We start from the raw sequence: 113,605 nt of genomic DNA, 5'->3' as shown, positions 1-113,605 counted from the left end.
ATCAAGCCATTGTTGTCATTGACGCGTCAAGGGGTGTGGTCGTGAGAGGTGCGGTCCGGCGGCCGAGAACGATCAGCGACGATCAGCCGAGGCGGACGTGGGCTGGGTGAGCGCACCGCCGAAGTCTTCGGCGAACCGCGGGCTGACCGCCGTTCCGGCGGGGGCTGTCGGCGCATCCTGAGGACTTTTGCCGGGCCATGAGGCATTCATGACCGGATGCCCAGAGAGCCGAGTCCATGATGGTCGGCGTCGGTAAGGCATGCCTTGGCTAACTCGTTCGCGGGTGCCGGGGCGTTGGGCCGGGAGGGCCGCGCTACATGTGGGACGACTCGTTTCCCAGCTTTCTGATCGGGCTGAGGGAGGGGCTGGAGGCCGGGCTCGTCGTCTCCGTGCTGGTCGCCACCCTCGTGCGGGCAGGGGCCAGGGCGCGGCTGGCGCAGGTGTGGACCGGAGTGCTGGCCGCGATCGCGCTGTCGATGAGCTTCGGAGCGGTGCTGACCTTCACCGCCGCCTCCCTCTCCACCACCGCGCAGGAGGCCTTCGGCGGAGCCCTGAGCATCGTCGCCGTCGCCTTCGTCACCGCGATGGTCTTCTGGATGCGGCGGTCCGCCCGCAGCCTCGCGGGCGAGATCAGGGAGAAGGTCACCGAGGCGCTGACCATGGGCGCCGGAGTCCTGATCCTCACCTCCTTCCTCGCCGTGGGACGTGAGGGACTGGAGACCGCCCTGTTCCTGTGGACCACCGCCCGAGCGGCCGACGAGTCGACAGGACCGCTCGTCGGCGCCGGTGTCGGGCTCGTCCTCGCGGCCCTCCTGTGCTGGGGTCTCTACCGCCGGGTGCTGCGCATCGACCTCACCCGCTTCTTCACCGTCACCGGCGTGGTGCTCGTCGTCATCGCCGCGGGCGTCCTCGGCTACGGGCTGCGCGACCTCCAGGAGGGCGGGGTCCTGCCCGGCGGGACGGCGTTCGCCTTCGACCTGAGCGGCAGCGTCGACGCCGGCTCCTGGTACAGCACCCTGCTCCAGGGCGTTCTCAACCTGACCCCGGCGATGACCTGGCTCCAAGTGGCCGGATACATGGGCTATCTCGCCGTGGTGATGCCGCTCTTCGTCCGGGGGGCACGCGGAGTGCCGGGAGCCCGCGGGGCCACCACGCCGCCCCCGCCGGCGACCCCGCGGTCCGACCGGCCCGCCGGCCCGGCGGCGAAGACGCGACCCGACCGGCCCGCCGGCCCGGCGGCGACCCGCCGTCGCCTGCTCCTTCCCGTCGCCGTCGTCGCCGTCCCGGCCCTCCTGGCCGGTCTCGTCGTGGCCCTGGCTCACCCCAAGCCCGCCGCCGGTCAGACGGTCGCCGTCTCCGGGACGGACTGTGGGCAGGGCTTCACCGCGCCGAAGCCGGGGCGGCAGGACTTCCGGATGCACAACACGGGGAACCAGACGTCCGAGGTGTACCTGATCGACCCGTCCTCGAACGCGGTCTACGGCGAGATCGAGGGCCTGGCCCCCGGCACCACCCGGGACCTCGTCGCCACCGTGGCGGGCGGTACCTACGCCTGGCGTTGCGTGCCCACCGACGGCAAGGCCGTCACCTCGAAGGCGGTCCGGGTCACCGGAGCCGCCGGAGCCCACGCCGTGGTCCCCGTGAGCCGGCGGGATCTCGCCGCACCGCTCAAGGCGTACCGGACCTACGTGAATCGGGGCCTGGTGACGTTCGTCACCCAGACCCGGCAGCTCAGCGACGACATCCGGGCCGGGCGCCTGGACACCGCCCGCACCGACTGGCTGACCGCCCACCGCACCTACGCCTCCCTCGGCGCCGCCTACGGCACCTTCGAGGACTTCGACCAGAAGATCAACGGGCGACCCGACGGGCTGCCGGGCGGCGTACGCGACCAGGGCTTCACCGGCTTCCACCGGATCGAGTACGGGCTGTGGCACGGTCAGTCCGCTGCCCAGCTCAAAGGCGTCGCACAGCGGTTGGCCGACGATGCCGCCGGGCTGCGAAAGGCCTTCCCGCACCAGGACTTCGACCCCTCCGACCTGCCCCTGCGCGCCCACGAGATCATGGAGAACACGCTTCAGTTCGAGTTGACCGGCGACACCGACCAGGGCAGCGGAACCGGGCTGGCCACCGCCGACGCCAACCTCGCCGGCACACGTGAACTGCTCATTGTGCTCCGGCCGTTGCTCACCGCGCGTGCTCCGCGGCTGCTGCCCACCGTCGACGCGGACATCGCCCGCCTGCAGCACCTGCTCGACTCCGCACACCACGGGAACCGCTGGACCCCCGTCGACCGGCTCGACCCGGCGGCGAAGGCCCGGATCGACGGGGCCACGGGGCAGCTCCTGGAAGACCTCTCCCCGGTGCCGGACCTGCTCGAGATCAGGAAGTCCGCATGAGCGCCGAGCGTCGGCACCACCCCCCAGAAGACTCCGAAGGGAACACCTCCATGCCGTCCGCCGACACGCCCCCGACGGGCTGCCCCGCCCACACCGGCCGCCGCTCCTTCGTGAAGACGGCCCTCGGCGCAGGAGCCGCCGGAGCGGTCCTGGCCGGGGGAGGACTCGCGCTGGCGGAGAGCGGCAGCGGCACCGCCCGGGCGGCCGGACAGCAGAGCGCCGGACCGGTGCCCTTCCACGGAATCCACCAGGCGGGGATCCTCACCCCCGCTCCACCGGCCGCCGCCTTCGTCTCCTTCGACGTCATCGCCGACCGCCGTACCGAACTGGCCGACCTGCTGAAGACCCTCACCGAGCGGGCCCGCTTCCTCACCTCCGGCGGCACGCCCGCGGATCTCGGCGTCGGCGCCCCGCCCTCGGACAACGGCATCCTCGGCCCCGTCGTCCCGGCCGACGCGCTCACCGTCACCGTCGGGGTCGGCGCCTCCCTCTTCGACGACCGCTACGGACTCGCCCCGGCCAAGCCGCATCGGCTCACGCCCATGCGGACCTTCCCCAACGACAACCTGAACCCCGCCGAATGCCACGGTGACCTGTCACTGCAGATCTGCGCGGCCCGCCAGGACACCGTGCTGCACGCGCTGCGCGACATCGCCAAGCACACGCGGGGCGCACTGCAGATCCGGTGGCGCGTCGACGGCTTCCAGAACGTGCCCCGGCCCAGCGGCGCCCAGCGCAACCTGCTGGGCTTCAAGGACGGCATCGCCAACCCGAACGTCGCGTCGGCGCGCGAGATGGACCATCTGGTGTGGGTCGGCGACGGGCAGGGCGAGCCCGCGTGGACGGCCGGCGGCAGCTATCAGGTCGTCCGGGTCATCCGGATGCTCGTCGAGTTCTGGGACCGGGTCTCGCTGTCCGAGCAGGAGCTGATGTTCGGCCGGCGCAAGGACACCGGCGCTCCGCTGGACGGTGCCCGGGAGACCGACAGCCCGAATTACGCCAAGGACCCGCACGGCACCGCGATCCCGCTCGACGCGCACATCCGGCTCGCCAACCCCCGCACCGCGAAGACCGACAACTCCCGTATCCTCCGCCGGGGTTACAACTACGACCGGGGCGTCGACAGCGTCGGCGACCTCGACATGGGACTGGTCTTCTGCTGCTACCAGCAGGATGTGCGCCGTCAGTTCGAGGCGACCCAGACCCGGCTGATCGACGAACCCCTCGTCGACTACATCTCCCCGACCGGCGGCGGCTACTTCTTCGTCCTGCCCGGTGTGCGGGACTCCTCCGACTGGCTGGGCAGAGGACTGCTCTCCGCCTGACGCCCGGGCCCGGGCCGAACGCGACCCTCGGACGAACGGCGACCCGCACGCGCGATGTTCAGGAACGCGCGTACGGGTCGCCGCGACCGGTGAGGGACAGATCCGCCGCCCGTACGGCCCCGGGAACCGGCGCCGCGACGGCCGGACCTCAGGCCTCGGCGCTGCCGCGTGTCACCGCCTTCCTCAGCAGCGGCCACACCAGCAGCAGCACGATCACCGCGTACACGGTCACCGCGAACGGCGTGTTGACCAGACCCGTCACACTGCCGTCGCTGATCTGCAGGGCCCTCCGCAACTGCTGCTCGGCGTTCGGACCGAGGATGACGCCGATCACGGCGGGCAGCACGGGCAGCCCGTAGCGGCGCATGCCGAAGCCGATCAGACCGATGATCAGCAAAATCACCAGGTCGATCACCTCGCCGCCGACGGCGTACGCGCCGACCGCCGCGAAGAACATGATTCCGGCGTACAGGTACGGCCGCGGGATGCGCAGCAGCTTCGCCCACACCGGCGCCAGCGGCAGGTTCAGCGCGAGCAGCAGCACCATGCCGACGAACAGGGAGGCGATCAGGCCCCACACCAGGTCCGGCTCCCGCTCGAAGAGGAGCGGGCCCGGCTGGATGCCGTACTGCTGGAAGGCGGCCAGCATGACGGCCGCGACCGCCGTGGTCGGCAGGCCCAGGGTCAGCATCGACACCAGGGTGCCCGCCGCAGAGGCCGACGCCGCCGACTCCGGACCGGCGACGCCCTCGATGGCGCCCTTGCCCCACTCGTCCTTGTGCTTCGACAGGCGCTTCTCCGTCACGTACGACAGGAAGGTCGGGATCTCCGCGCCGCCCGCCGGGATCGCGCCGAACGGGAAGCCGATGAACGGGCCGCGCAGCCATGACTTCCAGGTCCGGCTCACATCCCCGCGCCCCAGCCAGGGACGCCCCACCGGGATCGGCTCGGGCGGCCTGCGCCGCAGGTGCGCCGCCACCCACAGCGCCTCACCGATCGCGAAGAGGCCGACCGCGACGATCACCACGTCGATGCCGTCGGCCAGTTGCAGCGAACCGAACGTCAGGCGCTGCTGGCCTGTCATCTGGTCCAGGCCCACCAGCCCCAGGGTGAGACCGATCAGCAGGGAGGCGAGACCCCGGATGCGGGACGAGCCCAGCACCGACGTCACCGCGATGAACGCCAGCACCATGATGGCGAAGTAGTCCGGCGCGCCGATGTCCACGGCCAGTTTCGCGACCGTCGGCGCGAGCGCCACCAGCAGCAGCGTGCCGATCAGGCCGCCCGCGAAGTGCCCGACGGCGGCCGCCGCCAGGGCCTGGGCGCCGCGCCCGGACTTGGCCATGGGGTTGCCCTCCATGGCCGCCACCACCGCCGCGCTCTCCCCGGGCGTGTTGAGCAGGATGGAGGTGGTCGAGCCGCCGAACATCGCGCCGTAGTAGATGCCGGCGAACATGATGAACGCGCCGATCGGGTCGAGCCCGTACGTCACCGGCAGCAGCAGTGCGACCGCCATCGCCGGGCCGATGCCCGGCAGTACGCCGATCGCCGTGCCGAGCAGCACACCGATGACGGCCCACAGGAGGTTGATCGGCGTGAGGGCCGTACCGAAGCCGTCCAGAAGGGAGTTGAAGGCATCCATGTCACAGCACTCCCATCAGCGGACCGCCGGGCAGGGGCACTCCGAGCAGGTTGTTGAAGACGGTGTAGGTGACGAGGGAGAGCCCGGCCGCGATGAGCGGATCGCGGTCCGTCTTGCGGCTGCCCAGCGCGAAGGCCGCACCCCAGAAGAGCAGCGCGCCCGCGATGGGGAAGCCGAGGGGTTCGATCAGCACGGCCGCGCCGAGGAACACTCCGGCGAGCAGCAGCACGGTGCGCCAGTCGGCCGGCTCGGACAGGTCGATGTCCTCACCGCCCTCGGCCTGGCCCCGGCCGCCCCGCAGCACGTCCAGGGCGAGCAGGGCGGCGATGACCAGCAGGCCGGCGCCGACCACGACCGGCACGGTCTTCGGGCCGACGGGGCCGCGCTGGGCGATGTCGACGTTCATGGTGAGCGCGTCGGTCAGGACCAGGACGCCGAGCGCCAGCAGCAGGACGCACACGCCGAGTTCGGAGTGCTCCCGCAGCCACGAGCGCCGCTCGCCGCCGGTCTCCGCGGTGGGTATGTCGGTCTGCGTCGTCACAGTCCCAGCTCCTTCAGCACCGAAACCACGCGCTTGTCCTCGGCGTCGAGGAACGCGCCGAACTTCTCGCCGGTGAGGAAGGCGTCGTCCCACCCGTTCTGCTCCAGCGACGTGCGCCACTCGTCGGAGTCGTGGAGCTCCTCGACGAGCTTCACGAGCTTGTCGCGCTCCCCGTCGTTCAGGCCGGGAGGGGCGACGATGCCGCGCCAGTTGGTGAAGTTCACGTCGTAGCCCGCCTCCTTCAGCGTGGGCGCGTCGAGCCCGTCGACGGGCTTCGGGCCGGTGACCGCGAGGAGGCGCAGCTCGCCCGCCTTGATCTGGTCCAGGTACTCGCCGACCCCGGAGACCCCGAAGGCGACCTTGTTGCCGAGGATCGAGGCGAGCAGTTCGCCGCCGCCGTCGAAGGGGATGTAGTTGACCTGCTTCGGAGGGATCCCGGCGGCCCGGGCCATCAGCATCGGCGCGAGGTGGTCGGGCCCGCCGGGCGACGAGCCGCCGCCCACCGGCAGCTTGCCGGGGTTCTCCTTCCAGGCGCCGATCAGGTCGTCGATCGTCTTGTACGGCGAGTCCTTCGCCACGACGACCACGTCCTGCTCCTCGGTGAGCCGGGCGATCGGCGTGGTGTCCCCGAGCGTCTTGGGCGCGTCGTTGGAACGGACGGCGCCCACGACTCCGAGGCCCATGGACATGGCGAGCTTGCCGTTGCCGTGCTCGCTCACCAGCCGGCTCAGGCCCACCGTGCCGCCGGCACCGGGCAGGTTGAACACCTCGATGTTGTGGGTCAGCCCGGCGTCCTCGGCGTTCTTCGCGGCCGTGCGGGCCGTGATGTCGTAGCCGCCGCCGGGCGTGTTGGGGACCATGAAACGCAGGCCCGGGATCTGTGTGCCGGTCTCGGAGCCGCTGCCGGTGGTCAGCAGCGGCGGTCCGACGAGCACGAGCACGGCGGCCCCGAGCAGGGCGAGGGGGGTGCGCAGGCGCACGAGTGCCACCACCTGTCGGTACGTCGATGCGGGTAGGGATACGCCCTGTGGGGGAGGGTGACGTGGGCCACATGGTGCCCGGGCTGCGGTGGGCTGTCTCCCTTCCGGAAGCAACGGATGTTTTGGTCATTGCGGTCGCAGGAAGCGCCGCCGGATGTGAGCCGGACGCACGGGGGCCCCGGCGCGTGCGCGCCGGGGCCCCTCGATCAACGGTCACTGATCCGTGTGGACCTCCAGGGCAGCCCGCACGGCCGACTCCAACGCCCCCTCGATCCACGCCGGTTTGACGGACGTGTGGTCCCCGGCGAAGTGCAGCGGCCCCTCACGCTCGGGGATGACGGGCAGCAGCTCCGTGTGCTGCCCGGGCAGCAGCACCGAGGCCTCCCCGTAGGCGTACGGGTCGCGCAGCCAGCTCTGGGTACGCCCCGCGCCGGTGTAGAACACCTCGATGCGCCGGCCGTAGACCTGCTGGAGACCGCACAGCGCGTGCGGATACCGTGCCTCGTCGTCCAGGGAGTCCCAGCGCAGGGCGTCGTCGGCCCAGCTGTAGGACGCCAGGACCACACCGCCCGCACTGCCCGGGACCGGGTGGGACGGGTTGAACATGAAGCGGTTGGCGTTGTCCGACACCGAGCCGCCGCCCACGACACCGGCGGCCTCCGGCTGGTCGCGGCCGATCGCGCGGTTCGCGGCGTAGTGGGTGCGCTGAGCCTGCGTGATGTGCCCGCCGGGCACGGAGGGGTGCGCGCCGAGCAGGCTGCCGTCCGCGGGGGCCTTGCCGGTGCGGTAGGCGTCGTACAGGCCCGGGTCCACGGCGTTCAGCTCGCGCTTCCAGTCGTCCTCGTCGAACTCCCACCAGCGGCGGCTGAACTCGAGCAGCACCTTGGTCGCGCTGTCGTAGTGCAGCTCGCAGACCGCGCGGCGCTTGCGGTAGGACAGCGGCGGGTCGATCTGCACATGGCGCAGCCCGGAGAACGGCACCGTCACCACGGCGACGTCGGCCGTGAACTGCTCGCGGACGACCGGGCCGTCGCGCCCCTCGGACACGGTGTCCACCCACACGTGCGGGCCCTTGCTCCGCACATGCCCGCCGTCCGGGGACGGCCGGTCGGGGTGGTGGTACTGGATGCGCGTCACCCGGCGGTCGAACCGCACCTCCTTGCGAACGCGTTCGAGCAGGGCGTCCGGCAGCACGGCCGTGCCGCCCTCCAGCTCGTAGAAGGGCGTGTCGGGACTGATGAGGGAAGAGCCGATGAAGCTGTGGATGAAGGACAGGGGGAGGCGTGAGGTGAGGTTCTCCAGGGTGCCGATCAGGTCGACGGTCCGCTCGTCGAGCCCCGCGTGCTCGGTGAGGAAGCGGAACATCGACCAGTCGCCGAACCGCTTCACCACCCGCGCCCAGCCCCGCAGCCGCTCCGGCAGCGGTTTGTCGACCCGCTTGCCGTCCCGGCCGACGTAGCTGAACTCGTCGCGCACGGGGTCCAGCGCGGCACGCAGGATCGCCGCGGCGGGCGTGTCCCAGTGGGCCTTCGGGACACCGAAGGACCGGTTCACGCGCCGGGGGGAGCGGGCGTAGTCGGCGCGCCGCACGCGGATGCCGTTGACGTGGATCCAGGTGCGCGCGGCGGGACGTCCCTCCTCGTCGACGTCGACGTAGTGGAAGCGCCGCTTCTTCAGATCGAACCGGTCGATGAGTTCCATCACCAGCGGGTGGCTGCCGGGGATGCGCATCGCGCCCGCCTCGGCGTACTGGCCGGGATCCGCGAAGGGCTGCGCGGCGCCTTCGTGGCCGCCCTTGCGGAAGGTCTTGATGCGGCCGCCCGCCCGGTTGCCGTTGGCCTCCAGGACCGTCACCCGGTGCCCCGCCTCCTTCAGCAGCCAGGCGGTCACCAGCCCGGACGGGCCGGCGCCGATGACGAGGACGTCCTTGGGACGGGTCCGGCGCGCCGGCAGTCCGTCTTTCAGGACGCGCAAGTAGCGCGGAACGAGGGGGCGGTCGTCGGAATCCAGGACGAGCAGGGCACGGGCGACGGCGAGGCACCGGTCGGAGTCGGCGCCGCGGCCGCCGCCTGGAGCGGCCGGGGCGAGCGGCGCGGCCGGCGCGGGCAGGGCCGTGGCGGTACCGCCGGCCAGGGCCGTCGCCACCGTGGCCGTGCCGGCCACCGCCGCGAACTCCCGCCGGGAGAAACCACCGTCAGAGCGCACCAACGCGTGATCATCAGTCATGGCGATCTTTGTAACGGCGGCAGTGACGGGCCGCCGCCGTTCGCCCGGGCGTTGCCCCTAAGGAGCGAATCAGGGGCAAAACCCTCACGTCACAGCGGATCCGCCGCCCACGACGTGCCCGGCGAACCCGAAGGGATGAATGCTCGGCGAACCGCGTCCGGCGCCGCGAACGAGCCTCCACACTGCGACTGCGTATCCACAACCGTGCTCTCCGGCCGTCCCGCCCGGCGCACCGCGCACGCGGCGCCGACCGGCCGCACGAGAGACAGGGGCGACGGAGGGGGAAGGGTGGCGCAGCGGCGCACTCCGGTGGGCGACCGGGCCCGTTACTGGTTCGACAGCACGCTGGCCCGCGGTGCCTCGGCCCTGGTCGGCTGGATGGCGCTGCTGTGTCTGACCGTCGTCGTCCCGGCCAGCGCCCTTGTGGTGTGGACCGACCCGCACGCTCCGCAGTCCCTGCCGGACCGGCTGGTACAGGTGTGGCGCCTCACCGGGGAGACCCTGCGACTGGGCGGGGCGACCGGCACACCGCTGCGCGTGACGATGTCGGTGCTGCTCGCCCTGGTGGCGCTGCTGTACGTCTCGACGCTGGTCGGCCTGATCACGACGGCGCTCACGGAGCGGCTCACCGCGTTGCGGCGCGGCCGGTCGACCGTGCTCGAACAGGGGCACGTCGTGGTCCTGGGCTGGTCGGAGCAGGTGTTCACGGTCGTCGGCGAGCTGGTGGCCGCCAACGCCAACCAGCGGCGCGCGGCGGTCGCGGTACTGGCCGACCGCGACAAGACCGCGATGGAGGAGGCACTCGCCACGAAGGTGGGACCCCTCGGCCGGACGCGGCTGATCTGCCGCAGCGGCCCCACCACCGACCCGGCCGTTCTCACCCTGACCAGTCCGGCGACGGCCGGTGTCGTGCTGGTCCTGCCCCGCGACGAGCCCGACGCCGATGCCGAGGTCGTCAAGACGCTGCTGGCGCTGCGGGCGTCCACGTCCGGGGTGACGAACCGCCCGCCCGTCGTCGCCGCCGTCCGGGACGACCGCTACCGGCTGGCCGCCGGCCTCGCCGCCGGCCCGGGCGGTGTGGTCCTGGAGAGCGACACCGTCACGGCCCGGCTGATCGTCCAGGCCGCCCGCCGCCCCGGGCTCTCCCTGGTCCACCAGGAGCTCCTCGACTTCGCCGGCGACGAGTTCTATCTGGTCGGCGAGGAGTCCCTGGCGGGCCGCCCGTTCGGCGACGCGCTGCTGTCCTTTCCGACGTCCAGTGTCGTCGGGTTGGTGCGCGGCGACACCCCGCTGCTCAACCCGCCGCCGCAGACGATGGTCGCCGCGGACGATCTGCTCGTCGTCATCTCCCGTGACGACGACACGGCCTGGCCGGGGGAGTGCGGGCAGTGGGTCGAGAAGGCGGCGATGGCCTCCGGACCCGCGACGCCGGCGCGACCGGAGCGGGTCCTGCTGCTCGGATGGAACCGCCGGGCGCCGCTCATGATCGAGCAGCTGAGCCGCCGCGCCCGGTCCGGGTCGGTCGTCGACGTGGTGGCGGACGGCGGTGAAGCGACGGTCCGGCAGGTGCGCGAGTCCCGAGCACCCGACGGCACCGGCCTGACCCTCACCCTCCACCCGGGGGACGTCACCCGCCCCGAGACCCTCCGGCGTCTGGACGTGCACTCCTACGACAGTGTGATCGTCGTGGGCGAGGACCCCGCTCCCGGACAGCCTCCGGACCAACCCGACAACCGCACGCTCGTCACGCTGCTGTTGCTGCGGCAGCTGGAGGAGGCGTCCGGGCGTGAACTACCCGTCGTCACCGAGCTGGTGGACGACCGCAACCGGGCGCTGGCACCGCTCGGGCCCGGAGCCGACGTGATCATCAGCGGCAAGCTCATCGGCCTGCTCATGGCACAGATCTCCCAGAACCGGCGGCTCGCGGCGGTCTTCGAGGAGCTGTTCTCCGCCGACGGCACCGGCATCCGCCTGAGGCCGGCCGGTGACTACGTGCTGCCCGGGAGCGAGACGGCCTTCGCCACCGTCGTGGCCGCGGCACGCGGGCGCGGCGAATGTGCCATCGGCTACCGGAGCCACGACGACGCCTCCACGAGTCCGGGTTACGGCGTGCGGGTCAACCCGCCCAAGTCCGAGCGCCGCCGTTGGACGGCCGCCGACGAGGTGATCGTCGTGGGGGCGGACTGAGGGAGAGCCGGGCGTTCCGACGCGCGAACGCGACCGGCGGCAGGCGCGGGGCGCCGGGCCCCCGTGCGGGCACCCGGCGCCCCGCGCCTGGGCGGGTCAGTCCGCGAACGCCGTCAGCACGCCGTCCTGGCCGGGCGCGAACACGCGGCCTCCATGGGTCGCGATGCCGGGGTTGACCCAGCCGCGCCAGTCCTCCTCCGCGAGCACGTTCTCCATCGGGTGCGGCTCGGCCCAGAGCCGGTAGGACCAGACCACCGCGCCGGTGCGCTCGTTCAGGACCACCAGCTTGCCGTTGCCGTCCTTGACGTACACGTACCCGCCCGCGACCAGCCGGACGGTCGCGGCTCCGCGCGGGCTGCGGTAGCTCCAGGCCGTCTTGTACGTCGTCGTGCTGATCGCCTTCACGACGCCCCGGTGGGCCACGTACACCCGGCCCGGGCCGAACGCGGGAGTGGCGTCGGCGGGGAAGGAACGCAGGACGGCGCCGGTGTTCTGGTCGTACGCCACGGTCCGCTCGTCGTCGACGTCGTCGCTGCGCAGCCACAGCGCCCCGGCACCGCGCGCGATCGGGTTGCCGCCGAGCGCGAGCAGGTCGGGTACGTCGTAGCGGCGCAGCTCCTGGCCGGTGCGCCGGTCCAGCAGCTGGTACGAGGCGTTGTCGAAGCCGAACCACACGCCGAGGTCGTCGACGACCACCGGCGACCATCCCCAGTCGACGAGCGGAGCACGCCACAGCTCGGCTCCGTCGCTCGGCCGGAGCGCCAGCGCCGTGCCCCGGCCGTCCTGGGTGTACAGCGTGCCGTCGTACCACGTCGGCGGGTACTCGCAGGAGCCCGAGCCGATGCTGCGGCTCCACCGCTGCCCGCCCGTCGCGGGGTCCCAGGCGGTCACGACGCCCCTGCCGGTCTGGGTGTAGAGGAGGCCGCCGCCGTAGGCGAGGGTGGCCTTGGGGTCGTTGTCGGCGATCAGCCGCTGGGGCCACAGCCTTTTGCCGGTGGCCGCGTCCAGGCCCACGAGTTCCATGCGCGGGCCGTCGCTCTCCTCCTCCTCGACGGCGTTGACCACCACGAAGACCTTCCCGCCGACCGCCACCGGCGCGGAGACCGCGGAGCCCAGGTCGACCGACCAGGCCTTCGTGAACGGCGGGGCCGCCGTGGCCCCGGTGACGAAACTGTCGTTACGGGCGTTGGCGCGGTAGCCCAATGTGGCGTCCACCGGTTCCGTGGTGGCCGTGGCCTTGGCCTTGGCGATCGCCGTCGCGGCCCTGGGTGCCGGGTTGGCCGCGGGTGCCGGAGTGGCCGCGCCGCCGGGACCGGCGCCGACGGCCAGGACCGCCAGCGCCGTCGCCAGCACGCAGCTCGATCTCGCCCGGATGCGCCTCGCGGAACTGCCCATGGAAACCCCCCTCGGGTCGAATGAAGTGGGCCGGTGCACCGGCCGCCGCTCCGCATACCCGAGAAATGGAGAACAACTCCCTTGCGCCTGGGGCAACTTCGGGCAGAACCGATCGTGGCGCTCTGTCCCGGCACAAGCGATTCACGTGCCCTTGATCCTTGTGAAGAAACATGGCAATTCGACTGTGTGTTCGTCTGCTGGTGGGGCACCAGAGGGAGCGGAGGTTGATAACTATGGTTCCCCTGCTTCTCGTCCTGCTGCTGGCCCTGGTCCTGTTCGGTGCGGGCTTCGCACTGAAGGCCCTGTGGTGGATCGCGGTGATCGTGCTGGTCCTGTGGCTGCTCGGCTTCGTACTGCGTACCGCGGACAGCGGCGGCCGTAAGGGCCGCTGGTACCGCTGGTAGACCGGCGGCCGACAGGCCGACAGCACGTCGGTGGCGAACGAATCGCCAGGAATGGGGTAGACGAAAGTGACCCGAAGCTCTCCCAGGAAAGGCGTTCCATTTCCATGGCCGACACGAAAGACGTCGTAGAACTCATCCTTCAGGACCACCGGCGCATGGAAGACCTCTTCCGTCGGATGCGGAGCGTCGAGGACGACCGGGCGGGTGCCCTGCGGGAGTTCGCGGACCTGCTGATCGCGCACGCGCAGGCCGAGGAGGCCAAGGTCTACCCGGCGCTCAAGCGGTACAAGAACATCGACGACGAAGAGGTCGAGCACGGCGAGCACGAGCACGACGAGGGCAACGAGGCCCTCCTGGAGCTCCTCGAGGTCGAGGAGGTCGGCTCCGAGGAGTGGGACTCGAAGCTCGAGGAGCTGGTCGAGGCCGTCACCCACCACGCCGACGAGGAGGAGCGCACCATCCTCAACGGTGCGCGGGAGAACGTGGCGATGGAGCGGCGCGAGGAACTCGGTCTGGCGTTCTGGCAGGAGCGTGAGCGCCAGTTGAAGGCCGGGTGCGGTTCGGTTGAGAACGTGCGCAAGATCGTCGAGTCCTGACTCGGCGGACCGGCCCTGATGGTCACCGCCCGCGGGCGGTGACCATCAGGGCCGGTTGCTGTCGCGGCCCGGCTGTCGCGGCCCGGCTGTTGCGGCGGCAGTCCTAGGCGGGGCGGTCGCCGGCTGTGCGCAGAGCGGTGCGGATGCCGGTGGTGACCGCGACGATCAGGCACAGGGCGATGATGGTCTCGGCCCAGAAGAAGGCGAACCAGTCCATCACGCAGCCGATCGGCGGTGTGCCGGGGGCGGTGTTGCGGAACGCCGCGAGAGCGAACAGCGTGGCGGCCATCCACGCGAGGGCCGGCCAGACCAGTCCCTGCCTGCGGGTCGTCAGGAACCAGGCCCCGAGGAGCACGGACGTCGCCAGCGCCCACATCACGACCATCATGAAGACCGCGAAGACGAGCAGGCTGCCCGATCGGGACAGCTTCAGCCCCAGTACCGCCTCCTGCCCGGAGGGTGGGGGTGTCACGGCGATGGAGAAGAGGGTGTCGTTGTTGGAGAAGAGCATCCGCACCGGCACCGGCTCGCCGCTCAGTTCCGCCCAGAACTCGATGTCGGTGCCGTAGGTGTCGAACGGGTAGTCGCTGATCGACCCACCCGTGAGCGCGACCTGCACGTCCTTGGGCGCGAGCCGCTCGTGCGCCTCGAACGCCAGGTCGCCGAGGGTCGCCACGGACGTCTGGAGGCGGAGATCCGCCACCGGGGCGGTCTCCTCATCCTCGCCGAGTGCCCCGCGCGGGCGCACCCGGACCCGCAGGACGATTTCTCTCGCAGCGGCGTCGACGCTCTGGGTGGTGACCTCCACGTCCACCCGGTCGGCGGCTCCGGATCCGGCCGTGTGCACCGTGTCCTTCGCCTGCCGCTCGGTGAACTGCAGCCACGACCCCACGGACACCGCCACCAGGACGAGGACCGCGAGGGGAAGCAGGACGAGCAGGATGGACGCACCGGAGCGGCGCGGGCGGGGCGACTGCGGGGGCGCGGCCATGGTGCCTCCGAAGAGGTGGGCGGGGCAACGGGCTCGTCCCGCCGGGCGTCGGGAGACGACCCCTCGCCCGTGCGGTCTTTGGGGGCGTGCCGGTCCGCCCTCCGCGGTGCGGACCGTGACGTCACTCTTCGATCACAGAAAGACACTGTAGGTGCTGATCGGCTCGGCCTCGCCCCACGAACCGCCGGACCGCCGAACCGCCGGACAGCGCCCGGATCGCGGCCGGACGCTCACGCGGCCGGTCCCAGAACGCGCAGGGATTGAGGTTGTTCGTGACGGGCCCGAACAGCGGGTCCTCGGCACGGGCGCTGGACATCGCGCCGATACACCTCGGGATCACGTGTCGCGGCGTTGTCGCCGCACACGATCACCGTCTGCGCGCTGCCGTAGGGGGAGTCGGCGCCCGTGAGCACGAAGTCGAGCAGGAAAGGGGGGAATGCCGTTTCCATGGCGGGGGCAGCGACCCGTATCTCCGCCCCGAGCTGGGACGATGCTCGGGCAGACCTTGTGCAGGTCGCTGCAGGGGGGTTGTCCAGACATTCTCTCGCGCCTAGGGTCCCTTCCGAGTGCAAGCGCTTTCCAAGCGCCTGTCCGCCGGTTGTCCGAGGAGCACCGCATGTCCGTGACCCCAGGGTCTCCCGTCCGCCGCCGCGTGGCCGTCGTCGGCACCGGAGCCATCGTGAGCGGCAGTCACCTGCCCGCGCTGCGGGCCCACTCCGACCGGGTGGAACTGGTGGCCGCCGTCGATGTGGACCAGGACCGCCTCGACGCCTTCCGCGAGCTGGCCGGAGAGCAGGTCGCCGGGTACACCTCGGTGGACGCGATGCTGGACGCCGTACGCCCCGATCTGGTCCTCATCGGGACGCCGCCCTCGCTGCACCGCGAGCAGACGGTGGCCGCGCTGAAGGCCGGCGCCTGGGTACTGTGCGAGAAGCCGCTCACCCTGTCGCTCGCCGAATACGACGAGATCGCCGCCGCCGAGGAGGCCTCCGGCGCGTATGCGGCGGTCGTCTTCCAGCACCGCTACGGATCCGGCGCCGTGCACGCCCGCGAGCTGATCACCAGCGGCGAGCTGGGAGCCCCGCTGGTGGCGCACTGCCAGACCACCTGGCACCGGGACGCGGCGTACTACGCGGTGCCCTGGCGCGGGAAGTGGGCGAGCGAGGGCGGCGGCCCGACCATGGGCCACGGCATCCACCAGTACGACCTGCTGCTGCACCTGCTCGGTGAGTGGCGGGAGATCAGCGCGATGGCCGCGCGCCTGGTCCACGACACCGAGAGCGAGGACGTGTCCACCGCCCTGGTGCGTTTCCGCAACGGCGCCCTCGCCACCGTCGTCAACAGTGTGCTCTCCCCGGACGAGGTGAGCCGCATCCGCATCGACTGCGCGGACGCCACGGTCGAACTCACCCACCTGTACGGCCACGGCAACGACAGCTGGACCTACACCCCGGCCCCGCACGTCGCCTCCGAGCGGGCCACCGCCTGGCGCACCCCCGCGAGCGACGTGCCCAGCTCGCACACCGCGCAGCTGGGCACACTCCTCGACGCCTACGACACCGGCACCCGGCCACCGGGCAGCGGCCACGACGCCCGCGCCACCCTGGAGTTCGCCGCCGCCCTGTACAAGGCGGCGTTCACCGGCCGCTCGGTGCGCGCGGGGGAGATCGGCCCCGGCGACCCCTTCTACGAGGCCATGCACGGCGAGTACCCCGACTGGGCCCCCAAGGAGCGCGCATGACCATCCGCGTCACCCACACGCACGGCGAGGACATCGCCGTCACCGCAGGCGGCACGGAGATCCTCCGCTATGTCTACCGCCCCGACCCGGACCCCTTCGAGTCCCGCAAGCCCTACGCCCACCCGGTGCGCACCCTTTCGGGCCGCACGGTCACCGGCTACCGCCCGAACGACCACCGCTGGCACAAGGGCCTGCAGATGACCGCGAGCCATCTGTCCGGCCAGAACTTCTGGGGCGGCAACTGCTACGTCCACGGCCAGGGTTACCTGCCCCTGCCCGAGCGCGTCGGCTCGATGCGGCACGACGGCTTCGCGGACTTCACCGTCGGCGACGACCGCCTCACCTTCACCGAGAATCTCACCTGGATCGAGAACGGCGGCGAGGAGTGGGCGCGCGAGGTGCGCGGCCTGACCGTCCACTCGGTGGACGAGGAGGCCGGTTCCTGGGCCCTGGACTGGTCGATCCGCCTCACCAACGTCCGCTCCGAGCCTCTGGTCTTCGGATCACCGACCACCGCGGGCCGTGAGATGGCCGGTTACACCGGACTCCAGTGGCGCGGCCCGCGCGACTTCACCGGCGGCACGGTCTTCGCCCCGGACACCGACGCCGACGCGGGCAAGCTGATGGGCACCCAGGGCCCCTGGATCGCCTTCACCACCGAGCACGACGACGTCGACGGCCACTCGACCCTGGTGTTCGCGCACGCGCCCGAGAACCTCGACGGGACGTCCTCGATCCACGAGTCGCACTGGTTCGTCCGCTCCGAGCCCTTCCCGACCGTCGCCTTCTCCTGGGCCTTCTTCGAGGAGTTCGAGCTGCCGCCGGGGGAGTCCTTCGGGTACCGGTACCGCATCGTCGTCGCCGACGGCGCCTGGGACCGGGACCGGGTCGGCACCCACCTGGAGGGCCTGCCGTGGTGAGTGAACCCAAGCCGGCGGGTCTTCCGCACCCGCTCCCCGGCGCGATCGGCCTGTCGCACCTCAGCGCCTACGACTGGGAGGCCGCCGACGGCGTCTGCGGCGGCAGCCCGCACCTGCACCTGGTGTGCACGGAGGCGTACGTCGTCACCGGCGGCCGGGGCGCGGTCCAGACCCTGAGCCCGGACGGCTACCGGGAGATCCCCCTCGAAGCCGGCTCCCTCGCCTGGTTCACGCCGGGCACGGTGCACCGCATGGTGCAGGGCGGCGACCTGCGCATCACCGTGCTGATGCAGAACAGCGGCCTGCCCGAAGCCGGGGACGCCGTGTTCACCTTCCCGCCCGAGGTGCTCGCCGACCCGGAGAAGTACGCCGCAGCGGCCGCCCTGCCGCCCGGCACGGGACCGCAGACGGCCGCGGCCGCCCGGCGCCGCAGGGACCTCGCCGTCGAGGGGTACCTCGGGCTGCGCGAGGCTCTCGTCGCCGGCGACAACGGACCGTACCTGGAGTTCCAGCGGGCCGCCGCCCGGATCGTGCGCGACAAGGTGCCCACCTGGCAGGCCCTGTGGCGGGAGGGCGCCCTGGCCACCGCGGAACGCACCGGCGCCCAGCTCGACGCGCTGGCCGCCGGCGATCCCGCCTACCTCGGCGGCGCCACCGCCCACGAGGCCGCGCCCACCCGGCTCGGCGGCTTCGGCATGTGCGGCCGGCGCGACGAGTACGCGCTGCCCGGCACCACGCTGCCGTACCAGGGGGAGTAGCAGGAGGTCTAAGGGGCGGCAGGGGGGGACCTGAGGGGGGCTCAACCGAAACTCCGTATCGAGAGGAGTGACCTCGGCATGCCCGGACACAGGACAAAGGGGTTCTGCGCGTCGGCCGCCGCACTGGCACTGTGTGCCGTGCTGGCGGGCTGCGGAGGATCCGGCGAGTCCGCAGGCGGCGGCAAGGTCGTGCTGCGCTATACGTGGTGGGGCAATCCCGACCGCGCGGAACGCACCGAGCGGGCCGTCGCGCTGTTCGAGAAACAGCACCCGGACATCGACGTGGCGACGTCGTTCTCCGGCTACGACGCCTACAAGCAGAAGCTCGCCACCCAGGCCGCCGGCGGTGACGCCCCGGACGTGATGCAGCTGGACTACCGCCAGATCGACCAGTACGCCTCCGGCGGGGTCCTGCTCGACCTGGCGGAACAGAAGTCCGTCCTGCGTACCTCCGAGATCGACCCGGGCCTGCTCGCCACCGGCCGCGTCGACGACGTCCAGTACGCGATCCCGCAGGGCCGCGGCACCGAGACCGTCGCCTACGACGTCCAGACGTGGAAGAAGTCGGGCGTCCCCCTGCCCGGCGAGAGCTGGACCTGGAGCGAGTGGGCCGACACCATGCGGGCCCTGGCGAAGAAGACCGGCAAGCCCGGGGCGACCGACCCCGGCCAGAGCGAGGACGCCTTCGAGGTCTGGCTGCGCGGCCGGGGCAAGGCCCTCTACACCGAGGACGGCGGACTGGGCTTCACCGCAGGCGACCTCGCGCGCTGGTGGACCTTCACCGACCGGCTGCGCCGCGAGGGTGCCGTCTCACCCGCCGAACAGACCACCCAGCTCGACGGCTCCGTCGAGAACACCCCGCTGGGGCGCGGCACTTCGGTCACCGACGCCAACTGGGACGCCCCGGCCAGCGGCTTCGCCGCCCTGGTCAAGGGTGGAGTCGCCCTCGCCCCGATGCCGTCCGGCGAGGACGGCACACCCGGTCAGTACTTCAAGCCGTCCATGTTCGTGGGCGTCTCGGCCGGCACCGGCCACCCCGAGGAGGCCGCGCGGCTCGTCGACTTTTTGATCAACGACCGGCAGGCCGCGAAGATCCTCGGCGCGAGCCGCGGCATCCCCGTCAACGAGACGATCCGCGACGAGACCGGCCCGCAGCTCAAGGACTTCGACAAGACCATCGCACGCTTCCAGGCATCTCTGGAGGGCAAGCTCAAGGACCCGCCTCAGGCGCCTCCATCGGGCGACAACGCCCTGCAGAGCACCTTCCAGCGCGACTACGACCAGGTGTCCTACGCGCGCATGTCGCCCCGCGAGGCGGCCGAGAACTACGTCACCGAGGCGAAGGCGGAGCTGAGGCCATGACCACCACCGCGATGCCCGCGGAGGCGAGGCGCGCCCCCGCCGCCGCTCCGAAGCGCGGCCCCAAGCGCGAACGCGAGGGCGCCGCCTGGCTGTTCCTCTCGCCCTGGGTGCTCGGCGCGATCGTCCTGACACTGCTGCCGATGGCCGTGTCGCTGTACCTGTCGTTCACCGACTACGACCTGTTCAACCCGCCGAAGTGGATCGGTCTGCGCAACTACGTGCAGATGTTCACCGAGGACCCCCGCTACTGGCGTTCGGTCGTGACGACCCTGACGTACGTCGTCATCGCCGTGCCCCTGCAACTCGCCCTCGCCCTCGTCGTCGCACTCGCACTGAAGGGCATGAAACGCGGCAAGGGCTTCTACCGCTCCGCCTTCTACGCCCCGTCCCTGCTCGGCGCGTCGATGTCCGTCGCGCTCGTCTGGCGGGCGGTCTTCAACGACGGCGGCACGGTCGACAACCTGCTCGGCACCGGCGGCTGGGTCAACAAGCCCGGCTGGGCGCTGCTGGCCGTGGCTCTGCTGACCGTGTGGCAGTTCGGCGCGCCGATGGTCATCTTCCTCGCCGGACTCCAGCAGATTCCCGCCGAGCTCTACGAGGCGGCGGCGGTCGACGGGGCCGGGAAGTGGCGGCAGTTCCTGTCCGTCACCGTGCCGATGCTGTCCCCGGTGATCTTCTTCAACCTGGTCCTGCAGACCATCCAGGCCTTCCAGGTGTTCACCCCCGCCTTCGCGGTCAGCGCGGGCAAGGGCGGACCGGCCGACTCGACCCTCGTCTACACCATGTACCTCTACGACCGCGGCTTCGTCGCCTCCCACATGGGCTACGCCTCCGCCATGGCCTGGGTGCTGCTCCTCGCGATCGGCGTCGTCACGGCGGTGCTGTTCCGCACCTCGCGCTCCTGGGTCTTCTACGCTTCCGAGGGGGACCGGTGACCTCGACCACTGCCACCCACAGGCCCGTTCGATGGGGCCGTGCCGCCGTACACCTCGGCTGCCTGGCCGCCCTGCTGGTCATGCTGTACCCCTTGGCCTGGCTGCTGGCCACTTCGCTCAAACCCGCCGACGAGGTCATAGCCAGCCTCGACCTGCTGCCCAGCCACCTGGAGTGGTCGAACTACGCAACCGCCCTCGACGGTGTCAACGACGTCTCCATCTGGCGGCTGCTCGGCAACTCCCTGCTGATCGCGGGCGGCGCGGTCCTCGGCAACGTCATCAGCTGCTCACTCGCCGCCTACGCCTTCGCACGGCTGAGGTTCCGCTTCCGCGGGCCGCTGTTCGCCTTCATGATCGCCACGATCATGCTGCCGCACCACGCGGTGCTGATCCCGCAGTACATCATCTTCAACCAGCTGGGCCTGGTGAACACCTACTGGCCGCTGATCCTGCCGAAGTTCCTCGCGACGGAGGCGTTCTTCGTCTTCCTCATCGTGCAGTTCATGCGCGGTCTGCCGCGCGAGCTGGAGGAGGCGGCCCGGATCGACGGCTGCGGTCCCTTCCGGAGCTTCTTCCAGGTCGTGCTGCCGCTCACCCGGCCGGCCCTGATCACCACCGCCATCTTCACGTTCATCTGGACCTGGAACGACTTCTTCACCCAGCTCATCTACCTTTTCGACCCGGAGAAGTTCACCCTCACGCTCGCCCTGCGCTCCTTCGTGGACGCCTCCAGCACCTCCGCGTTCGGCCCGATGTTCGCCCTGTCGGTGATCGCGCTGCTGCCGATCGTGCTGTTCTTCCTCGCCTTCCAGCGGTTCCTGGTGGAGGGCATGGCGAGCTCCGGGCTGAAGGGGTGAGCGAGATGACCGCGAGGGACACGGGCGAGGTGTTCGGCCCGCGCATGACCCTGTTCGCCGAGGTGCTGAGCGTCGGACTCGCCACGGCGGCGGCCTGCCTGCCCCTGGTCACGGTCCCGGCCGCGCTGTCGACGGCGTGCGCCGTGCTGCGGGGAGCGGGAGTGGACCAACCCGTCACGGCGGGGCGGTACTTCGCCCTGCTGCGGCGGCGGTCGCGCGCCGGTGACCTGGTGGCGGGGTCCGTCGTCCTGGCGGGTCTGCTGGTGTTCGCCGCCGATGTGGCGCTGGCCGGGGCCGGGCTGCCGGGGGCGCCGCTGTTCGCGGTGGCGGCCGCGGTGATCGGCACGGTCGCGGTGGTGGTCGGCCTGCGGGCTTGCGGGCGCCCCGAGTCGCTCACCGACTGGCGTGCGGCGGTGCGCGGGGCCGGCCGGGACGCCGTGGCGGACGTGGGGGGCAGCGGCCTGGTCCTGCTCGCCGTGGCGACGGCAGCGCTGTGCGCCTGGATGCTGCTGCCGCTGGCCTTCCTCGTCCCCGGACCGCTGGCCCTGGCGCTGACCGCCGTCGACATACGCCGGTCCGCCGCCGTTCTCCGTCAATAGCCGGAAGTTCAGAGGCTATTGGGACACATCAGGTGTGAACACCGGGACGAGGTGGTCATCCTCTTGTCATGAACCTGCGACTCGATGGGCGGGTCGCAGCCTCATGGAGGTGTGGGATGCACCGCAGATGGGCAACCGGTCTTGCCGCCACCACTTTGAGCCTCGTCACCGTGGTCGGCGCCGCCACCAGCGCGAGCGCCGCTCCTGCCGACAAGCCCCAGGTGCTCGCGAACTGGACGCAGACCAGCGCGTCCAGCTACGGCACCTGGGCCGCCGCCCGGGCCAACCAGGCCGCCTGGGCCGCGTACGCCTTCGACTGGTCGACCGACTACTGCTCCTCCTCGCCGGACAACCCGTTCGGCTTCCCCTTCTCGATGTCCTGCGCCCGTCACGACTTCGGCTACCGCAACTACAAGGCGGCGGGCACCTTCAGCGCCAACAAGTCCCGGCTCGACAGCGCCTTCTACGAGGACCTGAAGAGGGTCTGCGCGGCCTACAGCGGCGGCACGAAGACCTCCTGCACCAGCACGGCCTGGACGTACTACCAGGCCGTGCGGGCTTTCGGCTGACGGTTCGTCACCGTGAGGGCGCCGGGCGGCGGGGTGGGTCCCCGCGCCCGGCCGACCCGAGGCTCACCGGCGCAGGGCGCCGCCGATGCTGATCCGCGGCCACGAACGGGCCCCCGTGAGCAGGGCCTGCGTCCGCGCCGAGGGCGTGGCCGCCGCTGCCGCCAGGGCCGCCGCCGCGCTCGCGATGCCGAGGACAGCGCCCGCCGCCACGTCGCCCGGGTAGTGCACGCCCGTGTGGACGCGGGAGTAGCCGACAGCGCTCGCCAGCGCGCCGAGGGGTACCGCCGCGGGCGGCAGGACCACCCCGACGGCGGTGGCGAAGGCGACCGCAGACGCCGTGTGCCCGGACGGGAACGAGGCGGAGGTCGGCATCTTGACGTGCCGGTCCACCGTCACCCGGGCCGCTTCGCGGTCCGGCCGCGCCCGGCGCACCAGGCGCTTGCCGAGCAGGTTGGCCGAGGCCGAGGCCACGGCGATCGCGCCGACGCCGGCGAGGGCGGCCTTGCGCGGTCGCTTCCCGGCCAGGGCCAGGGCGGCGGCGATGGCGAACGAGATCTTGGAGTGGTCGGCCGCGTGCGACAGATGGCGCAGCGCCCGGTCCAGGGTCGGCGTGGGAGTGGCGGCCACCGCCGCGTACAGGGCGCCGTCCACGGCCCTGAGATCGCCGAACACGGCGCTCACGAGCCGGCCGGGTCGACTCGCGAAGCCCCGGGTGTGCTGAAGCGGACGGGGGGCGTCCGCGTCTGTGGTCGTCGGATCGGTCATGTGCTTCTCCCCGCAGTGGCCTTCCCCAGCAAGGTACCGGCTCACGCCCGGCGCATGCTCGGCGCCCCCGCGAGCTGGTACCTCCCGAGTGCCCGGACGGCGGACGACCACCCCGGTGAGCCGGAACACTGAGCACATGCCACTGCTGCCCCGCCGGACCCTGCGCGCTCTGGAGCGTTTCCACGCCGCCCGCCCCTGGGACCACAACGCCCACTTCCACAGCTGGATCCTGAGGCAGCTGCCCGAACGGGTGGGCAGCGCCCTGGACGTGGGCTGTGGCAGTGGCGACCTGGCCCGGCTGCTGGCCGGCCGGGCGGAGCGCGTCCACGGGATCGACGCCGACCCGGAGATCACGGCCCGGGCGCGGGAGCTGACCCCGGCGACGGCCGCGGTGACCTACACCGCGGCCGACGCGCCCACCGGCCTCGGTGACCGGTCGTACGACGTCATCACCTGCGTCGCCGTCGTCCACCAGCTGCCGCTCACCGAGGCCCTCGAGGCCTTTCGTGACCATCTCGCTCCCGGCGGCACCCTGGTGATCGTCGGCGTGGCCCAGGAGCACACGCCCGTCGACCACCTGCTCGGCATCGCGTCGATCCCGCTCAACGTCCTCATGGCGCTGCTGAAGAACCGGGGCCGCCCGGCGCCCCGCCCGGTCTCGATGACCGCCCCCACTCGCCCGGCGGACCTGACCTTCTCCGAGATCGCACGCGAGGCCCGGGTCGTCCTCCCCGGTGTCCGTCTGCGCCGCCGCCTGTTCTGGCGCTACACGCTGGTGTGGCGGCGCCGCTGACCCGTCGGTGCCTCAGTCGGCGGCGCGGAAGGTGCGCAGCCGCAGGGAGTTGCCGACGACGAAGACCGAGGAGAAGGCCATCGCCGCCCCGGCGATCATGGGGGTGAGCAGGCCGGCCGCGGCCAGGGGGAGGGCCGCCACGTTGTAGGCGAAGGCCCAGAACAGGTTCGAGCGGATCGTGCCCAGCGTGCGGCGGGCGAGCCGGATGGCGTCCGCCGCGGCCCGCAGATCGCCCCGGACGAGCGTCAGGTCGCCGGCCTCGATCGCGGCGTCCGTGCCGGTGCCCATGGCAAGACCGAGATCCGCCTGGGCGAGGGCCGCCGCGTCGTTGACCCCGTCACCGACCATCGCCACCGACCGGCCCTCGGCCTGGAGCCTCTTCACCACCTCGACCTTGTCCTGCGGGAGCACCTCGGCGACGACCTCCTCGATGCCCACCTCGCGGGCGACGGACCGGGCCACCGCCTCGTTGTCGCCGGTCAGCAGGATGGGCGTGAGGCCGAGCACCCGCAGCCGGCCGACCGCTTCGGGGCTCGTGTCCTTCACGGCGTCGGCGACCTCCAGTACGGCACGCGCCTCGCCGTCCCACGCGACCGCGATGGCCGTGCGCCCGGCGTCCTCGGCCGCCGCCCTGGCCCGGGCCAGGCCCTCGGGAAGCTCCATCGCCCAGTCGGCCAGCAGCCGCTCCCGTCCGACGAGCACCGCGTGGCCCTCGACGACGCCCTGCACACCGAGCCCGGGCACGTTGGCGAAGTCCTCGGGTGTGGGCAACGCGCCCAGCTTCTCCAGCGCCCCCTCGGCGACGGCCCGGGCGATCGGGTGCTCGGAGGAGTGCTCCAACGCCCCGGCCAGCCGCAGCGCTTCGGCTTCTTCCGTGCCCTCGGCGGTGTGCACGGCCAGCAGCGTCATACGGCCGGTGGTGACGGTGCCGGTCTTGTCGAGGACGACGGTGTCGACCCGGCGTGTGGATTCCAGGACCTCCGGGCCCTTGATGAGGATGCCGAGCTGGGCGCCCCGCCCGGTGCCCACCATCAGCGCGGTCGGCGTGGCCAGACCCAGGGCGCACGGGCACCCGATGACGAGGACGGCGACCGCCGCGGTGAAGGCGGCCGTCAGCCCGACGCCGTTGCCCAGCCAGAAGCCCAGCGTGCCGAGCGCCAGGGTGATCACCACCGGCACGAACACCGCCGAGATCCGGTCCGCGAGCCGCTGCGCGGCGGCCTTGCCGTTCTGCGCGTCCTCCACCAGCCGGGCCATCCGGGCCAGCTGGGTGTCGGCACCCACCCGCGTCGCCCGGACGACGAGCCGCCCGCCGACGTTGATCGTGGCGCCGGTGACCGGGTCGCCCCTGCCCGCCTCCACGGGGACGGACTCGCCGGTGAGCATCGAGGCGTCCACGGCGGAGGAACCCTCTTCGACGGTCCCGTCCGTCGCGATCTTCTCGCCGGGCCGGACCAGGAATCGGTCGCCGACCGTCAACTCCGTGACCGGAACGGTCTGTTCGCGGCCGCCGTCGCGCAGCACCGTGACGTCCTTCGCGCCCAGCTCCAGCAGTGCCCGCAGCGCCGCGCCCGCCTTGCGCTTGGCGCGGGCCTCGAAGTACCGCCCGGCCAGGATGAAGGCGGTCACGCCCGCGGCGGCCTCCAGGTAGATGTTCCCGGCGCCGTCCGTGCGCTCGATCGTCAGCTCGAAGGGGTGCGTCATGCCCGGCGTGCCCGCGGTGCCGAAGAACAGCGCCCACAGCGACCACAGGAACGCGGCCGAGGTGCCCACCGAGATCAGGGTGTCCATGGTGGCAGCGCCGTGCCGCGCGTTGGTGAACGCCGCCTTGTGGAAGGGCCACGCCGCGTACGTCACGACGGGTGCGGCCAGGGTGAGCGACAGCCACTGCCAGTACTCGAACTGCAGCGCCGGGATCATCGCCATGGCCACGACGGGCACCGCGAGCACCACCGCCGTGATCAACCGCTCGCGCAGCGGCCGCAGTTCGTCGGCCTTCGTGTCCGTGTCGTCCTGCCCGGTGGGGGGAGCGGGCTCCCGCGCGGTGTACCCGGTCGCCTCGACGGTGGCGATGAGATCGCCGACGGAGACATCACCGGAGTAGCTGACCTTGGCCTTCTCCGTCGCGTAGTTGACGGTCGCTGTGACCCCGTCCATGCGGTTGAGCTTCTTCTCGACGCGTGCCGCGCAGGAGGCGCAGGTCATGCCGCCGATGGCGAGCTCGATCTCGGCGCCGGTGCCGGTCGTCGTACCGGTGCTCATGGCTCAGACCCTCCCGGTCAGCTCGTAGCCGGCCTCGTCGACGACCTCCGCGATCGCGGCGTCGTCGGGCTCGACGGCACTGGTGACGGTGACATGGCCGCTGTCGAGGTCGACCTCGACACCGCGGACGCCGTCCAGCTCGCCGATGACCTCGGTCAGCGTGGCCTCGCAGTGGCCGCAGGACATTCCGGAGACGGCGTAGGTGGTGGCGGGCATCGGGTGCCTCCTCTGGGCGATGCAACAGATTGCGGTGGATACGGGGCAGGGGTATTCCGCGCTGCCGTCAGATATACCCCTCGGGGGTATACGATGCAAGCGCGAGAATGACTTGACTGGGTACCCCCCAGGGGTATTGTGAAGTGCATGGAGGCCCCGCGACCGAGCGGGAGGCCGGTATCTGAAGGAGCCCACGGCCATGAACACCGGACTGAGGATCACCACCTTCGCCGCCGCCCTGGCAGCCACCTTCGGCGCGGCCTACGGCGTCGGACAGGGCGTGGGCCCCGTCGCCGCCGACAGCCCGCCGAAGCACGGAGACGAACACAGCCGGCCCGCGCCGGAGCGGTCGGTGGGAGGCGACCACGCCGGACACGACACACCCCCGGCCGGCGGACTGCAGATCTCCGAGGGCGGCTACACGCTCGACCTGGAAACCCCGCGCGTCACCGCGGGCGAGCCGTCCGACCTGCGCCTCACCGTCCGGGACACCGGCGGCCGCGCGCTCACCGCCTACCAGCGCGAGCACGACAAGGAACTGCACCTCATCGTGGCCTCACGCGACCTGGTCACCTATCGCCATCTGCACCCCACCCGCGCCGCCGACGGCACCTGGAGCACCCCCGTGGACCTGCCCCGCGCGGGCGGCTACCGCGTCTTCGCCGACTTCACCCCGGCGAAGGAGAACGCCCAGAACCTCACCCTCGGCGCGGACCTCGCCGCCTCCGGCCCGTACGAGGCCCGGCCCCTGCCGCCCGCGAGCACCACGGCCCGGGTCGACGGCTACGACGTGAAACTGACCGGCGCCCCGCGCCCGGGCAGGGCGAGCGAGCTGCAGCTGAAGGTCTCCCGCGACGGCAGGCCCGTCACCGACCTCCAGCCCTACCTCGGCGCCTACGGCCACCTGGTCGCGCTGCGCTCCGGGGACCTCGCCTACCTGCACGTCCACCCGAACGGCGAACCCGGCGACGGCACGACCAGGTCCGGACCGGACATCTCGTTCACGGCCGCCGCACCCAGCTCCGGCGCCTACCGCCTGTTCCTGGACTTCAAGCACGACGGAAAGGTCCACACGGCGGCGTTCACCGTCCGCGCCGGGGCAGCGGCGGCCGACTCGGGTACCCCCGAGGGGCATGCGGAGGGCAGCCACGGGCACTGACGGTCAGCCGAGCGCCCGGTCCAGATTGAAGGCCGCGCTGATCAGCGCGAGGTGCGTGAACGCCTGCGGGAAGTTGCCCTGCTGCTCCCCGGTGTGGCTGATCTCCTCGGCGTACAGGCCGAGATGGTTGGCGTACGTCAGCATCTTCTCGAAGGCCAGGCGCGCCTCGTCGATCCGGCCCGCGTGCACCATCGCCTCCACGTACCAGAACGAGCAGATGGAGAACGTGCCCTCGTCGCCGCGCAGTCCGTCGGGGCTGGAGCGGGGGTCGTAGCGGTAGACCAGCGAGTCCGACACCAGTTCCTCGGTGAGCACGTCCAGCGTCGACAGCCACTTCGGATCGGTGGGGGCGATGAACTTCGTCAGCGGCATCATCAGCACGGCAGCGTCCAGAACATCGCCGTCCTCGTGCTGGACGAAGGCCCGGCGTTCCCCGGACCAGCCCCGGCTCATGATCCGCCGGTAGATCGTGTCGCGGCACTCCCGCCAGCGCGGCAGGTCGGCGGGCAGGCCACGCCGGTTGGCCATCCGGATGGCCCGCTCGATCGCCACCCAGCACATCAGCCGCGAGTACAGGAAGTTCCTGCGCCCGCCCCGCGTCTCCCAGATCCCCTCGTCGGGCTGGTCCCAGTGCGCGCACACCCAGTCCACCAGCGCGCACACGTCGTCCCAGTGGCCGCTGGAGATGGGCTTGGCCCACTTGTCGTAGAGGTAGATCGAGTCGATCAGCGCGCCGTAGATGTCGAGCTGGAGCTGGTCGGCAGCGGCGTTGCCGACCCGTACCGGCGCCGAGCCGTGATGCCCTTCCAGATGGTCAAGGGTGCGTTCGGGCAGCTCGGTGCGTCCGTCGATGCCGTACATGATCTGCAGCGGGCCGGAGACCTTGCCGTCGCCCGGGCTGATGTGCCGGGTCACGAAGTCCATGAACGCCTCGGCCTCCCCGGTGAAGCCCAGCCGCAGCAGGGCGTAGACGCAGAACGCCGCGTCGCGCACCCACACGTACCGGTAGTCCCAGTTGCGCTCGCCGCCCAGCTCCTCGGGCAGGCTCGTCGTCGGCGCGGCCACGATCGCCCCGGTCGGCGCGTACGTGAGCAGCTTCAGCGTCAGGGCCGAGCGGTGCACCATCTCCCGCCAGCGGCCCTTGTACCGGGACGCCGACAGCCAGCGCCGCCAGTACGCCACCGTCGCCGCGAACTGCTCTTCCGCCTCCGTGCGCGCACACCGGCGGGGCGTCACGGCGCCGCCGACCTTGTCCAGCGCGAACACCGCCGTCTCGCCCTCGGTGAGCTTGAAGTCGCCCCGCGCGTCCGGCCCGTCCGCCTCCAGCGGCACGGTCGCGGTGAGCGCGAGCGTCATCCCCTCGGTCTCGAACACCGCGGTGTCGCCGGAAAGCCGCACGGTGTGCGGCAGGGAGCCGTAGTCGAACCGGGGCGCCACCCGCGTACGGAACGGTATCGAGCCCCGTACGCACACCACCCGCCGGATCAGCCGGTGGCGCTCGGCCTCGGCCGCACCGCCGCCGACCGGCATGAAGTCCTGCACCTCGCCGACCCCGTCCTCGGTGAAGAACCGCGTGATCAGGACGTTGGTGTCGGGAAAGTAGAACTGCTTGGTCCTGGCCGGCACCGACGCCGCCAGTTCGAAACAGCCACCGCGCTCGGCGTCCAGGATCGAGGCGAACACACTCGGCGCGTCGAAGGCCGGGCAGCAGTACCAGTCGATCGTGCCGTCGGTCCCCACCAGGGCCACACTGCGCAGATCACCGATCAGCCCGTGCTCCGCGATCGGCACGTACCGCCGCCCGCCCCGGTCCTGCGCCGCTCCGCCCATGACAGCCTCCCTGCCCGGTAGGCGCCTCAGCCCAAGCCTAGAGCCGCCGCCGACGGACCGCCGCCGACGGACCACCGCCGACGGACCACCGCCGTCAGGCCGTGACGACCCGGAGCCCGGCTTCCTCGAAGCGCCGTACCGTCTCCGCGTCGGCCGCCGTGTCCGTGACCAGCGTGTCCACCGCCTCGGCCGCGCAGATCCGGGCGAACGCCCGCTGCCCGAGCTTGCTGGAGTCGGCGGCGACGACCACCCGCTCGGCCCGCTCGCACAGCAGCCGGTTGATCGCCGCCTCGGCCTCGTCGTGCGCCGCCGCACCGTGCGTGACGTCGAAGGCGACGACACCGAGCACCGCCACGTCGACGGTGATCTGCCCGAGCACCCCGTCCGCGAGCGGCCCGACCAGCTCGTAGGACTGGGCCCGCGCCACCCCGCCGGTCAGCACGATCTTGAACTGGGGCCGCACCGCCAGCTCGTTGGCGATGTTCAGCGCGTTCGTCACCACGGTCAGGGCGGGCACGCCGGACACCAGGTCCCCGCGCACGGCCAGCGCTCGCGCCACCTCGGTCGTGGTGGTCCCGCCGCTCAGCCCGACCGCCTCGCCCGGCGCCACCAGCTCCGCCACCGCCTTGGCGATGCGCTGCTTCTCCGAGGCGTGACGGGCCGTCTTGTAGCGCAGCGGCAGCTCGTAGGACACGCCGTGCACGACCGCGCCACCCCGGGTGCGCACCAGCATCTGCTGCTCGGCGAGCCCGTCGAAGTCACGGCGGATCGTCGCCGCCGACACCCCGAGCTCAGCCGCCGCGTCCTCGACGTCCATCCGGCCGCGCTCCACGAGCAGTTCCAGCAGCGCCTTCCAGCGGGCGTCGCGCGACATCCGCACACCTCCACGTCTCGATCTCCGGCGACCCTAGCGCATCAGATCGCACGCTGATGTTTGATGATGCTCGAAAGATGGCTATATCTTGCAGGAACAATCAGAGGTGCGGGCTTGTGAAGCGGAGGGTGCGGGATGAGGCATGTCGAGGACGAACTGGCGAGCCAACCCGAGTGCTGGGAACGCGCCGCGTCGGAAGCGCCCCGGTTCCTGAAGGCGCTGCCGGCGCCGGGGGAGCGGGTCGCCATCGTCGGCTGCGGCACGTCGTACTTCATGGCACAGGCCGCCGCGGCCCTGCGCGAGGGCGCGGGCCAGGGCGAGACCGACGCCTTCGCCGCCTCGGAGTTCCCCCACGGCCGCCGCTACGACCGGGTCGTCGCCCTCACCCGCTCCGGCACCACGACCGAAGTCCTGGACCTGCTGACCCGGTTGGAGGACGGTACCCGCACCACCGCGATCACCGCCGACCCGGACACGCCGGTGACGACGGCCGCCGACGACCTCGCCGTCCTGGACTTCGCCGACGAACGCTCCGTCGTGCAGACCCGGTTCGCGACCACGGCCCTCACCCTGCTGCGCGCCCACCTCGGCCTCCACCCCGGCACCGCCGTCACCGACGCGCGCACCGCCCTGGCCGAGCCGCTGCCCGGAGGGCTCGTTGAATGCGGGCAGTTCACTTTCCTGGGGCGCGGCTGGACCGTCGGCCTGGCCAACGAGGCCGGGCTGAAGATGCGCGAGGCCGCCCTGGCCTGGGCGGAGGCCTACCCGGCGATGGAGTACCGGCACGGCCCCATCAGCGTCAGCACCGAGGGCACGGCCACCTGGATGCTGGGCGACGCACCGGACGGACTCGCCGAACAGGTACGCGGCACCGGCGCGTCGTGGATCGCCGGAGCCCTGGACCCGCTCGCCGAACTCGTCCGCGTCCACCGGCTCGCGGTCGCCGTCGCCGCCTCCCGCGGGCTGGACCCCGACACCCCGCGCCACCTGACGCGCTCGGTGATCCTCGAACCCTGACCCAGGAGACCCCGTGCCCCTCACCACCACCGGCGACCTCGTCACCCGCGCCGCGACGGCCGGCTCCGCCGTCGCCTCCTTCAACGTCATCACACTGGAGCACGTCGAGGCGGTCATCGCGGGCGCCGAGTCGGTCCGCGCCCCCGTCGTCCTCCAGGTCAGCGAGAACGCGGTGAAGTTCCGCGGCGGACAGATGCTCCCGCTCGCCCGCGCGGCCGTCACCGCGGCCGAACACGCAGCCGTGCCGGTCGCGTTGCACCTCGACCACGTGCAGAGCGACACCCTGCTGCACCAGGCCGCGGACGCCGGTTTCAGCTCCGTGATGTACGACGCGGCACGGCTGCCCTACGCGAAGAACCTCGCGGCGACCCGGGCGGCGGTCGACTGGGCGCACACCCAAGGGCTGTGGATCGAGGCCGAGCTGGGCCAGATCGGCGGCAAGAACGGCAGACCGCCGCTGGACGCGCACGCGCCCGGCGCCCGCACCGACCCCGACGAGGCACGGGCGTTCGTCGCCGACTCGGGTGTGGACGCCCTCGCCGTCGCCATCGGCACCTCCCACGCCATGACCACCCGCACCGCCGCCCTCGACCACGCCCTGCTGAAACGCCTGTCGGCCGCACTGGACGTCCCGCTCGTCCTGCACGGCTCCTCCGGCGTCCCGGACGACGAACTCACGGCGGCCGTGGCGGGCGGCATCACCAAGGTCAACATCGGCACGGCCCTGAACATCGCGCTGACCGGAGCGATCCGGGAGTTCCTCACGGACCGGCCCGAGGCGGTCGACCCGCGCGGCTACCTGACCCCCGCGCGGGAGGCGATGACACGGGCGGTGGCGAGGACCCTGAAGACCCTCGGCACCGCCACCGCTTGACGGCCTTCAGCACCACGAACTGCGGTGGCGAGACCTTGAAGACCCTCGGCACCGCTACCGCTTGACGGCCTTCAGCACCAGGAACTGCGGTGGCGAGACCTTGAAGACCCTCGGCACCGCTACCGCTTGACGGCCTTCAGCACCACGAACTTCGGATCGCTCGCCACGAGCCGGCTGTTGCCGAACAGCTTCCGCAGCTTGACGTGGTAGCCCAGATGCCGGTTGCCGACCACCCACAGCTCCCCGCCCGGCCGCAACGCGCGCCGCGCCCCCGTGAACATCCGCCAGGCAGTGGCGTCCGTCGTCGCCTGGTGGGAGTGGAACGGCGGGTTGTTCAGGACCAGATCGACACTGCCGGACGGCACGCCCGCCAGCCCGTCCCCGACCCGGAACACGGCCTGTCCCGGCACGCCGTTCGCCTGGTACGTCGCCTCCGCCGAGGCCACCGCCTGGAACGACTCGTCCACGAACAGCACCTCGGCACCCGGGTCGGCCAACGCCACCGACGTGCCCACCACGCCGTTGCCACACCCCAGGTCCACCACCCGGCCGCCCTGCCCGTCGGGCAGATGGCTGAGGAAGAACCGCGTCCCGATGTCGAGCCGGTCGGCGCAGAACACCCCGGCGTGGTTGACGACGGTCCCGCGCGAGGCGGGACCGATGCCGTCCGGCAGCGTGTAGACGTACGGCCACGGGTTGGCGGGCCGCTCCAGCGTGGGGTCCGGCGTGCAGAAGATCAGCCGGGCCTTCTTCTCGGCGAGGGAGGTACGGGTCGGGCCGAGGATCCGCTCGAACAACTCCAGCGTCGAGGTGTGGATCTCCTTCACCATGCCCGTGCCGACCACGACCGTTCCCGCGTGCACCGCCGGCGCCAGCCGCAGCAACTGGTCCTCCAGCAGCGCCAGGCTCTTGGGCACCCGCACCAGCAGCACGTCGATCCGCCCGGGCGGCGGATCCTGCGTGGTGAGCAGCCCCACCGCACCCGGCTCGACGCCGGCCCGCGCGAGGTTGGCGCGGGTCGCCTCCTGCGCGAGCCAGGAGTCGGTGATCTGCACCGGCCGGTGCGCCGCGAGCGCCGTGACCAGCGCACCCCAGCGGTCCCCGACCACCACGACCGAGCCGTCCAGCGGCACCCGCTCCGCGGCCAGATGCCTCAGCAGGTATTCGTCCGAGGCGTCCCAGGCGCGCAGCCGGTCGCGCGGGTCCTCGGGGAAACGGGTCAGCGCCGGCTCGCCCCACGGCGTCGTCATACGGTCGTCCATCGTGCGACCAGGCTAGCCGAGCCGCAGCTCAGGGCGTGTCGGGCACCATGGAAGGCATGGACGCCGAGCTGTTCCCGAGGGCCCGTACGCAGGTCGCGCCCGGCGCCGTGCACCTGCCCGACTGGCTGGACGCGGAACGCCAGTCGGAGCTGCTCGACGCGTGCCGCGACTGGGCCCGGCCGCCCGCAGGGCTGCGCACGGTCCGCACCCCCGGAGGCGGCACCATGACCGCCCGGCAGGTCTGCCTCGGCTGGCACTGGTACCCCTACGCCTACGCCCGCACGGTCGCCGACGGGGACGGCGCCCCGGTGAAGCCGTTCCCGCCGTGGCTCGGCGAACTCGGCCGCCGGGCGGTCCGCGACACCCTCGGGGGACCCGCGCCGGACTACGACATCGCGCTGATCAATTTCTACGACGCCGACGCCCGCATGGGCATGCACCGCGACAGCGACGAGAAGTCGGACGCCCCGGTGGTGTCGCTCAGCCTCGGTGACACCTGCGTCTTCCGCTTCGGCAACACCGCGACGCGCAGGCCCTACACCGACGTCGAGCTGCGCAGCGGCGACCTGTTCGTCTTCGGTGGCCCCTCCCGTCTCGCCTACCACGGGGTCCCCCGCATCCACCCAGGGACGGCACCGCCGGGGCTTGGGCTGACCGGGCGGCTCAACATCACGCTCCGGGTGAGCGGCCTCCGGTGCCCGGCGGACAGCGACCCCGGCCGCACGGCGAGGCCCGGCGGGCACGCTCGGCCACCATCCCGGCGGATCATGGGAGACTCGCCCTCATGAGCGGGAAGGCGGACCCCCGGCAGGCGGGGAACGGGAGCACTTCGAGGGCGCGGCTCGACCGGGGGCGCGCAGCGCTCGGACCCGCACTGGAGCTCGTGCACACCGGACGTGCCCCGACCCGGGCCGTGCTCACCGCCGAGCTCGGGGTGACGCGGGCGACCGCCGGCGCGGTCGCCGTCGAGCTGGAGGCACTCGGGCTGATCCGGGTCGACGCCCGGCCCGGCGCGGCGGCCGGCTCGCAGGGCAGGCCCTCCCACAGACTGGCCGTCGCCGACGACGGGCCCGTCGCGCTGGCCGCGCAGGTGCACGCCGACGGGTTCCGGGCGGCGCTGGTCGGACTGGGCGGCCGGATCGTCGCCACCGCGCCCGGCTGCGAGGTCGTCGAAGAAGACCCGGCGAAGGTGCTCGCCTCCGTCGTCACGGCCGGCGCCGAGCTGCTGCGCGAGACGGGACTGCGGTGCGTGGGCGCGGGCCTCGCCGTACCCTCCGCCGTCGCCGAACCCGAGGGACTGGCGCTGAACCCGCTCCACCTGGCCTGGCCCGCGGGCGCGCCCGTGCGGGACATCTTCGCCGAGCAGGTACGCGCGGCCGGGTTGGACGGACCCGCGTTCGCCGCGAACGACGTCAACCTCGCCGCCCTCGCCGAGCACCGGCACGGTGCCGGCCGAGGCGCCCGCGACCTGCTGTGCGTGGCCACCGGCCACCGTGGAGTCGGTGGCGCGCTCGTCCTCGACGGCCGCCTCCACCGGGGCAGTTCGGGCCTCGCGCTGGAGGTCGGGCACCTCACCGTGCACCCCGAGGGCCGCCCCTGCCACTGCGGCAGCCGCGGCTGCCTCGACGTGGAGACCGACCCGCTGGCCTTCCTCACGGAGGCCGGACGCGAACCGGGCCCCGAGGTTTCCCTGCTCCAGCAGTCCATCGACCTGATCCGTCACCACTACGACGACCCGGGCGTCCGCACCGCCGCCGAGACCCTCATCGACCGCCTCGGCCTCGGCCTCGCGGGCCTGGTCAACATCCTCAACCCGGACCGCATCATCCTCGGCGGCCTGCACCGAACCCTCCTCGACGCAGACCCGGGCCGCCTGCGCGCGGTCGTGGCCGACCGCAGTCTGTGGGGCCAGAGCGGCGGTGTCCCCATCCTGCCCTGCACCCTCGACCACAACAGCCTGGTCGGCGCGGCGGAACTGGCCTGGCAGCCGGTCCTGGACGATCCGCTGGGAGCGCTGGCCCCGCGGACGTGACCGGTGGCTCGGCGCGAGGGCCGCGAGACGGACCCCACCGGTATCAGGCTTGTCCGCGCCGCTTCCGGGAAGGCGCGCCGCTGAGCGGGCAGGCTGATCCGCAGGCAGTCCGCCCGCACAGCACCACCGAGGAAGTTGACGCAATGACCGACACACTCACCGTGAGCGTCCTGGGCACCGGCATCATGGGCACCGCCATGGCCCGCAATCTCGCCCGGGCCGGACACACCGTCCACGCCTGGAACCGCACCCGGGCCAAGGCCGAGCCGCTGGCCGCCGAGGGCGTACGGATCGCCGACAGCCCCGCGCAGGCGGTCCTGGACGCCGACGTCGTCCTGACCATGCTCCACGACGGGCCCGCCACCCTGAACACCATGCGTGAGGCGGCCCCCGCCCTGCGCCCCGGCACCGTCTGGGCGCAGTCGACCACCGCGGGCATCGAGGACATCGCCGAGCTGGCCGCCTTCGCCCGCGACCACGGCCTGGTCTTCTACGACGCCCCCGTCCTGGGCACCCGCCAGCCCGCCGAGTCCGGGAAGCTGACCGTGCTCGCGGCCGGCCCCACCGAGAGTCGCGAGAAGGTGACGCCGGTCTTCGACGCCGTCGGCGCCCGGACCGTGTGGAGCGGTGAGGACGGGGCGCTGGGCGCTGCCACCCGGCTGAAGCTGGTGGCCAACAGCTGGGTGCTGGCCGTCACGGCCGCCGCCGGTGAGGCCCTCGCCCTGTCCAAGGCCCTCGGTGTCGACCCGCAAGGCTTCTTCGACCTCGTCGCCGGCGGCCCCCTCGACATGGGCTATCTGCGTGCCAAGTCCGATCTCGTCCTCGAAGACAGGCTCACGCCGCCCCAGTTCGCTGTGAACACCGCCGCCAAGGACGCCCGGCTGATCGTTCGGGCCGGTCTGGACCACGGCGTCCGCCTGGACGTCGCCGAAGCGACCGCCGCCCGTATGGAGCGTGCCGCCGCCCAGGGCCACGCCGACGAGGACATGGTCGCGGCCTACTTCGCCAGCTTCGACGAAAAGACCGACTCCTAGGAAGTTCCTCACATGTCCAAGCCGCCGCTGCCGCCCGAGGCCGAGGCCCTGCTGAGCAAGCCCAACCCGTGTGTCATGGCCACCCTGCGCTCCGACGGCGCCCCCGTCTCCACCGCCACCTGGTACGCGTGGAAGGACGGCCGTGTGCTGATCAACCTCGACGAGGGCCGGGTACGCCTCAAGCACCTGCGCCGCGACCCGCGCGTCACCCTCACCGTCCTCGCCGGCGACGACTGGTACACCCACGTCACCCTCATCGGCCGCGTCACCGAGATGCACGCCGACGAGGACCTGGCCGATATCGACCTCCTCGCCCGGCACTACACCGGCAAGCCCTACCCGGACCGTGTCCGCCCCCGGGTCAGTGCCTGGATCGAGGTCGACCGCTGGCACGGCTGGGGCTCGATGAAGGACAGCGACCAGGCCGGCGGTTGAGAGGTCGAGTCCGGTCACCGCACCGCTCGGCGCCACTCCGTCCCGAACGCCCGGCCCGGGTTTTCCGTGAGGATGCGCCCCACCAGCTCCTCGCCCACGGCATGCGCGAGCCGTGGCCGCACCCGGCGCAACAGGTACGGCATGCCGGGGCCGCCGTCCAGCGAGCGGGCGGCGGCGGTGGTGGTGGTGTCCGCGCCCAGCAGCAGCCGGTCGCCGAACCCGGCGTCCGCGAGGGCCCGGACGGCGTCCGGCATCCGCCAGTCCGTGGCGTGGTGGGCGAGCGACGGCCCGTCGAACGCCAGATAGCAGCCGTACTCCGCCGCCTGCCGGTGCACCACCAAGTCGGGGGAGCGGTTGAGGTGCCCCAGCACCACCCGGTCCGGCGGGACCCCCAACCGCCCGCAGAGCAGGTCCAGTACGTCCAGCGCGCCGGTCCCCCTCTCCAGGTGCACGGTGATCGTCGCGCCCGTGGCATGATGCGCCTCGGCCGCCGCCGTCATGGTCCAGCGGGCGTGCGCGTCCAGCGCGTGGAAACCTCCCGCGACCTTGACGAGCCCCGCCCGCACCCCCGACGTCCCGATGCCCTCGGTGAGTTCGGAGACGAAGACCTCGGCGAGCCGGCTCCGCAGCCCGGCGAGCGTCTCCTCGTCGTAGTGCACGGCCTGGTGCAGACCGGTCGCGGCGACCACGTGCACACCGGTCTCCCGGGACAGCGGCGGCAGATCGGCGACCCGCCGGCCGAGCCCGTACGGCGTCCACTGCACGACGGCTCCACCGCCCTGGTCGCGGAACGCCGCCAGCTCCGCCCGTGCCGCCGCCACACTGCGCAGCTCCTGGCCGGGCAGCCGGGGACTGCCGAAGAACAGATGGTCGTGGGCGTCGCACACCCCCAGGTCCGCCGGAGGCACGTCTCCCAGCACCGTGCGGACAGCGCTCACCACTGGCGTCCCCGGGGCAACCGGTCCCGGCCCGGCGCGGACAGGTGGAGCACCTCGAAGACGTCACCCTCGGCCTCGGGCGCATCCTGCTCCCAGAGGGAGAAGTGCACCAGCTCCCAGCGGCTGGTGTCGACGGCCGAGGCGGCGAGCAGGGCACCGTCCTGCGCCGCCAACCGCCCGGCCTCACCCACCGCGTCCTGCACGGCATCGGCCAACGGCCCGTCGTCCGGCACCGGTCGACGCCGCCGCACCGCGAACCGCGCGTGCGAACCGTTTCCTTCCTCGTACGCCAGCCCCGTCCACTGCCGTGCCGACGGCCGCCCGAAGTCGTCCCTGACCCCCTGGAACCCGCCGCCCCACAGAAAGGCGTTCATGCCGTCGACGGTGTTCCAGAGGTAGAAGGGCGCGTACTGGTTGACCGGCGAGGCGCGCAGCCCGCGCTCGCGCACCAGGTAGGCCTTGAGGCCCAGCCCGTCCCAGTCGTCGAGCTGACGTCCCCGCCGGGCGACGCGGTCGCGGATGATGCTCATGTCGTAGCCCGCGGGCAGGGTGAGCTCGTACTGCATGGCGTGCATGGGAAGTCTCCTCAGGAGGACCGGGGTGCCAGCAGGGAGAGCAGTCCCCGGACCCCCGCGTCGAACGCGGCGGGTGAGCCGGAGGCGCGGGCGAGGACGTAGCCGCCTTGGACGGTCGCGACGACCGCCGCCGCGATCGCCCCGGCGTCGAGGCCTGGCGCGAACTGGCCCTGCGTCTTGCCCTCTTCGACGATCCCGGCGATCCGCCCGCGCAGCCAGTCGAGCGTCTCGTCGACCGGTGCCCGCAGTTCGGCGCTCGCGATCACGTCGGGGTCCATCGTCAGCCGGCCGACCGGGCAGCCCCGCAGCACGTCCCGCTCGCGGCGCAGATACGCCTCGATCCGTTCGTACGGCGTGCCCGGGCCGTCGAGGACTCCAGCGGCGGTGGCCCGCATCTCCTCGGCGGTCCGCCGGATCGCTGCCAGGGCGAGATCGGGCTTGCCCTTGAAGTGGTGGTACATGCTGCCCTGTCCGGCGTCCGCGCGCTCCAGGATCGCCTTGGGGCTGGTGCCCACGTAGCCGCGCTCCCACAGCAGTTCACGGGTGGACTCGATCAGCCGTTCAAGGGTGCTCATGCCCTCACTGTACATACCAGTAGTTACAGAAGTCGAGGGTGCGCGAAGCACTCACAGGGCCGCCCGCCTACTCCCACCGAGGTACGCACGGTGCCGCTGCCCGTACGACGACCGGGGGCCCCTCGCCGGACGACTCTCGAAAGCGACACACGGCACGAAGTCATCGAGGAGTGGGACGACATGCAGAACCTGGCGAATTCCGGTGACGGTGGCGGGCCCGGCCCGTGGATCCTGCTCTTCCCGGTGATCTGGGTGCTGGTGATCGGCGGCTGCATCGCGGCGCTGCGCCGCACCGTGTGGCGCGGACGCCGCGGCGGCCCCGGGCAGCGGCAGACGGTCGGGCACGACTCACCCATCGCCGTGCTCGGACGCCGCTTCGCCTCCGGTGACATCGACGAGGACGAGTACTGGCGCCGACTGTCCGTGCTGAACGAGGAGTTCGGCCACAAGGGGGGCACGGGATGATCAGGCGCGGCCGGCGCCTCGCGGGGCCGTGACCGGCCCGGCGTGCGGCACCCCCGGACGTGCTGTGCGCCGTCGCCTCACGGTGACAGTGGCGTACCCCATGGGAGCGCACGCGACGGCGTACACCACGGGGGCGCACGCAACGGCGTGCGCCCCCGGCGCACCAGAGGGCGGACGGTGGTCACCGCCCGGTCAGCCGGCAACGGCGGACCGGGCGGGAGCATGGTCGGGCCTGAGCCCGTCGGCGGAAGCCCCGACCTCGGCGAACCGGCGCTCGGGCTTCTCCTGCACCGTGCGCCGCGTGCCGAGCGACGGCGCCGTCATCACGGGGGCGGACGTCGGCAGGGTGAACCACACGACCTTGCCGGACTCGCCGTCCGGCCGTACGCCCCAGCTCTCGCTCATGGCGGCGACCATGGCGAGCCCGCGCCCACAGGTCGCCATCGGTGCGATGTCCTGAGGGTCCTCCACCACGGGCATGCGTGGATCGCCGTCGCGCACCGAGACCATGAGCCGGTCGAGCAGCAGCTCTATCTCCACGGTGCACGTCTTGTCGGGCTGGGCATGCCGGTGGACGTTGGACAACAGCTCCGTCACGCCGAGCGAGGCCCGGTCGATCAGGGGATCCAGATGCCAGTAGCGCAATTGCGCAGAGACGATTCTGCGGACCTGGCCGATCCGCGACGGCAGGGCTTGGAGCTCCACCGTGCAGTGCCTGCTTGGGTAGCTGATCACGGCTGCGACTCCCCGACGTGAGGTCCGGAAGAACACGGAATTCGGATCCAGCAGGGCGCCTGCGTGACACTGCCGCCTGCTGTCGTGGCCGGCGGGCTGGTTCGCAGCGTTATCGCCGGTAAACCCAGAGTGACGTGAGATCAGAGTGACGCAGGGGGTGAGGTACCGCAACTCGCGGACATCTCAGTCGCCACGCCCCGCCGCCCTGCGCACGGCCTCGATGAAGCGCCGCGCGGCCGGCGGGCCCGGCTCTCCCGGCGCGGGGTCGTTCTCGCCGAGGGTGAGCAGGTACCGCTTGCCGTTGAGATCCGCCGTGGCCCGGTCATCGGGGCCGAACCAGGGCTTGGAGGCACGCACGGCCTGCACCGGCGCGCTGTCGATCTCACTGCCGTAGCTGGTCAGGAGCTCGAGTCGGCCGTCGTTGATCCGGACCTGTCCGGCCCGGGTGAGCGAGCGCAGCCGCTTCCCGATCCGCACGCCCGTGGCCCTGAACTCCGGCTCTCCCATGCCATCCGCCCCCTGGTGCGCGTCGGTGTACCGGCTCGCTCCGCGCGATGCCCGGTACGGGCTCGTGTCCTGTTCCAGTGTGCCCCGTCCGCAGGGGCGCTCCCCTCCGGATGGTGCGTCGTGCCCGGTCAGGACCCCGGCCCGGCACCGCGGAGCACCCCGCACACCGTTTCTCCCGAGGTGCGGTGCCCGTGCCCACAAGCCTCTGCGGAAGACGCGTCGTACCCCTGCGGTCACCCCGTCCGGGGCCTTGGTCCCGCCGTGCAGTCTGCCCCCGCCCGGCGCCGGGCACCAGTGCCCGCGACCCCCTCGCCGGGGGCGCCCGCAGCACGCTCGCGGATGCGCCCCCGGGGCCACGCGCCCCCTTGCCCCGGCTCTGCTCCAGGGGGCGCTTTGGGGGGCTCAAAGGTGCGTTTATGCAGGTGAGAAGCGTGCGCGAGGTGCTTATGATCGGAGGTGTCGGCCGCGCGACGCGTCGTCGGCGCGCAGCGTTAGGAGCCCCCCGTGAGCACTTCCCAGCAGACCCGGACCGGCGTGACCCTCGACGTCGACCACAGCGACGCCGCCTACCGGACGTGGCTCAAAGAAGCCGTCCGCAGAGTCCAGGCCGACGCCAACCGCTCGGCCGACACCCATCTGCTCCAGTTCCCCCTCCCGGAGCGGTGGGGCATCGACCTGTACCTGAAGGACGAGTCGACCCACCCCACCGGCAGCCTCAAGCACCGCCTCGCCCGTTCCCTCTTCCTCTACGGCCTCTGCAACGGCTGGATCCGGCCGGACCGGCCCGTCATCGAGGCCTCCAGCGGTTCGACGGCCGTCTCCGAGGCGTACTTCGCGAAGCTGATCGGCGTGCCCTTCATCGCCGTCATGCCGCGCACGACGAGCGCCGAGAAGATCCGCCTCATCGAGTTCCACTCCGGGCGATGTCACTTCGTGGACGACCCTCGCACGATGTACGCGGAGTCCGCCCGCCTCGCGGCCGAGACCGGCGGCCACTACATGGACCAGTTCACCTACGCCGAACGGGCCACGGACTGGCGCGGGAACAACAACATCGCCGAGTCCATCTTCCGCCAGCTGCGCCTGGAGCGGTTTCCCGAGCCGGCGTGGATCGTCGCCACGGCGGGCACCGGCGGCACCTCGGCGACCCTCGCGCGCTACGTCCACTACATGCAGTACGACACCCGCGTCTGCGTGGCCGACCCCGAGAACTCGTGCTTCTTCGAGGGCTGGACCACCGGCGATCCGGACGTCACCTGTGACTGCGGCTCCCGTATCGAGGGCATCGGCCGGCCCCGTATGGAACCGAGCTTCGTGCCCGGCGCGATCGACCGCATGATGAAGGTGCCCGACGCGGCCAGTGTCGCCGCCGTACGGGCCCTGGAGCGCGCCATCGGCCGCAAGGCGGGCGGCTCCACCGGCACGGGCCTGTGGAGCGCGCTGAAGATCGTCGCCGAGATGGTGTCCGACGGCCGGCAGGGCAGCGTCGTGACCCTGCTGTGCGACCCGGGGGACCGGTATCTCGACAAGTACTACTCGGACGCCTGGCTGGCCGGCCAGCGGCTGGACATCGAGCCGTACACCGCCGCGATCGACTCACTCCTGAAGACGGGCGTCTGGCCCGACTGAGCCCCGGCCCCTCGACCGCCGGGCCCTCCTGGGCGGGAGCGGGTGGCGTGCGGTGCGTCACCCCGGTTGAGGGGCCCTCAGATGTCCTCGGCGTCCTCGGGCTCCCCGGCCACCACCAGCCGCCGCAGATGGTCCGCGACCACCCCACGTGCCTCTTCCGGCAGGCCGGCGTCCGTCACGAGCGTGTCGACCCGCTCCAGCGCGGCGAACGAACTCAGGCCCACCTTGCCCCACTTGGTGTGGTCCGCGACCACGACCACCCGGCGGGCCGACTGCACGAGCCGCCGGTTCGTCTCGGCCTCCGCGAGATTGGGCGTCGACAGGCCGGCCTCGACCGATATGCCGTGCACCCCGAGGAACAGCAGATCGAAGTGGAGCGCCGCGATCGCCTGGTCGGCGACCGGCCCCACCAGCGAGTCGGAGGGCGTGCGCACCCCGCCCGTCAACACGACCGTGGCCGCGCCCTGCCGCGGTCCCGAGGTGCGCTGCGCCGCGTGGAACACATCGGCGACCCGCACCGAGTTGGTGACCACCGTGAGGTCCGGTACGTCCTGCAGCTGGTGTGCCAGCGCGAACGTCGTCGTACCGCCCGACAGGGCGATCGCCGCGCCCGGAGCCACCAGCTTGGCCGCGGCGCGTGCGATGTCCTCCTTGGCGGTGAGCTCCAGACCGGACTTGGCCTCGAAGCCCGGTTCGTGCGTACTCGCCTCGACCACCGGTACCGCGCCGCCGTGCACCTTCTCCAGCACGCCCTGGCGGGCGAGCGCGTCGAGGTCACGGCGGACCGTCATGTCCGACACGCCGAGCTTGCGGGTCAGCTCGTTGACCCGGACACCGCCCCGGCGGCGGACCTCGTCGAGGATCAGGGATCGCCGCTGCTCCGCGAGGAGGTTCTGATTCTCGCTCACGTACGCTCCGGTCCTTTCGCCTCAATGCCGTCGACACGCCCCGCGCTTACCGGCCCTTACCAGGACATTCTTCCCGGCCGCGATGCGAGGACGCCCCATCCTCGCACGTCGAGGGGCGGACAGCGCCACCGACCGCTCATCACGCCCGCGCCACCCGCCCGCTCCTCTCCCCGCTCCGCTTCATCACAGATCGGTGAGATTCCGTGACAGGGGGTGTGCCACGCCGCGGAAGTGGAGATCCTTGTGCCCGCACGGACAGAGCCGACGGCGTGTCACGGGGGAAGTGCGAATCAGTGGAACGCGCGCAGGAACAGGCGTCGACCGGAGGGCCGGACGGTCCCGCCACGCGGCGCGGCGAGAGCGGAACCGCCCTGGAGCTGCTGGTCCACGGCGTGGGCGGCACCACACCGCAGGAGATGCTCAACGATCCGCGGACGGTGCGGATCACCGGCGACCACACCGCGGCCGTCTTCCGGCGCGCCGACGACGTCGACGCCGAGCACAGCCCCGACGACCGCCGTCGCGACGGGCCGGTGCCCGAGGCGTACGTCTGGTGCAACCTCACCTCCGGCAACGGCACCCGCGCCCTGTGGCTGTTACTGCTGCCCTTCATGGTCGTCAACCTGGCCCACTGGATGCGCCCCGCCGCCCACGGCCGCCGCCGTACCGTGCGGCTGTACGGCCTGCTGGTGCGGCTCGCGGCGCTCACCCTGACGGTGCTGCTCGTCGCGGCGGCCTGCGAGGTGGCCCTCGACCTGGCGGCCTGGCAGTGCGCGGGCACCGCCGCCTGCGCCGACCGTCACTCCTGGCTGGGCTTCCTCTCACCCACCGTCTCGGACGGCGGCTGGTGGAGCGCCCCCGGTCGCCGGCTCGCCCTCGCCGCCGCCGTCCCCACCGCCCTGACCGTCCTGCTGTGGTACCTCTCCCGCCGCACCTGGAGCGACTACGAGTCCCAGCAGCCCATCGAGCGTGCCCCCGAGCCCGAAGGGGACGGCGGCCCGACCGCCCTCGGCCGGCCCGGATTCTGGTACGGGCGCCGGCTGGTGGCCCGGCTGCGCGCCGCGCACACCGCCGCCGGTCTGATCACGGTCGCCGCCGCCGTCGGCAGCGCCGCCGCCCGCTTCGACCGGCGCCCCGGCGGCCCCGCCGTACTCGGCGCGCTGGGGCTGCTCCTGGAAGCGGCCCTCGCGCTCTGCGCGGTCGCCGTGGTGTGGGTGGTGTGCCGCCGTGGCCGCAGTGAGAGACGGCTGGACCGGAAACTCGACGAGCGCTTCGTACGGCGTCTGCCGCTCGCCGCGCTCGTCCTGCTCGCCCTCGCCGTGGTGTACGCCGGGTGGGAGCGCCCCGGGTGGACGTCGGAAGGCCGGCTGCCGGGTGACACGACCTTCGGCGGGATCGCCCTGGTCCAGGGCCTGCTGGTGATCGTCCTCGGGGTCGTCGCGCACGTCCTGCACCGCACCGACCCCGACCGCCGGGCGGTGCTGCGGGGCTTGGGCGGACCCGCGGTGGCGATGCTGGCCTGCGCGCTCGGCGGGGTAATGTCCGGCGGCGTGTCCCAGCGCGTGTCCGACTGGCTGGACGGCACCGGGGCGTCCATCGAGGGCCCGCCGGTGCTGCTGACCTGGCAGGCCTCCGTGATCCCCCCGCTGCTCGTCGTGCTGCTGGGGCTCTTCGGCTGGCTGGCCCACCGCGCCTGGCAGCTGGCCCGCGCCGAGCGCACCGCCGTGGCACTCGACTACCCGGACGAGAACCAGGACCGCGCCCGCACCCGCCGTATCGCCTACACCCGTGCGATGGCCTCGCTCACCGACCGCGGACCCCGCATCGTCGCCGTCACCTCCGGCGTCACCCTGCTGCTCGGCGCCGGAGCCCTCGTGGGCGCCCTCGCCACCGACGAGACCCCCGGCGAGGCAGCGCAGGGCACCTACCCCGTCGTCCACGGCGCCGCCGAGACCGCCCAGGCCCTCGGCTCCTGGCTGATCGGCCTCGGCTTCATACTCTTCGTCACCTGGGGCCGACGCGCCTACAAGGACGCCGCGGCCCGCCGCACGATCGGCATCCTCTGGGACGTCGGCACCTTCTGGCCCCGCGCCTCCCACCCCTTCGCCCCACCCTGCTACGCCGAGCGCGCGGTGCCCGACCTGACCTGGCGGATGGCGACCTGGACGCGCGCCACCGGCGGACGGCTGGTCATCTCCGGGCACTCGCAGGGCAGCGTCCTCGCCGCCGCCGCGGCCTGGCAACTCGCCCCGTCCGCCCGCAAGCGCGTCGCCCTGCTGACCTACGGCTCCCCGCTGGAGCGCCTCTACGGCCGCTGGTTCCCGGCCCACTTCGGGCCCGCCGCACTCAGCTCCCTGCACCGGGACGTCGACTGCTGGCGCAACCTCTACCGGCTCACCGACCCCATCGGCGGTCCGATGCGCCTGCCCGGCGTCCGCGGCCCGCAGGTCGACCACGCCCCGCTGATGGACCCCCTCGCCCACGGCCGCACCGCCCTGCTGCCGCTGCCCGCGCCGATCCTCGGCCACTCCGACTACCAGGCGGACCCGGTGTTCGCCGAGGAGCGCCGCACACTGCTGGCCCGGCTGCGGCCCGATGCGCCGTCAGAGCTCCCGGGGATGCCCGCCGAGCCTCTTGAGGGCCGGTCCGAGCATCCGGAGGGTCGGTCGGAGCACCCGGAGAGCCGGTCGGAGCATCCGGGGGTGCCTTCGCCGCGCCACCGGCCGGAGCCGCCCGCCGCCTAGGCGGCTCCTCAGAGCAGCTCGGGCAGATCCTCGGCGTAGAGCAGCGTCAGGTCGTCCTTGCTCGGCTCCGGGAGCTGGGCGACCCGGCTCGCGTGCCGCTCGACCATGGCCTCGAACGTCTGCCGTGCGGTACGGCCGTTGCCGAACGCGGGGCCCTTGGGAAGCAGCGTGAAGTACTTCCGCAGGGCCTCCGCCACGCCCGGCGCGAGCCGGTACTCGTGCTCCTCCGCCTGCTGCTCGACGATCCGCAGCAGGTCCTCGGGGCCGTAGTCGCTGAAGGTGATGGTCCGTGAGAAGCGGGACGCCACGCCCGGGTTGACGGACAGGAAGCGCTCCATCTCGGCCGTGTAGCCCGCGACGATCACCACGACCGCGTCCCGGTGGTCCTCCATCAGCTTCACCAGCGTGTCGATGGCCTCCTTGCCGAAGTCGCGGCCCGCGTCCTCCGGGGACAGCGCGTACGCCTCGTCGATGAACAGCACGCCGCCGCGCGCCTTCTCGAAGGCCTCCTGGGTGCGGATCGCCGTCGAGCCGATGTGCTCACCGACCAGGTCGACCCGGGACACCTCCACCAGGTGGCCCTTCTCCAGCACGCCGAGGGAGGCGAGGATCTCGCCGTAGAGCCGCGCGACCGTCGTCTTGCCGGTGCCGGGGGAGCCGGTGAAGACCAGGTGCCGCTTGACCGAGGCCGCTTTGAGACCGGCCTGCTGACGGCGCCGGCCGACCTCGATCATGTCGGTCAGGGCGCGCACCTCGCGCTTGACGCTCTCCAGGCCCACCAGCGCGTCCAGTTCACCGAGGACGTCCTTGGAGGTCCGGGCCGGCTGCTCGGGCTCGGCGGTCGGCGCCTCAGGCTCCGGTTCGGTGCGCGGTCCCGGGAGCGCGCCCAGCAGGCCGGGGGAGTGGCTCACCGTCTGCACGGCCGTCTCCCGCGCCGCGGGCGCCCGCAGCCCCGCGCTCTCGTCGCTCGTGCAGTCCTCGACGAGGGGACCCGCCCCGGACGCCGCGTCGGCGCCGCTGTCCGCGAATTCGTAACCCCCGCGCGCACACCGCTCCGTGCGGCACTTCCGCAGCGTCGTCCGGCTGCCGTCGATGACGTGGAAACCGTAGCCGCCGCTGCCCGTCACCCGGCAGTTGAGGAAGCTGCCCCGGCCGCCGGCCGAGACGTAGACCCCGGCCTCCGCGGGGGAGTCGATCGTGCAGCGCTCCACGGTGGGGTCGGCGCCCTTGGTGACGATCACGCCGGTCTGGGTGCCGTCCACCGTGCAGCCGCTGAGCGTGCCGCCGCTGCCGTGGTCACGGAACCAGGCACCCGTCGCCGCGTCCCGGATCCGGCAGTCGTCGAGCTGCGCGGTCGCGCCGTCGCTCACCGACACGGCAGTGTTGCGCACCTGCGACAGGTCGGTGTCGACGACGTCCGCACGCGAACCGCGGTCGAGGACGAACAGCGCGTCCGGCACGTCGTGCACCCGGCAGGAGTCCAGTACGGCGGTGGCGCCGTCGCTGACCCACACCGCCGGGTAGTCGCCCGTGCTGTCGAAGATCTCGCACTGGTTGGCGTCCACCCGTGTGCCCGGGTCCCACACCGACAGGCCGTTGCGCCCGAACTGCCGCACCGTGGTGCGGGTCAGGGTGAGAACGGAACGCGAGCGCAGGTCGACCGCGTTCTCCGGGATGTCGTGGATGCGGCAGTCGGCGAGCGTCAGCACCGCGTCCGTGTCGAGCGTGACCCCGTCCGCCGTCGTGCGGTGCACATCGCAGTCGGTGAGGTGCGCCGTGGCCCGGCCGGTGATCTGCACACCGCTGCCCCGTACTTCGTAGATCTCGCAGCCCACGGCCTCCAGCGCCGAGTTCTCCCCGGTCGCCGACAGGCCCGAGCCCGAGGTGTGGTGGACCCGGCAGCGCTCCAGGCGGGGGTGGGCGCCGCCGCGCACCGCCACGCCCGCCTGGCCGGCCGCGACGACCTCGCACTCCTCGAACACCCCGCCCGCGCCGTCGACCACGGCGATGCCGATGCCCGCCGGGTTGTCGACCGCGCAGCGCCGCACCGTGGGCCGGGCGCTGCCGCGCACCTCGATCCCGGCCGCCGACCGCGTCACCACCCGCACGTCCCGCAGCTCCGGGGTGCCCTCCTCCACCAGCACGGCTGGGGCGGCGGCGTCCTGGCCCTCCACATGGAGGTCCTGCACCACCGCCGAGGCGCGCACGGTCAGCGGCACACCGTCCACGGGCGCGATCCGCACGGAGCCGGGGGAGCCCTCGGGGCCGCGCAGCGTCACCGCGCGCTGCAGCACGAGATTCTCCCTGTAGGTGCCGGGCGCGACGGTGAGGACGTCCCCGTCGGCCGCGGCCTCCAGGGCGGCGGCGAGCGATGCGTACTCACCCGTGCGGCGCCGCCACCGCGACGTGCCGGTGTGCGTCACCTGGACCGTGCCCTGTGCCATGGTGTAGCTGTGCCCCCACCTCGGTCGTACTGATGGCTCGTCCGCCGTCGGGGCGCTCCGGCCGGGGTCGCGACCGCGACCGAGCCCGGCCCTCGGGGCCTGGGCGCGCACGCGGCATCGACACCGGCGCGTCCCTGAGGCTCGCTCGCGCGCGGGTTGTGCCGAACGGTTCGGCCGGACCACCGTAGCGTGCGCGCGGGTGGTGGGTTGACCAGAGCCGGAAGGCCGTCAGCTGCCGGTGCCCGTCCTGCCCCAGTCCGGGCCCGCCTTGTCCCATGCCTGGTCCCAACGGGCGTACCGGCGGCTGGCCATGCGCCAGACGATCAGGCGTCTGCCGCCCTCTATGAGCCCGCCGGTCGCCAGGGCCGCGCCGAAGCCGGCGAGGACCGCGTGCGTCGAGGCGGTCGCGGAGTCGAGCGGGCGAGGCACCATCCGGCCGTGCCGGTCGGTCCATATCCGGAACGTGTCGCCCTGCTGCGGGTCCTTGAGGCTCGCCAGGGCGGGGCCCTGGTGCGCGGTGCCGTCCGGCGCGGTCCAGTCGGCGAGGACGCGGGTGCGCAGATCCCGGCCCGACGATGTCTCGGGGTCGGAGTCCAGCGGGGAGCGGTCCAGCTTGCGGACCACTGTGGCGGTCACCGGATGCCGCGCCTCGTGCTGCGCCCGGACCGAGCGCTGCAGCGCGTCCTGGGCCGACCTCCCGACGAGCGAGCCGGCCACCGGCGCGACCAGCAGGATCAGCAGCAGGGCGGCCAGCGCCACCCAGGCCTCGGCCAGGTCGGTCGCGCGGCAGAGTGGATTGCGCCGCCAGCGCCAGAGTCCGCTGATCGCTCGCACTGCCTGCACCCCCTTCCCGCTCCGTGATACTCCCCGGCGGAGCCGTCCACGCACGGACCCGTCGAAGAGAGAGCGAAGTCACCTCTCCCCAGGGCCTCTCACGAATTTCTCACACAAGCCCGAACGCCCGGGCCCGCGGCTCGGTTCCCGTTCCGGCCGAAGAGCTATTCGAGGATCCGGAGCGGGTCCCCGACCCGGATCGTGCCGCGGGACAGCGGCACCAGATTCTGGCCGAAGACCAGCTTGCCGTCGCGCCGACGGTGCCGTCCCAGGCTGAACAGGGGCTCGCGGCCGCGCTCGCCGGTGTCCTGGTCGGTGGTGGTCACCACGCACCGGCCGCAGGTCTTGGCCACACGGAACGGCACGTCCCCGATGGCGAGGCGCGACCAGTCGTCCTCGGCCCACGCGGGGGTGCCCGTCACGACCACGTTCGGCCGGAAACGGTTCATCGGCAGCGGGCCCTCGCCCGCGTACTCGCCCCGCGCGATCAGGGAGTTGAGGGCGTCGAGCGAGGCCGTCGTGGTGAGCAGCAGCGGAAAGCCGTCGGCGAAGGAGACGGTCTCACCGGGTCGCGCGTACTCCGGGGCGATGGGTCTGCGCGTGGCCGGATCGTCCAGGTGCACCAGGCGCACCTCGATGCCGAGGTGGGAACTGCACCAGGCGTGGGCGGCCTCGTCCTCGGCGGGGACCGCCTCGACCTTGTCGCGGAAGATCTCCACCGGCACGGTGACCGAGGGCCGGGGTACGGGCACGGCCAGCGGCGGCATGCCCGGCGCGGACAGCCGGACGCCGCCACCGGGCAGCAGTCCGGCGGCGACGAGCGCGAGTCGCGGCTGTTGGCGTTGCGTGACGACCTTTCCCCCGTCGTCGATCAGCACCCAGCGCCGGTCCCCGGCCAGCCCCCAGGGCTCCACGACGGCCTGCCGGGGCGCCAGGCCCCGGACCGCCTTGACCGGATGGACGTGAATCGAGTGCAGGTGAGCGTTCCCCATGGGGCCATCGTGCCAGCCGGCACCGACAGCCCCAGGAGTCCGGCTCAGTACCCGCGGTACTGCTGGCTGTTGTACGGATCCTGATAGGGAGCCGGGGCCGGCCGGGGAGCCGCGGGGCGCATCGCCTCGTAGCCCGCGGGGGCCGCCGGACGCGGCTGCTGCGGCTGGGGGCCGGGGTAGCCGCGCGGAGCGGTGGCCTGCTGTGGGATGTACGCCGCGGGCGCCTGCTGCAGCGGGGCGGGCTGCTGCGCCTGCGGATAGCCGTAGGCGGACTGGGAGGGGGCTGCCGGAAGGGCGGGCAGCGCCGATGGGAGGGCGGGCAGGTTGCTGCCCGGCATGTCGTACTGGGCGGGGACCCGGATCGGGGCGATCTGCGGGGTGCCCCGCTCGGCGACGAGCCTGTCGTAGATCGGGGTGTCCGGGAAGGAGGCGGAGTAGTAGCCGCCGCCATAGGTGGAGCGGGGGGAGGTCATGCCACATAAGTTAAGCCAACGATGTGCTCGTTGGGGAGACCGATAAGAGGGTTGTTTTCCGTGTCCGCAGTGACCCGGGATCCCCAATGCGAGCGAACTCGCCAAAAAGGGGCGGCGAACGAGGCCTTGATCGTGTAAATGCCGAGCTCCGGGCGGGTTACCTGCGGTCGGCCGCCGGTCTTCGTGGCGGTCGTGCGGGGGACTTCGCCGTGGCGAGCAATTAGGTTGTGCGCACGAAACTCGACGGACGGCCGGGACGGGCCTGGATCGGCGACACGCAATGGGGGCGGACATGCAAATGCTGAAAGGTTCAAATACTCCGGTGCCGGCCGCCGCGTTGCGGGTGGAATTGGGATGGCGGGCCGGAGCGGGCGTGCCCGACACCGACGCCTCCGCTTTGCTGCTGGTGAGCGGGAAGGTCCGTTCCGACGCGGACTTCGTCTTCTACAACCAGCCCGCGCACTCCTCCGGCGCGATCCGGCACGAGGGCAAGCGCACCACCGACGGCCGGGTGACCGACACGCTCCTCGTCGACCTCGCGCGCGTGGAACCCGCCATCGAGACCGTCGTCCTCGCCGCATCGGCCGACGGCGGCACGTTCGGGCAGGTCCCCAACCTGTACATCGAGGTCCAGGACGCCGCCCAGGGCACGCCGGTAGCCCGTTTCGACAACCCCGGCGCCACCACCGAAACCGCTTTCGTGCTGGGCGAGTTCTACCGTCGCCAGGGCACCTGGAAGTTCCGCGCCGTGGGCCAGGGCTACAGCAGCGGCCTCGAAGGCCTGGCCACGGACTACGGCATCACGGTGGACGAACCGCAGCAGGCGGCACCGTCCCCCGCCACGGCACCGTCCCCCGCCGCGGCGCCGCCCGCAGCCGCGTACGTCCCCCCGTCCGTGCCGCGGTCCCCGGCGCCGCCCCCACCCGCCGCGCCGCCCACGCCCGTCCGCCTCACCAAGGTGACGCTCACCAAGGCGGCCCCGTCCGTCTCCCTCACCAAGCAGGGCGGCACCTCCGGAGCGCTGCACGTCAACCTCAACTGGGAGGTGCGCAAGCAGTTCTCGGGGTGGAGCAGCAAGTTCGGGCGCCCGACCGCGATGCACTCCGACCTCGACCTCGACCTGTGCGCGCTGTACGAACTCACCGACGGCAGCAAGGGCGTCGTCCAGGCCCTCGGCAACAGCTTCGGAGCGCTGCACCGGCCGCCGTACATCCACCTCGACGGTGACGACCGCACCGGCGGCGTGTCGAGCGGTGAGAACCTCACCGTCAACCTCGACCACAAGAACGCCTTCCGGCGCATCCTGGTCTTCGTCACCATCTACGAAGGCGCCCGTTCCTTCGCCGATCTGCACGCCTCGGTCACGCTCCAGCCGCAGCACGGGGCGCCGATCGAGTTCTCCCTCGACGAGTGCACGGTTCCCTCGCTCGTGTGCGCGCTCGCCCTGATCACCAACACCGGAGGCGACCTGGTCGTGCAGCGTGAGGCGCGCTACCTGGTGCCCGAGCGCGGGGTGAGTCCGCAGCGGACCGTCGACCACGCCTACGGCTGGGGCATGAACTGGACCCCCGGCCGGAAGTGATCCCTGCCGCTGCCGTCAGCCCTCGTCGGGCAGGGCGTCCGGGCGGGCGTAGGTACGGCCCTTCCAGGCCGCACCCCGTCCCCGGTAGTGCTGCACCGCCGAGTCGACGGTCATGAGGAGATAGAGGAACGCCGTGAAGGGCAGCAGCGGAGCGAGCCACAGCGGCTGCCGGTAGTAGCGGAGCATCGGGACGTACGTCCCCGCCATGACGAGCCACGCGAGACCGCCGAGGACCGCCGTCGGCGGGCTGCCGGCGGCGAGGCCGGTCAGGACCGCCGCGGGCGGGACCAGATACACCAGCGCCAATCCGGCGACCGTCCCGGCGAGCAGCAGGGGGCTGTGCCGCAGCTGGGCGTACGCGCTGCGCGAGACCATGCGCCACAGGTCGTGCAGGCGCGGATACGGCCGCACGCTGTCCACGCGCTCGGCGAGCCCGAGCCAGACGCGGCCGCCGCCGCGCTTGACGGCCCGGGCGAGCGCCACGTCGTCGATCACGGCGTGCCGGATGGCGTCCGGAATCCGTACCCGCTCCGCGGTCTGCGCCCGCAGCAGGACGCAGCCCCCGGCGGCGGCCGCCGTCCGGCCCGCCGCGGCGATCCTGCGGAAGGGGTAGAGCTGCGCGAAGAAGTAGACGAACGCCGGCACGACGAACCGTTCCCACACGCTTTCCACCCGCAGCCGGGCCATCTGGGAGACGACGTCGTATCCACCGGAACGGGCCGCCGCCACCAGCTGGCGCAGACTGTCCGGAGCGTGCGCGATGTCGGCGTCCGTCAGGAGGAGGTACTCGGGATCACGCGCGCGTGCCAGCCCGATGCCGTGGCGCACCGCCCACAGCTTGCCGGTCCAGCCCGCCGGAGGCTCGCCCGGAGACTCCACCGTCAGCGGCAGCCCGCCGTGCCGGCGTGCCAGCTCCAGCGCCAGATCACCGGTGCCGTCCGAGCTGCCGTCGTCGACGAGGAAGATCTCCGCCCGTCCCGGGTAGTCCTGCAGGAGCAGCGGGGGCAGCGCGGCGGGCAGCACGGTCGCCTCGTCGCGGGCGGGGACGACGACGCACACGGACGGCCACACGTCCGGTTCCGCGCGCGACGGCAGTCGCACGTCGGTGCGCCAGAAGAAGCCCTGACAGAGCAGCAGCCACAACCAGGCGAGGAGTGATCCAGCGGCAGTCCACACAACGGCGCTCACGGGCGCAGTCTGCCCCACCGGCGCTGCCCCGGACGGCTCATCGTCTATCGTGATCGGGTGAAGATCGCGCTCATGGATTCCGGAATCGGTCTGCTGGCGGCCACCGCAGCGGTACGACGGCTGCGCCCCGACGCCGATCTCGTGCTCTCCCTGGACCCCGACGGCATGCCGTGGGGCCCGCGCACCGTCGAGGACCTGACCGAGCGCGCCCTGGCCGTCGCCGAAGCCGCCGCAGCGCGCCGCCCCGAGGCCCTGATCGTCGGCTGCAACACCGCGACCGTGCACGCGCTGACCGCCCTGCGCGCCCGTCTCGAACCGGAGCTTCCGGTCATCGGCACCGTCCCCGCGATCAAACCGGCCGCGGCGGGCGGCGGCCACCTCGCCATCTGGGCGACCCCGGCCACCACGGGCAGCCCCTACCAGCAGAACCTGATCAAGGACTTCGCCGGTGGCGTGCCCGTCACCGAGGTGCCCTGCTGGGGCCTCGCCGAGGCCGTGGAACGCGCGGACGAGGCGGCGATCGACGCGGCGGTGTCCGCGGCCGCCGCCCTCACCCCGGACGAGGTGACCACCGTCGTCCTCGGCTGCACCCACTACGAGCTGGTCGCCGAGCGCATCCGGGCCGCCGTCCAGCGACCCGGCCGCCCACCCCTCGTGCTGCACGGCTCCGCCGGAGCGGTGGCCGCCCAGGCCCTGCGCCGCCTCGGCCGGCAGCCCGCGCCGGGAGCCACCCCGCACGGCACGCTCACCGTGCTGCTCAGCGGACGCGAGGGCACGCTGCCCGCCCCCGCCCTGGCGTACGCCGAAGGGCGTCTGCTGCAAGCGGTCACGCCCGCTAGCTGACCGGGGAACCGGTCACCGAAGGTCACCGAGGGGCCTCGGCCAGCCGGGTCGGCGTGACGCCCGCCCGGCGCAGTCACGCTCCGCCACGAGGTACCAGCGGAGCGAAACCTGAGTACCCTCAAAGACATGAGGGACCACCGCCACGGCGACAACGCCCCCCACCCGCACACGGACGTCTGGACCGGCCGTGCCACGAACCGGGTGCAGTGGCTGCTGGCGCTCGTGGGCGCCGCCTGCATGGCGCTCGGCATCGAGCTGGCCGTCGACTCGGCCTGGACCTCCGGCATCGCCCCGCTGGTCATGGCCGTCGTCGGCTGCATCGCCGCCGGGCTGCTGGTCCTCTTCGGAACGCTCGCCTTCGTGCACGTCGCCCTGCGAGTCGACGAGGAACACCTCGAGGTGCGCTGCGGTCACATCGGCGTGCCCCGCCGCCGTATCCCGCTCTCCAACGTGGCCGGCGCCACGTACATCTCCCATGTCACCCCCCGCCACTGGGGCGGCTGGGGATACCGGTGGCGGCCGGAGAAGGGCACCGCGGTGGTCGTGCGACGCGGCGAGGGCGTCGAGCTCGAACTGTGGGACGGGCACACCTTCACGATCACCGTGGACGACGCGGAGACCGCCGTACGGGTGATCGAGGCACGGCTGCGGCCCACCAAGCCGGGCGCCCCCGCGCACTGAACCGCCGGGATCCCGTCACCGACTGTGATCACCCGCACTGATCACGGTCTGTGATCGCCGGACCGTGATCAAGGGCTGTGATCGCCGGTCTGTGAGCACCGGTTTGTGATCGCTGGACTGTGATCACAGGGTGGTGACGCCCGTGGCGCCGGACGCCAGGTGCCAGCCGGTCACCACGCAGGCGTGCGTCCCGCTCCGCGCGCCTGGCCTCGCGCGGTACGGTCCGACGGCTCGTCGGCGAGGGGGCGCGCCGTGGCCATGCCCGCCAGCAGGCCCGCTCCGACGGACACCGCCGTGAAGCTCAAGGCGTTGCCGACGGCGGCGATCGCCGCGAGTGCCGTCAGGGCCGCGCCCGCGGTGAGCGCCACCGGGGTCGGGCGCGGACCGCGCCACAGGGCGTACAGGACCCAGCCGAACACGGCCGCGAGCAGGGCCACCCCGACGATCCCCTGTTCCGCCGCCTGTTGCAGGGGCGCCGAGTGGGGCTTGTCGTCGGACAGCAGGGACTGGGCGGACGTCGAACTGAGCTCCCCGAAGCGGCCCGGGCCGGCCCCCAGCAGCGTGTCGTCGCCCAGCAGCTGCCATGCGTCCTGCCACAGCCGCACGCGATGCGTCGTCAGCCGCCCCTCCAGAGCCGCCACGAAGCCGCCCGGTACGGCCCGCGCGGCAACCGCCCAGACCGCACCGATGACCAGGGCGGCGACCGCGGCCAGAACGGCCGTACCGGCGCCGCGGTGACGGGTGCGGCCGGCCGCCAGCGAGCACAGCAGCACCGCGAGGCAGGTCGCGAAGCCGCTGGTGGAACCAAGCACGGCCGCAAGCACCGCGGTTCCGGCGGCCAGCAGACGCAGGGCGAACCGAACGGCCGGTACCGGCGTGGCCCAGGCCGCGCAGCACGCCGCACCGGCCGACAGTGTCAGTACGGCGGCGGTGGCCCCCGCATGCCCGAGCGGTGCGGCGATCTGCGGGCCCGGCGCGAGGTGGGGAACGGCCACCGTCAGCGCGATGCCGGACAGTGCCCCGGCGAAGGGCGCGCCGACGGGCAGCAACGCCCCGCCGATCCGTCCGGCGGCGTATCCGGCGGCCACGGCCAGCACCGCCAGGAGCACCCCCTCGGGCCTGCCGTCGTGCACGGCCGCCGTGACCAGTGACCAGGCGGCACAGGCGCCCAGCACCACGACACCGGCCGCGTCAGAAACGATTCGTCTCTCGCCGTCCGCGTCCGGCCCGGACGCAGACGTCATCCCGCTGGAACCCACCCCGCCCCGCCCCCCGGCGCACCGTCGCCCCCGACTCGTGAAGACCCCCGTCGTCACGGGCCGCCACGGGCCGCACGACTGAGGCTGGGCACACCGTAACGGCTGGTGGACGGTTTGAGGATGTGTCGTGACGAAATGAACAGGGAGTCCGCGGTGCATACCGCGCTGTCGGCTCCCATGTCACGCGCCTTACACTCCGGGAGTGACCGTCACCGCAACCTCCGTCGGCGAGTCGGACCAGCTGGAGCCGCGGACCGCGCCCGGGGCGCGGACGTGGGCCCGGCGGCTCGTCCGTCTCGCTCCGGCCGCCGCAGCCGCGCTCTCCGGCCTGCTCCTCTACGTCTCCTTCCCGCCCCGCACGCTGTGGTGGCTGGCGCTGCCGGCGTTCGCCGTCTTCGGGTGGGTGCTGCGCGGCCGCGGCTGGAAGGCGGCACTCGGCCTCGGTTACCTCTTCGGCCTCGGTTTCCTGCTGCCGCTGCTGGTGTGGACCGGGGTGGAGGTGGGGCCGGGCCCCTGGCTCGCCCTGGTGGCGATCGAGGCACTGTTCGTCGCCGCGGTCGGCGCGGGTGTCGCGGCCGTGTCCAGGCTCCCCGGCTGGCCGGTGTGGGCCGCGGCGGTGTGGATCGCCGGCGAGGCGGCACGCGCGCGTGCGCCCTTCAACGGATTCCCCTGGGGCAAGGTCGCCTTCGGACAGGCGGACGGAGTGTTCCTGCCGCTCGCCGCGGTGGGAGGCACCCCCGTGCTCGGCTTCGCGGTCGTCCTGTGCGGCTTCGGACTGTACGAGGTCGTCCGGCTGGCCGTGCGATGGCGGCGGACCGGTGAGGTACGGCGTGCCGCGGCGGCCATGGGCCTGCTGAGCCTGGCAGTCCCGGCCGTGGGCGCCGTCGCGGCCCGGCCGCTCGTGAGCGACACGGCCGAGGACGGCACCGCCACCGTCGCGGTGATCCAGGGCAACGTGCCCCGCGCCGGCCTCGACTTCAACTCCCAGCGCCGGGCCGTACTCGACTACCACGTGCGCGAGACGGAGCGCCTGGCCGCCGAGGTCAAGGCCGGAAAGGTCGCGCGACCCGACTTCGTGCTCTGGCCGGAGAACTCCTCCGACATCGATCCCTTCGCCAACCCCGACGCCCGTGCCGTCATCGACGCCGCCGCGAAGTCCATCGGCGTGCCCGTCTCGGTGGGCGGCGTCGTGGAGCGGGACGGCAAGCTGTACAACGAGCAGATCCTGTGGGACCCGGTGAAGGGCCCCGTCGACACCTACGACAAGCGCCAGATCCAGCCGTTCGGCGAGTACCTCCCGCTGCGCCGGCTCGTCGGGGCGATCAACAAGAACTGGACGGAGATGGCCCGCCAGGACTTCAGCCGGGGTACCGAGCCTGGCGTGTTCACCATGGACGGCGCCAAGGTCGGCCTCGTCACCTGCTACGAAGCGGCCTTCGACTGGACCGTGCGCTCCGAGGTCACCGACGGCGCCCAGATGATCTCCGTGCCCAGCAACAACGCCACCTTCGACCGCAGCGAGATGACCTACCAGCAGCTCGCCATGTCCCGGGTGCGCGCGGTCGAGCACAGCCGCACCGTGACGGTACCCGTGACCAGCGGCGTCAGCGCCATCATCATGCCGGACGGCAGGATCACCCAGAGGACCGGCATGTTCGTGGCCGACTCCCTGGTACAGAAGGTGCCGCTGCGCTCCTCGCAGACCCCCGCCACGCGACTCGGCATCCTGCCGGAGATCGCCCTCGTCCTGGTCGCGGCCGGCGGCATCGGCTGGGCCGTCGGCGCCGGGTCGCGCGGGCGACGCGCCGGTGACGTGTGACCGTACGCCCGTCGCACGCCGTTTGAATCGCACCGGGGCGCCCTGAGCGGCCCGTTAGGGTCGACGGCATGGCTACTCCCGACTTCATCCGCACACTCCGTGCCTCGGCCGGTCACCAGCTGCTGTGGCTCCCCGGTGTCACCGCCCTCGTCTTCGACGACGAGGGCAGGGTGCTGCTCAACCGCCGTGCCGACACCCGCAAGTGGTCCGTGCTCGGCGGCATCCCCGACCCCGGGGAACAGCCCGCCGCCTGCGCGGTGCGTGAGGTCTACGAGGAGACGGCCGTACGCTGCGTCGCCGAACGGGTCGTCCTCGTCCAGGCTCTGGAGCCCGTCACCTACGAGAACGGCGACACCTGCCAGTACATGGACATCACCTTCCGCTGCCGGGCCGTCGGCGGCGAGGCTCGGGTCAACGACGACGAGTCGCTGGACGTGGCCTGGTTCGACGTCGACGCGCTGCCCGAGCTGAACGAGTTTGGCGTACACCGGATCAAGCAGGCCCTGTCGGACGCCCCCACATGGTTCGACCCCACTGCCTCCGGCTGAACTATGGGGCGTGACCACATGGGGTGGGGTGTCGGCGCTGCCTAGGGTCGAACCATGACCGCGCCCCGTGCCCTCCTGGCCCTCCACGCCTCCCCACTCGACCTGGGCGGCCGCACCGCGCTCGTCACCGGCGCCGCCGGCGGCATCGGCCGTGCCTGCGCGCTGCGGCTCGCCGCCGCCGGAGCCAAGGTGAGAGCCGTCGACCGGGACGCGGCGGGCCTGGAGACCCTGGCCGGCCAGGGGCACGGCCTCGCCGGCACGGTGGAGCCGCACTTGCTCGACCTCACCGACCTGGACGCCGCCGAACTCGCCGCCGCGGGCACCGACATCCTCGTCAACAACGCCGGGATCCAACTGGTGCGGCCCATCGAGGAGTTCCCGCCCGAGGTCTTCCACACGGTGCTCACCGTGATGCTGGAGGCACCCTTCCGGCTCATCCGCGGGGCCCTGCCCCACATGTACGGACAGGGCTGGGGCCGCGTGGTGAACGTGTCCTCCGTGCACGGGCTGCGCGCGTCGGCCTACAAGTCGGCCTATGTGGCGGCCAAACACGGGCTGGAGGGACTGTCCAAGACCACCGCCCTCGAAGGAGCGCCCCACGGTGTCACCTCGAACTGTGTGAACCCCGCCTATGTGCGCACCCCACTGGTCGAGAAGCAGCTGGCCGACCAGGCGCAGGCACACGGCATCCCCGAGGAACGCGTCCTGTCCGAGGTGCTGCTGCAGGACAGCGCCGTCAAACGGCTCATCGAGCCGGAGGAGGTCGCCGAGGCGGTGGCGTATCTGTGCAGCCCGCAGGCGTCCTTCGTGACCGGTAGCTCGCTCGTGCTCGACGGCGGCTGGACCGCCCACTGAACGGCCGGACCCGTCGGCCCGGGGGAGTTGTCCACAGGGCTGACGGGGCGGCCCGACCATGGTGAATCCTGTGAGCATGTCCAGCGATCACGTGCAGTCCGCCGAAATGCCGTTCCTCGAGCTCCTGGCCCGCGGCGCGTCGGCCGACGCCTATGAGCAACCGGAGCTGCTCGCGCGTGCCGAGGGGCGCCCGGCGGAGTGTATCGCCGCGCTCCGGCAGGCCAAGCCGCTCGCCCTGCGCGTACGCGCCGAGCTGGAGGGACGCCGCCGACGCGAGGCCGAGCTGTCCGCACTCTTCGAGACCGCCCACGACCTCGCCGGGCTGCGCGACCTCGACGCCGTGCTCCGGGCGATCGTGCAGCGTGCCCGCTCGCTGCTGGGCACGGACGTCGCCTACCTCAGCCTGCACGACACGGAGCGCGGCGACACCTACATGCGGGTCACCGAGGGCTCGGTCGCGGCCCGGTTCCAGCAACTGCGGCTCGGCATGGGGGAGGGGCTCGGCGGCCTGGTCGCACAGACGGCGCGTCCCTATGTCACCGACGACTACTTCAAGGACGACCGTTTCCAGCACACCCTCACCATCGACGCGGGCGTGCGGGACGAAGGACTGGTGGCCATCCTCGGTGTGCCGCTGACGCTGGGGCACCACGTCATCGGCGTGCTGTTCGCCGCGGACCGCCGCGCCCGGGTCTTCGAGCGGGAGCAGATCGCCCTGCTCGGCTCCTTCGCCGCCCTCGCCGCGGCCGCCATCGACACCGCCAACCTGCTCGCCGAGACCCGGTCCGCCCTCGCCGGCCTGGAGCGGGCGAACGAGATCATCCGGGACCGCAGCGGTGTCATCGAGCGCGCCTCCGACGTGCACGACCGGCTCGCCGAACTCGTCCTGCACGGCGGCGGGGTGCACGACGTGGCCGCCGCGGTCTCCGAAATCCTCGACGGGACGGTCGAGTTCGCCGAGGCCGCAGCCGCACCCGCCGGTGCCCTGGAGAAGTCCGGCGCGCAGGGACACGCGGTGCTGCACGAGGACGACTGGATCGCCGCCGTCGCCGCCGGCGGCGAAGTGCTCGGAGCCCTGGTACTGCGCGGGCACCCGGGGCTCGACCCCGTAGACCAGCGCACCCTGGAGCGTGCCGCGATGGTCACCTCCCTGCTGCTCCTGGCCCGCAGATCCGCCGCCGAGGCCGAACAGCGCGTGCGCGGTGAGCTTCTCGACGACCTGCTCGACGCCCGCGCCCGCGACCCTCGCCTGCTGCGGGAACGCGCGGCCCGGCTCCACGCCGACCTCGACGCCCTCCACGTGCTCCTGGCCGCGCGACTGGAGAGCGACGCCACCGACGCCGACCAGGAGGCCGACGCCCGCAGACGCCTGGCTGCGGCGGCGTCCCACCTGGCCGCCACCCGTCACGGCCTGGCCGCCGCACGCGACGGAGGCACCGTCCTGCTGCTGCCCCTCGGTCCCGGCGACACCGGCACCGATCTGGCCCGCCGCGCCGCCCGGCACCTGGGCACGGCGGTCCACGCACCGGTCACCGTAGGCGCCTCCGCACCCGCCGAGGACCTCGCGACCCGCCCCGAGGCCGTGGCCACGGCCTACGCGGAGGCCCGCCGCTGCCTCGAAGCCCTGCGCGTCCTCGGCCGCTCGGGGGACGGCGCAGCCGCCGAGGACTTCGGGTTCCTGGGACTGCTCCTGGCCGGCGACCGGGACATCCCGGGCTTCGTCGACCGCACCATCGGCGAGGTCGTCGCCTACGACCGGCGGCGCGGCACGGAACTGCTGCGCACCCTCGACGCGTACTTCACGTGTGGCATGAGCCCCGCGCGCACCAAGGACGAACTGCACGTCCATGTGAACACGGTCGCCCAGCGCCTGGAGCGCGTCGGGCGCCTTCTCGGCGACGACTGGCAGAGCCCGGCCCGGGCCCTGGAGATCCAGCTCGCGCTGCGCCTGCACCGCTTGTCGGCGCCGGCACCGCATTGACCCCAGCGCAGGTGTTCGAGCCTTCGGTCTGCGGCGGTGCCGGTATCGCGGTCTGGCAAAGGCGCGGCTACAGCGTCAACTCACCGCCACCGCTATGACCTCTTCACCGCCTCAACGCCTGGTGGGCCGGTACCCGCACATCCCATCTGGCAGCCCTGAGGCCGGCTGGGCAGAACTCGTGCGCTGAGCACTCCCCCACGTCGTTCTGCGGGAGGCGGCCCAGAGGTCTCTCACTCAGGCCGTCCGGCGAAGAAGCCCGCAAGGGAGGACGCGAGCTTTTCCGGAGCCTCTTCGGCCACGTGGTGCCCGGAGTCGATGCCATGGCCGCGTACGTCCGTTGCCCACTGCCGCCAGATCTTCACCGGGTCCCCGTACAGGTCCTCGAGGTCGTCCCGGAGCGACCAGAGGATCAGTGCCGGGCACCGGATCTGTGTCCCGGCGGCGCGGTCGTCTTCCTCGTGCCGCCGGTCGATGGTGAGGCCGGCCCGGTAGTCCTCCAGCATCGCCCGCACCACGTCGGGATTTCTCGTGGCGGCGCGCCACTCGTCGTAATTCTCCTGCCCCATGCTCTGGGGATCACCGTGGTACCAGCTGTCCGGATCGGCGTTGATGACCCGCTCGGGAATGTCCGGCTGGGCGAAGAAGAACCAGTGCCACCACTGCGTGGCGAAGTCGACCGTGATGCGGGACAGATGCTCGGTGAGGGGCAGACAGTCGATCAACGCCACCCGCGAGACCGCGTCGGGGTGATCGAGCGCGAGACGCAACGCGACACTGCCTCCGCGGTCGTGCCCGGCGAGAGCGAACCGGGCATGGCCGAGGGAACGCATCACCTCGACCACGTCACCGGCGACGGCCCGCTTGGAGTACCCCGTGTGGTCCGCGGTAGGCGCCGGGCCGGTGGACCGGCCGTACCCCCGCAGATCGGGACAGACCACCGTGAAACCCTGCCGGACGAGGAGCGGGGCGACGCGATGCCAGGTCGCAGATGTCCGGGGATGGCCGTGCAGCAGCACCACCGGCGGCCCCTCCCCGCCGAAGCGAACGAAGATCGATGCTTCATCGACCTCAACCCGCCTGGTCTCAAAGCCCTCGAACAAGGTCCGAACCTCCCGCCCTCGTTGACACACCGCCCACGGCACCTATCGGCCCAGGACAACGCCGCTCTCGCCCACGAGGACCACCGGGCCGACCGGCTGCGCAAGCTGGCCCCTTCGCCGACGAGTGCTAACCCGACACAGCCTTCCTCATGCCCCGCGGTGCCGTGGACACAACTGGCTGATCGGCCAACGGTGTCATGGGATGTGCGGGGGCCAGAGGTCACGGGTCCCGGTCAGGCGGTGCGGGCGTCCTCCGCGGCGGTGTCCTTCCGGTCCGCCTGTCGGTCGGTGGGAAGCACGGCGTCGGTCAGGTCCCGGTGCCGTGTCTCCTCGGCGGCCGCCACCGCGACGACGGTGAGCACGGCGGCGGCGATGACGTACAGGGCGATCGGCGTGGAGCTGCCGTAGTCGGACAGCAGAGCGGTGGCGATGAGCGGGGCGGGCGCGCCCGCCGCGACCGACGCGAACTGCGCGCCGATCGAGGCACCGGAGTAACGCATCCGCGTCGCGAACATCTCGGAGAAGAACGCGGCCTGGGGCGCGTACATCGCCCCGTGCAGGACCAGCCCGACGGTGACGGCGAGGATCAGGTTGCCGAAGCCGCCGGTGTCGATCAGTGAGAAGAAGGGGAACATCCACAGCCCGACACCGACCGCACCCATCAGATACACGGGCCGGCGGCCGATCCGGTCGGACAGCGCGCCCCACGCCGGGATGACCGCGAAGTGCACGGCCGAGGCGATCAGCACCGCGTTCAGCGCGGTCTGCTTGGAGACGCCGGCCGAGGTGGTGGCGTAGACCAGGATGAAGGCGGTGATGACGTAGTAGCTGATGTTCTCCGCCATGCGCGCCCCCATCGCGACCAGGACGTCACGCCAGTGGTGCCGCAGCACGGAGACGAGCGGCAGCTTCTCGGCATCCGCCGCCGCGTCCGCCTTGCGGGCCTCGGCCTGGGCCAACGCCTCCTTGAAGACGGGTGATTCGTCGACAGACAGACGAATCCACAAACCGACGATCACCAGCACCCCGGAGAGCAGGAACGGCACCCGCCAGCCCCAACTGCCGAACGCGGCGTCCGACAAAAGGGCCGTGAGCAGCGACAGCACACCGGTGGCGAGGAGTTGCCCCGCCGGCGCGCCGGTCTGCGGCCACGACGCCCAGAACCCGCGCCGCCTGGCGTCCCCGTGCTCCGACACCAGCAGGACGGCGCCGCCCCACTCGCCGCCGAGCGCGAACCCCTGGACCAGCCGGAGCACGGTGAGCAGCACCGGCGCGGCCGTCCCGATGGAGGCGTGCGTCGGCAGCAGCCCGATCGCGAAGGTCGCCCCGCCCATCAGCAGCAGACTCAGCACCAGCAGCTTCTTACGCCCGAGCCGGTCGCCGTAGTGCCCGAACACCAGCGCGCCCAGGGGCCGGGCGGCGAACCCGACGGCGTACGTCAGGAACGACAGCAGGGTGCCGACGAGCGGGTCGGAGTCCGGGAAGAACAGCTTGTTGAACACGAGCGCGGCGGCGGAGCCGTAGAGGAAGAAGTCGTACCACTCGATGGTGGTGCCTATGAGGCTGGCGGCGACGATGCGTTTGAGGCTGGCGGGGGGTGGGGATGCGGTCGCGGGGAAGGACATCAGCACCACTTCCTGCTGTTCGGCGGGGACGTTTGTGTGTCGCCACACCGTAGGAACGTGCAGGTCAGAGGCGTATGTGGTGGGACACCATAGTTCTGGGCGTTGGAGTGCGCGTGCACACCATGGAGGTGCTGACGGGGCGTGGTTGATGGCCCCAATGAGGCCACGAAGAGTGCTGTCTGACTTGCGCTGCTCGGGCACGATTTGGGAGGTGCCGTGCTGACTTGGTGCTGACTACGCTGCGTTGAACCCCTCCATCTGTGGCGGAGCGGACAGGTGCCGCCGGTTGGCCGGACATGGAGGGGGCTTGCGGACGGGCTTCGTCGTCCGAACGCCGAGTCGGGTGCTGGAGAAGTGCAGTTGACTGCGACCGCGCGATCCTGCGCTCGGCAACGTTGTTGCGAGCGTGCTGCCCCGTACATGCAAGCGCCGTATCGGGGGCTGGAAGTGTGACGCTTCAGTTGGCGAGGGCCGTTGAACCGTTCTGTTCCCTGTTCAGCTTGTGGGGCTACTTGCCGCTGTCTCGGGGGCCTGGCATGACAGGCCGCTCCCGCGGAGGCAGGGGCCTCTTGCGCAGCCCGCAGGCGGGACACGCTCACCACGTCGGGGTGGGCCCACGGTGAGAACGACGCACAGGTCATCGTCAGTCACCATCGCCGACCACCGTCTCGCGTGGCACGCTCCCTCCAGGGACGCCGGACGGCGAGGATGACGAGTCATGACGATCGTTTTCCGGGTGCCCGCCGGTGGTGCGGAGCGGGTGGGGTTCGCCTACTCGCCGGCGATGGAAGCCGTACTGAGCCTTCATGTGCTGGTGGAGCCCAAGCACCACCCCGTCCAGCACGGCTGGGTGCGTGCGATGCGCAAGCTGTCACCGGCGCTGAAGCGGGAGATCGAGGCGTTCTCCTACGCGGTGCGCTCGTACTTTCCCGAGTTCCTCTTTCCGCGGCCGACCGGTGGGCTGGCGGACTTCGGCAGCGAGCTGGCCGGCCTGCGTATGGCGGACCCGGAGTTGGTCCGGCTGGAGTTCGCCGTCCCGCTGCTGTCGCCGTGGCCGGGCGGCGGCGAGGGCAGGGATCCTCACGCGCTGCGGGAACCGGACGTACGCGCCCTGCTGCGGGAGCGTCTCGCGCGGGAAAGCGATGAAGCGATGGCCGCGATGCTCCTGGACGACCCCCGCGCACTCCTCGAAAGGTTCCTGAGCATGCTGGAACGCTACTGGCGGGAGGCGTTCGAGGAGGAATGGGCCCGGATCGAACCGGAACTGGCCGCCGGGGTGAGCGAGGCCGGGCACCAGATCGAACAGCGCGGCCTGTACGGCATGCTCCGCGGCCTGTGGCCGGAGGTGCGCAGCGACCGGCAGGCCGAACGCTTCTGGTTGGAGCGCCCGCACGACCATGAGGTCGTCATCGGCCCGGACGACACCCTGCTGCTCGCCCCCAGCGCGTATGTGTGGCCGCACGTACGCGTCAACTGCGACGGCCCCTGGCCCCTCGGCCTCGTCTTTCCCGTCTCGTCGATCGCCCGGGAAGCCCGCCCCAGAATTCCTCCCGCACAGCTCGTCGGCATGCTCCGCGCGCTCGCCGACGACACCCGCCTGCGCGCCCTCCGGCTGATCGCCGAACGCCCGCGCAGCACCCAGGAGTTGGCCCCACTCGTCGGCGTCAGCGAGGCAGCCCTCTCCAAGCACCTGCGCGTCCTGACGGACGCTGGCCTGCTCGAACGCCGCCGTGAGGGCTACTACGTCCTGTACCGGCTTCTGCCCGGACAGGTGGCTGGTCTCGCTCCCGGCCTGGAGAGCTTCCTGCACGCCACCGACCCCATTGATTAGCCATCTGCCTAATAAGTGGATGAGGTGCCCGACGAGATCTGACAGTGGCGGCATGTCACTGCTCAGGGACCGCGATTTCCAGTTTCTCTTCGTCGGCCAGGCCGTCTCACGCTTCGGCGACGGCCTGTACACCGCCGCGACCGCCTGGCTGGCCTGGTCGCTGACGAAGGACCCCACGGCCGTCGCCGTAGTCAGCGTGTCCGCGTTCGCGCCCGCGTTCCTGGCCACGTTCGTGTCCGCCTCGTACGCCGACCGTTACGACCGCCGCAAGCTGATGATCGCCACCGATCTGGCCCGGGTAGCCGTGGTGGCGGTGGCCGCGTTGCTGCTGTCCCTGGGTCTACTGGACCTGTCCTTGCTCGTGGTGACCACGGCGCTGCTGGCCCTGATCGGCGCCCCGTTCGCCCCGGCCCGCAACGCCATCGTCACGCAGATCGTCCCGGCCGACCGTCTGCAACAGGCCAACGGGCTGCTGCAAGTCGCCTTCCGGGCCGCCTTCTTCGTCGGCCCGCTCCTGCTCGCGCCGCTGCTCGCCTACGGCTCCATGCTGGCGGCTCTGGTGGTCAACGGCCTGACCTTCCTCGGTTCGGCGGGCGCCGTGGCCGCCATCCGCGTGACCCGCCCCGTCCCGGCCGCCGGCCAGCCGGGCCTGTGGGCCGATCTCGCCGCCGGACTCAAGGCCGTGCGGGCCGCACCCGACGTGCTCGTGGTCATCGTGACCTTCGTGCTCGCCCTCGCTCTGACCAACGGCTTCCTGACGGTGGGGCTGGTCGCCGTCGTGGGGCAGGGCGGCCGCTACGGCCTGTTGCTGGGCGTCGCCGGTGTCGCAGAAGTGGCGGGGGCACTCCTGCTGGCCGGCCTGCGGATGCGCAGACTCGCATGGGCGGCGGTGCTGGCCTGGGCCCTGCTCGGAATCTTCCGTGCGCCGCTCGGGATCGTCACCTCCACTGCCGGCGCCGCAGTGCTCCTGATCGCCACCGGGCTGGCCTCGGCCCTTACGGACATCCCGCTGATCGCGCTGGTGCAGCAGCGCGTACCGAGCCACCATCTGGCGAAGGCGTTGGGTCTGTGGGAGGCCGGAGTGGCGGGAGCCCTGGCCGTTTCTCCCTTCGTGGCCTCGACCACCATCGCACTCACCGGAGTCGAGGACGCCTTCCTCCTCTCGGGCGCCGCCCTCGTCGGTCTGGCCATGACCGCCGCGCTCACCCTGGCCCGCACAGCCAGGGCACGGCGGCGCGGACAAGTGCGCATCGGCCTGTCCGGTTCCGAGGCCGAGCAACGGGCAGTCGCGCCGGAGTCCACCCGATGACTGCCCCTCCGCTGTCGTCCAGCCAGCCTCGATTGCGGACGGCCTGCCGTGAGTGAGGCCGGCCGCACCGGTCGTGAGTCGTCCGCGCTGAACCCGCCTTCCGCGCCGCCGCCTTCCCGGTGCATGCGAAGACGGTGCCGCCCTGCGACTTCGTGACATCTTGCACGACGGCCAGGCCGAGGCCGAGGCCCGCCTGACCTCCTGGCAGTCCCGCACACCCCGGCCCTCAGCAGTCTTCGGATCACGGTGCCGGGGACAGGGACCGGCCTGGGTCTGACGATCGCGGTCGGCCGACACGCCTCCTGGGCGCCCGCCTGACCGTCACCGCCCTCGCCCAAACGGCCGGCGACACTGCCGGCCGGGCGCCCGCTGGGCCACGGCTCCCTACGACAGCCGCCAGGTCACCGCCACCGTCTCCGGCGGCCCGGCCGAACTGGACCTCGCCCACACCACGCTGACCGGCCTGACGACGGACCCCGGTCGGCAGCAAGGCTGTACCGGCGGCTTACCGGCACCGCTTTCCTCGGTGCTGTGACAGAGCCCCGGGATGACGAGAATCAGACGCCGTAGGGGTTTTCGATGATGTAGACCCAGTCCCCCTCGGTCGTCCTCTTCATCACCTCGACCGACTTTCCTTCCACGGTGCCGCTCTCGCTCGTGATCCGCCAGGGCACCTGGACCATCGCCAGGTCGCCGTTCTGATGGATCGACGCGGCCCCCATCTCAAAGGTGCCGGGCGAGGCGAGGTAGGGCTTCAGCGCTTCCTTGATGCCTTCTCTGCCGTAGACGGGCTGCTGTCCGGGTCCCGGTACGAACATGGCGTCTTCGTCGAACAGGGAACCCAGTCCGTCGAGGTCCTGGTCCTTGAGGTACTGGGCGAAGCGCTCGTGCACGGTTTCCGGTGTCATGTTCTTTCCTTTTCTTTTCGTTTCTTCGTTGCGGACGGACGGACGGACGGGCGGGTCGGCTAGAGGCCGATCTGCGTGAGCCGTTGACCGGTGGGTGCGCGGCGTCAGCCCCAGAAGCTGCTGGGCGCTGTCGTACGCGCTGATGGTGTTGTCCGGCACGGTGGCGAGGTCCGCATGCAGTGCGGTGACCGCAGCCGCTCCCGCGTCTCCGGCGGCGTTGACGGAGCGGGCCGGTGCGCCGGCGGCACCGGGTGAGGTGTCATCGGGTGCGGGGCCGGCAGGGTGACGGGCCGGCCCGGGATGACGAGAATCAGACGCCGTAGGGGTTGTCGATGATGTAAACCCAGTCCCCCTCGCTCGTCCTCCTCATCACCTCGACCGCCTTTCCTTCCACGGTTCCGTCCTCGCTCGTGATCCGCCAGGACGGCTGGACCATCGCCAGGTCGCCGTTCTGATGGACCGACGTGGCCACCACCTCCATGGTGCTGGGCGAGGCGAGGTAGGGCTTGAGCGCTTCCTTGATGCTTTCCCTGCCGTAGACGGGCTGCTGTCCGGGTCCCGGTACGAACATGGCGTCTTCGTCGAACAGGGAACCCAGTCCGTCGAGGTCCTGGTCCTTGAGGTACTGGGCGAAGCGCTCGTGCACGACTTCCGGCTTCATGTTCTTTCCTTTTCTTTTGGTTTCTTCGTTGCGGACGGGCGGGTCGGCTACAGGCCGATCTGCGTGAGCCGTTGACCGGTGGTGCGCGGCGTCAGCCCCAGAAGCTGCTGGGCGCTGTCGTACGCGCTGAAGGTGTTGTCCGGCACGGTGGCGAGGCGCTCATGCAGTGCGGTGACCGCAGCCGCTCCCGCGTCTCCGGCGGCCTGGAAGGAGCGGGCCGGTGCGCCGGCGGCGGCCCTGGGTGAGGTGTCAGCGAGTGTGCGGGTCGGGCAGGGTGAGGGGCCGGCCCGGGGTGGGCCAGTGCAGCGGGACGCCGGCGGCGTCGAAGACCTGCTGGACGTGGCCGCGGTCCTCTGTGTAGTGCGCCCAGCCCTCGGCGTGCACGGCCACCACGAGGGGGTCGCCGAGCAGGCGGCGGGCCTCGACGGCCTGGACCGCGGTCAGCGACAGTCGTATGTCACCGAGCTCCTCGAAGCCGGCCGCGCCCAGGTGCAGCAGCGCCACGTCGACGCGGTACCGGCCGGCCAGGGCACTCATCGCGTCCAGGTCGACGGTGTCACCGGAGACGTACACCGTCGGTGCCGAGCCGTCGTCGGTGTGCAGGAGGAAGCCGGTGACCGGACCGGTGATGGCCTCGGTGCCGACGGGACCGTGGCGGGCGGGGACCGCGGTGATGTTCAGCGGCGTGCGGCCCGGCGTCGACAGGGTCCGGGTCTGCCAGGGCTCCAGGCCGACGGCTGCGCCCCCGAGATCGGTGGCGCCGGCGACGGTGGTGAACACGTTCGAGGCATCGGAGGCCACCGTACGCCCGGCGGTGTCGAGGTTGTCCAGATGCCCGGTGTGGCTGACCACGACGGCGTCGAGAGCGGGCAGTTGCGAGGGCTTCAGCGCCGGGTCGGCGGTCTTGCGCACCAGGACCGGGCCGTCCTGGTACTCGGTGCCGGCGGCGTCGAAGGTCGGGTCGGTCAGCAGCGTCCAGCCGGCCAGGCGGATCAGCGCGGTGGGGCCGCCGAGCACCGTCACGGTGTTCGCGTCACGGGTCACGGCATCGTCGGTTACCACAAGTACTCCTTGACGATCAGCGGTTGGCTCACTCACTCTGACCGAGTTACTTTCTCGTGGGAAGTACATACCTTGAGGTGAGGTGAGCACGTGCAGGAAAGCACGCGAGGCAACGTCCGTAATCCCGCCTGCCCCGGCAGGCAGCTGTTCGACCTGGTCACCGCCCGGTGGGCCGCGCTGGTCCTGGTGGATCTCATGGAGGGCCCGCAACGCTGGTCCGAGCTGCGCCGGCGGGCCGGCGGCGTCAGCGACAAGATGCTCGCGCAGACCCTGCGCGACCTCGAAACCGGCGGACTGATCACCCGCACCGTGCACGCCGACCGCCCACCGACGGTGCAGTACGCCCTGACCGACCTCGCCCGCGGCGCCACCGCCGCACTGCAACACCTGCAGAACTGGGCCGAAGAACACACCAGCGACTACGCCCACCGACACACCCACACCACCCGCCCGAAGCCCTGAAAAGGCAGGCTCGGTGCACACGTCACCGTGCTTCCACCGTATGAGCGAGCGCCCTGACCAGCATGAACCGCGTGCGGAGCTCGGCGCTCGTTCACGGCTCGCCGTCACTCACGGTAGAGGCACAACGGCTTCTGCCGTTGCCGGTCGCGGCCGACGACGGCATCGCCGGTGGTGCGGCAGGGCACGTCTTCAGTGTGTACCCATGCGCTGACGCAATCGTCGGGCGGTCTCGTCAGGCGGGCGGGGCCGCCGTGTCCGATCCGGCCCGCGTGGCGCCCGCCCCCCAGCTGGCGAGCAGCCGCGGGACCTCCGCGGGCGGTGATCCCGGCTGCGCGTGATACGTGATCAGGCCCTGGTCGTTGCCCTAGGGCAGGCTGGATGTCTCGACCACAGCCGGCGGAACTCCGCTCTCTGACGGAGAGTTCGCCCACCAGGGCGGAACACTGCGGTCGTTGGGATGGCGGCCGGTGTCCATGCGCAGGTGGCCGACAGTGTCGCTCAAGGAGCTCTACGGGGGCTTCGCCCAGGGCATGGGGGACAGCAAGCACGTCTGGCACCACGGTGCTTGACGACGGCCGGATCGAACGTCGCTGGCTCCACGCCTCCCGTCAGGTCGACGACCGCTTGGTGGCCCTGAACGGCATCCAAGCACGTGCCCGTCCACGTGCAGGTCTCGAATATCTGCCGGACCGGCGGGGCTGGGCACCGTCAACCGTTCGCCGTACTTCGTGGCCGGCGCGTCGGCACGCCGGCGAATCCGCCCTTGCCGCTCGGGTAGCCGTCGACGTACCGAAGAACGCCACTGGTCCACGACGGGAAGCCGAGCATCGGTTCATCTCGGTGATCTCCAAGCGCTAGGACGCCATGGCTCCCTTAGGCTGAGGCCGTGATGCGCCGATCGGGTCAGGTGGCCGCCCTCAGTGAGGTGGCCGACATCGTCGCCGCTCAGCGGCAGTCGCTGGCCGAGGCGGCTCTGGAGGCCATGCGGGCAGAGATTCCCGGCTACGCCGCCCTCGTGGATGAAGCGCTGCTGGCCGACGTGGTGGCTCACGTGACGGAGGCGGTCGACGCGCTCAGCGTCAGCCTGGCCCGCGACCGGCCGGTCACGGACGACGACGTGGCGTTTGTCCGCCCGCATGCCGCACGGCGGGCCCGGAAGGGTATGCCCCTCGTCGATTTCATGCACGCGCTGCGCATCGCACACCGCGTGATATGGGAGGCGATCGCCGACTGGGCGGTGCACACACCCGGCGGGCGTGACGTCGCGCTGGAAGCGGGCGGACTCGTCATGGAACTGATCAACCGGGGCAGTACGGTCGCGGCCCGGGCTTATCTGGACGAGGAACAGTTCCTGGCCGTGGAAGGTGACCGAGTGCGTCGGGATCTGCTCGAAGACCTGATCGCCGGTCGGGAGCCGGCACCGGGACCCCGGCTGACCGCGGCCACGAAGGCCGGGCTGCATCCCGATACGCCGTGCGCCGTGGTGGTCGCGGTGCCCGTGGGTCCCGTCAGCGACGCATACAGCTTCCGCTCGGCCGCCTCGCTTCTGGGGCAGGCCGCAGGGGACCCGGTTCGGGCGCTGACCGTGCTGCGGCAGGACGAGATCGTGATCGTGCGGGCGCTGCGCGACAGCACCCGCAGGGTGTCCGGGGAACCCGTGAGGACGGCCTGGCGAACACTCGCTGACCAAGGAACACGGCTGGCGGTGGGCATCAGCACGCGCTACGACACTGTCGTCGATCTGGGGAAGGCGTACCACGAGGCCGTCTCCGCGCTGGGCATTCTTCCGTCGGAGGGTGGTGTCATCTGCCTGTCCGATCTCAGCGTGCTCGACTACCTGACCCTCCGAGCCGACGAGACCGCGGCACGGATCGTGCCGACGGCGCTTCGCACCTTCGTGACGGAGGATTCCAGGGCGGAAGGCATTCTGATCAGGACGGTGGAGGAATACGCGGCCAACGATCTGAACGTGAAGGCCGCGGCCCAGCGACTCGGTGTCCACATCAACACCGCACATCACCGTCTGGCTCGTGTCGAGGAACGGACGGGGTGCGACCTGCGCAGGCTCGCAGACCTCCAGGAGGTGCTGATCGCGATCAGACTGTTCGGGGGCGGCTCCGGCGCCGTGGTGTGACCCGGCCACCTCCACAGGTGAAGGTTTGATCACCTCCATGCGCAGGGGTGTGATCCGATCACAGTGCGTCGGCCGCTTTGTTGGGCGTCGTGCCCGATGCCCTGCGGGCCGCGGATGCCTAGCGTTGCCGTCGTCGAACCCGCGCGCTCACGCCGCGGCTTTGCCGGTGCCGCCGTAGGGGTGCGCGTCGGGCCTGTCGAGCGTGAGTCCCGGTACGGAGCCGATCGACGGGAACTGATCCAGATGACCGACCCCAGACCCATGTCCGCCACGCTCTGCGAGGCCTTCCAGCACACGGCAGCCGTCGCGCCCGACACGGTGGCCCTGCGTACCGTGGGCGCAACGCGCACCGTCACCTGGCGGGCCCTCGCCGAGGACGTGCGCCTCCTGGCGGCCGGCCTGGCCGGGCTCGGAGTCAGGCGTGGTGACACCGTCGCGCTGATGATGACCAACCGGGTCGAGTTCTTCGCCGTGGACCTCGCGGCCCAGCATCTGGGCGCCATCCCGTTCTCCGTCTACAACACCCTGCCGGCGGCCCAACTCGCCCACGTCCTGCGCAATTCCGGAAGCAGGGTGATGGTGTGCGAAACCCAGTACCTCCCCGTCGTCCGAGAATCCGGTGTGGCCGTCGAGCACCTCATCCTGGTGGACGGCGACGAAGTCCCGACGGGCGGCGACGAAGCGAAGCCGGCGGACGGCACCCTCAGCCTGGAAACCCTCCGCGCCCGGGGCCGGGCGAACACCTCCTTCGACTTCGACACCACCTGGCGCTCCGTCCAGCCGGACGACGTACTCACCCTGATCTACACCTCGGGAACGACCGGCCCTTCGAAGGGAGTGGAGCTCACGCACGCCAACCTGCTCGCCCAGGCCGCGGGACTGGCGCAGGTACTGGACTTCCGCTTCGGCGACCGGACCACCTCCTACCTCCCTTCCGCGCATATCGTCGACCGCTTCACCTGCCTGTACGCGCAGGCGGTCTTCGGTGTGCAGGTCACGGTCGTGTCCGACATCAAGGAGATCGCCAAGGCCCTGCCGGACTGCCGGCCGACGATCTGGTGTGCCGTCCCCAGGGTCTGGAACAAGATCAAGCAGGCTGTGGAACTCGGCATCGAGAGCGAGCCGGACGCGGCCCGGCGGAGGGTTGCAGGGGAGGCGTTGGAGGCCGGCCTCCGGCGTACGCGCCTGCTGCAGGCGGGCAAGCCGGTCGACGACGAGCTCGCCGCCGCGTACGCCGAGGCGGACGCCGGCGTCCTGTCCGCCCTGCGGTCCCGTCTGGGACTGGACCAGGTGCGGTGGGCGGTGACCGGCGCGGCACCCACACCGCCGGCGACCCTCGAATTCTTCGCGGCGCTCGGCGTCCCCATCTGCGAGGGCTGGGGCATGTCCGAGCTGAGCTGCTTCGGCGCCGTCAGCCCGCCCGCGCAGGCACGCTTCGGCACCATCGGCACACTGCTTCCCGGTCTGGAAGCACGCCAGGCCGCCGACGGAGAACTCCTGGTGCGGGGGCCGTCGGTGACGAAGGGGTACCGGAACGATCCCGACCGCACCCGCGAAGCCTTCGATCCGGACGGCTGGTTCCACACCGGCGACGTCATCGTGTCCGACGCGGACGACTACCTGACCATCGTCGACCGCAAGAAGGACCTGATCATCAACGAAGGGGGCAAGAACATCTCGCCCGTCACGGTCGAGACGGCCCTCACCACCGCCAGTCCCCTGATCGGCACCGCTGTGGCCATCGGCGACAGCCGCCCCTACATCACCGCGCTGCTCGTCCTGGACGCCGAGGCCGCGGCGGCCTTCGCCGCCGGGCACGGGCTGCAGCCGGACCCGCGCTCCCTGGCCCGCAACCCCCTGCTGATCGACGCCTTGCGAGCCGCGGTGGCCGAGGGCAACAGCCGGCTGGCACGCGTGGAGCAGGTCAAGCGCTTCCGGGTGATCCCCGCGTACTGGGACGCGACGAGCGATGAACTCACCGCCACCTTGAAGCTCAAGCGGCAGAAGGTCGCCGAGAAGTACGACGCGGACATCGCCGCACTGTACGCCGACCCGATGCCCTCCGACATCCACGAGCGGGCCGACCGCTGACCGGACCCATCCGCCCAGCCAAGAAAGAAAGAGGGAGGTGAGCGGGCATGAAGTGGAAGCCTTCAGCCGGCAGCGCCGAGCATGCACCATCCCCGCGAGGCCCCGTCCGACGCCGGCTCGCGATCTCAGGATCGCTGATCCTCGCGGCAGGGCTCTGCACCATGCCGGTCCTCGGGGCGAGCGCAGCCGCAAACACAAGACCCGGCCAGCCGGTCCGGTCCTGCGAGAGCCTCACGGCTCTGCGCTTTCCGGACGGCACGACGGTCACCAGCGCCTCGCAGACCACCACCACTCCGGCGATCTGCAACGTCGACCTGCTGGTTCCCCAGAACATCCACATGCGCGTGTCACTGCCCGTCGGCACCTGGAACGGGCGCTTCCAAGGGGTGGGAGGCGGTGGCTTCAACGGCTCCGTCCCGGACACGGAGAGCGCGGCGAAGACCGGTTACGCCGCCGCGGGTTCCGACTCCGGTCATACCGCCGACTCCAGCGACGCCTCGTGGGCCTGGTCCCCGACCGGCATGAACGCGTCCCTGATCAACGACTTCCTCTCGCGTGCGCTGCACGAGACGACCGTCAAGGGCAAGGCCGTCACCCAGGCGTTCTACGGGAAGTCGCCCACCTACTCGTACTGGAACGGCTGCTCCAACGGCGGCAGGGAAGGTCTCCAGGAAGCGCAGGTCCAGCCCCGCGACTACGACGGCATCCTGGCCGGCGCGCCGGCGATCCAGGCAGACCGGTTCCTCCCCGCGGCGATGTGGCCCCAGGTCGTGATGCACGAACTCGGCGACTTCGTGCCCTCGTGCAAGTTCGACGCGGTCAACAAGGCGGTCACAGCAGCGTGCGACAGCCGGGACGGTGTGACCGACGGCGTCATCGCGGACCCCCGGGCCTGCCGCTTCAACCCCACCTCGCTGGTCGGCACCGTGACCCCCTGCGGCACGATCACGGCCAAGGACGCGGCCGTGGTGAAGAAGATCTGGGACGGCCCGCGACGCCCGGACGGTCGCCGCCTGTGGTACGGAATCCTGCCCGGAGCCTCGTTCGCCAGACTCGCCGCCACCGCGAACGGCGACGGAGTCCCGACGCCCCTCGCGTCGGGCTGGTTCACCTACTGGCTGGCGAAGGACCCGTCCTTCGACTGGCACAGCCTGACCATGGCCAACTTCACCCACTACGCCGACCAGTCCCGTCAGGAGTGGGGCCCCGTCGTCGGCACGGACGACCCCGACCTGAGCGCCTTCCGCGCCGCCGGCGGCAAACTGCTCCTCTGGCACGGCCTGTCCGACCAGCTGATCCCTCCCCAGGGAACGATCAGGTACTACAAGCAGGTCACCGCCGCGATGGGCGGCCGGGCGAAGACCGAGCAGTTCGCCCGCCTCTTCACGGCCCCCGGCGTGGGCCACTGCAGGGGCGGGTCCGGCGCCGCCCCGGCCGACCCACTGGCGGCCTTGGTGAAGTGGGTCGAACACGGCAAGGCCCCCACCACACTGCGCGCCGAGAACGGGTCCATGAGCAGGCCGCTGTGCCGGTACCCGGCCGTAGCCCGCTACGACGGACACGGCAGCACGAACGACGCCGCCAACTTCCGCTGCAGCGGCCGCCAGTGACGCGCTGAGCGTCTCGGCCGGCACGGACTACCGGAAGATGACCGTGAAACCCCCACGTCTTCGACCTGGGGGTTTCATAGTGGAGCGGGTGCTGCCCGCCCTCATGGTCGCTCGCCGCCGGCGGGCTCTACTGGCCGAGGACCGAGGGGAGCTCGGCGAGCTCGGTGGAGTCGAAGTAGTCGCGCCAGGCGGTGATGAGGCCGCTGGTGACCTCGAAGACGCCCATGACCCGGAACGTGATCGCACGTCCGCCGATGCTGAACGTGGCGGTGCGTTCCTTCATGACCAGATTGCCGGACGCGACCTGGTGGAGGATCTCCCACTGGATGACATCCAACTGGGGCAGGAAGCGCGCGAAGTCGTCACGGATGGCGGCGCGGCCGATGACGGGTTTCATCGGGATGTTGTTCTCCGGCCACGAGCAGTACGCGACCGGAAACGTTCCCTCGTCGTCCCAGGTCAGGTCCGCGACGTCGCAAGCCGTCGATGGTAACGATGATGCATGCGCTGCGAGTTCGCCCCTGGGGATGGGCACCGTCCTGCGCCGGGCAGATGGCAGATCAGCACCATGGGGACACGTTCCTACGTGCCGGCCCGGTGGGCCGTCACATAGGCGCGCAAGAAACCGCACATGCCAAGGGTCTGCCGGCTTGGTCGGGCGAGGCGCGAGACTTCCGCGTCGAACAGGTAGTCGAAGTCGTCGCGTCGCAGCGCGTCAATCTGCCGCAGTGCCGTGTGCGCGGCGGCCAGCGCGCCGTCGCTGACCGTCTTCTCCCAGGCGTCCAGCCGGGGCCGGACGAGCCGAGCCGCCGCCGCGCAGAAGTCCTCGTACGCCGAGCGGTTTCCTCGCCGCCACTGCCGTTTCAGCTCGGTGAAACCTTCGATGGCCAGATCTCTGCGAGCTCGCGCGCGCTCGGGGCTGGGGCTGCCGTCGGCGTCGAGGAGCGAGGCCGCGTCCGGATAGGTGTCGGGGGAGAGGTACTGGGGCGGGAAGGTCATGACCGCGTCGCCTGCCTCCGGGAGGCCACTGTTCTGCATGACGACGATCACGCGCAGGTCCTCGTCGTTGACGGCGCGGTGGATCGTGCCGGGGGTGAACCAGACCACGTCACCCGGGTGCAACTCGGTCGTCCTCGGCCCCTTGTGGTCGAGGGTCTCCAGTCGGCCGCGGCCACTGACCACGACGTAGCACTCCGCGCAGGCGAGGTGCATATGGGGTGACCCGCCGTGTTCGTCGTCCGCCGTGGGCCAGGGGTACACCTCCAGCTGGCTGAGCCCCACGGCTCCCGGGAGCTCAGGGAGGGCCGTCACGGCGCGAACTCCCGCACGATCGGCTCCAGTTCACGGCGATCCACCATGCGGTCCAAGAACACGAAGCGGTGGCTCAGGGACAGGGTGCCACCGGGTTCCAGCTTGATCTCGGTGTGGAAGGCGGGTGAGGGGTTGAGGCAGGCGAAGGCGCTGCTGCGGGCGAACCACGTCAGCGGGGTGGAGGCGCTGGTGGTGCCGGCGTAGGCGAGGACCGTGGCGCCGCCGTCGATCTCGTCGTGCTCGCCGGCGATGGCGGCCCAGGCGCCCCGCGTGCCCATGACGGCGTCGCCGTCATGGCCCCCGTCGGCGATGACGTCCGCGCCGGTCCAGGCCCGGGGCCCGCGCCAGAACAGTCCCGTGTAGCCGGCGTCGGGGCGGCCGTGGGTGGTGGGGCTGCCCATCTGAAGGGGCTCGTGGTGGACATTGGTCAGGTCGGTGGTGAAGTCCAGCGCCCAGACGCCGTCGCCGGAATCGGCGCTGTGGAAGCGGAGGGTGCGGGTCTCGTCGATCCACACCTCGTCGCTGGAGGCGATCCAGTCCAGGCCCTGGACGACCGTCACCTCGCTGCCGCCGACGTCCTGCCGGTCGAAGGCGCGGTGCACCTGGCAGCCGTGGTTCTCACGCCAGACGTAACCGTGACCGGGTGCGCCCGCCTCGAAGGTGGGTCCGCCCCAGAAGTTGTCCCCGGACAGGTGCGACCAGGTCATCTGCAGGCCCTTGTGCCAGCGGTGATCCCAGGGCCGGTAGACGCCCACGGGTGCGCCGGAGAGGGTTTTCAGGGGGTAGACATAGGGCTTGGGGGATTCTTCGAGCGGGGTGTCCGGCCGGTAGACGTACGTGGCGAGGTCCACGCCCGCGGCCGACACCACGAACTGGGTCCCGGCGGCGTCGTGCTCGATGCGCAAGGGGGTCTCAGACACCGGTCTTCTCCTTGACGGTGTTGTCCCGGACGGCGGGGCGGCCGCTCATGGAGTGGTAGTACGGGTTGGCCGGGGTGATCATGTCCGGGGTGACGGGGCGTCCGGTGCTCGCCGACTCGTACAGGGCCGCGATGAAGGCCAGGACGCGGCGGCCGTCGCCGCCACTGGCCTCCGGGCGTTCTCCGGCGCGCAGCGACCGCAGCAGCGCGCGCAACTGCGCGGCGTGGGAACTGGGTTCGTCGTCGAGCGGTGCTCCCAGCTCCACCGCCGTGGCGCCGACCCGGTGGGGCGCGGGGGTCCACGTCCAGTCGGAGTTGTCATAGCCGTAGAGGTGGGACAGCTCGACGGTGGCCTCGGGGAAGTCGAAGCGCAGGTAGCTGGTCTCACGGGGAGACAGGAGGCTGTTGATGACGGAGACCATGGCCCCGCCGGCGAAGCGGACCATCGCCATGGAGACGTCCTCGGTCTCCACGTCACGGGCCAGCGTGCCCATGGCGGCGCGGACTTCGGTCCATTCGCCCATCAGGGACAGCATGAGGTCCATCTGGTGGATGCCGTGGCCCATGGTGGGACCGCCGCCCTCGGTCTCCCACTTGCCGCGCCAGGGAACCTCGAAGTAGGCGTCGTCCCGATACCACAGCGTGTGGCATACGCCGACCAGGGGAGCGCCGAGGCGGCCGCTGCGGATGTGCTCCCGCAGGGCTCGGGCGGCGGACCCGAACCGGTGCTGGAAGACGTAGGAGACGTAGGGGCCGCCTTCGCGCTCGTGGGCGGCGACGGCGTCGTACTCGGCGACCGAGAGGGTGGGGGGTTTCTCGCACCACACCGACGCGCCGGCGTCCAGACAGGCGGCGATGGCCGTGCTGTGGGCGATCGGGGGCGTGCAGACGATGACCAGGTCCGGGTGCTGCTCCCGGAGCATGCGGTCGAGGCTGTCGTAGGAGGCGGGAATGCCCCAGCGGGCGGCGAAGGCCTCGGCGCGCCGTAGGTCGACGTCGACCACGGCGATGACGGTCGCCTCGCCGTTCTGGGCTTGGACGGCGGGCATGTGGCGGCCGTCGGCGATGTTTCCGGCACCGACGATCGCCACCCGCGCGGGCTGGCTGTACGCAGTCATCTGGCTCTTTCGTGGAAGCTCGGGCGGTACCTGGGCGCGGCACCGGGGTTCGTCAACCGCTGACGAAGAAGGTTGGTTCGACCTGCTCAGCCCCGGGCGTGTACGCGTGGGCGTGCGGTCGAGGGGAACGGCTCGGTCGGATGAACTCGGCTCTCGCCGACACGAACGGGGCAGCAGGCCGAACGTAGTGAACGATCACCTTAATGGTCAAGAGTTGTACAGTGATCGTTCACATTTTGTGTGACGCCCTACCGGGAGGACGGCGGGACAGCGGGATTCAGCGGGGGATCACTCGATTCAGCGGGGAACTGGACCGCTCGACCCTCGCGGCACGAGGTGGAACAGATTCGTGACCTCTGACGTCGGCTCGGGCTCGCCGCGCAGCAGAGCGAGCAGCGACAGCATCGACCGGCGGCCGACCTCTTCCTTGTTGATGTGCACCGTCGAGATGCTCGGCGAGAAGTACCGGGTGAATTCCTCGTCGTCCCAGCCGAAGACGCTCATCTCCTCGGGCACCCGCACACCGCGGTCCTGGAAGCCGCGGAGTACCCCCAGGGCGACGTAGTCGTTGGCGGCCAGCACGGCCGTCACGCCGGAATCGGCGGGCAGGTCCCGCGCGGCCTCGTAGCCGGAGCGCACGGACCAGTCCCCGTCGACGACGCCGTAGGAATCAAGACCCAGCCGCTCGACCGCCTCCACGTAGACCGCCCGCCGGTTGCGTGCCGAGGCCCAGTCCTGCGAGCCGGCGACGTGGAGGAACCGGCGGTGTCCCTGGTCCGAGAGGTGACGCAGGATCTCCTCGGCGGGCCGTCCGTCGGCCAGCCGACCCTGGGACTGGAGGTTGTCGTCGTACTCGCCCAGCACCACCACGGGCAGCCGCCCGGAGTCCCGGTCGCCGGCGAGGTCCCCGAGCGGTACGAGTGACAGCACCCCGTCCGCCTGCCGGGTCTCCAGCAGGGACAGTACGCTGCGGGCGCGCCGCGACTCGCCGCCCTCCAGCCCGACGACGTCGGTCATGTACCCGGCCTCGTGCGCCGCGGACGAGGCACCCCTCAGGAGAGGAATCGGAACAAAGCCGCTCAACTCGGGCAGCACGATGGTGATCCGATGCGACTGCTGCGTGCGCATCGACCGCGCCATGAGGTTGGGCCGGTAGTCCAGCTCGGTGACGGCCCGCTCGATCCTCGCCCGTGTCGCCGGCTTCATGCCGCTGTCGTTCTTCAGGAACCGGGACACGGTCTGGTGCGACACGCCGGCCCGCTCGGCGACCTCCCAGATGGTCGGCCGTTTCCTCTCCGGGTTGGGGGCCGCCTTGGTGCCGGCGGCCTTCGCAGCGGGCCGACCGGCCTTCCGTACCGGCAGGGAACGCCCCGCCCGCTCGCACAGAACGTGCAGCAGCTCCGCGCCGGATGCCTCCGCGGGCAGCCCGTAGGCACCGGCGAAGGCCGCGACCCGCGGCGCGAGCTCGTCGACGCGCATCAGGCCACGGGCGGCGGCCTCGGCGACGAACGTACCGGCACGGGCCGCGTCGGCACGGACTTCCAGCAGGTCGACGACGGTACGCGGCACAGTGGTGACGGGCAGCCCGTCGACGACGGTGATGTCCTCGGCGTTCGTGCGCGCGCGGTGCAGCACGACGGTCTCGTCGCGCGTGGTGCGTCGTGACGAGACCGTCAGCTCCACCGGGTCCTGGGGCCGGCCGCCCAGGCCGTGCACCGCACATGCGGAGTAATGAGAGACGACGCCCGACCTGGGGCCGTCGGCGCGGCGGTCCCGTGCCGGGGTCCCGGGATCCAGCCGCAGCCACGCGACCTTGATTCTGAGGTGCTCCGGCGGGGGAGAGGCGGCCAGGCGGTACACCCCGTGGCCGACGCTCTCCAGTGCCCCGGACCGCTCCAGCCGCAGGAGCTGGACCCCCTGCACGCCGTCCAGCTTCGCCTGGGCGGTGGTCACCAGACCCCACTGGCCGGCGGCCCTGGCGTCCAGAGCCCGCAACACGTCGGCCTGACTCATTCAGCAATCATTACACAGGCACCCTGCGCCGTGCCCTCCCCGGGTGTATCGCCTTTCCGGCCGGCGCGGGAGAGAGGACGTGCGCGAGGGCGGCTACCTGGGCTGGAATTCCCAGACCGTGCTCGCGTCCTGCGTTCCCGTGTTCCACTTCGCCGCATCCGCGGAGTTCCCGTACAGGTAGGCCCTCCCCGTCTGGGTGTTCCTGACGCGGAGCCCGCCTTCCGGGACCCCTTCCAGGTTCCACAGGGAGGCGTCCGCGACGGTGCCGGTGTTGTAGATGACGTTGTTGTCGGTGGCGACGGCTTCCAGATAGAAGCGTCCCGTCCGCACGTTCTTGATGGTCCAGGCACCGGACGAGTCCTTGGCGACGATCCAGTCCTGGTCGTCGTATACGGTCCCGGACGCGACGATGACCGCGCCGTCCGCGTCGGTGTCGAGGTACTTGCCCGAGGATGTGTTCCTCAGCTTGTACCGCGCGCCGCTGACGAGGTACGAGACCCGCACGCACTCCTCGGTCGCCAGGGTGATCTCGGTGTTCCCGGACACGGTGCTGTACGCCTTCGTGCCGGACTTCACCCAGGTGTCGTTCGCGTCGTAGTGGCCCACCTCGACGGACCGTACGACACCGATGGTTCCCGGCAGCGTGAACGTGGCCTCCGTCGTGGTGGCGAAGGTGAACTCGGCCGGACCGCGCCGGACGCCGAATGCCTGCGCACCGATGGACGTCGTGAAGGTGATGTCGACGCCGCCCAGGGGCTTGGTGGTCGTGACGCTCGCGGTCGCGTTCCGGTTGAAGGTCTGCAGGGTGGTTCCCCCGCGTTCCACCGGAGTCCTGCTGGCGAGGTCCCGGTGGATCTTCTTCAGCGCGCGGTTGAGCCGGGCGACCTTGAGGGAGGGGGTCTTGCGGGTGACGACCTTGGTGTCGGGCCTCCAGTTGTACAGGCCGTGGTCGCTGATGCCGGTGCTGGAGTCCGGGTCCAGCGCGGCGTACAGATTGTGGACGGCGTTGCCGGCGATGGCGTTGAACTTCTCGACGTCCACTGTCGAGGATCCACCGTAGTTCTCCATGACCATGGGGAAGTTCTTCCCCTGGGCCCAGGTGCCGTCCTGTCCGTAGTTGTAGAGCGTGTCGAAATTCTTGGTGTACGGGTCCTTTCCGAAGAAGTCGATGGTCGCCGTTCCCTGGCTCCTGAGCACCTCGTTCTCGGCGACCGGCACCGTGTCTCCGATGCCGGCGATATTGGTCCGGGTGTACACCGAGTAGTCCGACTGCTTGATCACCTGTCCGAGCTGGGTCAGGTAGTTCAGCAGCACGTCCTTGCGGAACTTCGTGGTGTCGGTGTATCCGCCGCTGTTCCAGAGGTCGGTGCTGTAGGTGCTGAAACTCCGGGCGATGGACTCACCGCCTTGCTGCCTCGACACGTTCGGTTCGTTCAGCACCTGGATGCCGACGACGGTGTGCGCGGTGTCGACGGCGGCGAGGCGGCTCATGAGCCGGCCGAGCACGAACTTCTCCCTGGCGAGCATGTTCGGGTCGGTCTTGTCCAAGAGGGGGTTGCCGTTCAGGGCGAGTGGGGTGCCGTCGGACTTCACCACGACCTGGTAGTCGTTCATCACGTAGGCCGGAATTCTGGCCGCGATGGACTGACCGGTCGACTCATGGCTGAACCACAGCAGTTCCAGCTTCAGGCCGTACTCCCCGCACCATGCCAGGTACTTGTCGAGGTCGGTCCAGTCGAAGACGTCCTTCGAGGTCTCCACCTTGGACCACCAGATCGGGATGTTCACCACGGTGAACCCGTCGTCCCGGATCATCCCGAGCACCGGCTTCAACTGGGCGTCCGTCCAGCCGTACGAGTACTTGTGCTTCTCGTACCGGAACTGGACACCGCTGTGGTAGAAGGGCTTCCCGTCGACCATCAGGGCGATCTTGTCGTACGTGGACCTCGTCGTGTCGACGTAGGACACCACGCCGCCGGCCGCGGCGGCCCGCGGGAGGCCGCCGACGAGGTTCAGCGCCATGCTCCCGAGGGCTGCCGCCCCGCTCGTGGCGAGGAATCTGCGGCGCGACCAAGAGCCGGTGTTCGACTTCATTGCACTACCTCCGTATCAGATGAACTTGTGCCAGATAGTGAACGATCACGATCTACGGTTCGATGGTGCCTGTTCAGCAACCTTCGAGGCAGGGGTGTCGGGCGCAGCGCAATCGAGCCGACAGGCGACGGCGGGGCCCTGGGGATCAGTGGTTGGCTGAAACCAACGATGGCGCACATAAGACTGGCTGAAACACTTGCGTGTCAATGGTGTGAACGGGGTGAGTTCCGCCGCCTCCAAGGCGGCTCGGCCAGGATCGAAGACGCGGAAGCCGTGGCGGGGTGAACGATCACACGCCACCCTCTTGACCACGATGGTGAACGATCACTACTTTGCCCGTGCAGTCGTCGGACACCTCGCCCTTCCCGGCGATCGTGACTGTCTGCCAAGCCTTCGGGCTGACGTCACGGCCAGGGTCGCCCTTGGCCAGGGCCCTTTCTCCCCGCCGGGCACCGGTCGGCACCATCAAAGATCAAGGGAGATCACGTGTATACGGTCATGCGCAAATGGGGCATAGGACCCCGAAGATGGGCCGGCCCTCTGGTCGCCGGGTTCTTGGTCGTCTCCGTCCTTCTCGTACCCCCGGCCGCGTCGGCCGCCGAAACGCCGGGCGCGACGTTGATCAACGAGGCGTTCGACGCTCAGACGTCCCCGGCGAACTTCGGTTTCCCGGCCGGGGCCGCCATAGGCAACGGCGTACTGGAGGTCACGAAGGGCATGGGCAACTACACGACGTCCGTGCGGCCGTTCGCGTCGTCGATCACCCAGGAGAAGACGCTCGACCTGCGGTTCGACTGGAAGACGGCCATCACCAGCACCGGCATGAAGACCGGTCTGGAACTGCGTGACAGTGCCGGACGCCTGGTCTTCGGCATGGCCGCGACCGCCGCGGAGTTCCGTCACGCCGCGACGGGACCCGACTCGGACTCCACCTCCGCCCCGGACTTGCTCAATCCCACCTGGACCAAGATCAGCTTTGACCGGACCAAGTGGTACACGGTCGATCTGCACATGGACTTCACCCTCGGCACGGTCCAGTACACGGTCACCAGCAAGGAAGCCGCGCCGAAGGTGCTGGTCTCCACCACGAAGAGCATCACGGGACAAAACCTGGCAAAGCTCGTCGCCTGCAACTACTACGGCACCGGCGTGCAGTCGATCGACAACTTCCGCCTGACCCGCCCGGCGAACCCCGCCTACGGCTCCCTCGCCGGCTCGTCCGTCTACGCCTTCGGTGACAGCATCGTCTACGGGCACCAGTACTCCCGCAGCTTCATGAACTTCGTCGCCGAACGGGAGGGCATGACGCTGACGAAGTACGCACGCAACGGCGCGACCGTGGGGCCGGCGCCCACCGCCAGCGGTGGACAGATCCTGAACCAGGTGAAATCGGCGAGCTCGCAGGCGCCCGACTTCGTCGTCTTCGACGGCGGCACCAACGACGCGATCGAGATCCACGACCTGCACACCTACGAGGTCGGCACCGTCAGCGGCTCCCAGGACCCCGCCACCCTCGACCCCGGCACCTACGCAGGGGCGCTCGAAACCACCATCTACACGATGCGGCAGAAGTGGCCAACGGCCCAGTTGGTCTACGTGGCCGCCCACAAGATGGGCTCGCGCGACTGGGACACCCAGCTCGCCCTGCGCGAGGTGCAGTTGCAGGCCGCCCAGAAGTGGGGCGTGGCGGTGGCCGACGTCTTCGGGACCGCGACGCTCGACACGCGCGTCGACGCCCAGCGGGTGGCGTACACCTTCGACGGACTCGTGGGCGGCTACCCGGGCAGCGGCGGCAGCGGCACGCATCCGAACATCGCCGGGATCACCGACTTCTACGTCCCCGTGGTCACGTCGGGACTGTCCCGGCTGGCCGGCACGACGACACTCAAGGCGCGGCACTCCGGCAAGTGCGCCGAGGCGGTCGGCTCCTCGACCGCGGCCGGAGCCGCGATCGAACAGGCCGGCTGCGCGGGCGGTGACGACCAGCGGTGGCAACTGCACAGCGTCGGCGGGGGCTACTACCAGATCCTCTCCCGGCACTCGGGACTGTGCCTGGACGTGTCCGGCTCCGCCACGGCGGACAAGGCCGCGATCGTCCAGCAGACCTGCGACGGTCGCACCAGCCAGCAGTGGCGGCTGAGCGACACCGGCACCGGCTACGTCGAGATCATCGCCCGTCACTCCGGGAAGTGCCTCGACGTGGACTCGGCCTTCACCGCGGACGGGGCCCGGCTGCTGCAGTACACGTGCTGGAACGACGAGTCGCACAGGAACCAGCACTGGACTGTGCAGGTCTGACATGAGGAACACGTGCCGCCCGGTGACGGCGGACCCGGCGGCCGGCCGCACGGCCCCGAGAGGGACCATGCGGCCGGACGGGCCGGACGATCCGCGAGACAGCCGGGCTCGACCGGCCGGTGTGGTCGGCTCCGGCGAGACAGCGAAAACAAGGGGCCCCGCCTGCCCTGGCGTACTCGGCAGTAGAGTACCGATGGGCGTGCGGGGCGTGGAGATGCGGCGGGGGGCAGCGTGGTGGACGCGGGAGCGGAGAGAGCGGAGCGGGACGTGAAGCGGCCCGAGCCGCCGTTCAGGAAACGTCCCACCATCCTCGACGTCGCGGCCCACGCGGGAGTGTCGCATCAAACCGTCTCCCGCTTTCTGCGGGGCAACGGAGGCATGAAGCCGCAGACGGTGGCCCGCATCGAGCAGGCCGTGGCCGACCTGGACTACCGGCCCAACCTGGTGGCGCGGTCGATGCGCACCCGCAAGTCGAACCGTGTCACCGTGGTCCTGCCGGCCATGACGACCTTCGTGCCCTCGCACATCCTGCGGGGAGCGTCCGCCGAGGCACAGGCAGCCGGCTACCTGCTGGACATCGTCGGCCTGGAAGGCGACGAACGGGTCAGGGGGGACCGCGTCCGCGCCCTGCTCGACTCCGGTCAGGCGGACGGAGTGCTGACCTTCACCCCCATCGGCGACCTGGAGAAGCTGGGGCTGGACCAAACTCCGACCGTCGTCATAGGCGAGTACGACGACCAGATGCGGTCCCACGGCATCACGGCCGACGGCGAGCCTGCCGCGCTGATCATCGATCACCTCGTCTCCCTGGGGCACCGGCGCTTCGTCCATGTCGCCGGCAGTACGGATTGGATGTCGGCACGCAAGCGACGCGAGGTCTATCTGCGCACGGTCGCCGAGCGGGGCCTGGAGAACTACGCCGTCATCGACGGTGACTGGTCCGTGCGGTCCGGATACGACGCGGCTCAGGGACTGTCGGCGGACTCCGGTGTCACGGCGGTCCTCGCCGCCAACGACGATGTCGCCATGGGCGTCATCCGTGGCTTCCAGGACCGCGGGTGGCGGGTCCCGGAGGACGTGAGCGTCTTCGGCTGGGACAACCAGGAGTTCACCGCGTACTTCAACCCGTCCATCTCCACCGTGGATCTCGACCGCGAGGCCATGGGCCGGCGGGCCATGCAGGCCCTGCTCGCCCGCATCCGCGAGGAGACCGAGCCGGAACTGCATCTGGACCTCGCCTGCCGCCTGGTGCTGCGCGAGTCGTCCGGACCGGCGAGGTCGAGCCACACCATCTAGCCCGTCGGCTCCACCAACAGCCGTCGTGCACCCACCATTCGGGCGGAACACGCTGACCCGGCATGTTCGCGCGCGGTCCGTGCCGGTTCCGTACCGGCCCGGAACCGGTGAGGTCTCACGAAGTACCCAAGTGTTACGTACAGAACCCTTGACCGACATCTGGTCGATTACTACGCTCGCCGCGTGAACGTTCACTATTGCTGACGCACACAGCCCTCAACTCGGCGCGACGCTCGCGGTCAACCCCGCGTCCCAGCTCGGCACACCGACCCAAGGCTCCAGCGTACGTTCACGACAATCCCCGTCAGAGCCGCTCCGCCCCGTCCGGGATCCCGGCGCATCGGGCCAACGGCAGGCCACCGGATCGCAAGTAACTTTCGCGGCCCGCAAAGCAGTCGAGTTGTGAGTCCGCCGCCACGCGGCGACGGCCGGCGTCGTACGCCGGCCTCTTGAGACGACGTTCCCCCGTCTGGGCGCACCGCCCAGTGATGGCAGCAGAGGAGCCTCAACATGAACCACTCGTCCCGTTCGAGCAGACGCTTCCGACTCCGGGCGGTCGGGCTGACCTGTTCGGTCTTCGCCCTCGTCCTGACCGCGGGCTGCGCCGGAGATTCCTCCGGGAGCGAAGGCGGCAAGACCGTCATCCGGTTCAACTGGTGGGGATCGGACTCCCGCCACGCGATGACCAAGCAGATGATCGCGCTGTTCGAGAAGGAGCACCCGGACATCATGGTCCAGGTCGAGTACTCCAACTGGGACGACTACTGGAAGAAGCTGTCGACCAGCGCGGCCGCCGGTGACATGCCCGACGTCCTGCAGATCACCGACCCGTTCATGTACTCCTACATCGACAACGGGCAGCTGATGGACCTGAAGAAGGTCAAGGACACGCTGCACACGGACAAGCTGCCCGCGAACTCGATGGCGATGACGACCGTGAAGGGCGGCCTGTACGGCGTCCCGGCCGGCGACAGCGCGTTCGGCATCGCCGCGGACCCGGCGGCGTTCAAGAAGGCCGGCGTGCCCATGCCGGACGACACGAAGTGGTCGTGGGACGACTACGTGAAGATCTCCAAGGCCGTCTCCAAGACCAAGGGTCTGGTCGGCACCGTGATGCCGCTCTACCCCAACGACCTGGGTCCGTGGCTGCGGCAGCACGGCGAGGACTACTGGACCGAGGACGGCAGCAAGATCGGTTTCACCGAGGGCACCATGGCCGCCTACTGGGAATGGGTCGTCAAGCTGCGTGACAGCGGCGGCACGACCAGCCCGGACGCGGCGATCGAAGCCCTGTCGTCGGGAGCCGGTATCGAGCAGAGCCTGGTCGCCCAGCACAAGGCGGCCATGACCGACGTGTCCGTGACCCAGCTCGGTGCGCTCGAAAGCGCCAGCGGACGCGAGGCCAAGCTGCTCCTCTTCCCCGGGGAGAAGGGGGCTTCCCAGGTCGGCGCATACACCAAGCCCGGCATCTTCTACGGCGCCTCCGCGCGGACCGAGCACCCCAAGGAAGCCGCGCAGCTGCTCGACTTCCTGGTCAACTCGCCCGAGGCGGCCAAGATCCAGAAGTTCGACCGCGGCGTTCCCAACAACCCCGACGTGCTCAAGGCGATCAGGCCGGAGCTGTCCCCCGCGGAGAAGCGGATCGCCGACTACCTGGGCCGTGTCAACGCCCTGAAGCCGACCGCCCTGCACATCCCCAACGCGAAGGCCGGTCCCGCCGTCCCTGAAATCTTCCAGCGACTCAACGAGGACGTGCTCTTCGACCGTGTGTCCCCGAAGGAGGCGGCGAAGAAGTTCATCTCCGAGATCGAGTCCCAGCTCTAGGCAGCCCTCGGCAGCCACATGCAGTAGCACCTCCGGAAGGAATCCCCGCCGTGTCCGAACCGCGCACGAACGATCCGCGCATGAACACCTTTCGCCGCCGACTGCCGGGAGTCGTCTACGGCGGGGACTACAACCCGGAGCAGTGGCCCAGGGAAGTGTGGCAGGAGGACGTCCGGCTCATGCGGGCCGCAGGAGTGCGGCTCGTGAGCCTCGGTATCTTCTCCTGGGCCATGCTGGAGCCGGCCGACGGCCGGTTCGACTTCTCCTGGCTCGACGAGATCATGGACCTGCTCTGGGCGAACGGCATCCATGTCAACCTCGCCACCCCGAACGCCGCTCCGCCGCCGTGGCTCGCCACGGACTTCCCCGAGACACTGTCGGTCGACCGGCAGGGAGTGCGGCACGGCATCGGCAGCAGAGGACACTTCTGCCCCTCCTCACCGGTCTACCGCGACCGCAGCCGGCGCATCGCCGGGGCGCTGGCCGAGCGGTATGGGAAGCATTCCGGTCTGGCCATGTGGCACATCGGCAACGAGTACCACTCCGACTGCTTCTGCGACCGGTGCGACGACCGCTTCCGCACGTGGCTGCGGCAGCGGTACGGCACGCTGGACGAACTCAACCGCCGGTGGGGCACGGCATTCTGGAGCCAGCGCTACAGCGACTGGTCCCAAGTGCATCTGCCGCAGCCCGTGCGCGGCTGGAGCAACCCCTCCCGTGAGCTGGACTTCTCCCGCTTCACCTCCGACAACCTGCTGGAACTCGTCACGCAGGAGCGTGACCTGCTCCACGCGATCACCCCCGACGTGCCGGCGACCACCAACTTCTTCGGCTGCCGGCTGACCGACAGCCACCGGTGGGCGAAGGAACTCGACGTCGTCGCCTTCGACTGCTACCCCGACCCGGGCAAGCCCCACTCGATGGCCGTCGCCGCCTTCCAGTACGACCTGATGCGCTCCCTGGGCGACGGCCGGCCCTGGATGCTGATGGAACAGGCGGCCGGCGCGGTGAGCCAGTGGAAGACCAACCAGGTCAAGCAACCCGGCCGGATGCGTCTCGGCTCCTACCAGGCCGTCGCGCACGGCTCCGACGCGGTGATGTTCTTCCAGTGGCGGGCCTCACCCCAGGGCCAGGAGAAGTTCCACTCCGCGATGCTCCCGCACGGAGGTGAGAAGACCCGGACCTGGCAGGAGGTCGAGGCGCTCGGCAACGAGCTCCGCCTCCTGGACGAGGTCGCCACGGCGCGTACCGGCGCCCGGGTGGCGATCGTGTGGGACTGGCAGAACTGGTGGGCCGTGGAAGGCTGCGCCCACCCCGACAACACCTTCGACTACCGCGACACCGTGGCCAGACATCACCGGGCACTGTGGAACAGCCAGGTCGCCGTCGACGTCGTCACCCTCGACGACGATCTGTCGCCTTACCGCGTCCTGGTCGTCCCCAACCAGCACCTGATGACTCGTCAGCAAAGCGCGGTGGTACGGAAGTTCGTTGAAGACGGCGGTCATCTCGTCGTCTCGTACTTCTCCGGGATCGTCGACGAGGACGACCGGATCGTCGAGGGCGGATACCCCGGAGCCCTGCGCGACGTCATCGGCGCGCACGTGCAGGAGTTCTCCCCGCTGCCCGCCGGGACCACGGTGCCGGTCCGGGCGGCAGCCGACGGGGCCGCGCTGAACGGATTCTTCGCAACCGCGTCGGCATGGCAGGACGACCTCGAAACGGAAACCGCCCGACCGCTCGCCGTCTATCGCAAGGGGCATCTCACCGGCAAGGCCGCGGTGGTCGAGCACGAACTCGGCCGAGGGCGTGCCGTGTACATCGGCACGCGTCTGGACGACGACGCCCTGGAAGCTCTGGTGCGGTACGTCCTGGACCGTGCCGAGGTGCGACCGGTGCACGCCGCTCCGCGGGGTGTCGAGGTCACCGAGCGACAGACCCCGACGAGCACGTATCTGTTCCTGCTCAACCACCGGCAGGACAAGGCGACCGTCACTCTCGACCGCTCCGGCACCGATCTGATCACCGGACGCCGCATCGAGGCCGGGGAGACGCTCGTACTCGACGCGGCGGACGTGGCCGTAGTGCGTAGCTCGTCGGCCACGCCGCAGCAGGCCGAGCCGTCGTGAGCGCCTCCTGAAACCGCACCCGATCCAAGGAACCCGAGGACGATGACTGTGCTCCGCAGACCCCTCAGCCAGGCGGCCAGAAAAGAGGAACGGACCGCGTGGGTCTTCCTGCTGCCGTGGTTCGTCGGCATGGCCGGCGTCACGCTCGGCCCCATGATCGCCTCGCTGTACTTCTCGATGACGGACTACAACCTGTTGAGCCCGCCCCAGTGGGTGGGCTTCGAGAACTACAGCAAGATGCTCGACGACCCCCGACTGCGTCAGTCCCTGACCGTGACCTTCGTCTACGTCGCCCTGAGCGTGCCGCTGCTGCTGGCCGTCGCCCTCGCCCTTGCGATGGCCCTCAACCGGGGCATCAAAGGGCTGGCGTTCTACAGGTCCGTCTACTACCTGCCCTCGCTCCTCGGTGCCTCGGTCGCGGTGGGCATCCTGTGGCGACAGGTCTTCGGCACCGACGGCCTGGTGAACAAGTTCCTCGGACTGTTCGGCGTCCACGGGCCCGGCTGGATCTCCAACCCGGACACCGCGCTGTACAGCCTCGTCGTCCTGCACGTGTGGACCTTCGGCTCCTCCATGGTGATCTTCTTGGCCGGCCTGCGGCAGATCCCCGAGCAGTACTACGAAGCCGCCGCTCTCGACGGGGCCGGCCGATGGGTCCAGTTCCGGCACGTCACCGTGCCGCTGCTCACCCCGATCATCTTCTTCAACCTGGTTCTCCAGGTCATCAGCTCCTTCCAGTCCTTCACCCAGGCGTTCGTCGTCAGCGGCGGGACGGGAGGCCCCTCGGACTCGACCCTCTTCTACTCGCTGTACCTCTACGACGAGGGCTTCGGCCGGCTCCACATGGGCTACGCCTCCGCCATGGCATGGCTGCTCGTGGTGATCGTCGGCGTTCTGACCGCGATCAACTTCTACTTCAGCAAGAGATGGGTGTTCTACGGTGACGGTAAGTGAGATGACACCTCTGAAGGCCGAAGACACTCCTTCGCCTGCTCCCGCTCCCATCCCTGCCACGCAGCGCCGTAGGCGGGCGGCGCGCACACGGGCGTTCCTCAAGCACGCCGTGCTGATCACCTTCGGCCTCGTGATGGTCTACCCGCTGCTGTGGATGATCGCCAGCTCGATCAAACCCGACGCTCTGATCTTCCGTGAACCCTCCCTGCTGCCCACGCAGACCGACTTCGGGCACTACGCCGACGGCTGGAGCGCGCTGTCGCACCCGTTCGGTGTCTACCTGCTGAACTCGGCGGTCGTCGTGCTGGGGGCACTGCTCGGCAACCTGGTCAGCTGCTCCATGGCGGCCTACGCCTTCGCGCGGCTGAAGTTCCGTGGGCGGGCGTTCTTCTTCGGCATGATGATGCTGACCCTGATGGTGCCGATCTACGTCCTGATCATTCCGCAGTACGTGATGTTCTCGAAGATCGAGTGGGTCAACACGTTCCTCCCGCTGATCGTTCCCAAGTTCCTGGCCACGGACGCCTTCTTCATCTTCCTGATGGTCCAGTTCTTCCGGGGTCTTCCCACCGAGCTGGACGAGGCGGCCAAGATCGACGGGGCGGGGTACTGGCGCATCTACTTCCGCATCCTGCTGCCGATCTCGCTGCCCGCCCTGGCCACCACGGCGATCTTCACTTTCATCTGGACGTGGAACGACTTCCTGAGCCAGTTGATCTACCTGACCAAGCCGGAACTCCAGACGGCGCCCGTGGCCCTGCGCAACTACGTCGACGCCACCAGTGGAGCCTCCTGGGGATCGCTGTTCGCGATGTCGGTCGTCACACTCATCCCGGTCTTCGTCGTCTTCCTCATCGGCCAGCGCTACCTCGTCAAGGGAATCGCGACCACGGGAATGAAGTAGCCGCATCCGCGAGAGGCGGGGGCGGCTGACCGCCTTCTGCGGCAAGCCCCGACCACGGCATCGGTGCGCTCAAGCCGCTTCCTCGACTTCACGTCACATGCTCGCCGGGGGAGACCGCTATCGGGAGTTGCGCGATCGAGACGGTCGGCGGACCAGGCGCACGCTCGTGGCTCGCTCATCGCCGTCGAGGAGCCGGATACCTGTCTGGATGCGGCGAGGGATACGGTGGCCGCATCCGCCGACGTCGGTGTCCTGCTGATCTGGGTGTCGCTCGTCGAGAACTCCGTCGCCTGGGCCGCTCTGGCCCTCTCGGCAGCCTCGCCGTCGGGACCGCCATGTTCGGCAGCGGGGTGTTCCTCATCCGCAGGCCGTGTCATCAGCCGCACCGGAAGGATCAAGCTTTCGTCGTCACCGGCGCTTTCCTCCTCACTGACGCGGCAAGATCTGCCTGAACCGCCTCCCCGGATTCAGGGGAGGCGGTTCAGACGGCTGCGCGAAGGATTGCCGCCATGTCGGGACACCGCCCGCCCTGTTGCCCGAGCGGTGCCCCGACACGTTCCGGTCAGACGCGGCGGCGGGTGAAGCGCTGGTTGGGCTTGCCGCTGTAGGTCCACTGGGAGATGCGGGCGCCGTCGGCGGTCGAGTGCTCCCAGACATCCATCGCCAGGCCGGACTCCCGGTTCACAAGGCTGATCACGCCACCGCCGTGGTCGACCACGCGCCACTGCTGACTGGTGGCACTGGTGTCGGCCTGTTGGACGACGTCCGCGCCGGTCGCGGTGCCCGTGGGCTGGAGGAACAGGCCGCTGTGCCGTGCCTTGACGCGGACGTGGCCGTTACCGGCATCGACGAACTCGAACTGCTGGTTGGGGCGACTGTTGGTGGTCCGCTGGACGAGCTGTGCGCCGGCGGCGGTGGAGGCCGCGTTGATCTCGGCGGCCTTGCCGCTGTGCTGGGCCACCAGGGTGTAAAGGCCCGGGCCGCCGGGCGAGTCGCCCAGCTGGGCTTCCCACCTGGTGTTGGACCCGGACGCGTCAGCCGGGAGGCGGTCCCGTGCGGCGTTGTCGCCGTACATGGTCCAGCGGGCCCAGTCGACGACGGTCCTCGGGAAGCGCTGGTCGCTCCAGAAGCTGGTGTGGCTACCGCCGACGAAGGTGAGGAACGCCTTGGGCCAGGTGATCTCCGAGTACGCCTGCCGGGCTGAGGAGTACTGCGTGGTCGAGTCCCGGTCGCCGTGCACGAACAGGACCTTGGCCGAGACCGAGCTGGACGGGTTGCCCATGTCCACGCAGGACTGCGGGCTGGCGGAGATGATCCGGCTGTCGGGCCAGGAGGTCAGCAGACCGTGGGTGACCATGCCGCCCAGGGAGTGGCCCGAGACGCCGACGCCGATGCCGGTGTTGATGTGCCCGGCCAGCGGTCCGCTCGCGTTGAGCGCGAGGGTGTTGGTGAGGATCTGCGAGACGTCCTTGGAGGTGTTGCCGTTGTTGACGTCGCTGAAGGTGTGGTTGAAGTGCGGTGCGGGGACGATGAAGCCCGCCGAGGCCAGGGCCCGGATGATGAACAGGGAGTTCTGCGGGCTGCTTCCGTAGCCGTGGGTCATGTTGTAGACGGGGAAGACCCCGCCCGCGACCGGGGCGTCCGTCACCGGGTTGCCGCCGGCGGTGCCGGTGGCCGGGTAGTAGACGTAGGTGGTGCACGGGCGGCTGCCGCGGGCCCAGTTGTACCGGCGCACGCCGACCGCGAACGGCGTGGTCGGCGCTGTGTCCAGTGGCCCGGCGGCGGCCGGTGCCTGTCCTGCCCCCAGCAGGGACAAGCCCACGCCCGTCGCTCCGGCCGCGCTCATGCTGAGGAAGGTCCGTCGTCGCAAGGTCATGGTGACTCCTTGGGTGCGGGGATGGGTGGGGGGTTTGCGTTCGGCTGGTCCCGTTGCCGGGTGCGTCCCGTCGACGGCAGAGGCCGACAGGTCGACAGGGCGCACGGCGCGACAGGGGTGTGGGTGCTCCTGCCACCCGCGAGGGGCGGCAGGAGCGGCGTGCGGTTGGCCGGGCGCACCGGATGTCGGGGAGAGTGTGGCCGTTCCGGTCGAACACGGCCTGGTTTCCCCCAGGCGCTGGTGCAGTTGTTGCTGTCGGCCACTGAGTGAGCGGAGCACCGCTGTGAAGCAGTGATGGTGTCGCCGGTGCCGTCGTGGCCTCGGCGGTGCGACGTCGGTGAGGCAGGCTACGAGGGTCACGTCGTGTTCGCCGTGGCGGGGCATGACGTCGATGACCGCCGTGACCGGTCCTGTGCCGGTCGTCCCGGTGACTGTCACCTCACCCGGCCGGTCGGTCGCGCCAGGCCGCAACGGCAGCCAGCGGACGGGGACACGGGTGATCGTGTTGTTGGCGGTGGTGAGCATACGGATGGAGAGGGGCAGCTTCGGGGCGGCTCCCACCACGGTGGCGGTGTGGACGGTGTCTTGGAGGATGTGCTTGGCGCGGTCGGCGTTGAAGACGTTGACGGACGCGTGCGGCTCCCATGTGTTCGCCAGTCCGGCCACGGCCCGGAACATGGGCTGATAGCCGGCCGGCTCCCACACCAGGACACCTGCACCTCGGTTGTCGACCACGTCGTTGGCGGCCTGGAACACCCTCCGGATCGCGTCCGCCTGCCCCTGAATGGTGCGCGAGTACGGTGAGTTGGGCAACGGCGAGCCACCGCCGCCCGACGCGGGGTAGGCGGTTTCGGCGATGTCGATCTCGTAGCCGGGGTAGGTGGTGGCCATGGTGTTGAGGTTGAGATCCAGCGCCTCGGGCGTACCGTGCCATTCCGGGTAGTACGAGATGACCAGCACATCGGGGTTCTGGCCCTTCGCCTCCACCCGGATGAGGAACTGGTGCCAGAATCCCCCTAGGTTCAGGCGCAGTGCGTGGGCCACGGCGGCCATCACCTCGGCCGACATGGCTTCGCCGTAGCCCCGTTCCAGGTCTGCGTAGTACGCATAGACACTCCCGTCGGCTGAGCCGGCTTCTCGCGCCGCAGGCCGGGCCCGCCGCCGCTCGTACGAGGGCAGGCCGACGTCCTCGGGATTGAGCCGGGCTCTGAGAGACCGCAGAAGCTCCTTGAGCTCGGCACGTCGGTCCGTCCGGCGGACACCTTGTCGTCGGCCGCTCCATGTGAAGACATCGCTGTCGTCCGTTTGTCGAAAGTGCTCCCAGATGCGGAGCGTACGTAGCCTCTCCAGCTGGCCGGCGCGCAGTTGACGGAGTGGCACACCGTGTGGCATCGCCACCCTGTCCAACTGCGCGCCCTCGAGGTATGCAGAGGTACGTAGCCGTCGCCGAGACTCGTGTCCCTGCTACGTGCCCGACGGAAGGCCGGAGCCGGCAACACTGCCGCTGACGCCGGTCATGATGGCGTTGATGATGCCCTGCTGGGTGACCGTGAGGGAGCGCCGGTTGAACAGCCCGAACCCGTACCGATCGGTTGCACCGTTGTCCCAGTAGACGGTGGCCGCGCCGTATTTCTTGGCCGTGGCCACGACGGCCCGTGCGAAGTCCGCGCGATACCTGTTGTTCGACGAATCGAACGATGACTTGTCGATGGCACCGTACTCGCCCACGACTACCGGATACCCCTTCGTGACGAACACATCGCGCATCATCTTGAGCTGCGCGTCCAGATAGTCCTCCTGTCCCCAGGTCGACGTCCTTGAGGGGTTGGTCGCTGCTCGGCCCCATTGCGTGATGGTGCCGCTTTCCTCTCCGGCGAAGTCCCAGGGGGCGTAGTGATGAACGGAGATCATGATCCGCCGCTCATTTGCCGGAATGGAGGGGGAGCGGTACTGGTCGGACGGAAGCGCGAAGCCGTAGTTCCCCGCGGTGTAATCGATGTTCGTGTTCCAGCCGGCCACCAGCAGCCACCTCGAACTGTTGTTTCCGCCCGTTTTCCGCACGGTGTCCACGAAGATCTGGTTGTAGCTGTTGATGTTCGAGTAGCACGGTTGGGTCGGGCGGCCGTACTGCCCGTCGAACTCCTCGTTCATGGACTCCAGGATCAGGCGCTGGTCGTAGTTCTTGAACCTGTTCGCGATCTGCTGCCAAGCCTTCTCGTACTTGGCCTTGATCGTGGCCTGGGAAGGTGAATCGCAGATCAGCCAGGAGCCGTTGACGCTCTTGTACCCGTCGCCGTGCATGTTGATCAGCACATGCAGACCTCTGTTGTAGGCATAGTTGACGACTTCTTGGACTCTGTTCAGCCAGGAGGCGTTGATCGTGTAATTCGGGCCGGGCCCTATGTATCCCAGGTAGGAGACAGGGATCCTGATCGTCTTGAACCCTGCCGCCCTTACTTTGTCGATGAGGGCCTGTGTCACCGTCGGCTGGCCCCACGCTGTTTCGCTGGGGTATCCGTTGGTCGTGGCTTCGAGTTGGTTCCCCAGATTCCATCCCGCGCCCATGTCGGCCACGATCTGTGAAGCGCTCGACTGTGCCGCGGTATCGGCCGATGCCTGCGGCGCCGTGCCGTACACCGATGCGGCAACTGCCAACACGACGGCAAGGAAAACGACTTTGATCTTCCCTGCTAGTGAAGCCATGAGCTCACCTCTCTTGCGTCCTTGAGGGCGTCAGACCCCCGGTGGATCTATCTGTACGAGTGGGAGCGGCCGGAGCCGCCTGCTGTTCGGGCGGTGGCGTCCACGCTGACCTGGAATCGGGCACAGTCGATTGCGCAGCGGCTGACCTCACGGGCGTCCGTGGGCAGCAGCGCATCCTGCACCGCCCTGATGCGCGGCGATCACGGCAGCCCCTCGCACCCGGGCCGTGCGTGGTTGCTCCTCAGCGCAGGGCGGATTCCCAGGTGGTCGTGCTGGAGGTGGCGTCGGCGCGAAGGCGGTCGCGGGCCGCGGTGTCGCCGTACAGACTCCACCGCATCCAGTCCACGAACGTGTTGACGGTCCGGGAGTCGCCGAAGTAATTGCTGTGGCCGGCGCCGCGGAAGGTGAGGAACGCCTTGGCGGCGGGCAGTTCCCCGTACGCATGGCGGGCGGAGGAGATCGGGCACGTACCATCCCGGTCGCCGTGCGTGAACAGGACCTTGGCACGGACCGCCGGGCTCGGGTTGCCCATGTTCACGCAGGACATGGGGATCGCGGCGGTGATCCGTGCGTCGGGCCAGGACGTGAGCAGGCCGTGGGTGGTCATGCCGCCCAACGAGTGGCCGGACGCACCGACTCCGACCGCTGTGTTGATGTGGCCGGCCAGCGGGTCGCCGGCCGTGTTGAGGGCGAGGGTCCGGGTGATGACTTCGGAGACGTCCTTGGACTGGTTGCCGTTGTAGACGTCTTGGCCGCTGAGGTTGGCGAAGTGTGGGGCGGGGACGATGAAGCCGGCCTCGGCCAGGGGGCGGATGATCGCCAGGGACTTCTGCGGGCTGCTGCTGAAGCCGTGCATGAACTCGCACACCGGGAAGACGCCTTGGGCGACGGGGGCGCTGGTTACCGGGGAACCGCCGGGAGTGCCGGCGGCGGGGTAGTAGACGTAGGTGGTCCACCGGCGGCTGCCGCGGCTCCAGGCGTACTGACGTACTCCGACCGCGAACCGCTGGGTCGGAGCGCCGGCGCTTTCGGTGGCACCTGCGTGTCCCGTGCCGAGCAGGGACATGCCTGCGCCCGCGGCTCCGACTGCGCTCAGGGTCAGGAAACTACGCCGTTGCATGGTCATGAAGACTCCTGGTGGGGGGCGGAGCGCTGTTCGGTCAGGTGCCGGGAAGAGGCGTCGGTGATGCCGCGGCGGTGAGACTGACCTAGGTGGTGGGGGAGTGGTCGTGGGGTCAGGTCGGCGAATCGCGCACGGTGAAGGACGTTCCGGTCCTGCCCGTGGTGGTCATCGGCGTGGTGTGGCCTTGCCGACGGAGACGCGGCGAGCCGCTGAACACCGGCCGGACCGTGACTCGTTGGGGGGTGCAGCCCTTTTCGCGCTCACCGCCCGCCTTTCCGACGGGGAGGTGTTGATTCTGCGGAAACGGCGCAGGAGTGCCTCTCCTTCCACTCGCCGTGTGCGCCTCTGGGAGCGTTCCCACATGTCTTGCAACAGGTACATTCCCGATCGGGTGCCTATCTGTCAATCATTGGCGCTCAACTCTGTTGTCTTCGACGCGCATTCGACAGATCGCCGGCGCAGGGGCACGGTGTGATGTCCTCGAGGCCCGCCAATGTCGCGCTCGCGGCGGTCCGCCGTCAGCCGTGGCCGATACCGGCGCTCATGCCGGCGATCGTATGGGCCCTGATGTCGGGTGCGGTCCCTGGGCGAATCGGGTCACCACGGAGCGGACGTGGTCCTTGGCCTGCTGGAGGAGACCGTCGTACACCGCGACGCAGACTTCCCGTGCCCGTGACCGGGGCCAGCCAAGGGGCAAAAGCCCGATGGGGAGCAGCGGGTCCAGGATCGGGACGTGCCGGTAGGCGTGCATGACCTCGGTCCGGGCGCGCACCGCGTCGGCACCGGTGAGGCGGTCGGCGCTGATGTGCGCAAGCAAGCCGCTCCAACGGTCGATGAAAGCCCGGTAGTGCTCGGCGATGCCAGGTCCCACACCTGGACCGGGTTGCGGTCGACCTCCGTGTCCAGTTCCTCCTGTCGCGCGCGGAATACGGCCACCGCTCCCCGTGCCAGGTCGGCCACCTCGATCCGCCCCCGAGCTGGCAGGCGATGCTGGAGCCGGAGATCGGGCCGGCGGCTGGGCCTCAGCGCCGACCAGCCGGAGGAGGTCGGGCCGAACGCGCAATCCGGGGCCGCGCTCGCCTGTCTGGACGCGGCCGCGACGGACTAGGTGGCCTGTGGGGGCACCGTTCCCCTGGCCGTACTGCTCGACCGTGCGATGGGCACGCTGACGGTCGTGGCGTGTGCTCTGGGCTGCCGGGTCAGCTGCCGGCTGGCGTCACGCCGAACATCAGGGTGTGGCGCGGGACGTCGTACTGGACTGTCTGATTGTGCTCCAGCAGATCCTTCAGGACGTCGGCGTCGTCGGCGTCGACCGTGAGGACTTCTTCTCCGGCTCCTTCGTCCAGGACCAGCTGCAGGGTGAAGGTGCCGCGCTGGCCGGGTTCCCCGGCCACCCAGCTGAACTGGTAATGGTTGACTTGGCGAACCTTGATTGCGGCGTCTGTCAGGGGCTGCTCGACCTGTGTCATGACTGCCGACTCCCTTTCTGTTCCTGTGTTCTTGCCCACGCCTCCCCGGACTCCTGAGGTCCACTGTCTGAGGGCAGCGTCTCGAAGTTGCGTACGACGTACTTGCGCAACCGCGCCAGGCCGGCCTCGCGGCGCTCGGTGCCGACGTTCATGCGTTCCTCCGAGCGCGTCGTGGCGTCGGCGCCGTCGGCACCGGTGTCTGCGGAGCCCGTCATGTCGGTCGTCTCGCGGGTCTCGGTGCGGGCCCACCCGCCCGCTCCGGGCTGGTCGGCCTGTTGCCAGGCCGCGTCCCAGTCGATGCCGTAGCGCTCATACGCTCACCCTTTCGGGGTGGCCGGTGGCGTCGTCGAGGACGACATGCCTGGCATCTCCGTTCTTGTTGCCGTCCGTGTCGTAGATCGGGTGGTCGAGCACCCTGGGGATCTTCTCCTGGGTGATCACAGTCCGCTCACCGTTTCTCTTCTCGCGCGCGACTCGCTCTATGTCCGGCTCACCACCCCAAAGGGTGTGAAACAGGAACAAGCATGTTGAATAGCGAAGCGACAAGCGCGTTCCGGAGGCTGCTCTCACTCCCGGGCGGGACGGGATGGTGTCCATCTCGCCAAGCCCGTACACGCGTTTGGTGGCATGGGGTGGGGCTACTCGCACCGGCAAGCCTGCGTCGCACCGAGGAACAGCGTCGACGGGACCGCGCAGAGACAGACGACAAGGGGTTGGTCGCGATGACCGTCGCGACACAGCAGGGCGGCGGGGGCGGTTCCAGCGGCCTCTACGACGTTCTGGAACTCATTCTCGACCGCGGGCTGGTGATCGACGCGTACGTGCGGGTCTCCCTCATCGGTATCGAGCTACTCACGATTGACATACGGATCGTGGTGGCCAGCGTCGACACCTACCTTCGCTTCGCCGAGGCGTGCAACCGCCTCGACCTGGAAGCGGGGCCGCGCAAGCCGGCCGGGCTCACCGAGCTCACGGGGCAAGCGACTGAGCCCGGCGCGCGCGGCAAGACCAAAGGAGCCCTGTCCGGCGCCGCCGAGACAATCTCCGACGCCTTCCAGCAGGCACGTGACGACGGCCGGGAACGTCAGGGCGAGCGGCCCGCCCCGCGGGGCAGAGGGGAATGAGAGATGAGCACCTACGGCTAGGGGATCATCCGCGCCCCCACCCCTCCCTCCGCGAGGACCTGGACGGCATGGCGACCCCCCGCGGCCGGTACGCGTGCTGCGACAGGGCGCGCTCGCCGCGATCATCAGCGACGCCCCCGGTCAGCTGCGTCCCGAGCGCCGTGATCTGCTCGCCCACCTGCGGGCCCTGGCGGACGCCGGAGCAGGCGGCGTGGTGCTGCCGATGCGGTTCGGCGGCACCTCTCCGGACGACGACATGGGGACCGCGGTGCTCGCCGAACGTGCGGAGCACTTCCTCGAGCGGCTGCGGGCCCTGGACGGCACTGCGGAGTACAACATCATGGAGCACCCGCATCTCGAGTGGCGGGTCAACGGCCCGCTGCCGCCCGACAGCTTCGTCGACGCCCCCACGTCCCAGCAGGCCGAAGGCGGAACCGCGGAAGCGTTCGGAGCCGCAGCAGCCCAGCCGAACGGGTAAGGACCGACACTCTGTAGGCGTTACTCGCTCCTACTCCCTGAACCGGGCGTGTCTGCCGCCTGGATACACTGCCCTGTCGGGAGGAGCGTTTCCTCTGGGCATGCCGGGACGGTCGGCAGGCGGCTGATGTGAAGGAGTCCGAGCGTGGATGCCCCACATGCGGTGGGCGCGCCCGCCCCGGCGGAGCCCGGGAGGGCCGCTTTGGAGGTGAGCCCGTTGCCCGGTCGTTCCGGGATACGAGCTCGCGGTGAGATCAGCGCCCTCACTCGCCCGTCTTGGGAGCAGGCCCTGTCCGAGCTGGCCCGGCGGCACGCGGGCGTGTCGTACGTGGAGCTGTCGGATGTGGCGTTCGTCGACGTGGCCGGGGTAACCGCGCTCGCGGTCACCGCCATGAACCTGCCCGACGGCAGAGTTGTGGTCGAGAATCCCCCGCCGCAGCTGCCGCGGGTTCTGGAGATGTTCTGGCCGGGCCTGGACCGAATCGAGGTGGCTCTGTGATGAGCACGGTGACCACCCCCGAGGCGTTCGTGCACCCGGCGCTTTTCTACCGCACCGAGCAGGAGTACACGCAGCAGACGGTGGCCTTCCTGCGCGAGGGCCTGACCAACGGCGAGCCGATGGCCGTGGCGGTGCCCGGCCCCAACCTGGAGCTGATCAAGGCAGGTCTGGGCGGGGACGCCGAGGACATCCTGTTCCTGGACATGACCGAGGCCGGCCGCAACCCTGGGCGGATCATCCCCAAGGTGCTGCGCGGATTCGCCGACGCCCACCCGAAGGGGCGTGTGCGGATCATCGGCGAGCCGATCTGGGCAGGACGCAGCGCGGTGGAGTACCCGGCGTGCGCGCAGCACGAGGCGCTGATCAACGCCGCGTTCGAAGGCCGGGCGGTGACGATCCTGTGCCCCTACGACGAGGTGCGGCTGGATCCGCAGGTGATCGCCGATGCGCGGGTTACCCATCCGATCCTCATCAGCGGGGAGGGCCGTGAGTCGGTCAGCGACGTCTACGACTGGCAGGCGGTCGTCGATCGGTACAACCAGGCGCTTGCGCCCGCACCGGACGCCGCGGCCTTCTCCTACGGTGGTGAGGACCTTCCGGCGGTCCGCCGGTTCGCTCTCGCTCAGGCGATGCGGCTGGGCATGGCAGGGGAGCGGCTGATGGATGTGGAGCTGGCGGTCGCGGAGCTGACGACCAACAGCGTGGTCCACGGCGGAGGCCGCGGGACACTCGCGGTCTGGGCCGAGCAGGGGCAGCTGGTGTGTGAGGTGCGCGATGCGGGCCGGCTGGCCGATCCGCTGGCCGGCCGCCGCCCGCCGGAGCGCGGCCAGGTGGGCGGCCGGGGCCTGATGCTGGTCCACTACGTGTCCGACCTGGTGCGCGTGCACACCGGCGACGACGGTACGGCCGTGCGCTTCTACCTCAGCTTGTGACAACGCGCGTGCGGTCACCTGTCCGGGTGGCCGCCCGCCCCGCTCGTCTCGCGGACCTTTGTATTTCTGCCGGCTCCGCGCTGACGGCCGGTAGGCGTCGTCCGACCTCGGGAGACCATCCGCTCCATCCCGGCCGACGCCCATGTCAGCCACTCGATGCGTGGCAGCAGCCTCAGCTTCGACCGCATCGCAACGATCACCGAGTATGCGTCCTCCCACTGCTGCCCCCCACCACCCGGGTACGCCTGAACCGACGGTTATCTCATCCGCAGCGCCGGGGGGGCGCAGCAAGGCAGGGGACGATGCGAAGCAGCCTGGGGAGCGGTCAGGCGGACAGGGCTTGCTCGACGCTGGGGTGGCAGGAGATGAAGGTGTCGACGCCGGTCACCTGCAGCACGCGCCGGACAGCATGTGGGGCACCGGCGATGCGTACCCACCCTTGTACGTCCTTGGTCTGCAGATGAGCGGCGACGATGACGTTGATGCCGCTGGAGTCCATGAAGGTCACACCGCTGAGATCAGCTACGATCCGCGCCGGTACCACCTCGCCCTCACCCAGCAGCGCCTCGCGGAATACGCCCTGGACGTCGCGGTCGATCTCGCCGCGCAGGGTCACCACACGAACCCCGTCAATCACGCGGTGTTCGGCGGACAGATAGTCGGGCCGGTCGGCTTGCTCGATGCGGGTCACGGTCTCCTCGACTGCGATCTGGGCTTGCCCTTCCCGGGGCGGGGCGCGGTGATTGTGTCCCCACGCTACGGCCAACCGCACCCAAGCATGCACGCGGGCACGATCAGCACGACATGCATGGCACTACCTGCGGTACCCGGGCCACCGGCGCGTGCGTAGGAAGTGAGGGCAAACCATTGCGACCTGATGCGGGCGGTGAGGACCGTACGGCGCCGGACCAGCATGTGATGCACGCCGGCTACACCTTGGACGCAGACGGCAGATGCATCGCCGACGCTCGGCACCACGCCGTCGCCTTCCTCGCCCGGGCTCACGCCGACCACTTGGTCGTGTCCGATCGCGTCAGGGATCTCACGCAGCTGGTTGTCAGCGAATTGGTCACCAACGCCCACAAGTACGCTCCCGGCCCTGTGCTGATGGAGCTGCGCCTCACGGTCCGCGTGGTGGAGATCGTGGTGTGGGACAGCGACTCCACGGTCCCGGCGGCCCGGCCTGCCGACCCCGGCCGGATCGGCCAGCACGGCCTGGAGATCGTCAAGGCCGTCACCGAGGACTTCCTCATCGAGCAGGAGCCGGTCGGCAAACGCATCACCGCTCGCATCACCCTGTCCGACACTCCCAGCGACGCCGCAACGGGCAGGTGGACGGCACAGCCGGGGCCTGCTGCGTTCCCCTAGCGGGGTGTCTCCTGTCAGCGCGGAGGCGGGGCAGGTGCCACCTCGATGATGCATTCGCGGCCATTGGCTTCGTCCCACGGCCGCACCACCCCGCTGCGCCCCGACGCCGCCCGCGAGCACGCCTAGCGTCGCAGTGACGGTGAGGGCCGGCTCGTCCCGGCTTCGAGCCACCGAAGTCCGAGGCTTCTGGACCGCTGAGGACGGCCTCATGGACGTCCCTTTCGGCATTGCTCCAGACAGAGAACGCCAGAACACGACAAACGCCGACAGAACCCGCCAAGGTCGCCGGTGGCGGCGGCCGCACACCCCCAACACAGCCATCTGACCGCGGCCGAGCCGAGCCCTGCCCGTTCGGGCGGTGATCCCGGGAGCAGTCACTCTCTTGTACGGACCTCCCGGGCTCCCCGCCCGCGGCTCAGCGGACGCGGTTCGCCAGTTGGATGGCGTTGAGGAGGTACGCCAGCGGGCCGCGCAAGAAGCGAGACCAGATTGCCGCGAACAGAGTGACCCCGACGACGAGGCAGAGCAACAGCTCAAAGGAGGCGGACCGAGGTGGGGTGACCGCCTCGCCGGGCAGGGCCAAAATCACCAGGATGTGGCTCACGTAAAGGGTCAGGGACATGGTGCCGACGGCGATGACCGGCGCCGCCAGCCGGCGCAGCCACGGCAGTCGGTCCATCGCCACCGTCGCGCACAGGATCACGGTGATCGCGATCCCCTTGCAGCCGACGAGGTCGAACGTGGAAGCGCTGTGCGGCTCGGCCGCCAGCGATCCCCACGTGTCGGGGCCCCACAGCCCACCACCGACCGGCAGGTCGAAGGATCCCTCTGCCATGCCGGGATCCTTTATGACACCGCGATCCTTCAGGACGTCGAAGTCCTTCATCTCGGGCATCCCGCCCATGCTCTTCTCCGCGCCACCGGTCAACCGGAGCGTTGGGCACGAGACGCCGTATCCGAACACGATCAGCGCGGGACCGACCACGGCCAGCCGCCGCTGCACCACGCCGGAGGCCTGATGTCGGTCACCGGGACAACCTCGCCGAGGCGCGGGCGGTCGACCATCGGCCGAACTTCAGGAGGTGTCCCGCCGGTCGGCCGACCGACCCCCTCCGGTCGGCGGGGGTCGATCTTGGCCATACGCGAACGACTGTGGTCGTCGAGCCGGTCGCCGGGATGCCGCGGGTCAGCAGGCTCACCACGACCAACAGAACATGTCTTACGGGATGTGCCGGGCCAGTCCGGTCGCCTTGCTCATCAGCCATTCCAGTGGCCCGCGCTTAAAGAAGCGGGACCAGAGGGTGGCGAGAACGGTGATGGACGCGATGAAGCCGAGCAGGATGTACAGGGGCGGGACGGTCGCTTCCTCGGTGTCCAGAAGCCAGATGGCGACGATGTGGCAGACGTACGCCGTCAGGGACATCGAGCCGACCGCGATGACGGGCGTGGCCAGGCGGCGCAGCCGGGGGAAGGCGTCCATGGCGGCCAGGCACGCGGTGATCACCAGGATCGCCACACCGGTGTTGCCCACGATGGACAGGGTCGCCTCGCTGTGCGGGGAGGCGACCAGCATCCCGGCGGGGGTGTCGCCGAAGATGCCCTCGCTGCCGGGCGAGGCGGACGACATGGACGACGTACCCGGTCCCCCTGCGGTTTCCCGGACGGCTGCGGCCGCACCGGGCACGAGACGCAGCGCCAGCCAGGAGCCGCCATAGCCCGTGACGGCGAGGGCGACGCCGGCGAGGGCGAGACGTATCCGGACAGCCGTGGCGGCCAGGTCGAGGCGGGCGGCGGCCATACCGGCGATGACGAACGGGACCCAGGTCAGGGCCGGGTAGCCGCCGTTGAAGAGTAGCGAGACGACACCGTCGGCCTGGCCGACGGTGGGGAACGAGCGGCCGCCGACCACCGGCTTCAGCAGGTACAGCAGCTGCGGGCCCACCAGAGCCCAAGCCGCGGCGATCAGCGCCAGCGGTTTGGCGCTCAGCCGGTGCAGCGGCAGCACGAGCAGGAAGAACAGTCCGTAGAAGGCGAGGATCGGCACGACTGGAGTGCCGGTCATGGTCAGGGCGGTGCCGAGGGCCAGCAGGATCACGGCCCTGATGACCACCTTGGCTACGGCCTGGCGGCCGGCCAAGCCGGTCTTCGGTGTGCGGCGCCCGGTGATGAGGGCGACCGCGAGGCCGGCCAGGACGGCGAACAGGGCGGAGGAGCGGCCTTGCGCCAGATCCATCAGGAAGCCGATGACACCGCCCTGATCCGGCGCGGGGCCGACATGGACCGCGTACATGCCGAAGACGGCCAGGCCGCGGGCCAGGTCCAGCCCGATCAGCCGGCCCACCCCGGGCGCACCGGTCGAGGTCTCACCACGCTCACAGTCAGGGGACGCGGCGTCGGCCGGGAGCAGCGCGGAGTCTGGGTGATGGGTCATGACCCTCAGGCTGGAGACCGGGCCGATCATGGACTATCCGGCAGAAGGCCGCCGTGTCACTGCCGACCGGTGGGTGCTACCCCGCCGTGTGGCTGGAGCTGCGGCCGGAGGGGCTACGGGCAGTCATCGGGGCTTTAGGGTCTAGACGGCAATGAGCCGGGCGGCATGAACGAAGGTGAGGCGGAGCGCACGTGATCCGGGTAGTGGTGGTCGACGACGAGGCTCTGGTCCGCTCGGGGTTCGGGCTCATTCTGGGCGCGTCCGAGGACATCGAGGTCGTCGCGACCGCGAGCGGCGGCGAGGCCGTCGAGACGGTCCGCCGGGAGCGGCCGGACGTGGTGCTGCTGGACATCCGGATGCCGGACGTCGACGGGCTCACCGTGCTGCGCGAACTGCGGAAGGCGCCGGACGCGCCGGTCGTGGCGATGCTGACCACGTTCGACGCCGACGAGTACATCCTGACCGCGCTGCACTCCGGCGCGGCCGGTTTCCTGCTGAAGGACACCGAGCCGGAGCAACTCGCCCATCTGGTGCGCACCCTGGCCGCCGGCGGTGTGGTGCTCTCCCCGAAGGCGTCGCGGACACTGCTGCACAGCCATCCCGGCACCGAGGCCGCAGTCGACGAGGACGCCGCCCGGGTCCGGCTGCTCACCGCGCGTGAGCGCGACGTCCTCGTCCTGGTGGCGGAGGGGCTGTCGAACGCCGACATCGGAGCACGCATCCACCTGGGTGTCGGCACGGTGAAGGACCACGTCAGCGCCATCCTGACGAAGCTCCGGGTGACCAGCCGGGTGCAGGCCGCGCTGCTGGCGCAGCGGGCCGGACTGCTCGACGAGCGCCCACGGCCAAGGGCGGGACGGTGAACCGCGCCCCCACGCTGTGGAAGCGGGTGCCCGCGCCGGTCGTCGACATCGTCCTGGTCGCGGTCGCGGCCGTGGACGTGCGGGTGGTGAACATGTGGGACCACACGCGACTCGGTGTAGCGCTGGCCGCTGTCGGCTGCATCGCGCTGGCCTTCAGGCGCCGCTTCCCGCTCGGCGTGTTCCTGCTGACCCTGCCCGTCGCGCTGATGCAGGATGTCGCCGTCGCTGTGCTCGCGGCGCTGTTCACCCTGGCCGAGCGCTCCCGCAACCGCCGTCTCCTCGCGGCGTGCGTCGCCCTGGCCGCCGTCGCGAGCAGCACTCCCTGGCCCCTGGCCGAGGTCGACCGGACCATGACCCTGGTCTTCTTCGTGTACGGCCTGGCGACCGCCGCGGCCCCGGTCCTCTTCGGCCAGCTTCTCCAGGCGCGACGGGACCTGGCGCGGCGGCTGGCCGAGATCGAGGAGGCCAGGGAGCACGAGCGGGCCCTGCATGCCCAGGCAGTGCTCGCCCGCGAACGCGCCCAACTGGCCCGCGAGATGCACGACGTCGTCTCCCACCAGGTCAGCCTGATAGCCGTACGGGCCGGAGCCCTGCAGGTCGCCGCCAAGGACGCGGACGCCAAGGAGGCCGCCCGCACGATCCGTTCGCTGAGCGTCACCACACTCGACGAACTGCGCACCATGGTCACACTGCTGCGCGCCTCCGGCGGCAACGCCACCGAGCTCACCCCGCAGCCCACCCTGGCAGACCTGCGCAAACTCGTGGAATCAAGCGGAACGCACGCACAGCTGACGGGCGAACTGCCGCCCACCGTGAGCACACCCGCCCAACGGGCCCTCTACCGCACGGTCCAGGAAGCGCTGACCAACGTCCGCAAGCACGCCCCCGGCGCCAGAGCGCGCGTCGAGCTGTGGCAGGCCGGCGACGGCATCGGAGTGACCGTCACCAACACCCCGCCCACCCGGCCTTCGCTGTCCCTGCCCGGTTCGCAGCAGGGCTTGGTAGGTCTGCGGGAACGGGCCGACATTCTGCACGGCACCCTGGAGGCGGGCCCGACCGCGGAGGGCGGCTACCGGGTGCGGCTGCGCATTCCCCTCAGCGCGGACTGACCGACCAGGCGGCCGGGTGCCACAGCCGCCGTCCGGCCGCCTGCCACCGCACGCCACCTCATGCTGTGCCGTGGTGGTGACTGGATGAGCCCATCGGTCACGTCCAGACCTCATGCCGCGAACCGCAGTTCCGCTCGTCCGCCGCCCGGCGGCGTGATGTGTCCTGTCACTGGCCCCTTCGGAACGGAGTTGAGTCCTCGATCCGTCGGCTGATCCGCGTGGGTCTCGTACGCTCGCCGACGCCCCGGCCGGCGTCAGCGCCTGATGAAGGCCGGCCAGGGGCCGATACGCGGCCGACGACATCGGCCCCGCGGCCCGGGCGGCGAGCAGGCCCCAGCCCAGCAGCAGGACGGTGTGGATTCCGAAGGCGACGTACTCGATGCCTGTGGAGCGCCACCAGCCAAGGCCCGCCCCCCACAGCACCAGCGTGGTGGGCAACGCTGCCACTACCAGCGGCCATTCGGCGAGCACGGCACGCACCACACCCGTACGCCGGGATGGCCCTGGGCGTCGCGGTGGGCGATCTGGTGGGTGTAGCCATGGGCAAGGGCCGAGGCGAGGGCGGTGAACAGGACCCATACGGCGTCGTCCATGCGTGCCGCTCGAGTCGTCTCGCCCTCGCCGAACTGTGTGAGCGCGGCGACGGCCGAACTCGACACCAGGAGCCCGTACACGCCGCCGAACAGCGCGGCCGGCTGGGCCAGCCAGCCCCACACAGCACCTCTGCGACGGATGGCGGACTCGGTGCGCATACGGGGCCTTTCACGGTCTTGGTTTGCGTGGGTGTCGCTGCTTGGGGTTGTCCGGCCGGGAACGCGGCAGTGGACCACCGGACAACCCTGCCTGTGGTGCGTCATCACGCGGGGGTCAGGAACTGGGTGGCCGCCAGTCGCGCGTACAGCCGGTCCCGGGCCACCAGTTCCTCATGGGTGCCCACGGCCCGGACATGTCCGCTGTCCATGACGACGATCCGGTCGGCGCCTGTCACCGTCGACAGGCGGTGGGCCACCACCAGCACGGTGGTCTCGCGGGCCACCTCCGCGACGACGTCCCGCAGCGCCAGCTCGTTGACGGCATCGAGCTGCGAGGTCGCCTCGTCCAACAGCAACAGGCGTGGCCTGCGCAGCAGGGCGCGGGCGATGGCGACGCGCTGCCGCTCACCGCCCGACAGCTTCGAGCCGCGGTGTCCGACCGGGGTGTCCAGGCCGTGGGGCAGGCGCTCGACGAGGGTGTCGAGCTTCGTGCGGGCCAGGACGTCGCGGATGTCGTCGTCCGTCGCGCCGGGCGCCGCGAAGACCAGGTTCTCGCGGAGCGTGCCGGCCAGCACCGCGGCGTCCTGCTCCACGTACCCGATGGCGGACCGTAGCTCGGACAGGGACCAGTCCCGTACGTCCTTGCCGTCGACCAGGATCCGGCCGCCGGTGGTCTCGTGGAACCGCTCGATGAGCGCGAACACCGTCGACTTGCCCGCACCGGAGGGGCCCACGAAGGCTGTCATTCCGGTGCCCGGTACCTCGAAGCTCACCTGCTGATGGACGTACGGCCGGCCCGGGCGGTAGCGGAAGGACACGTCCTCGAAGCGGACCGACGCCGGACCCGGGACCGCTGCCCCTTGCCTGGGCAGGGCGCCCGTCCGACGGTCGGCCGGCTCCGTCGCCAGGCGTTCCACCTGAGCGATCCGGGACAGCGCGGCCGCCCCCTCCTGATAGGAGGACCCGGCTTCGATCAGCGTGGACACCGGCTCGATCAGGTAGAAGAGGTACAGCAGGAAGGCGATGAGGGTGGACACGGGGATCTCCCCGGACGCCACGCGCGCGCCGCCGACCGCGAGCACCGCGAGGAAGGCCAGCTGGACGGCGAGTTCGTCGCCCGAGCCCGCCACGGCCTCCCACTTCGCGCTCTTCACGCCGTGCCGCCACGCCCGCCGTGCCGCCGCCTCCACCCGGGCGGTCTCCCGCTCCTCGGCACCGGACGCCTTCACCGTGCGAAACGCCCCGAGAGCCCGCTCCAGCCCGACGGAGACCTCCCCGACCGCCTCCTGCGCCCGCTCGGTGGCCCGCGCGATCCTCGGCATCACCAGCGCGACGGCCCCGCCGACCAGCACGATCACACCGAGCGTCACACCCAGCAGCACGACGTCCAGGAACGCCATCATCACGATCGCCGCCACGAAGGCCACTGCTCCCGTGGCCGCGGAGACGACCGCCTGGGTACTGACCGCCCGCAGCAGCGTCGTGTCGGAAGTGACCCGGGACATCAGATCGCCCGGCGGGATCCGCTCGAACTCCGCGACCCGCAGCCGCAGCAACCGCCCCAGCAGGGTGCGCCGCGCGGCCAGGACCACCGACTCCGCCGTCCGCTCCAGCACATACGCGCCGAACGCCTCGACCGCCGTGCCCGCCACCACCAGCACGGTGAGCGCAATCAGGATCCCGGCGATGGTCTCACCGGAGGCGAGCCGGTCCACCAGCACCTTCGTGGCCAGCGGCTGCAGCAGTCCCCCGGCGGCCCCGACCAGGGCACACAGCAGACCGAGGACGACGGCCCACCGGTGCGGCCGCACATACGCGTACAGCGCCCTGGCCGTCTCCCGGGCGGACAGGGACGTCTCATGGGGCTCATCCGTCGTCGGGGCGGATGCGGTGTTCACGTGATTCCTTTCCTCTGCGGTCGGCCCGGCACCGCGTCGGCGGCGCCGGGCCGACCGGGCGTGATCGTGCGCCGGCTCAGCGGACGAGTCCGGCCGTGCTCGTGGCGAAGGCGCGCACCAACGCTTCGGGGACCTCCGATCGCACGACGATCAGGACATGGGCGCCCGCCGGCATCAGGCCGAGGAACTCCGCAAACCCGCCCCTCTGGACGGCGTCACGGCCCCGCACGTCGGCCCATGACGCGAGAACGGCGTCGGGCTCCTTGTGTCGCGCACGGTGTGTCATGCCTCCAGCCTGGAATCCCGGCCTCCGTGCGCCCATCCGGCAACCGTCGGGTCCACCCCCGCCGAGTGGCTGGAGAAGATCGTCGTCGAGTCGCACCGGTTCGCACCGGACAGGTCGGAAGTAAGACTCCGCCTGTCGGCGGGGCGGTACCCGCCGACCGGCGGGGCCGTTACCGAAGCCTGCCGGATGGCCTCCCGCCCGGCGGCGACGCGAGAGTCTCCACATGCCACAGACACCAACGACACCGCAGGGCACGTCAGCTCCGCAGAAGAACTCGCCTCCGCAGCCCCGGACTTCTCCCGAGCCCGCTGCGCCGGCCTCGCCCGGTCCCTCGATGGGACGCCTCGTCGGGGTGGACCTGGCCCGCGCGCTGGCGGTGTTCGGCATGTACATCGTGCACATCGGCCCCCCGCTGTCCGCCACGACCGGCGTCGCCAGCTGGATCCGGTACCTGGCGGACGGCCACTCGTCGATCCTGTTCGCCACCCTCGCCGGGTTCTCACTGATGCTGATCGCCGGCCGCCGCGAGCCGAAGACCGGTCTGGCCGGCCGGCAGGCGAGGGCCCGCATCGCGATCCGCGCCGTGGTCCTGCTGGCGCTGGGCACGGCGCTGGCGGTGGAGTACGGGGGAGTGATCATTCTCGGCTTCTACGGCGTCTACTTCCTCCTCGCCCTGCCCCTGGTGCGACTGCGCGCCAAGACGCTCGCGATCCTCGCGGCCGCGTTCGCCCTCGTCACGCCGCAGCTGGCGTTCGTCCTGACCTCGCTGCCGACTCCGTCGGTCCAGGAGAGCATCAACACCTACGACCCGCTCCGCCGCCTCAGCGAGGTGGGAGTGCTCGATCTGCTGCTCACCGGCTTCTACCCGGCGCTCACGTGGATGTCGTTCGTGATCGCGGGCATGGCACTGGGCCGCCTCGACCTGTCCTCCGGCACGGTCCAGCGGCGCCTGGCCGCGCTCGGTGCGGCCCTCGCCGCGGCCGCGTACGGCATGTCCTTGCTGCTGGCCGGCAAGGACGCGTTGAGGAGCATGGTCGAAGACGGGCCGTCGTCCTCCGGCTCCGGGTCGATGCCCCCCGGCAGCGGGTCGATGCCCACCGACGGCGGGTCGTTCCCCGATATGCCGGCGTCGTCGCTCTTGACGGCCGGGCCGCACAGCGGCACCACGTTCGACATCATCGGCAGCGTCGGAGTCGCAATCCTCGTGATCGTGGGCGCGACGGTGCTGATGGACCGCCTGCCGCGACTGCGCCGTCTGGCGAAGCCGGTCATCGCCGTGGGCACCATGTCCCTGACCGCCTACGTCGGCCACTTCGTCGCTCAGTCCGTGCTGTCCACGCCCGCCGGGACCAGCACCCAGCAGTCATGGTCGCCGCTGATCATGTACGTCCTCGGGGCGATCGTGTTCGCCACGATCTGGTCCCGCTTCTTCCGCCGCGGCCCCCTGGAGTACCTGCTCAACGCCGCCACCAAGCCGGCGAAGCACA

The 113,605-nt window shown here is 70.9% G+C and carries 99 protein-coding genes and 2 pseudogenes (1 of these 101 only partly in view); 51 read left to right on the top strand and 50 right to left on the bottom strand.

Annotation, left to right across the window (positions count from 1 at the left end; translation table 11 throughout):
- Nucleotides 1-317: 317 nt before the first annotated feature.
- Complete coding sequence (efeU, locus tag ACFY5B_RS21200; RefSeq protein ID WP_389971373.1) at nt 318-2,399, top strand: iron uptake transporter permease EfeU; 2,082 nt, start codon at nt 318-320, stop codon at nt 2,397-2,399.
- Nucleotides 2,400-2,449: 50 nt separating this feature from the next.
- Nucleotides 2,450-3,724, top strand: coding sequence for an iron uptake transporter deferrochelatase/peroxidase subunit (gene efeB, locus ACFY5B_RS21195; RefSeq protein ID WP_389971639.1), 1,275 nt, complete (start codon nt 2,450-2,452; stop codon nt 3,722-3,724).
- A 148-nt stretch (nt 3,725-3,872) separates the two neighbouring features.
- On the opposite strand, the gene ACFY5B_RS21190 is transcribed toward efeB, so the two are convergent.
- The 4 genes from ACFY5B_RS21190 to ACFY5B_RS21175 form a co-directional block, all read right to left on the bottom strand.
- The gene (locus ACFY5B_RS21190; protein WP_389971372.1) at nt 3,873-5,366 is read right to left on the bottom strand and encodes a tripartite tricarboxylate transporter permease; all 1,494 of its coding nucleotides are present in this window, start codon (nt 5,364-5,366) and stop codon (nt 3,873-3,875) included.
- A 1-nt stretch (nt 5,367) separates the two neighbouring features.
- Nucleotides 5,368-5,907, bottom strand: a complete 540-nt coding sequence (locus ACFY5B_RS21185) for a tripartite tricarboxylate transporter TctB family protein (protein WP_389971370.1) — start codon at nt 5,905-5,907, stop codon at nt 5,368-5,370.
- A complete protein-coding gene (locus ACFY5B_RS21180; protein ID WP_389971637.1) occupies nt 5,904-6,887 on the bottom strand; it encodes a Bug family tripartite tricarboxylate transporter substrate binding protein in 984 nt (327 codons plus the stop codon). Before ACFY5B_RS21180 ends, ACFY5B_RS21185 begins: the two co-directional genes overlap by 4 nt.
- A 213-nt stretch (nt 6,888-7,100) precedes the next feature.
- Nucleotides 7,101-9,113, bottom strand: coding sequence for a flavin monoamine oxidase family protein (locus ACFY5B_RS21175; RefSeq protein WP_389971368.1), 2,013 nt, complete (start codon nt 9,111-9,113; stop codon nt 7,101-7,103).
- A 288-nt stretch (nt 9,114-9,401) separates the two neighbouring features.
- Between ACFY5B_RS21175 and ACFY5B_RS21170 the strand changes: the two genes are divergently transcribed.
- Nucleotides 9,402-11,300: an NAD-binding lipoprotein gene (locus ACFY5B_RS21170; protein ID WP_389971366.1), complete on the top strand. Its 1,899-nt coding sequence runs from the start codon at nt 9,402-9,404 to the stop codon at nt 11,298-11,300.
- 96 nt (nt 11,301-11,396) lie between these two features.
- Here the strand turns inward: ACFY5B_RS21170 and ACFY5B_RS21165 are convergent, their stop codons facing one another.
- A complete protein-coding gene (locus ACFY5B_RS21165; protein ID WP_389971364.1) occupies nt 11,397-12,695 on the bottom strand; it encodes a PQQ-binding-like beta-propeller repeat protein in 1,299 nt (432 codons plus the stop codon).
- A 233-nt stretch (nt 12,696-12,928) separates the two neighbouring features.
- Between ACFY5B_RS21165 and ACFY5B_RS21160 the strand changes: the two genes are divergently transcribed.
- Both ACFY5B_RS21160 and ACFY5B_RS21155 read left to right on the top strand, forming a co-directional pair.
- Nucleotides 12,929-13,099, top strand: a complete 171-nt coding sequence (locus tag ACFY5B_RS21160; RefSeq protein WP_184567467.1) for a DUF5670 family protein — start codon at nt 12,929-12,931, stop codon at nt 13,097-13,099.
- A 104-nt stretch (nt 13,100-13,203) separates the two neighbouring features.
- Nucleotides 13,204-13,695, top strand: coding sequence for a hemerythrin domain-containing protein (locus ACFY5B_RS21155; RefSeq protein WP_351630568.1), 492 nt, complete (start codon nt 13,204-13,206; stop codon nt 13,693-13,695).
- A 103-nt stretch (nt 13,696-13,798) separates the two neighbouring features.
- Here the strand turns inward: ACFY5B_RS21155 and ACFY5B_RS21150 are convergent, their stop codons facing one another.
- Nucleotides 13,799-14,686, bottom strand: a complete 888-nt coding sequence (locus tag ACFY5B_RS21150; RefSeq protein WP_389971362.1) for a DUF4436 family protein — start codon at nt 14,684-14,686, stop codon at nt 13,799-13,801.
- A gap of 211 nt (nt 14,687-14,897) precedes the next feature.
- A pseudogene (locus ACFY5B_RS21145) lies at nt 14,898-15,111 on the bottom strand (alpha/beta hydrolase); the annotation flags it as partial.
- A gap of 191 nt (nt 15,112-15,302) precedes the next feature.
- Here ACFY5B_RS21145 and ACFY5B_RS21140 point away from each other — a divergent pair.
- From ACFY5B_RS21140 to ACFY5B_RS21105, 8 genes are all read left to right on the top strand, one after another.
- Nucleotides 15,303-16,427 carry a Gfo/Idh/MocA family protein gene (locus ACFY5B_RS21140; protein WP_389971360.1) on the top strand — a complete coding sequence of 375 codons (1,125 nt, stop codon included), beginning with the start codon at nt 15,303-15,305 and terminating at the stop codon, nt 16,425-16,427.
- Nucleotides 16,424-17,347 carry a PmoA family protein gene (locus ACFY5B_RS21135; protein WP_389971358.1) on the top strand — a complete coding sequence of 308 codons (924 nt, stop codon included), beginning with the start codon at nt 16,424-16,426 and terminating at the stop codon, nt 17,345-17,347. The genes ACFY5B_RS21140 and ACFY5B_RS21135 overlap by 4 nt, the downstream gene beginning before the upstream one ends.
- On the top strand, nt 17,341-18,105 hold the full coding sequence (locus ACFY5B_RS21130; RefSeq protein ID WP_389971356.1) for a cupin: 765 nt from the start codon (nt 17,341-17,343) through the stop codon (nt 18,103-18,105). Before ACFY5B_RS21135 ends, ACFY5B_RS21130 begins: the two co-directional genes overlap by 7 nt.
- Nucleotides 18,106-18,183: 78 nt before the next feature.
- Nucleotides 18,184-19,467: an ABC transporter substrate-binding protein gene (locus tag ACFY5B_RS21125; protein ID WP_389971354.1), complete on the top strand. Its 1,284-nt coding sequence runs from the start codon at nt 18,184-18,186 to the stop codon at nt 19,465-19,467.
- Nucleotides 19,464-20,402 (top strand): carbohydrate ABC transporter permease, encoded by a 939-nt coding sequence (locus ACFY5B_RS21120; protein ID WP_389971352.1) that lies wholly within the window; start codon nt 19,464-19,466, stop codon nt 20,400-20,402. Before ACFY5B_RS21125 ends, ACFY5B_RS21120 begins: the two co-directional genes overlap by 4 nt.
- A complete protein-coding gene (locus tag ACFY5B_RS21115) occupies nt 20,399-21,259 on the top strand; it encodes a carbohydrate ABC transporter permease (protein ID WP_389971350.1) in 861 nt (286 codons plus the stop codon). Before ACFY5B_RS21120 ends, ACFY5B_RS21115 begins: the two co-directional genes overlap by 4 nt.
- Before the next feature lie 5 nt (nt 21,260-21,264).
- A complete protein-coding gene (locus tag ACFY5B_RS21110) occupies nt 21,265-21,858 on the top strand; it encodes a hypothetical protein (RefSeq protein ID WP_389971348.1) in 594 nt (197 codons plus the stop codon).
- A gap of 116 nt (nt 21,859-21,974) precedes the next feature.
- Entirely contained in the window at nt 21,975-22,427 is a 453-nt protein-coding gene (locus ACFY5B_RS21105) for a phospholipase (RefSeq protein WP_389971346.1), read from the top strand.
- Between the two features lie 63 nt (nt 22,428-22,490).
- Here the strand turns inward: ACFY5B_RS21105 and ACFY5B_RS21100 are convergent, their stop codons facing one another.
- The gene (locus ACFY5B_RS21100; RefSeq protein ID WP_389971344.1) at nt 22,491-23,192 is read right to left on the bottom strand and encodes a phosphatase PAP2 family protein; all 702 of its coding nucleotides are present in this window, start codon (nt 23,190-23,192) and stop codon (nt 22,491-22,493) included.
- Between the two features lie 136 nt (nt 23,193-23,328).
- Between ACFY5B_RS21100 and ACFY5B_RS21095 the strand changes: the two genes are divergently transcribed.
- Nucleotides 23,329-23,985, top strand: a complete 657-nt coding sequence (locus ACFY5B_RS21095) for a class I SAM-dependent methyltransferase (protein WP_389971342.1) — start codon at nt 23,329-23,331, stop codon at nt 23,983-23,985.
- Nucleotides 23,986-23,997: 12 nt separating this feature from the next.
- Here the strand turns inward: ACFY5B_RS21095 and ACFY5B_RS21090 are convergent, their stop codons facing one another.
- On the bottom strand, nt 23,998-26,247 hold the full coding sequence (locus ACFY5B_RS21090; protein WP_389971340.1) for a heavy metal translocating P-type ATPase: 2,250 nt from the start codon (nt 26,245-26,247) through the stop codon (nt 23,998-24,000).
- Nucleotides 26,248-26,250: 3 nt separating this feature from the next.
- Nucleotides 26,251-26,463 carry a heavy-metal-associated domain-containing protein gene (locus ACFY5B_RS21085; RefSeq protein WP_389971338.1) on the bottom strand — a complete coding sequence of 71 codons (213 nt, stop codon included), beginning with the start codon at nt 26,461-26,463 and terminating at the stop codon, nt 26,251-26,253.
- 199 nt (nt 26,464-26,662) lie between these two features.
- On the opposite strand from ACFY5B_RS21085, the gene ACFY5B_RS21080 reads away from it, so the two are divergent.
- Complete coding sequence (locus ACFY5B_RS21080) at nt 26,663-27,622, top strand: hypothetical protein (RefSeq protein WP_389971337.1); 960 nt, start codon at nt 26,663-26,665, stop codon at nt 27,620-27,622.
- A gap of 3 nt (nt 27,623-27,625) precedes the next feature.
- Here ACFY5B_RS21080 and ACFY5B_RS21075 read toward each other — a convergent pair whose 3' ends face one another.
- Together ACFY5B_RS21075 and ACFY5B_RS21070 are read right to left on the bottom strand one after the other, a co-directional pair.
- Complete coding sequence (locus tag ACFY5B_RS21075) at nt 27,626-29,452, bottom strand: glycoside hydrolase family 15 protein (protein ID WP_389971336.1); 1,827 nt, start codon at nt 29,450-29,452, stop codon at nt 27,626-27,628.
- A 94-nt stretch (nt 29,453-29,546) separates the two neighbouring features.
- Entirely contained in the window at nt 29,547-30,326 is a 780-nt protein-coding gene (locus ACFY5B_RS21070) for a DeoR/GlpR family DNA-binding transcription regulator (RefSeq protein ID WP_389971334.1), read from the bottom strand.
- A 135-nt stretch (nt 30,327-30,461) separates the two neighbouring features.
- Between ACFY5B_RS21070 and ACFY5B_RS21065 the strand changes: the two genes are divergently transcribed.
- A complete protein-coding gene (locus tag ACFY5B_RS21065) occupies nt 30,462-31,343 on the top strand; it encodes an SIS domain-containing protein (RefSeq protein ID WP_389971332.1) in 882 nt (293 codons plus the stop codon).
- Between the two features lie 13 nt (nt 31,344-31,356).
- Complete coding sequence (locus ACFY5B_RS21060; protein ID WP_389971330.1) at nt 31,357-32,217, top strand: ketose-bisphosphate aldolase; 861 nt, start codon at nt 31,357-31,359, stop codon at nt 32,215-32,217.
- 119 nt (nt 32,218-32,336) lie between these two features.
- Here the strand turns inward: ACFY5B_RS21060 and ACFY5B_RS21055 are convergent, their stop codons facing one another.
- The gene (locus ACFY5B_RS21055; protein WP_389971329.1) at nt 32,337-33,467 is read right to left on the bottom strand and encodes a methyltransferase; all 1,131 of its coding nucleotides are present in this window, start codon (nt 33,465-33,467) and stop codon (nt 32,337-32,339) included.
- 68 nt (nt 33,468-33,535) lie between these two features.
- Here ACFY5B_RS21055 and ACFY5B_RS21050 point away from each other — a divergent pair, with 68 nt between their 5' ends.
- From ACFY5B_RS21050 to ACFY5B_RS21035, 4 genes are all read left to right on the top strand, one after another.
- Complete coding sequence (locus ACFY5B_RS21050; protein ID WP_389971327.1) at nt 33,536-34,267, top strand: alpha-ketoglutarate-dependent dioxygenase AlkB family protein; 732 nt, start codon at nt 33,536-33,538, stop codon at nt 34,265-34,267.
- The gene (locus tag ACFY5B_RS21045) at nt 34,264-35,511 is read left to right on the top strand and encodes an ROK family protein (protein WP_389971325.1); all 1,248 of its coding nucleotides are present in this window, start codon (nt 34,264-34,266) and stop codon (nt 35,509-35,511) included. The genes ACFY5B_RS21050 and ACFY5B_RS21045 overlap by 4 nt, the downstream gene beginning before the upstream one ends.
- Before the next feature lie 143 nt (nt 35,512-35,654).
- Complete coding sequence (locus ACFY5B_RS21040) at nt 35,655-36,545, top strand: NAD(P)-dependent oxidoreductase (protein ID WP_389971323.1); 891 nt, start codon at nt 35,655-35,657, stop codon at nt 36,543-36,545.
- Nucleotides 36,546-36,557: 12 nt separating this feature from the next.
- The gene (locus ACFY5B_RS21035) at nt 36,558-36,980 is read left to right on the top strand and encodes a PPOX class F420-dependent oxidoreductase (RefSeq protein ID WP_389971321.1); all 423 of its coding nucleotides are present in this window, start codon (nt 36,558-36,560) and stop codon (nt 36,978-36,980) included.
- 14 nt (nt 36,981-36,994) lie between these two features.
- Here ACFY5B_RS21035 and ACFY5B_RS21030 read toward each other — a convergent pair whose 3' ends face one another.
- From ACFY5B_RS21030 to ACFY5B_RS21020, 3 genes are read right to left on the bottom strand one after another with little or no spacing between them, the layout of a single operon-like run.
- A complete protein-coding gene (locus ACFY5B_RS21030) occupies nt 36,995-37,918 on the bottom strand; it encodes a phosphotriesterase (RefSeq protein WP_389971319.1) in 924 nt (307 codons plus the stop codon).
- On the bottom strand, nt 37,915-38,493 hold the full coding sequence (locus tag ACFY5B_RS21025; RefSeq protein ID WP_389971317.1) for a DUF4865 family protein: 579 nt from the start codon (nt 38,491-38,493) through the stop codon (nt 37,915-37,917). The genes ACFY5B_RS21030 and ACFY5B_RS21025 overlap by 4 nt, the downstream gene beginning before the upstream one ends.
- A gap of 11 nt (nt 38,494-38,504) precedes the next feature.
- Entirely contained in the window at nt 38,505-39,083 is a 579-nt protein-coding gene (locus tag ACFY5B_RS21020; protein ID WP_389971315.1) for a TetR/AcrR family transcriptional regulator, read from the bottom strand.
- Between the two features lie 165 nt (nt 39,084-39,248).
- Between ACFY5B_RS21020 and ACFY5B_RS21015 the strand changes: the two genes are divergently transcribed.
- On the top strand, nt 39,249-39,533 hold the full coding sequence (locus tag ACFY5B_RS21015; protein ID WP_389971313.1) for an SHOCT domain-containing protein: 285 nt from the start codon (nt 39,249-39,251) through the stop codon (nt 39,531-39,533).
- A 192-nt stretch (nt 39,534-39,725) separates the two neighbouring features.
- Here ACFY5B_RS21015 and ACFY5B_RS21010 read toward each other — a convergent pair whose 3' ends face one another.
- Together ACFY5B_RS21010 and ACFY5B_RS21005 are read right to left on the bottom strand one after the other, a co-directional pair.
- The gene (locus ACFY5B_RS21010; protein ID WP_389971311.1) at nt 39,726-40,268 is read right to left on the bottom strand and encodes an ATP-binding protein; all 543 of its coding nucleotides are present in this window, start codon (nt 40,266-40,268) and stop codon (nt 39,726-39,728) included.
- A 183-nt stretch (nt 40,269-40,451) separates the two neighbouring features.
- Complete coding sequence (locus ACFY5B_RS21005) at nt 40,452-40,775, bottom strand: hypothetical protein (protein WP_351630499.1); 324 nt, start codon at nt 40,773-40,775, stop codon at nt 40,452-40,454.
- Between the two features lie 504 nt (nt 40,776-41,279).
- Here ACFY5B_RS21005 and ACFY5B_RS21000 point away from each other — a divergent pair.
- A complete protein-coding gene (locus ACFY5B_RS21000; protein ID WP_389971308.1) occupies nt 41,280-42,404 on the top strand; it encodes a PLP-dependent cysteine synthase family protein in 1,125 nt (374 codons plus the stop codon).
- 77 nt (nt 42,405-42,481) lie between these two features.
- On the opposite strand, the gene ACFY5B_RS20995 is transcribed toward ACFY5B_RS21000, so the two are convergent.
- Nucleotides 42,482-43,312 carry a DeoR/GlpR family DNA-binding transcription regulator gene (locus tag ACFY5B_RS20995; RefSeq protein WP_053668592.1) on the bottom strand — a complete coding sequence of 277 codons (831 nt, stop codon included), beginning with the start codon at nt 43,310-43,312 and terminating at the stop codon, nt 42,482-42,484.
- Between the two features lie 293 nt (nt 43,313-43,605).
- On the opposite strand from ACFY5B_RS20995, the gene ACFY5B_RS20990 reads away from it, so the two are divergent.
- Complete coding sequence (locus tag ACFY5B_RS20990; RefSeq protein WP_389971306.1) at nt 43,606-46,056, top strand: hypothetical protein; 2,451 nt, start codon at nt 43,606-43,608, stop codon at nt 46,054-46,056.
- A gap of 8 nt (nt 46,057-46,064) precedes the next feature.
- Here the strand turns inward: ACFY5B_RS20990 and ACFY5B_RS20985 are convergent, their stop codons facing one another.
- The 4 genes from ACFY5B_RS20985 to ACFY5B_RS20970 all read right to left on the bottom strand — a co-directional run bounded on the left by ACFY5B_RS20985 (nt 46,065) and on the right by ACFY5B_RS20970 (nt 50,799).
- Nucleotides 46,065-48,500 carry a right-handed parallel beta-helix repeat-containing protein gene (locus ACFY5B_RS20985; RefSeq protein ID WP_389971305.1) on the bottom strand — a complete coding sequence of 812 codons (2,436 nt, stop codon included), beginning with the start codon at nt 48,498-48,500 and terminating at the stop codon, nt 46,065-46,067.
- Nucleotides 48,501-48,728: 228 nt separating this feature from the next.
- Entirely contained in the window at nt 48,729-49,334 is a 606-nt protein-coding gene (locus tag ACFY5B_RS20980; RefSeq protein WP_389971303.1) for a hypothetical protein, read from the bottom strand.
- A gap of 164 nt (nt 49,335-49,498) precedes the next feature.
- The gene (locus ACFY5B_RS20975; protein WP_389971301.1) at nt 49,499-50,326 is read right to left on the bottom strand and encodes an MOSC domain-containing protein; all 828 of its coding nucleotides are present in this window, start codon (nt 50,324-50,326) and stop codon (nt 49,499-49,501) included.
- A 44-nt stretch (nt 50,327-50,370) separates the two neighbouring features.
- On the bottom strand, nt 50,371-50,799 hold the full coding sequence (locus tag ACFY5B_RS20970; RefSeq protein WP_362246813.1) for a DUF6643 family protein: 429 nt from the start codon (nt 50,797-50,799) through the stop codon (nt 50,371-50,373).
- 298 nt (nt 50,800-51,097) lie between these two features.
- On the opposite strand from ACFY5B_RS20970, the gene ACFY5B_RS20965 reads away from it, so the two are divergent.
- On the top strand, nt 51,098-52,381 hold the full coding sequence (locus ACFY5B_RS20965) for a TerD family protein (protein WP_389971635.1): 1,284 nt from the start codon (nt 51,098-51,100) through the stop codon (nt 52,379-52,381).
- Nucleotides 52,382-52,396: 15 nt separating this feature from the next.
- Here the strand turns inward: ACFY5B_RS20965 and ACFY5B_RS20960 are convergent, their stop codons facing one another.
- Nucleotides 52,397-53,587: a glycosyltransferase gene (locus ACFY5B_RS20960; RefSeq protein WP_389971299.1), complete on the bottom strand. Its 1,191-nt coding sequence runs from the start codon at nt 53,585-53,587 to the stop codon at nt 52,397-52,399.
- Between the two features lie 39 nt (nt 53,588-53,626).
- On the opposite strand from ACFY5B_RS20960, the gene ACFY5B_RS20955 reads away from it, so the two are divergent.
- Both ACFY5B_RS20955 and ACFY5B_RS20950 read left to right on the top strand, forming a co-directional pair.
- Complete coding sequence (locus ACFY5B_RS20955) at nt 53,627-54,412, top strand: glutamate racemase (protein ID WP_389971297.1); 786 nt, start codon at nt 53,627-53,629, stop codon at nt 54,410-54,412.
- Between the two features lie 126 nt (nt 54,413-54,538).
- Nucleotides 54,539-55,093 carry a hypothetical protein gene (locus tag ACFY5B_RS20950; protein WP_389971295.1) on the top strand — a complete coding sequence of 185 codons (555 nt, stop codon included), beginning with the start codon at nt 54,539-54,541 and terminating at the stop codon, nt 55,091-55,093.
- Between the two features lie 170 nt (nt 55,094-55,263).
- Here ACFY5B_RS20950 and ACFY5B_RS20945 read toward each other — a convergent pair whose 3' ends face one another.
- A complete protein-coding gene (locus tag ACFY5B_RS20945; RefSeq protein ID WP_389971293.1) occupies nt 55,264-56,337 on the bottom strand; it encodes an O-antigen ligase family protein in 1,074 nt (357 codons plus the stop codon).
- A 217-nt stretch (nt 56,338-56,554) separates the two neighbouring features.
- Between ACFY5B_RS20945 and lnt the strand changes: the two genes are divergently transcribed.
- From lnt to ACFY5B_RS20925, 4 genes are all read left to right on the top strand, one after another.
- Entirely contained in the window at nt 56,555-58,171 is a 1,617-nt protein-coding gene (gene lnt / locus ACFY5B_RS20940) for an apolipoprotein N-acyltransferase (protein ID WP_389971291.1), read from the top strand.
- 68 nt (nt 58,172-58,239) lie between these two features.
- A complete protein-coding gene (locus ACFY5B_RS20935; RefSeq protein WP_389971289.1) occupies nt 58,240-58,719 on the top strand; it encodes an NUDIX domain-containing protein in 480 nt (159 codons plus the stop codon).
- Nucleotides 58,720-58,773: 54 nt separating this feature from the next.
- Entirely contained in the window at nt 58,774-59,574 is an 801-nt protein-coding gene (locus tag ACFY5B_RS20930; protein WP_389971287.1) for a 3-hydroxybutyrate dehydrogenase, read from the top strand.
- A gap of 76 nt (nt 59,575-59,650) precedes the next feature.
- Nucleotides 59,651-61,555, top strand: a complete 1,905-nt coding sequence (locus ACFY5B_RS20925) for a helix-turn-helix domain-containing protein (RefSeq protein WP_389971286.1) — start codon at nt 59,651-59,653, stop codon at nt 61,553-61,555.
- A gap of 230 nt (nt 61,556-61,785) precedes the next feature.
- Here ACFY5B_RS20925 and ACFY5B_RS20920 read toward each other — a convergent pair whose 3' ends face one another.
- Nucleotides 61,786-62,655: an alpha/beta fold hydrolase gene (locus ACFY5B_RS20920; protein WP_389971284.1), complete on the bottom strand. Its 870-nt coding sequence runs from the start codon at nt 62,653-62,655 to the stop codon at nt 61,786-61,788.
- Between the two features lie 233 nt (nt 62,656-62,888).
- A complete protein-coding gene (locus tag ACFY5B_RS20915; RefSeq protein WP_389971633.1) occupies nt 62,889-64,280 on the bottom strand; it encodes an MFS transporter in 1,392 nt (463 codons plus the stop codon).
- A 718-nt stretch (nt 64,281-64,998) separates the two neighbouring features.
- Here ACFY5B_RS20915 and ACFY5B_RS20910 point away from each other — a divergent pair.
- Nucleotides 64,999-66,111, top strand: coding sequence for a DUF5937 family protein (locus ACFY5B_RS20910; protein WP_389971282.1), 1,113 nt, complete (start codon nt 64,999-65,001; stop codon nt 66,109-66,111).
- Nucleotides 66,112-66,163: 52 nt separating this feature from the next.
- Nucleotides 66,164-67,420, top strand: coding sequence for an MFS transporter (locus ACFY5B_RS20905; RefSeq protein WP_389971280.1), 1,257 nt, complete (start codon nt 66,164-66,166; stop codon nt 67,418-67,420).
- A gap of 557 nt (nt 67,421-67,977) precedes the next feature.
- Here ACFY5B_RS20905 and ACFY5B_RS20900 read toward each other — a convergent pair.
- The 3 genes from ACFY5B_RS20900 to ACFY5B_RS20890 form a co-directional block, all read right to left on the bottom strand.
- Entirely contained in the window at nt 67,978-68,487 is a 510-nt protein-coding gene (locus ACFY5B_RS20900; protein ID WP_389971278.1) for a YybH family protein, read from the bottom strand.
- 151 nt (nt 68,488-68,638) lie between these two features.
- Nucleotides 68,639-68,989 (bottom strand): YybH family protein, encoded by a 351-nt coding sequence (locus ACFY5B_RS20895; RefSeq protein ID WP_389971276.1) that lies wholly within the window; start codon nt 68,987-68,989, stop codon nt 68,639-68,641.
- Nucleotides 68,990-69,238: 249 nt separating this feature from the next.
- Nucleotides 69,239-70,051, bottom strand: a complete 813-nt coding sequence (locus tag ACFY5B_RS20890; RefSeq protein WP_389971274.1) for an MBL fold metallo-hydrolase — start codon at nt 70,049-70,051, stop codon at nt 69,239-69,241.
- 90 nt (nt 70,052-70,141) lie between these two features.
- On the opposite strand from ACFY5B_RS20890, the gene ACFY5B_RS20885 reads away from it, so the two are divergent.
- Nucleotides 70,142-70,513, top strand: coding sequence for a winged helix-turn-helix transcriptional regulator (locus ACFY5B_RS20885; protein ID WP_389971273.1), 372 nt, complete (start codon nt 70,142-70,144; stop codon nt 70,511-70,513).
- A gap of 232 nt (nt 70,514-70,745) precedes the next feature.
- On the opposite strand, the pseudogene ACFY5B_RS20880 reads toward ACFY5B_RS20885, so the two are convergent.
- Nucleotides 70,746-71,012: pseudogene (locus tag ACFY5B_RS20880) on the bottom strand (transcriptional regulator); the annotation flags it as partial.
- Nucleotides 71,013-71,402: 390 nt separating this feature from the next.
- Between ACFY5B_RS20880 and ACFY5B_RS20875 the strand changes: the two are divergent.
- From ACFY5B_RS20875 to ACFY5B_RS20865, 3 genes are all read left to right on the top strand, one after another.
- Entirely contained in the window at nt 71,403-72,647 is a 1,245-nt protein-coding gene (locus tag ACFY5B_RS20875; RefSeq protein WP_389971631.1) for a PucR family transcriptional regulator, read from the top strand.
- Between the two features lie 243 nt (nt 72,648-72,890).
- On the top strand, nt 72,891-74,738 hold the full coding sequence (locus ACFY5B_RS20870; RefSeq protein ID WP_389971271.1) for an AMP-binding protein: 1,848 nt from the start codon (nt 72,891-72,893) through the stop codon (nt 74,736-74,738).
- Between the two features lie 161 nt (nt 74,739-74,899).
- Nucleotides 74,900-76,348 (top strand): tannase/feruloyl esterase family alpha/beta hydrolase, encoded by a 1,449-nt coding sequence (locus tag ACFY5B_RS20865; protein ID WP_389971269.1) that lies wholly within the window; start codon nt 74,900-74,902, stop codon nt 76,346-76,348.
- Between the two features lie 127 nt (nt 76,349-76,475).
- Here the strand turns inward: ACFY5B_RS20865 and ACFY5B_RS20860 are convergent, their stop codons facing one another.
- The 6 genes from ACFY5B_RS20860 to ACFY5B_RS20835 all read right to left on the bottom strand — a co-directional run bounded on the left by ACFY5B_RS20860 (nt 76,476) and on the right by ACFY5B_RS20835 (nt 83,803).
- The gene (locus ACFY5B_RS20860) at nt 76,476-76,745 is read right to left on the bottom strand and encodes a limonene-1,2-epoxide hydrolase family protein (protein ID WP_389971268.1); all 270 of its coding nucleotides are present in this window, start codon (nt 76,743-76,745) and stop codon (nt 76,476-76,478) included.
- Nucleotides 76,746-76,930: 185 nt separating this feature from the next.
- Nucleotides 76,931-77,659 (bottom strand): cupin domain-containing protein, encoded by a 729-nt coding sequence (locus ACFY5B_RS20855; protein ID WP_389971266.1) that lies wholly within the window; start codon nt 77,657-77,659, stop codon nt 76,931-76,933.
- Complete coding sequence (locus tag ACFY5B_RS20850; RefSeq protein ID WP_389971264.1) at nt 77,656-78,579, bottom strand: PmoA family protein; 924 nt, start codon at nt 78,577-78,579, stop codon at nt 77,656-77,658. Before ACFY5B_RS20850 ends, ACFY5B_RS20855 begins: the two co-directional genes overlap by 4 nt.
- On the bottom strand, nt 78,572-79,696 hold the full coding sequence (locus ACFY5B_RS20845; protein ID WP_389971262.1) for a Gfo/Idh/MocA family protein: 1,125 nt from the start codon (nt 79,694-79,696) through the stop codon (nt 78,572-78,574). Before ACFY5B_RS20845 ends, ACFY5B_RS20850 begins: the two co-directional genes overlap by 8 nt.
- A 297-nt stretch (nt 79,697-79,993) precedes the next feature.
- Nucleotides 79,994-81,709 carry a substrate-binding domain-containing protein gene (locus ACFY5B_RS20840; protein WP_389971260.1) on the bottom strand — a complete coding sequence of 572 codons (1,716 nt, stop codon included), beginning with the start codon at nt 81,707-81,709 and terminating at the stop codon, nt 79,994-79,996.
- 93 nt (nt 81,710-81,802) lie between these two features.
- Nucleotides 81,803-83,803, bottom strand: a complete 2,001-nt coding sequence (locus ACFY5B_RS20835; RefSeq protein ID WP_389971258.1) for a DUF4978 domain-containing protein — start codon at nt 83,801-83,803, stop codon at nt 81,803-81,805.
- Between the two features lie 555 nt (nt 83,804-84,358).
- On the opposite strand from ACFY5B_RS20835, the gene ACFY5B_RS20830 reads away from it, so the two are divergent.
- From ACFY5B_RS20830 to ACFY5B_RS20805, 6 genes are all read left to right on the top strand, one after another.
- Entirely contained in the window at nt 84,359-86,101 is a 1,743-nt protein-coding gene (locus ACFY5B_RS20830) for an RICIN domain-containing protein (protein WP_389971256.1), read from the top strand.
- Between the two features lie 231 nt (nt 86,102-86,332).
- A complete protein-coding gene (locus ACFY5B_RS20825; RefSeq protein ID WP_389971255.1) occupies nt 86,333-87,397 on the top strand; it encodes a LacI family DNA-binding transcriptional regulator in 1,065 nt (354 codons plus the stop codon).
- Between the two features lie 510 nt (nt 87,398-87,907).
- Nucleotides 87,908-89,221, top strand: coding sequence for an ABC transporter substrate-binding protein (locus ACFY5B_RS20820; protein WP_389971253.1), 1,314 nt, complete (start codon nt 87,908-87,910; stop codon nt 89,219-89,221).
- 80 nt (nt 89,222-89,301) lie between these two features.
- Nucleotides 89,302-91,350, top strand: a complete 2,049-nt coding sequence (locus ACFY5B_RS20815) for a beta-galactosidase (protein WP_389971251.1) — start codon at nt 89,302-89,304, stop codon at nt 91,348-91,350.
- A 42-nt stretch (nt 91,351-91,392) separates the two neighbouring features.
- The gene (locus ACFY5B_RS20810) at nt 91,393-92,304 is read left to right on the top strand and encodes a carbohydrate ABC transporter permease (protein WP_389971249.1); all 912 of its coding nucleotides are present in this window, start codon (nt 91,393-91,395) and stop codon (nt 92,302-92,304) included.
- 109 nt (nt 92,305-92,413) lie between these two features.
- Nucleotides 92,414-93,208 carry a carbohydrate ABC transporter permease gene (locus tag ACFY5B_RS20805; protein ID WP_389971247.1) on the top strand — a complete coding sequence of 265 codons (795 nt, stop codon included), beginning with the start codon at nt 92,414-92,416 and terminating at the stop codon, nt 93,206-93,208.
- A gap of 562 nt (nt 93,209-93,770) precedes the next feature.
- Here ACFY5B_RS20805 and ACFY5B_RS20800 read toward each other — a convergent pair.
- From ACFY5B_RS20800 to ACFY5B_RS20770, 7 genes are all read right to left on the bottom strand, one after another.
- The gene (locus ACFY5B_RS20800) at nt 93,771-96,152 is read right to left on the bottom strand and encodes an RICIN domain-containing protein (protein WP_389971245.1); all 2,382 of its coding nucleotides are present in this window, start codon (nt 96,150-96,152) and stop codon (nt 93,771-93,773) included.
- Nucleotides 96,153-96,548: 396 nt separating this feature from the next.
- Nucleotides 96,549-97,787 carry a glycoside hydrolase family 5 protein gene (locus ACFY5B_RS20795; protein WP_389971243.1) on the bottom strand — a complete coding sequence of 413 codons (1,239 nt, stop codon included), beginning with the start codon at nt 97,785-97,787 and terminating at the stop codon, nt 96,549-96,551.
- Between the two features lie 241 nt (nt 97,788-98,028).
- Nucleotides 98,029-98,913, bottom strand: a complete 885-nt coding sequence (locus ACFY5B_RS20790; RefSeq protein WP_389971241.1) for an alpha/beta hydrolase family protein — start codon at nt 98,911-98,913, stop codon at nt 98,029-98,031.
- A 538-nt stretch (nt 98,914-99,451) separates the two neighbouring features.
- Complete coding sequence (locus ACFY5B_RS20785; protein ID WP_389971239.1) at nt 99,452-99,781, bottom strand: PaaX family transcriptional regulator C-terminal domain-containing protein; 330 nt, start codon at nt 99,779-99,781, stop codon at nt 99,452-99,454.
- A gap of 328 nt (nt 99,782-100,109) precedes the next feature.
- Nucleotides 100,110-100,379, bottom strand: a complete 270-nt coding sequence (locus tag ACFY5B_RS20780) for a hypothetical protein (RefSeq protein WP_389971237.1) — start codon at nt 100,377-100,379, stop codon at nt 100,110-100,112.
- Nucleotides 100,376-100,594: a DUF2382 domain-containing protein gene (locus tag ACFY5B_RS20775; protein WP_389971235.1), complete on the bottom strand. Its 219-nt coding sequence runs from the start codon at nt 100,592-100,594 to the stop codon at nt 100,376-100,378. Before ACFY5B_RS20775 ends, ACFY5B_RS20780 begins: the two co-directional genes overlap by 4 nt.
- A 94-nt stretch (nt 100,595-100,688) precedes the next feature.
- Entirely contained in the window at nt 100,689-100,820 is a 132-nt protein-coding gene (locus ACFY5B_RS20770) for a hypothetical protein (RefSeq protein ID WP_389971233.1), read from the bottom strand.
- 281 nt (nt 100,821-101,101) lie between these two features.
- Here ACFY5B_RS20770 and ACFY5B_RS20765 point away from each other — a divergent pair, with 281 nt between their 5' ends.
- From ACFY5B_RS20765 to ACFY5B_RS20750, 4 genes are all read left to right on the top strand, one after another.
- Complete coding sequence (locus tag ACFY5B_RS20765; protein WP_389971231.1) at nt 101,102-101,503, top strand: gas vesicle structural protein GvpA; 402 nt, start codon at nt 101,102-101,104, stop codon at nt 101,501-101,503.
- Nucleotides 101,504-101,597: 94 nt separating this feature from the next.
- Nucleotides 101,598-101,981 (top strand): GvpL/GvpF family gas vesicle protein, encoded by a 384-nt coding sequence (locus tag ACFY5B_RS20760; RefSeq protein WP_389971229.1) that lies wholly within the window; start codon nt 101,598-101,600, stop codon nt 101,979-101,981.
- 144 nt (nt 101,982-102,125) lie between these two features.
- Nucleotides 102,126-102,479, top strand: a complete 354-nt coding sequence (locus ACFY5B_RS20755; protein WP_389971227.1) for an STAS domain-containing protein — start codon at nt 102,126-102,128, stop codon at nt 102,477-102,479.
- The gene (locus ACFY5B_RS20750; RefSeq protein ID WP_389971225.1) at nt 102,479-103,411 is read left to right on the top strand and encodes an anti-sigma factor RsbA family regulatory protein; all 933 of its coding nucleotides are present in this window, start codon (nt 102,479-102,481) and stop codon (nt 103,409-103,411) included. The genes ACFY5B_RS20755 and ACFY5B_RS20750 overlap by 1 nt, the downstream gene beginning before the upstream one ends.
- 325 nt (nt 103,412-103,736) lie before the next feature.
- Here the strand turns inward: ACFY5B_RS20750 and ACFY5B_RS20745 are convergent, their stop codons facing one another.
- Complete coding sequence (locus ACFY5B_RS20745) at nt 103,737-104,102, bottom strand: STAS domain-containing protein (protein ID WP_389971223.1); 366 nt, start codon at nt 104,100-104,102, stop codon at nt 103,737-103,739.
- A 227-nt stretch (nt 104,103-104,329) separates the two neighbouring features.
- Here ACFY5B_RS20745 and ACFY5B_RS20740 point away from each other — a divergent pair, with 227 nt between their 5' ends.
- Complete coding sequence (locus ACFY5B_RS20740) at nt 104,330-104,779, top strand: ATP-binding protein (protein WP_389971629.1); 450 nt, start codon at nt 104,330-104,332, stop codon at nt 104,777-104,779.
- A 415-nt stretch (nt 104,780-105,194) separates the two neighbouring features.
- Here ACFY5B_RS20740 and ACFY5B_RS20735 read toward each other — a convergent pair whose 3' ends face one another.
- Together ACFY5B_RS20735 and ACFY5B_RS20730 are read right to left on the bottom strand one after the other, a co-directional pair.
- Entirely contained in the window at nt 105,195-105,785 is a 591-nt protein-coding gene (locus ACFY5B_RS20735; protein ID WP_389971221.1) for a DUF418 domain-containing protein, read from the bottom strand.
- Nucleotides 105,786-105,998: 213 nt separating this feature from the next.
- Nucleotides 105,999-107,210 (bottom strand): DUF418 domain-containing protein, encoded by a 1,212-nt coding sequence (locus ACFY5B_RS20730; RefSeq protein ID WP_389971219.1) that lies wholly within the window; start codon nt 107,208-107,210, stop codon nt 105,999-106,001.
- Nucleotides 107,211-107,413: 203 nt separating this feature from the next.
- Here ACFY5B_RS20730 and ACFY5B_RS20725 point away from each other — a divergent pair, with 203 nt between their 5' ends.
- Both ACFY5B_RS20725 and ACFY5B_RS20720 read left to right on the top strand, forming a co-directional pair.
- Complete coding sequence (locus ACFY5B_RS20725; protein ID WP_389971627.1) at nt 107,414-108,073, top strand: response regulator; 660 nt, start codon at nt 107,414-107,416, stop codon at nt 108,071-108,073.
- Between the two features lie 26 nt (nt 108,074-108,099).
- Complete coding sequence (locus tag ACFY5B_RS20720) at nt 108,100-109,182, top strand: sensor histidine kinase (protein WP_389971625.1); 1,083 nt, start codon at nt 108,100-108,102, stop codon at nt 109,180-109,182.
- Between the two features lie 446 nt (nt 109,183-109,628).
- Here the strand turns inward: ACFY5B_RS20720 and ACFY5B_RS20715 are convergent, their stop codons facing one another.
- The 3 genes from ACFY5B_RS20715 to ACFY5B_RS20705 all read right to left on the bottom strand — a co-directional run bounded on the left by ACFY5B_RS20715 (nt 109,629) and on the right by ACFY5B_RS20705 (nt 112,118).
- Nucleotides 109,629-109,934 (bottom strand): hypothetical protein, encoded by a 306-nt coding sequence (locus ACFY5B_RS20715; RefSeq protein WP_389971217.1) that lies wholly within the window; start codon nt 109,932-109,934, stop codon nt 109,629-109,631.
- Nucleotides 109,935-110,038: 104 nt separating this feature from the next.
- Nucleotides 110,039-111,832: an ABC transporter ATP-binding protein gene (locus ACFY5B_RS20710; RefSeq protein ID WP_389971215.1), complete on the bottom strand. Its 1,794-nt coding sequence runs from the start codon at nt 111,830-111,832 to the stop codon at nt 110,039-110,041.
- 76 nt (nt 111,833-111,908) lie between these two features.
- Nucleotides 111,909-112,118: a hypothetical protein gene (locus ACFY5B_RS20705; RefSeq protein WP_389971213.1), complete on the bottom strand. Its 210-nt coding sequence runs from the start codon at nt 112,116-112,118 to the stop codon at nt 111,909-111,911.
- A gap of 334 nt (nt 112,119-112,452) precedes the next feature.
- On the opposite strand from ACFY5B_RS20705, the gene ACFY5B_RS20700 reads away from it, so the two are divergent.
- Nucleotides 112,453-113,605 carry the 5' portion of a DUF418 domain-containing protein gene (locus tag ACFY5B_RS20700; protein ID WP_389971211.1) on the top strand. Its footprint extends 8 nt past the window's final position, so the window shows 1,153 of its 1,161 coding nt (coding positions 1-1,153); its start codon is at nt 112,453-112,455; the stop codon falls past the right edge of the window.

The organism is Streptomyces sp. NPDC013187 (assembly GCF_042899705.1).
Lineage (GTDB): Bacteria > Actinomycetota > Actinomycetes > Streptomycetales > Streptomycetaceae > Streptomyces > Streptomyces hawaiiensis_A.
Note: the sequence above shows the minus strand (reverse complement) of the source record. Positions and strands in the feature narration are given on the sequence as shown.

What these genes read in the sequence shown, in the direction of transcription:
- ACFY5B_RS21150 (WP_389971362.1), bottom strand. Translation starts at nt 14,686, where the DNA reads ATGGCCGCGCCCCCGCAGTCGCCCCGCCCGCGCCGCTCCGGTGCGTCC.
- ACFY5B_RS21020 (WP_389971315.1), bottom strand. Translation starts at nt 39,083, where the DNA reads ATGTACAGTGAGGGCATGAGCACCCTTGAACGGCTGATCGAGTCCACC.
- ACFY5B_RS20985 (WP_389971305.1), bottom strand. Translation starts at nt 48,500, where the DNA reads ATGGCACAGGGCACGGTCCAGGTGACGCACACCGGCACGTCGCGGTGG.
- ACFY5B_RS20945 (WP_389971293.1), bottom strand. Translation starts at nt 56,337, where the DNA reads ATGACGTCTGCGTCCGGGCCGGACGCGGACGGCGAGAGACGAATCGTT.
- ACFY5B_RS21085 (WP_389971338.1), bottom strand. Translation starts at nt 26,463, where the DNA reads ATGCCCGCCACCACCTACGCCGTCTCCGGAATGTCCTGCGGCCACTGC.
- ACFY5B_RS20860 (WP_389971268.1), bottom strand. Translation starts at nt 76,745, where the DNA reads ATGAAACCCGTCATCGGCCGCGCCGCCATCCGTGACGACTTCGCGCGC.
- ACFY5B_RS20915 (WP_389971633.1), bottom strand. Translation starts at nt 64,280, where the DNA reads ATGTCCTTCCCCGCGACCGCATCCCCACCCCCCGCCAGCCTCAAACGC.
- ACFY5B_RS20905 (WP_389971280.1), top strand. Translation starts at nt 66,164, where the DNA reads ATGTCACTGCTCAGGGACCGCGATTTCCAGTTTCTCTTCGTCGGCCAG.
- ACFY5B_RS21125 (WP_389971354.1), top strand. Translation starts at nt 18,184, where the DNA reads ATGCCCGGACACAGGACAAAGGGGTTCTGCGCGTCGGCCGCCGCACTG.
- ACFY5B_RS21110 (WP_389971348.1), top strand. Translation starts at nt 21,265, where the DNA reads ATGACCGCGAGGGACACGGGCGAGGTGTTCGGCCCGCGCATGACCCTG.
- ACFY5B_RS21070 (WP_389971334.1), bottom strand. Translation starts at nt 30,326, where the DNA reads ATGTCGCGCGACGCCCGCTGGAAGGCGCTGCTGGAACTGCTCGTGGAG.
- ACFY5B_RS20775 (WP_389971235.1), bottom strand. Translation starts at nt 100,594, where the DNA reads ATGACGGGCTCCGCAGACACCGGTGCCGACGGCGCCGACGCCACGACG.
- ACFY5B_RS20730 (WP_389971219.1), bottom strand. Translation starts at nt 107,210, where the DNA reads ATGACCCATCACCCAGACTCCGCGCTGCTCCCGGCCGACGCCGCGTCC.
- ACFY5B_RS20950 (WP_389971295.1), top strand. Translation starts at nt 54,539, where the DNA reads ATGAGGGACCACCGCCACGGCGACAACGCCCCCCACCCGCACACGGAC.
- ACFY5B_RS20705 (WP_389971213.1), bottom strand. Translation starts at nt 112,118, where the DNA reads ATGACACACCGTGCGCGACACAAGGAGCCCGACGCCGTTCTCGCGTCA.
- ACFY5B_RS21155 (WP_351630568.1), top strand. Translation starts at nt 13,204, where the DNA reads ATGGCCGACACGAAAGACGTCGTAGAACTCATCCTTCAGGACCACCGG.
- ACFY5B_RS21120 (WP_389971352.1), top strand. Translation starts at nt 19,464, where the DNA reads ATGACCACCACCGCGATGCCCGCGGAGGCGAGGCGCGCCCCCGCCGCC.
- ACFY5B_RS20965 (WP_389971635.1), top strand. Translation starts at nt 51,098, where the DNA reads ATGCTGAAAGGTTCAAATACTCCGGTGCCGGCCGCCGCGTTGCGGGTG.
- ACFY5B_RS21105 (WP_389971346.1), top strand. Translation starts at nt 21,975, where the DNA reads ATGCACCGCAGATGGGCAACCGGTCTTGCCGCCACCACTTTGAGCCTC.
- ACFY5B_RS21065 (WP_389971332.1), top strand. Translation starts at nt 30,462, where the DNA reads ATGAGGCATGTCGAGGACGAACTGGCGAGCCAACCCGAGTGCTGGGAA.
- ACFY5B_RS21080 (WP_389971337.1), top strand. Translation starts at nt 26,663, where the DNA reads ATGAACACCGGACTGAGGATCACCACCTTCGCCGCCGCCCTGGCAGCC.
- ACFY5B_RS20930 (WP_389971287.1), top strand. Translation starts at nt 58,774, where the DNA reads ATGACCGCGCCCCGTGCCCTCCTGGCCCTCCACGCCTCCCCACTCGAC.
- ACFY5B_RS21055 (WP_389971329.1), bottom strand. Translation starts at nt 33,467, where the DNA reads ATGACGACGCCGTGGGGCGAGCCGGCGCTGACCCGTTTCCCCGAGGAC.
- efeU (WP_389971373.1), top strand. Translation starts at nt 318, where the DNA reads ATGTGGGACGACTCGTTTCCCAGCTTTCTGATCGGGCTGAGGGAGGGG.
- ACFY5B_RS20975 (WP_389971301.1), bottom strand. Translation starts at nt 50,326, where the DNA reads ATGGGGAACGCTCACCTGCACTCGATTCACGTCCATCCGGTCAAGGCG.
- ACFY5B_RS20875 (WP_389971631.1), top strand. Translation starts at nt 71,403, where the DNA reads ATGCGCCGATCGGGTCAGGTGGCCGCCCTCAGTGAGGTGGCCGACATC.
- ACFY5B_RS20810 (WP_389971249.1), top strand. Translation starts at nt 91,393, where the DNA reads ATGACTGTGCTCCGCAGACCCCTCAGCCAGGCGGCCAGAAAAGAGGAA.
- ACFY5B_RS20750 (WP_389971225.1), top strand. Translation starts at nt 102,479, where the DNA reads ATGAGCACGGTGACCACCCCCGAGGCGTTCGTGCACCCGGCGCTTTTC.
- ACFY5B_RS21095 (WP_389971342.1), top strand. Translation starts at nt 23,329, where the DNA reads ATGCCACTGCTGCCCCGCCGGACCCTGCGCGCTCTGGAGCGTTTCCAC.
- ACFY5B_RS20795 (WP_389971243.1), bottom strand. Translation starts at nt 97,787, where the DNA reads ATGGCTTCACTAGCAGGGAAGATCAAAGTCGTTTTCCTTGCCGTCGTG.
- ACFY5B_RS21100 (WP_389971344.1), bottom strand. Translation starts at nt 23,192, where the DNA reads ATGACCGATCCGACGACCACAGACGCGGACGCCCCCCGTCCGCTTCAG.
- ACFY5B_RS20715 (WP_389971217.1), bottom strand. Translation starts at nt 109,934, where the DNA reads ATGCGCACCGAGTCCGCCATCCGTCGCAGAGGTGCTGTGTGGGGCTGG.
- ACFY5B_RS20925 (WP_389971286.1), top strand. Translation starts at nt 59,651, where the DNA reads ATGTCCAGCGATCACGTGCAGTCCGCCGAAATGCCGTTCCTCGAGCTC.
- ACFY5B_RS20835 (WP_389971258.1), bottom strand. Translation starts at nt 83,803, where the DNA reads ATGAAGTCGAACACCGGCTCTTGGTCGCGCCGCAGATTCCTCGCCACG.
- ACFY5B_RS20910 (WP_389971282.1), top strand. Translation starts at nt 64,999, where the DNA reads ATGACGATCGTTTTCCGGGTGCCCGCCGGTGGTGCGGAGCGGGTGGGG.
- ACFY5B_RS21175 (WP_389971368.1), bottom strand. Translation starts at nt 9,113, where the DNA reads ATGACTGATGATCACGCGTTGGTGCGCTCTGACGGTGGTTTCTCCCGG.
- ACFY5B_RS21050 (WP_389971327.1), top strand. Translation starts at nt 33,536, where the DNA reads ATGGACGCCGAGCTGTTCCCGAGGGCCCGTACGCAGGTCGCGCCCGGC.
- ACFY5B_RS21005 (WP_351630499.1), bottom strand. Translation starts at nt 40,775, where the DNA reads ATGGGAGAGCCGGAGTTCAGGGCCACGGGCGTGCGGATCGGGAAGCGG.
- ACFY5B_RS20820 (WP_389971253.1), top strand. Translation starts at nt 87,908, where the DNA reads ATGAACCACTCGTCCCGTTCGAGCAGACGCTTCCGACTCCGGGCGGTC.
- ACFY5B_RS21075 (WP_389971336.1), bottom strand. Translation starts at nt 29,452, where the DNA reads ATGGGCGGAGCGGCGCAGGACCGGGGCGGGCGGCGGTACGTGCCGATC.
- ACFY5B_RS20740 (WP_389971629.1), top strand. Translation starts at nt 104,330, where the DNA reads ATGCACGCCGGCTACACCTTGGACGCAGACGGCAGATGCATCGCCGAC.
- ACFY5B_RS21165 (WP_389971364.1), bottom strand. Translation starts at nt 12,695, where the DNA reads ATGGGCAGTTCCGCGAGGCGCATCCGGGCGAGATCGAGCTGCGTGCTG.
- ACFY5B_RS20840 (WP_389971260.1), bottom strand. Translation starts at nt 81,709, where the DNA reads ATGAGTCAGGCCGACGTGTTGCGGGCTCTGGACGCCAGGGCCGCCGGC.
- ACFY5B_RS21045 (WP_389971325.1), top strand. Translation starts at nt 34,264, where the DNA reads ATGAGCGGGAAGGCGGACCCCCGGCAGGCGGGGAACGGGAGCACTTCG.
- ACFY5B_RS20800 (WP_389971245.1), bottom strand. Translation starts at nt 96,152, where the DNA reads ATGTCGGCCGAGGTGATGGCCGCCGTGGCCCACGCACTGCGCCTGAAC.
- ACFY5B_RS20970 (WP_362246813.1), bottom strand. Translation starts at nt 50,799, where the DNA reads ATGACCTCCCCCCGCTCCACCTATGGCGGCGGCTACTACTCCGCCTCC.
- ACFY5B_RS20790 (WP_389971241.1), bottom strand. Translation starts at nt 98,913, where the DNA reads ATGACCATGCAACGGCGTAGTTTCCTGACCCTGAGCGCAGTCGGAGCC.
- ACFY5B_RS20870 (WP_389971271.1), top strand. Translation starts at nt 72,891, where the DNA reads ATGACCGACCCCAGACCCATGTCCGCCACGCTCTGCGAGGCCTTCCAG.
- ACFY5B_RS21135 (WP_389971358.1), top strand. Translation starts at nt 16,424, where the DNA reads ATGACCATCCGCGTCACCCACACGCACGGCGAGGACATCGCCGTCACC.
- ACFY5B_RS21090 (WP_389971340.1), bottom strand. Translation starts at nt 26,247, where the DNA reads ATGAGCACCGGTACGACGACCGGCACCGGCGCCGAGATCGAGCTCGCC.
- ACFY5B_RS20845 (WP_389971262.1), bottom strand. Translation starts at nt 79,696, where the DNA reads ATGACTGCGTACAGCCAGCCCGCGCGGGTGGCGATCGTCGGTGCCGGA.
- ACFY5B_RS21040 (WP_389971323.1), top strand. Translation starts at nt 35,655, where the DNA reads ATGACCGACACACTCACCGTGAGCGTCCTGGGCACCGGCATCATGGGC.
- ACFY5B_RS20935 (WP_389971289.1), top strand. Translation starts at nt 58,240, where the DNA reads ATGGCTACTCCCGACTTCATCCGCACACTCCGTGCCTCGGCCGGTCAC.
- ACFY5B_RS20780 (WP_389971237.1), bottom strand. Translation starts at nt 100,379, where the DNA reads ATGACACAGGTCGAGCAGCCCCTGACAGACGCCGCAATCAAGGTTCGC.
- ACFY5B_RS21035 (WP_389971321.1), top strand. Translation starts at nt 36,558, where the DNA reads ATGTCCAAGCCGCCGCTGCCGCCCGAGGCCGAGGCCCTGCTGAGCAAG.
- efeB (WP_389971639.1), top strand. Translation starts at nt 2,450, where the DNA reads ATGCCGTCCGCCGACACGCCCCCGACGGGCTGCCCCGCCCACACCGGC.
- ACFY5B_RS21140 (WP_389971360.1), top strand. Translation starts at nt 15,303, where the DNA reads ATGTCCGTGACCCCAGGGTCTCCCGTCCGCCGCCGCGTGGCCGTCGTC.
- ACFY5B_RS20815 (WP_389971251.1), top strand. Translation starts at nt 89,302, where the DNA reads ATGAACACCTTTCGCCGCCGACTGCCGGGAGTCGTCTACGGCGGGGAC.
- ACFY5B_RS20865 (WP_389971269.1), top strand. Translation starts at nt 74,900, where the DNA reads ATGCCGGTCCTCGGGGCGAGCGCAGCCGCAAACACAAGACCCGGCCAG.
- ACFY5B_RS21025 (WP_389971317.1), bottom strand. Translation starts at nt 38,493, where the DNA reads ATGCACGCCATGCAGTACGAGCTCACCCTGCCCGCGGGCTACGACATG.
- ACFY5B_RS21160 (WP_184567467.1), top strand. Translation starts at nt 12,929, where the DNA reads ATGGTTCCCCTGCTTCTCGTCCTGCTGCTGGCCCTGGTCCTGTTCGGT.
- ACFY5B_RS21190 (WP_389971372.1), bottom strand. Translation starts at nt 5,366, where the DNA reads ATGGATGCCTTCAACTCCCTTCTGGACGGCTTCGGTACGGCCCTCACG.
- ACFY5B_RS20765 (WP_389971231.1), top strand. Translation starts at nt 101,102, where the DNA reads ATGACCGTCGCGACACAGCAGGGCGGCGGGGGCGGTTCCAGCGGCCTC.
- ACFY5B_RS20895 (WP_389971276.1), bottom strand. Translation starts at nt 68,989, where the DNA reads ATGAAGCCGGAAGTCGTGCACGAGCGCTTCGCCCAGTACCTCAAGGAC.
- ACFY5B_RS21015 (WP_389971313.1), top strand. Translation starts at nt 39,249, where the DNA reads ATGCAGAACCTGGCGAATTCCGGTGACGGTGGCGGGCCCGGCCCGTGG.